This is a genomic window from Synechocystis sp. PCC 7509 (assembly GCF_000332075.2).
Lineage (GTDB): Bacteria > Cyanobacteriota > Cyanobacteriia > Cyanobacteriales > Chroococcidiopsidaceae > Aliterella.
In genome coordinates this window covers 56,842-172,184 of the sequence record NZ_ALVU02000002.1, presented here as the reverse complement: position 1 = coordinate 172,184, position 115,343 = coordinate 56,842, and the positions used below count along the sequence as shown (strand labels likewise).

The following is a 115,343-nucleotide window of genomic DNA, read 5'->3' as shown; positions in this document are numbered from 1 at the left end:
ATCGAAGCAATACAGTTGCCCTGTTTTATTACAGGCGAGGAACGTTTCTACCCCGAAGACGACTATCCTGAAGGAACGCTGGTTGTGCATCTTACAACCGAAAACGAGCAGATTGCCACTGGCTATGCTAACGCGGTCTTGCTCCCCTTAGACCGGAATAGCATTTACATCGAAAAAATAGATATGCTTGATACCGAGTACGCAGCAATGCTTGAGGATGTTTCAAGGTTCTAAAATGCGAAGTTTGTTTTTGTTTTTGCCTGCTGTGTTCATACCTCTAACGTTTCAGATAATATCTTCAGGGCAACCATCTTCTACCACAACGGTTGTCACTCAAGAGAAACCTCTGCGACCACTCAACCTACTGTCGCCGACTACTCCAGTTGTCCCTACAGTTAGTGCTTCCCATCCGCCAACTTCAGCGAAAAAGCAGGCTCAAAAAGTAATCGTACAAAAGCATCTACCAAAAGCAAAAGTCCAAAGCTCGAAAAGCAGAGCAATTACGCGCCCCTATACCGTTCCAGCTATTGAGATCCGAGCAGCGATCGCCCAAAACGTTAGTAGTATTGAGATCGCATCTTCAACCGTTGCAAATATTATCGTTTGATTATATATCAACAGCCAAAGTAACCTGGTTCATAGAGTTTCATCATCAGAATGTGGTAATTCTTATGAAACCCTTTCCTAGCCCTTGTTTGCAAGCTTTTGTCCTGTACTTAGGCTATCAACACATTTTGTTTCGCAGTGCTTGAGCTTGAATGGATAAGTGTGAGCGCTCTTTGATTGGAAAAAGCTGTTGTTATGGGCGCAGTAAGTAAAATTGGGAAAGATGGCGCGATCTCACTAGGGGCAAGTTTTCCTAATGAATTTGCGCCATAGGATGGTTTACGCTCTGCGAAAGAGCGATCGCACTAGAGGCAAATTTCCTTACTAAACTTTGTGATTGAACTTTGCAACATATCTGAAAAGATAAGATTCTTTAGATAAGAAGATTGATGCGTTCCGGTGTAGCGTGGTTGTTCTGCTGCTGTTGGTGTGTTTCCGCTTGGTCTGTCACATGGCTAATTGCCTTACCATGACAGCCACTAACACACTGTTATTTTCGATTGTTTCGATGGTCTTCCAGCCAAGACGCTTGTATAAACCTCCATCCAAAGCTTCCGTTTGCAGATAAATCTCTTTGACCCCAAATTTTTTGGCAATGACAACGATTTCTTCTGCCAAAGCTGAACCAATGCCGCAACCCCTGAACTCAGGAGAAACAAAAAGGCTTCCTAGCCAAAACTCTTTTTCTGGATAGATGCTCATCTCGCGTAGCTTGAATTGAGCAACACCCAGGACTCTATCTTTTGAAATTGCCAGAATGTGAAAAGGAGGTTTGTCGCAGTTGAGTTTACCTTTTATCCGTTCAATCGTTTGCTCAACCGAATTGCCCGGAACTTTACCCCATAACTCATAATACCATTGCGCCACCGTGGAGATGGCATCTTGTCTGTCCGCCAGAAACACAAAATTCAGTTCATCTTTTGACATTTTCATGCTTTGCGCTCCTACTTGTTATTCAATGCAAACCTCGTGTCTGTGTCAAGCCGCGTGTAGCAGCAGAACTATTTATTACACTAAAAAATTTAGTATAATCTTTGACTCAATGACGATCTACAAACATCACAGCTATTTTTGGTCATAATATGCAGAAAGTTTCCGTATAACATCAAGTTCGACTTTTTGTCTGTCAGCTTGGGCTGGAGGGATTTTTAAGTAGTTGGTTATATTTTGGTTGAAGTCAAGCAAACAATATTCTTGTTTAATTAGGGATAGAGTATTAGATTTAGCCAAGGTTGGAATTTAGCATCAGTAATTCTCGGCAGACTGCTCCAAGCGAATTGTTATACCGCCTTACGCCCAAACGCATAAAAAATGGTGATATCGTTCCAAATACCTTGTTCAGTTTGTATTGCTTCCAATTGGGTATTAAATTCAACTTTAGCCTGTGCCAATTGTTCAGACGTAAGTTTTAACAAGGGATTCGGATACTGTCCAGGCACTGGCGATGAGCCATTAGCTAACCACATCCCCTTTGCTTTCTCTAAACTGATGTAACTACCAGTTTGTTCTGATTTGATGTTAATTGCTTCAAAACCAGCGTGCTGGAGCAGGTCATAGCATTTCTCAACTGTCCCGGTTGGCTTACTATACAACAGGGTAATGCCATACTTTTCAAGTACCCTCTGCGACACTACCCCTCCTACGAAAGCGGTGTCTGCAAAGGCATGGAAGGCAAGTAATCCCTTTGGTTTAAGGAGTCGATACCAAAGTCGCAACGCATCCCGCAAATTAGACACCCAAATCAACGCCGATGAACAGAAAATGTAATCAAAACTGTTTAATGGGAAATTCAATGCTTCGGCATCTGCAAGTTGAAACTCAACATTAGTCAAACCTAATATTTCAACTTTCCGTCTAGCCTGTTTGAGCATTCCGGTTGAAATATCGACCCCAATCACTTGACCACCAGGCTGCACAATTTGAGCCGCTTCGAGCGCAACCATTCCTGTTCCAGTGGCAATATCTAATACCTGCTGCCCAGGACTAATCTGTGCGAGTTGAATGAGACGGTGAGCAATTCGAGGATGCCAGTCTCCGTCATCGTAATTAGCGCTTCGACTGCTATATAGGTTAGCTACCTGCTGCTTGTACTCATCCAGTTCTACTTGGTAACTCACTGCGTCTTCCCCACAAAGCCGTGACAAATTAGTATTAAATATTAACAGATAACTTTCAAGTACACCCCTGTTGATTGTTCCTGCTCCCCTGGCTCAAAGTGATAGCCCCGCCTGTCGAGCGCTGGCAGCTTGGTTACGCGAGAAGTCTTGTCGTTCTGTCTCGGTAATGCTAGTCAGCCGCTCTTGCAACTGAGGGGACTGTAAGCCCTTGGCAAGATTCCGCATCTCAACTGTTTGAGGTGATTTATCCCACAAAGAGTAAGCCCTTTCCAGCTTATTCCATTGCCCTACTTGGTTTTGTCTTTGTTGCAAATGTGCGATCGCATTATCTAGCTTGTTCGCTGTCTGTTCCACCTGGGCGACGGCTAAATCGTACTTTCCATTCCAACTACGAAAAGGACTTTTTTGCATAGCTTCAACGGTCGCTAACTGCTCAGATTGTTGGCTTCCCAAAGTATTGATATAGTCCGTAATCTGTTTAACTTCAGACTCAACTTTTTGTCGGTCAGCTAGAGGTGGAGGACTTGGTGGAGGAGCGTTCAAGTAATTGGTAATATTTTGGTTGAGGTTAGTCAAAGCCCCATCGCTCAGATTGCTCAACTGCTCAACTATCATCAGTTGCTTATAGTACGCCTGAAAATCTGTCTGCATAACTGTTACGGCTTTATCCGTCAAAGGTGTCCCTTGTTTGAACTCGCTACCAATTTCAGAAATGCGGTTGAGATGTTTTTCAGACTTGTTTAACTCTCTGGCGGCTCTGTACCAATCCCGCAGCGTGTTGAGCGATGGGCTAGTTGATTGAAGCGTAGTAAGCATTTCGTTAGTCCGCTTATCAACGCGCTCTACTACTTGCTGGAAAAGCTGCATGGGGTCTACTGTCTCTGTCGCACTTTTAGCAGGCTCTACAGAAGGCACAGAAGAAGTAACCCTTTCGCTGGAAGGTTCTTTGTTTATTAGTGGTGTTTCTACGTGTGGAGTTACAACAGTTTCTTCAACCCCTTGTACAGATTCACTAACTTGACTTACAGTCAGAGTTGGCTCTTTTTCTACTTTGGCTGTACTTTGAGGTACGCTCTTAACTTCAGCAGCAGGAATTGGGCTTAACCCAATATCAAACAGGCTTAATTGAACTCCTTGAGGTTCGGCTTGCGTTTCTTGAGTGCTAACAGAGGACTTACCCAAAGATGATTTAGGTTTGGCGGGTTCAGTTGCTACTGCCTGCTCTGGTGGCAAAGATGGCTCTACAGCTTTTTGTGCTGAAAGATTACTAGCTGAGGTAGTAACGACGGATGCTTCTTCTAGGGGCTGCTCCTTAGAAGAAGTAACAACGGCGGCTACTTGCTCTGACTGTTGGTCAGCTTCTATTTGCTGTAGACTCTCTATCCCTTTTGGGGTTTGTTCAAGTTTTGGTGCTAGAGGCTCTGGATTTTCTACCTCTACTGAAGCTTGCTCTTGTACCAGTGCTGACTGCTGTTTGGTTTGAAGGGCTGATAGCGCAGCTTTGCCAAAACCCTGCTCTATCAGGTTGCGAGAGAATATTTGACCAAAAGAGCGATCTCCATTAGTGCGATACTCCCCGCCTGTTAGTGGATTTTGACTAGCTGTTTGGGTTAGAGTTAATTGTCCTTGGGCAGAGACGTTAAAAACCATCTCCGCATCCATAAACAAATCCCCATAGTTATCAGTAAGGTAATGGGTTAAGTACAATTCTTTTCCATGCCGCTCAATAGTCAAAGGAGTAAAGGGCTGGTTATTAACTTTAAGATGAAAATCATCGCCCTTAAGGATTTCTACAGCTAATCCTGCCTGGTGCAGTAGTTTAGCAATATTTGTCTCTGCTCCTCCACGCTGAATCTTCGGCTCAAGGATTTGTTTATCTGGCGAAACACTGTTTGTAACTTCCGGTGTCGAAGCTAGTGCGTCTGGCGCTGGCAGCGTAGGTGCGGAGGGAGCTATCACACTTAAACTGTCTAAAGCAAAACTGCCTTCAACTACAGGAGTTGTCACTTTTGAGGCTGTAATCTTAGTCTCAGAAGGGGTTGTAGTAGTTACATTAGCGGCATTGAGATCGCTTGCTGTCTCCGGTTCTTTTAAACCTGGCTTTGCAGCTTCGCTTCTCACGCTTTGAGGAGTGCGGGTAACAGGTGTCCGTTCAACATCGGGATTAATTTCATTGCACGGCTCCCAAGATGGCAATTTCTGCCCTGAAAGTTCTCGTGCCACATCCTTATGACTCGCAGCCCCCAAACCCCACTTAGCGCCAAGGTAAGCTAAAACCTCATCCGTTTTATCTGCGCTAACGGTGACAGTCATAACTCCCTTTGATTTGGTCTTATTGCCTTCCCTAACTGACTCAGTTTTGCTAGTAAAGTCCCCCGTCAGTTGCAATAATCCTTCATTCTTGAAATATATCCCGCCCTCAGCAGTGGCTTTGGCAGTTTTGATGATTATGCCGCCAATATTACTTGGTTTGATATCAGCGATAACTGTTAGATTCTCGTCTTCAGTTTTTACAATTCCGACTTTTTGAGTTTTATCAAAAAACTGCTCTATTTGCTCTGCCCCCTTGAGCATGACGGGCTTAATATTCATATCTATTGCTGGGTCAAAGCCGCGCCGCAACAAATAGACTGGATGAATTTGCCCCTGGTGGTCGCTCACCTGGGCAAACTTACCTGTTAGCTCGGTAGCTAAGACCTGTCCCGTTACCAAATAACGCTTCTCCTTCGACTCGCTCTGTCTTTGGTCAAACAGGTCATAAATAGAAACTTCTTGCTTGAGGTTGACAAAACTAGCTGCTGATTCAACTGGCTCTAAAGTTTGACTGCCGCCCTTTGATAAATTCTTTAATCCGATGGAAAGCGATCGCACTCCATCAACAACTAATAGCTTGACCTTCCAGTTAATCGGCGCAGCAGGGTTATTTGCCTTACTTTTTTGTTCTACCGCCGACACTACGCCATACAGGTAGTTTTTGGTTTTATTGTCCATCAAGCGGACAGGTTGACCCACTGGAAACTGTTGCAGCAAAGCGCTAGTCTCAGCTAACGATTCTTTGATACTTCGCTGCTCTTTCTCCTGCTGAAAACTTTTAGCATTTACGTCAAGTTTTGCTTTACTAAGTTGAGTCTGTAGCTTGTCAATCTTTGGTGAAAGCTGTTCTAACTGGGTGTTGAGGAGAGCAGACAATTCCACGTCTTTTGAAGACACCGCAGTATCAAGGCTTTGCTGTAGATTACTTTGTTCCTCTAATCCTGCACTAAGCCTCTGTTGAAATTTCTCTACTCTCTCACTTGCTAGAACTATTCCCGCCTCGCTCAAAGCTTCTTGCCGAGCTAAATATTCAGTCGCGTTGCTACTTAACTGCTCTACCAGTTGGGTGGCTACTTCCTCACCTTTTTCCCGCACGTCGAATAATGCGCCATCGCTCTTATCAGCAATAGGTTCAAAGCCCAACCCCTGCCGCACTGCATTAATAACTTGCTCAGTGGTATTGGGTTTAGCCCCGGTCTTTGCCTTTACTTCAACTAAATAAGCGGGTTTAGTGAAGGGACTATCAACCTCCGGTTTTCCAGGGCTGAGGACTAAACGCGATACTGGTTCGGCTTGCAAATCTAGTTTTTGTGCTTCTAATTCGTTCTCACCCAAGGCAATTTTTTGGGTTAGTAACTCCTTGTAGTCAGAAGTCAAAGTTTCATAGAGCCACGTCTGCCGAGCCAACGAAGGATAGGGCTGCTCCTCTGTTGGAGGAGCGTCACTGGTGAGCATCACTGCTCGACCCGTAACTTTTTGGATTGCTTTAGGATCTTTAAATCCATCAACTCCATTGAGCGGAAAATCTAAAGCTTCATGGAGGTCTGGGTTTTGCTCCATTAAGTTTTGCGCCACTTCATTGCCATAATCATTAATGAAGTCAGGCATATCTGCTAAACCGAAGCTGGAGGAGCTATTACCCGTAGTGTTAGCTTTCAGGTGGCTCATCTTCTTCATTAAGATTGCCACTGCTCTTTCTTCCGTAGGCAAATCCTGACCAACTACCAACTTAAATGCTGGCAATCCAAACGTACCGGGATACTTCCCCCACATTGGTTGTCCTTGCTCGTCTAGCTTGTCAGGAGGATGAATTGCCGGGTTGACTTGTCCGCTACGATGCGATCGCCCAATACTTTGCTCTACTTGGTTAACGTCTAGATGCGGTTGAACGATATACATTACTCGCTGTCTCTGGTCGGCTACTGTCCGAGAGGCGTGGAGGGAGTAGCCTGTCGTAGAGTTGGTAATCACCGCGTCTACCCTACCGTTTTGAAAGTCGTCCATTACCTTCTTTTTCTGCGCCGTTCCCCGTTCTCTGGTTTGGTAAGTGACAACCCCCGATGCCAGGTCTTCCGCCGAGCCGTACTTGAGAATGTGAGTGCGTCCAGTTATTTCGCCAATAGAATGCCCCGCGTCTTCAATTTTCTGCTTAATGTAGTCAATGGGGGAAATAGGCAGCTTGCTCCAGTCGGCGGAAGCGATCGCAACTTCAGCGCGATTAAAAGCTGCTACCCCCTCTAGTCCCAGTTCTGTATCGGTCAAGCGATGAGTGCGAGTTACTTGCTTTCCCGTTAGCTCATCCAAATACGGCTCGGTAATTTTAATCGACCTTGCTTTTTCCAAGTAGCGAGTAAATAATTGCCCAGCATTAATCGTAATGTCATCGCCAACTCTAATTGGCTGCATCGGACTATCGGGAAATTCTGCATTGTGGAGGGCGGCTAATTGGTTGTGGCTATCTACAAAATCTTCAACGGTTGACTCCATTGTATTAAACAGCATTAAAATCGGCTTGCGTCCCTGCTCGATGTCAGCAATTGCCGCGTTTGCTGTTTCCTCGGCTTTCAATCCCAAGGCTGTTACCGCAGTTAGATTATGCAATACGCTCGTAAAAATTGTGCTGGTCGCTCCTGTGTTTCCCAAGGCTGGGTTATTTTTACGTGCTGCTTCCCCCGCGTCAGCATAATCGCCACTAATTTCAGTTACTACTTTTTCCTTAATATAGTCAAAGCGCCAAATTAGGTTAAGAAGCTTTGAGTTAGTTTCTGCTGTTTGTAGGTCAACAGGGTATTTGGCAACTCCGAACTCCACACCTTCGTAAGACTTTTCACAACGGATGCAGCCGCCAGATTCCGCCCACATTGCGAATACCTGTTGCTGCAATGGTACACCGCCTGCCTTGAGGTGGTCAGCAAACCTATCTCGGTCAGTGGCGGCTAGTTTTAAATCGGTAGCTTCATAAAATAGTCGGGCGGCAACGATGGGGTCTTTGATGGCTGTTGCGCTGGATGCTACAAATCCTTTAGTTTCCTTGACTAGCGATTGGAAAAATTCCGTGCAGGAGGGTGTCTGAGACTTTTTTCTATCTGGTTGCGTATTTCCGGCCGCTCCTCCAGCTTTATGGCTTTCATCAAGAATGAGAAAAGTTCTTGGTGCAAGCATCTCTAATAATTCCCGTCGGTCAACACTAGCGGGACCCGTTAGCTGACCATAGGTAGTGAAAACGCAATCGTGTTGTCCAATATTGCCAGATTGGGTATATTTTCTAAGCCTCTCAAATTGATTTTTAGGAGTCTTAATCTCTCCTATTTGCCTGCCATCGTTCGAGCGCAGTGTTAGTTTGAACTCGTTGTTGGTAATTAGTGGGTTAAAATTATTCCCTGTATCTACCGCGTCTCTATCCAGAATGTCACCATACAACACTGAGTCTGCTGTCACAATAGTAGGGATCATTCCTCTCTGCTGGGCGTATCTTGCCAAACCGCAGATAATCCTAGTTTTGCCAATCCCTGTATCATGACCTATTAGGGTGGCTTTGTTCTCAAACTCATGATTGTAGATTGATAAGGCTAAGGAATCAATCTGTTCGGCGGCATAATGGTTGAATAATTCTTCAATGGACGGTTCGTTTAATCTATCGCAGACATATTCATCAATGGTTAATCCTGTTGTTGCTTGGATTTTGTTGAAAACATTATCCAGCCCTTTGAGAGAGGAAGCAGGAGCTAAGGTTGATAAAGAAAATCCTTTGCTTCTTGGTTTATAGGCAACTTGATTTTCGATCAGTTCAAGAACTGCGCTGTTATTAATTTCAGACTCTTGTATCATCTCCGCCATATTACTTAATCCTGAAAATAGTGTGGGTTTGCCTCTACGTTCATCCACATCAACCAGTCCATTAGATTCATATTCTCTAGATAACTCAGTCCTGTCTCTAAGTCCGGGTGAGGAGTCACTGGAAACTGTTGCTCCTCCAATGCTGCGTCCTGTAACTCCCGATAATTCATCACCAGGTAAGAAGCCATTTGATAAGGAGTCTCTCGGCGGCTGCGATCTTCTAAGTACATCGGTAGGTACTGGTTGATCTCTTGCGCTGCCCACCATTCGGCTTGCAGTTCCTCCTCCGGTTCGTAGCTTATCAGCCAATCCCTGATTGCTCCCTCGATTAGCCACTCGACTCGCCGCGTCATCAGCAAGAGATATTCCTCTTTGCTCTCTATCTGGCTCAATGGTTCTGGAAGTACCACCGTCGTCCACAGTAAAGGGGGTGAATCCCCCGCCAGGTTCGATTCCCTCGGTGTCCACCGACGACCCGGCATAAACTCCTTGTAAGGCAATTTCATTATTTTTCTGCGGTTGTATACTTTGCCTGCTTGCATAAACTAAAACCTCCTTTAGGTCTTCATAACTCTCGTAAATACGCGGTGGTTGTACGCCAGGTAACTTAAGCTCAGTTTCACCTCTACCCTCAATTACAATCACATCCACCGGAAAAGTTGTACCCTGCTTGCGATACAAACTCCCCTCTAGAGAAAAGTGATCTGTAACTTTATAACCAGCATCTTTGTATAACCAGCGATAAAATCCTCTGGTTAACTGCGTATTGTATCGCTCGGTGCGCGAACTCTCGTTACCCATCTTCCCACCCAAGATGAGAACGGCTTTGCCATCGGCTTTCATCAAGTCCAATGCCGAAAGTGCGATCGCATGATCTAACTGGCTGGTTGTTAGCCGTCCGCGCTGAAATATCCGAGTTTGTCCTTGGGTATCCTTTACTGAGCCAAAAGGTGGGTTAGTGATAATCCTGTCTACAGCCTCAGTAGTGGGGACAAAACTACTGGCATCTTTTTGGGTTACTGTAAATCCTTGCGCCCTCAATGCCGCCGCGCGATCGCGGTTTAATTCGTTGACAATTGCTTTTTGAGGATCAGCAAGCAACAGCAGCGCCCCATTGCCTGCGGTCGGTTCGTAAACTGTTGTTCCTCTATCAATTTGTGCTAACTTCCCTGCGAGGAAAGCAATAGGAACGGGGGTACTGTAGGCTTGCTGGAGAATGCTTGTACTGGTACGAGTGTTCAGTGCTGGTTGGCGATCGTATAAGTCTAGGCATTGCTCCCAAGTTGCGATGGGATTGTTAGATTGCTGGACTAATTGCCGCGCCGCTAGGATTAAGCCCTGCTCTACAGATTCATCTACGATTTTTGCTATCGGTGTCCCTGGCTCAATTTTCTGGTTCAGAACCGATTGAGCCAGCTTCCTCGCTGAAGTAATTGAGGCAAAATTATCGCCATTGGTAAATCCGTTAGCGAAAGCTGTTACTAATTGCTGGTGCAAAAATACCACCTCAAACAAATTAAGTTGGCTTTGGGCTGAACTATTTAGGCAGACGGTTGACTAGAACTTCGGAAGTAGCGTTGGAAATAGCGTAAACTAACTCTCCATCCCATCTCATTTCCATCAAATCCGGTTGATGACCAAGTGGGAATAAGATTTCATGACACTTGTTGCCATCTTCAATCCGTAGCACTTCAACACCGTCAAAATACATTTGGACGGTTCGCGGTTGGCTATTCACGGGTGGTATTGGTGATTGAGCGGAGCAAGCTTTAACTTGCGGTTAGGTGGATTTTTGCACTATGTTAAAGGTCAAGTCAATCTGAGTTTACTTTTTGCAATATTAATTTCTAGGTACTTTACCCTCAGATGATGATTAAGATTTGGTTTAAACTAGCACCGAAGCCTACGCTAGCAGAAATTGACTCCCAAAAGAAAACCGGATTTGTCCCAGTGGCAGCAAGGCGGATTGTGGAACGCTCAAATGCTTGGATAGAACGTTAACAGTTATTGAGCAACGCCAAAATTCTTATATTCCCTAATATATTTAAATGGAAAAGGGATTACGGTACTTTGCCCAGTGCGGACAAAATCTGTATCCATAGTCGGAAGGAGTTGGCTAAATATAAGTTTCGAGTCGTTCACTGCAACAATTTTACGAAGATGACAGGCATCTTTGAAAGAAAACTGTACACTTTCTCTTCGCCCCCCAACAAAGTAATAAGCCTCTTTTGCAGTTTCACCAAAATATCTTATGTTAAGAGAAGCGTCGAATAAATCTTCAAGACTTTCTTTCTGTTTTGGAAAACTAAGTCTAATTTGATGCTGAGTCAAAAGATATTGTCGTAATTCAGATGCAACATTTGTATTCTTTCCTAACTTATCATTCAAAACTTTTCGGAAGCTGGTTTTATTTAATTCGCTGCTACCCAGTTCTATCAACTCTTCAATAGATAATATTAGTTCATCACTGTCTTTCTTGAAAACTTTAGTCATAAACTCTTGTAGTAATGCTGCCAGATCGGTTCCAGTGCGCTTGTTTTCAGGAAGCTCGGTATTAACTTCATTAATAATAGCTTCAATTTTAGTAAGATCGGGAAGGCTAACTTCATCAGTACATAATATCTGATTTATGTCATTTGTATCAGAAATAACAAGACCTTCCAATGTCTTAATCTTGTTCCCATAACTATCAATCATTAATTCTCTATATTTTTGAAACTTTTGATAGTTAAAGATATCCTGATAATCTATTTTGTAAAATTGGAAACTACCATCTGGAAAAATTTCCATAAAGATAACATTACTTGCATTTTCATCCCAAGCAGCAAAAGTCCAAACTCCAGTTAATTTTAGTTTAGCCCAATCAAACAAATTTAATGTGCGAGTGCTAATATCTCGTTTTATCAGTAGCTCTTTAATACTCGTTTTAAGAGTAGCATTAGTTATAGCTTCAATTGATTTTATTGTAAGATGTTGTCGATAGATTAGATCGGTTGAAGGGATATATTCATCTTCCAAATTCATTTTTTCGTAGTAATCTTCAGTGTGAATTATTCTAAAATTTAAAGCGCCTTCTTTATCTTTTTTACTATAAGAAATGAGCTTTTCATCAGTGACATAGTTAGGATAAAGGAATATTTTTACAGCATTTATTAAATCTTCAGACTCTTGATTTTTGATTTTATCAGTTATATTAATTAGCTGGTTATCAAGTAATGAGCGAAGTTGTTCTGGCTTTTTCAGCAAAGTGTTATTGAGTTCAATAGTCTCATCAACTTCAATATTATGAAAACCAACATTTATGTATTTTGACAAATCCTCGCTAACTTTGGATATAACATTATGCAAAATACCTGCGCGACTTTTGTAAAATCTATCAATATTACTAAAATCAAGAAAGGCTGCAGATGCTTTTTTCCCTTTTAAGCCACATTCAATATATATTAATTTTGCATCAACTTCCCCATCACGGGGTAAATGCCTACGAAGGCTGTTAGTTGCTAATTCAACCCTATAATAAGGTTTTTCAAGAGCATTTTTAAGTTCTTCCTTACGTTTGTTATCATTAGTCTTTTTTAATTCTGCAAGAATAGAAATTTTTGTCCGGTAACGAACAATTTTTACTTCTAATAAGTAGTCTGAAGTTAAAGTCACTTTTGCTACATCAAGATAGTCTTTGTTTTTACCTTCAAAATCTTGCACAAGTAATAATGAGCCAGTTAAATTGCAATAATGGTATTTAGCAAAACGCGATTTTGAGGAAGACAGTGAGTTTAATAAAATCTGAGCCAGCCATGCTTCACAAATGCACTCTTCAGGATCATGTTGTGAAATGCTTGGAAAAACCTCAGTAACAGCATTATCGTCAAATTCTTTGTTCACCCTAATACCCTCAAGAAGTTGATAAACATCGACTGGTTTTTTAAACATGGCATAAGCATATTTTCCATACTGAAACATAACAGCATCAGCATTGAAATCTTTACCAATAAAGTAATCTAACTCTGCTGCCCCATTCCAATTTTTTTTTCGTTCGCGACTAAAACGAATAAATACAAAGTCATCCCTAATAGCGTCAACATCAAAATTTATTTTCAAACGGTTCGTAGAAATACTCATCTCTAAAGTTCCTTCACAATAAATTCAAGTGCTTCGTCATCTACTTTATTATTTTTACAGAGGTAAGGAACTTCAATTATTTTCCTATCAGATGAGATTTGTGGATGAAAAATTGTATTAGAAGAACCAAGAATATTGATTATAAAAACTCGCTCTGCTCGAACAGTTGTCATTTTAGTGCGGATTTTACTAATTAGGTCATTAGCTTGTACGGCAACCCGATCATTCCAAAACTTGAAATCTATATAGATATTTGTATCAGTTTTAAAGTCAAAACGCTCAAATTCATCTACTTGCAGTTCTAAAAGATTAATATTTAAAAGTTTATCAAAAATATATTTTCCGCATACTTCGCCTAATGCTCCTTTATAAATATTGTTAAACATTGGTGGTGTCAGCATCAATTCAGATTCGGGGAATGTTGTTGCCCAACCAGAATCTACAAATAAATTGTGTAAAATATCAATTTTCATCAAATTTGGAAGATAAGCAGATTTCTCACTCACTTCCTTTACTTCTTTTTTTCCGTATTCATTACAAAAGAAAATTTCAATATCTTCATAATCTTCTGTTTGTGAATAAATGTATGAAGAAGCAGGTTGTTTTACTTTAAGGTAAATAGGGTTCCACTTAGGATTAGATTCTGCCTCTTTTTCTACCACAGGTTGAATGAGGACTTGTTCTCTAAGTTCTTGCCACGCTTTAACACTCTGAGGTGTCCAAGGCGTACTCAATTGGCGGCGTATATAAGCAGAAGTTTGATTACTTCTATTAGATGCACGATTTTGTATTTCTATCAAATCTTCAGATTGCTTAGTTGATGAATTAATGGATTTAAGCAGAGCAGCATATTCCCGAATAGGAATCACATCTTCTGGTAAACATAATCCAGTTAAATGTTTTCGGATTAAAGTATCACAGAGAATATGAATAGTTGAAGCTTTCATATTTGTTCGGCATATTCGACCTATAGCTTGAATAACTATTTTATTTACATAACGTGAATAAGCATTAGTATTATATAAGTTTTTAAAGTTATGATTTATCTTATTACTTCCTCCCAAATAACGTTTAAAAGCTTCATCTAACTTGCTTCTAAATGTATTTAGTGAAATAGCTCCATTTTGAACTAAAAATTCTAATTGAAAAATATACTTAATAAAATTTTCATGTTCAATACTTGCCCTAGAAATATTAACAAGCAAATTTGTGGGATTATCTAAATAAATTCCATTAATGTCCATATATTCATGCTTAGGAAAGTCATTGATATGTATTGGTTTGACATCAGTAGGAACGGGAAATTGTAAATTTTGTCCTATTCCACTTGTCTGATAAGATGAAATAATAAAGCGGCGCTTGTTATTCTTGAGGTCATTTAGTATTTGTGCTTTCTTTTCCTCGAATTCAACTCCACTAAGTACAACAATAGTTTCTGAAACTTTATCATTTATAAACTCTTTATTCCCATCTAGTAATAATTCAGCGTACTCATATAATATATTAAGATCAAAGTCTAAGTCATTTAGCTTAGGTATTTTAGTAAAAAAGCAAATAAACGCATGACAATCATAGTTTTCTAAAAAATATTTCCATGCAGTTAACACTTTTACATAACGAGAAAACACAAATTCTTTATACGGTTTTTCATTATCTATTTTGAACTGAAGAGTGTTCCATAAATGATTAGCTGCTGTTTCGTCTTTTAAAAGGCTTTCAAGTTTTTTAATAGCTTCTTTCTGTGACTCTACTTCAATAAAATTAGTTTTTATTTTAATTTGAGCATATCCTTTGGTTGCTTCAAAATATGCGTTCTTTAGCCTAACAAGAGTATCATGCTTAAGACGTATAAATGAATCCCCTAACCGAGATTTTAAATACTCAAGATCATAATTTCCAATGTTTGTATAAAGCCCAGCAGTCGCAGAAATGCCGACAACTATAGCTTTTGAACAAACTCCAGCCAAAAAAGATTCTGGTGTACGGCTGAAGTTGAACATATATATTTTTGATAAGGTATCATGCTCATCACTATCAACGATATCGTGGTAACGAAAGCCAGTATCATAAAACCCTTGACGTTGGATGCTTCCTTTATCGGTTCGCAGTCCATACGGCAAGTCACCTTCGATAATATTACTCGTCAAAAATTCAACATCTTTACTATCAAGGCGAAAATGATTAAGAACTGTTTTAATAGCAGATTCTAGGGGAAAGGCTTCGTGAATGCTGTCATCTTCCTCTTTCAAATGGCGATAATTCTCTGCTAAATATCCAATACCTGTTTGAAAATAAGTTAAAAATCCTGCAATATCTCTTAATAATGAATGAATATCGATCCCGACTGTTTTTGTTTTAACATCAAAAGCCTGAATCCAATTTGTACGATTCTGTGAATCTTCAATAATTTCAATACGCTTATGGCGATCTAACACATTATGAAATTGATAATCATAAAATAAAAAATCTCTTTTATTTGTCGAAAAATTTTTATGTGATTTACAAGTATGCTGTAATTTATATGTATTGAATATGCGATCTGCTTTATCTCGAAAAGATTCAATCTGCTTTCCTAGAGATAACCAATTCTTCCCTGCGGATTTTTGCTTACGCCATTTAGATTCTTTAAGTAGCCCTTCAGGGCATTCATTTTGCATAAGATGATTGTGAATATTCAAGAATAAATCTAGAAGATCCACACGATGGCGCAAGCCTGACTTAATAATATTGTTGAGGACAGATTCTTTAGTGGTATCAAACTCATCAATAAAAATGACTGATTTATTAATTAATCGTTCATAGAAGTAATACGACGGCTCAACAAGTGTCGAGTTTTTAGTGATGAACTTATCCATACTAAGGAATAAAACCGTTCTTTCATCTGTAAATACTGCGGGATACAATTTTCCAATCCATTGATATTCTTGATTGTTTTTTATAGCTAATAGCCGAGCCTTTTTTGTTTTGAAATTTTCATTTAACGTTTTTTTAATAAATTCTCGGAATGCTGGTTCAATATCTCCACGAATTTCTTTTTCAAGGGTAGATTTTACAGATTGAGGCAACTGGCTATTCTTACATATTTCTATATAAGATTTTAAACGCAGATAATTTTCGGTTTTAAACTTTTCTGGAATTTCATCCTCGATTAAAGTTAAATTAGTAATAACACTCTGAGAATTAGAATCAATAAAAAGAACGTAGTCTTCAAATTCATCTCTATTGTTATTTGCAATAAAATGCTTTCTTAAATCCTCAATTGGCAAGTTTTTCTTGAGATTCGTAATAAAAATAATTTTTCTCTTTTGAAAAGCAAACTCCTTATAATTAGAATAGATAAATTTAATAACGTTGTATGTTTTGCCAAAACCAGTCGGCATACTCAGGAGAAGAAGCCCAGGATTAATTTGTTTACAGTACTCGTTTAATATTTCTTCCATATCATTTCCAACTAATTTAGTTCAGTTTAACTTAGAGGTAATTAACCTAAAATTAATTTATTAAATAAAAAGCATGACTGTTACACTTTAATATTTTATTCCTAGAATCATTAGAAATAGTTAAAAAGTAACTAAACTCAACTTTTTAAGAGGGTTTACTCTTAAAATTGACAATAGTTGCAAATCATGTAATCTTGCCTTACTAAGGTAACGATAAAGATAGCTACAAAAAGTTTTCCTTAATTTCCCTGAGTAATATAGTCCAGCCCCCTTAAAAGCCACTTCAGCACTGTGGTAGATTTTACGCTTCCAAACACTGCTTGATCAGCACTAATAAACTAGGACTGCTGGCAACTAATCCCTGACTTGACACTTTCGGAAGACTAGAATTGTAAGCTACTATTGATAGGAATTTTAGTAAAGTTGCTACAAATTAATTCATCTGTTATAAAATTAATCTTGAAGGGCATATGACTCAAGCTTTTCCAAGGTCGAGTTTATTTTTTCCTTGCCTAGAGTGACAAATTAAGGATAGGGTGCAATTTCATCAGGGGTATCTCCCCTAAAGCTTAAATGATCGTAGTCCCAACGCTTAAGAAAACGTAAATCGTCAATAGAAACGTCAGCTTCAGATACAAGCAAACTCTGTGCAACATCTATACCTGGACATTGACAAAACTCAATTTCCAATAAGTCAATTATACTCTGAGCCTCTCGGAGCAAAACAGGATTCTCAAATGTCTCGCATTGCATAGTTGCTTTTATAATGATCTTATACATATCATTGCCTTGCACCTCTTCATCCGCCCCTGCAATATAAATAGCTGTAATTTCTTTGCCCTTCTTTTTAAATTTTTCTGCTATCTTTTTTTTAAATTTGTCAGTAATTCTATTATTAAAAGAGTCAGGAAAGGCTGCTCGAAAGTATCTTTTCGATATCCATAAACAAACTTGTTTTATTAAACTTGCTTCTAGCTGCCTTTCTGAGTTAGGAGAGTCATTTAATAATAATTTGCGAGGTATAAAAACTCGATCGTGAACACAAATTTCATATAATAGTTGTTCTGGCTGAAGTTCAAACTGAAATTTACGGGGATTCTTACCCCAAAATCGGGAAGCATTTTCTGTAGTAACAGAACGAGCAAGTACAACTTCTATTTCAGGTTCATTTTCAAAGGAGTCATGAACTAAGTCACAATCGTGAGTTACTACGATGAGTAAATCTGATTCATTTGCACCCTTTATAATTTCTTTTTCACTTTCACTTACATCTTTTATAATTTCATCGTTATTCTGTAACTGTATAACCATATTTTTAGACAAAATACAGCCTTGCCGCCAACCTAACTGAGCAATACACATTTAGGATTAGTTTTTAATACTAATGAGAATTTTTGTAAGTCAGAATCCATTAAATTTTATTATTTTTTTAAATCTTATTATTCTGTGTCAGCATCAATGCGTTTCCCTGTTAACCAATTTATAGTGTCCTCACTCTCTTTAACCTTTAAATTATGTTTTGCTACCAGTTCGCGCACACTAGATTTCCTTTGTAGATTTTGCAAAGGCATATTTCGCTCTTGAGCAAATGACTTTAGATGAGCAAATATCGCTTGCTCATCTAAAGTATCCTCTGAGAGTAAATCAACGACAGACTTTCCATTTATAAGTAATTGTCTTACCGTCTTTCCAAGTGGCATAGACAAAAGCTTGTCCCAATACTGTGCTATGAGAAAAATTTTATTCAACCGCTCTCTATTAAATGGATGAGGTTCAGAACTAGCTCCAATCCATGAGTAAACTGTTTGACGTTCAACTCGAAGCGTTCTAGCCATTTCCTGCATGGTAAGTGAAAGAGATGAGCGGATATTGGACACAATATCTTCTACGCTATAGATAGGTTGATTTCTATTAGCAGTAGCTTCAGCTAAAGGAGATTTTATGCTGTATGGCACGTATCCTGCTGTACGAGTAGAAGCCATCCTATTTATAGTTGGTGATACAAGTCCGCCTGTGCCAATTATGATATCTTCTTCTATGCATTCTGCAAATGATCTATTTACAGTGGTTGAATTTGTATAAGAACCCCGAAGTGCTATAGGTGTATTTCCTATAAGTACGTCAGCAGTAATTATAGATAAGTAATTAGTAGTTATTTCTGTACTTATGTTTCGCTCTTTATGTAGACCAGATTCAGCTAATGTAGTAGACATATAATCACCAAATTTATTAACTATTTGCTATTCAAAATCAACTAATCTTTAGAGTTTATTATATCTTCAAGCTCCCCAAAACTTAAGAGCTTTAGATGTTACCGCCGCTTTAAATGCTCTAACTGTGTAATCATGAAGCTGCCGCATATATTCAATTAAATCATCAGTGACAAATTCACGTTGCTGTAATGAAAAATTGTCTACGTCAAGAACTGCAACAGTTTCACCTGGATCAATTTGGAGTGTCGGTTTAACACTCTCTAGACTAATGTCAGGTGGTAGGTAAGAACCATTATCAGACTGGAAAAGACGTAAAACAAGTCCTCCGGCTGGTGTTAAAGCAGTTGTTTCAAACTTATATAGTGACTTGGTAGCGCCAAAATCCTCTGCTGGTATTCCAAGAATGCTAGGTTTTAAATAATCGCTAAGTGTTTGTCCTTCTTTGGGTCTAATTACATCCACATACCTTAGTCCAACTCTTTCAGCTAAACTAGCGTCCGTGACTTCTTGAAAAATTATGAGAATTTCTTTGAAGGACTGCACGAATACATCGAATACATCGTAATTAGTTGTTTCGAGAACAATAAAATGTGGAGAAATTATTACCGCTTCTTGTTCATTTTTATCAGTAAAAAACCACCTATCCAAAGAAGCTATATGTATCTGCGGAGAAAGGTTAAATTCTGGAGTTGGAGCATATTTGTACTTTATGTATCCTTTATGTCGTAATTTCTCCTGAAGCGCTGGGATGTAGTTTTCCATAATGAGAATAGGAGAAATTGCGACCTGAGCAAGAACATAGACTAGAGGTGAATTTTCTAAGCGAAGCGCAGGCGATGTTCTCTTCATCTGAAATCTTACACTAAATCTTACACTAACTGTATTATGCACCGTAATGTAAATAAAAGCTCCAAAAACACTAAATCTTTACTTTCTCCGTCTTATCGCAACTATTACAGACATCGCAGATTTCAAATTTAAAAATCTAAATTCTCTCAAAGGCTTGTCAGGAGTGAATTGTATAGAGGTAAAATACCTTAAATAATGTTTGCTGTTAAGCGCTCTCATTAACGCCTTACCTCTTAAATAGGTAGGAAAAAGCCCTGTGTCAGACACTTACTTCCGTAGTGAGCGCTCTTGTGCTTTGCCTGCAACAAAAGCAACGTCCCTTGAAAATTTATAAGAAAGTTTCTCTGATAGGTACAAAAATTAAGAACGGAGTAGTTTAACTCCCCTGAGCCACTCACTCCAGCCCTGCTTTAAGCGCGGCTTTAGCCGTGTAGTAAATCTTACGTTCCCCAAACACTGCTCCGCCAGGGCTAATCAACCGGAACTGCCAGCAGTGGGCTGGGGTGTGGAAGACTATCAGGGTAGTGCCGTCGATGCCGATAACGTGGTGGATTTTAGTCTTTTCCAAGTGTGATCGCCTCAATACCTGCCTTGGTATTCCAGTGCTAATTTATAGCTCTTCTTTGAGCGCCTGAGTATTACCCCGAAGTGTATTGCTATTAGATAGAGGCAATTGCTTTGTTAAAGTCAAAATGGATAGTTCAGCGTAATGTCAAACCGTTGTTTGACGAAAGTAATTGTTCTTGGCACTGAGAAATGTACTACCAAGTCTGTCTGATTATCTGCCCAATTTTCTTTCCACTTGCTAAGGTTAAAACTGGGAGGATACTCAAAGTCAAACAATAAGTCACTACCAAGAAGGCGTTCAACTGCCTCAATGCCATGTAGATTTGCATTACCGCTAATTCGTTCTAACATATCATCGAAATACGACTGCCCCACTGCCCTGCTCAAATCATTTTCACGACTTAAGTAATTAGCAATTCTTCTGGCAATATATAAATCTTCTCCGTAGAGAAACTGCCGCCCTTGAGGAGTTAAAACTTCTGCTGAACCATGAGTAATTAAGAACCGCGCTTGATGAACCATAATGCTACGTCCATCTGCTGCAAGTTGCCCGTAGCAGTCATCAGGAAGCTGTAAAGGGGTGTACCTAGTTAAATCTGCTAATAACTCGGATAGGCGCAACACATAATAGAAAAAATCTGATAAGGGCTGTTCTAGTAAATCGCTAGTCGGGTTATAAAGCATTCCTGCCATCATCTCAGATAAGCTGTGATAATACGCTTGGTCGTCTGTACATCCTTGGTTTCTTAACAGTGCTGAGGCAAAGTCTAAGTCTTCCGCTCTATAGTTATGCTCCTTATGTTTTTTCTCTGTAGTAATATCAAAATCTGAGCAAGTATCGTTGCCTTGAGCAATGCCATCTGGATGCAACGCACAAACTAGAAGTTCCTCATCAGCATAAAATTTACAACGGCGGCATTCGGGTAGTTTTCGCATTGCGATAACATTTCCTTTCTCTAGTTATACAGCTAAATGAAAACTCAACTATCATCCGTAGCAACAGCCATCGTTACCCCATAAACCTCAACTTTAGTCCTAACACAAAATTAATTAATCGTTTACCGCTAATTAAAAATCTAATTAACCCAAATGCGATTGCGTTGTCTCGGAGTCGCTATCATCATTAAACTCTTCCTCTTCTAAATTTTGCTGGGCATAAACTTTCTTTTCCCAAAGAGTGCTATTGCCTACACTCTCGACTTCTAGCCTACTAACCAGGGCATCTGCAAAAGTGACTGCTTGCTCTGCAACCTCTAAAGGCGAGATTGTTTGAGACAAACAGACACTACTGAAGACACTTTGTAAAGCCATCCCTGCTAAATGCGCTCGTAAAGTTTCAGCAGTTGCAGTATCGCCTAACTTAGTGATTACATCTAGTTTGACAGCCGCTGCTAATCTCACAGCAGCAAACTCGTTACGTAAATATTCTAGGTGAATTTTCAGAGAACCCAATTCATTTTTTAAAGTTTGTAGTTTAGCTAGTTTTTCAGTGTATTGACGATCCTCAGCTAGTATTGTAGCTTTTCGAGCATCGCGCTGATTTTGATTTTTTAGTGTTGGGTCAAAAGCAACTTGACAAAAGACAGCGTTAACTAAGCAATCGATTTCTGATTTTTGCTGCTGCACTTGCTGAAATACTTCTAGGCACTTATGTGCTTTCTCGTTTATCGCTCGCGGGTAGTCAATCAGTTCCATATTTACAGAGTTGAGAGCATAGAAATTAACAACTAACTATTATTGTTTCATAGACCATTATGATGATTTATATAATTTTCAGCGACTGCCCCAAGACAAAATTAACCAACCGTTGACCACTGAGTAAACTTATCTGATAATCCCGCAGCAATTCCTTTGCTAATTCTCCAGTTTTACCCGTATGGATAAAGAATCCTCCATGCGCTTCCTCCCCCTGGATAACTTGGTAAAAGTCACGGATATGCTTAGGGTTAATATAACCGCGATAACGCTTTGCTTGAATTAGATAAAGCCTTCCAGCGATTATCACTCGCCCATCTAAACTACCGTCACCCGTATAGCAAAAGTTACGCTCGATTTTCCATCCTTGTTCCCGACAGCACATTAATAGCAATTCTTCAAAAGCTTAAGGGTTCATTTTGCGTAGGATAGCGATCGCTTCCGGTAGTTCAACAACAGTTATTTATCTTACTAACTCTATAAATTTTGTGTTTTGCAGAAATACATAAGCTTTTGCATTCCACTCGTTTACCGAACTACCACCGATAATCAAGAGTAGTGGCTCCGGGCATTGATAAAGAGGCGATGAAGCAATCTGATTCATTTGCTCAATGTCTATCTGGCTGGCTTTAGGGGATGCATATGGATGAAAGTGCCATTCACCTAAATAATAGTGCTTATCACGATGCCAGAGCCGATGCAGCCATCCTTCGAGACCTTGTGTCCCTCTATTAAACCAGTTGCTACCGCTAGAGGAATCTGAGGGAGGGCTAGATATGGCTGTTACCACAGCACAGGTGTGCAACTCCGTATAGAAACCCACAAGAATACCCCCAGTTTCATTAGTGCCAGAATGGACACACATTTTTAAAAGTTGGGATAGTCTTTTCTCAGCGATGCTAATTCCAAATTTTTTATCCAACGACCAAAACTCTAGGTCAGCCATTTCCTACCTCAGTATACACTTGATGAATGCCTACAAAACTACTGTTTTCATAAACTTGCTCAAAAACAGCTAAATCAGGAGATTTGATTGGCGATTTAAGCAAAGATTCTATATGCTTTACTGCTGTTGATGCCATCATCCATATATCATCAGCTCGTGCTGGAAAAACTGGATGCCAACATCCAATACCTTCTCTAGGTAATTCCTGATCATCATATTCCTGGAGTTCTTTACCTAGCCAAGGATTTATCATGTTGCGGAAGCTAGTGTGAGGAAAGCTACTACCGTAGGCAGAAAAGCAAAAAAGACGCTTGCCACCTAATCCTATTGAAATAGAGAAGAAAATTTTGTCGTTGCTCCAAGGAAAACTTTCCAGGTTGTGCAGCACAGCATCACTTCCCGTACAGTCAACAACAATGTTGCACTTTTGAATTTGCAATTCTTCTGCTTCTTTAACAACCGGAAAAGCCGCAGAAATGGCTTCAACAGCAGCATGGGGAGAGATAAGATTGAGTCGATAAGCCATTCCATAGGCTTTGGACATTTTGATTGTCTGTAGATCTAGGGAATTGCGGGTAAGGTTACCTACTTCTAATATATCTGGATCAACGATGGTAATATCGTGTACATTGCCTCGACATAAAAGTTCAGCTATAGATGAACCAACTGCACCAGCTCCCAGTAATAAAATTTTTTGGGCAGTTAAGGCTTTGGGAAGCTTGCCACGAGTAGTGATTTGCTCAACGTGCCAGTTTTCTGATACTATCCATGATAAGATATTTTTTCCACAAAAAGTATTCGTATAGTCTCGCCGCCAATAACCCTCCTCATTAGTTCTAAATCCCTTAGCTGTCTTCGTCCCCTGAGATAAAACAGGCAATAACAATGCTTGCCAATGAATTTGCTGGGATAGTCCATTTACTAGACTGGGGATAGGGAAGCCGATAAGAACAATATGCTTTTTTTTATCCCTTATAGTCTTTAGTGCTGGTTTTAATAAATCGTCCAGATCTATTCCTTGGCTGCGACAAGCTACCCGTAATTCTTTCCAAGTTGATGGAGCTTGCCATGGTGAAACAATAGGGATATTTTTCAATCGTAACCATATTCCCCTTATTGGTGCAGCGCTTGCATCAGTCATTCCTTTTCCCCAAGTCGGGGTGAGTAACTCTCTACCATCCATTGATTGAAAGGATTTGACGAAAAACAGATTGGTTGTTCTACTAAATGGTACTAGCTCAACTAGACCTGCTCGAGCGGAAATATTTTCCCACTGGACAAACGATTCATCTCCTTCAGAAAAAGTAACTGTAGTCAGAGAAGTTAAGGGAAAATGAGGAAGCTCAAAGTGTTCATAGGGAGCAGCAAGGTTATCTTCTGAGGCTGCAATTAACCAGTTAACTGCGCGCTGGAAATGCCAGTACAGCCTCGTATTTACATCGTAAGGCTCAATGTCATATCTTTGACGACCCACAGCCCCAATATCAGTAATCAAACATAATTTACCATCGCGCCAAGGTAGTTGCTCATCGCCATAGCTGTTAAAGTTTTGGTGAGGAAAAGTCTGAGTCAGTCCTTTTTGTTTAGCTGGGTAAAATTTAATGTCTCCCCAAGGATACTGTGGAGTAACAAGAACGTACCAATCTGTTGATATAGGTACTAACCCTTCTTTTGAGATATCCAGAGATAGCCTACAGTGAAGTACCCATTCTTTTACTTGTTCACTCCATGTCCAGTCTTGTAGAAGTAAAACCGATGACATACCCTCTAACGATCTACGAGCAACAAGCAGTGCTTCTGAAGGTGTTTTTTTAGCGCGCACTATGCAAACCTTCCTCCACCAAGGATAGATATATTACTCCGTTGAGTAAATCCGCCAGGATTTGGACCAAGGGTACGACCACTATTATCATTTGGTGCTTTTGGAAATTCCTGACCGAAGAGTATGCGCCAATTCTCAGCGCTCTCATACACAGTATCCGCATCAATTGCGTCGCGAGCTACCTTCGCAGCAGTGCATACCTGGTTGTGGAATTCTGCAAAGTCTTCCCCTGATACCCGTTTGAATACATTATGTGTAGGTACGCTATGATCTCGCAGGTCTGGTGCAGTCTTTGATGCGGCATACACCTTATAGCTACTTGCAATTTTCTCTAAGGTTTTCGTTACACCCTCTGCTACTGAGCAAATTCCATCAGGACAACACTGCCCGATTAGATGCTCAACAGGATATCCTTTTGGGTATTTTGGTGTCAGATGGTTTACTCTCCGCCACCACTTGAGGGCTTTCACGACATTTATATAATGTCCATTACACAAGCGATTTTTGTCCCATGTCCATTGGATTTGGGCTAAGGGGTGTGTAGGAACCCAAACTTTAGCATCTCGGTCTGGAATATAGAGTGGTGAAAGTTTCCATTCAGCTTCTTTCTTTGCATTATTCAATCGAGACTGCATCAACTGAGTAGGCATGGTCGATCGACTTTCTAAAGATATCCACGATGGCACTAAGCGCCAATCGTTAACATTTTCAGGAGTATCCTGGGAAATGACACTGTCAGATTTAAGTATGCCAATTTCACTTTCTGATGGTGCTGAAGTAATTACTAAGTCAAGATCTACGTAGGATAGCGTAATTCCAACAGAGCGACCCTGTAATTCGAACTTGTCTTGATAATATTTGTTGAGGAAGGGAATAAATGGGTTGAACGCGCTTTCTGGATTCAGATAGTCTTGTTGGTTAAGCTTTGTTACTACAATGACATCGACATCAGCTCGTTTACCTGATTTTGGTTTCACAGCTGTAGCGCGGCGATAACTTCCTTGGAGAATAATCGCCACAATAATAGGTGCAAGCAGTGGATCTGCCAAAAGATTTTTGCTTAAGGTTCTGTGACCGCGAATGTAGTCATCAACTTGATTGTCAGTAGGACGAATGTTGGACAGAAAGTCGATAAAATAGCTAGGCAGTTCCATATTTACTTTACTTAAAAATTTAACTTGGTTATTAATGTTCGTGTAAAATTGGAAACGGAAAACTCAAAGTGGGTTGATACTCACCAGGATTACTTCTGTCAAAGTCGTATTCGTAGAAGACGCACGAGCCGAAGCTTTGAGCAAGTTGACCGACCGAAAAGACTAATGCATTAGGAGCAGCAGCAAAAATGTGTAGCTTCGCTTTACGTTCGGCAGTAGTACGAGCGCTTTTAAGGTGGTTTGACAGATGGGTAGCAAGTAGTTTGGCATGATCGGCATTTAGTACAGCCTGTTGGCTAGCTCCAGCACAAAGTGAGCAGGAAATAATGCGGTGAAATATGAGCTTTGATTGAGTGATGTAGTCTTCGACATCTGATAGAACATCATGGGTCGCAGATATAGTTAGAGCTATATCTACGCCTTCGTCCGAAATTAGCTTCTCAGCAAAATGCCAAGTTGGGTAATACTCATGCTTGGGTTTTGCAGATAATCTCCAGATTTCTCGTCCGGAAGTAGTAGATTGAACAACTGCTACGTCAACCCCAGATTTAGAGTTAAGGCAATAACCTGCTGCGAAGACAATCGACGCATGGGTATGAAAATGGATAAGGCAGCGTTGATTAGGACGTAAATTTGTAGATAAAAAGCTCTTTATTTCTGGATATATTTGCTTCTGCCAGAGTTCAGGAGACTTAATATATCGTCCGTTAAACCAATGCAGTAAGTCAAGCATGACATCAGTTTCGTCTTCCAAGTTTTCTGCCCACTGGAGGAAACTACGAATACCTACACGGTAAGTATCTGGTTCAGGAATAGAGTACCCCATCCAAAGCTTCTCCCGTTTACAAATCACCTCTATCTCTGAGCGTGTAAATTGGGTTCTTCCAGTTTGAATAAACTTGCGTGCTAAGTCATCGTAGGGATGGCACTGACATCCCTCGTCAACAGGTTTAAGTCCAGCTCGATATAGTTTATCGTTTAGCTTATTACCCAACTCATTTAGAGTTGGACCTTGGTGGATGCGTAAAGGACAAAGAACTACTCGAAGCTGTTCGTCTGTTTCGATCCCTAAATGTTTTCGCCAAGCGCTACGAAGCTTGCCTAATTGCGATTTTTCGCCACCTTTAGCTAACCTATACCAATCTAGCCTGCCATCTGTTTGAGAATGGACTTGTGCCAAAAGGTCTTCAGGATGGATTTGCCAAGGAGAATAAAGGATAATATGAGCCTCAGTTCCACTAGGAGCGTATTGCTCTTGGGCATTCTTAAGGCGCTGAAGTATAGAAACTGATGTTGCATTAATAAAGCTAGGGTCCATCAGCCCTTGCCAGGTAATAGATCCTGCTGATGTAACGTGGAACTTTACTTGGTAGTATTCAGCTTGAAGCAAGTTATCTTCATCCTCAGACGCATTATTGCCGAAATAGGTAACGACATCATCAAAGGATTTTACGTTGCTTTCTTCATATGCTACGCGTACTACTCTTGTTCGTTCGGCAAACAGGCGACAGACCTGAACCCAAAACCACCGAGCTTGATAATCATCACCTTGTATACGAGCGGCAATCGCTCTTGCCATACTGGATTCCACTACCTTTTTACAAAGTCAATTGGTGCATTATCTATTATTCCCAACTTTTAAGAAATTGAATCAGTAATTTGAGTTTTTTCTGAATTAGCGTATTTTTTGTGAGTCAATGCTTAATTTTGACGTAAACGACAGACTATAATTTTATCTATTATGTCCAGCGATTGCGTAAAGATAGTAAGACTTTTGTGTTCATCTTCTATAAGGCTTCAAAAACTTTGGTAATTTCTCCATTACTGTTTCCTCTTTAGTTTATCCACCCACACCTGCGGCAACAGTACAGTCTTCCTTGTTTCTAAAGCCATTACCCGCAGATTATGGCAGACACCGTTCGCCTTGGGGCAAGCGACAGCAACGGGCATCCCCATAAATGCGATCGCACAATAGAAAACTACCAACGGTGTCCACACAAAATAAAAGAACGTAGTCCGGTTGGATGCTTTGTGTAAGTTACCAACCGTCCACTTCAGCCACATTTGCCACCGCTCCATCCTGGCTTTGTCCAAACGTTGTTCTTGGGCGATCGCTTTGGCATGTTCCCGCAACTTATAGTTGTTTAACTCAATTAGCTGCCGATCTGTGGTTGAAATAACGGTGATGCGCTGTTGGATACACTCGTCAATTAACCAGGCAAACGCTTCTGATTCGGGCTGCTGCTTGGATTCAACAGCCCCAGTGAGTTTCCCGAAGAAGTCGCTAGTACGCTCTTAGATGCTTGGCGAATCTCTGCTTCTAGTTGCCCAGAGTCAACATACTGTCGCAATCTTTGAGCGGTCATTTGCCAGAACAATGCTTTGATTTCCTCTAGTTGTTCGATTGCCATCTGAGGCAATGCTTCGCGGATTTGTTCTGCTTGGCTAAAAGCAGGTTGACTGAGCAATTGTCTGACTTCATCAAGCAACATACCATGAGCGTTAGACTTGCTCTGTTGAGCAATCCCAAAATGTGCTGCTACTTCTTCATAAGTCTTGTTTTGTTGTTTGACTAAGGTACACGCCTCCAGGAAGCGATCGCATTCTTGGGAATCATACTGCTCTTTATCCGATAAATCGCAGGCTGACAGAATTTTTCCCGCCTCAATTAGAGAAATCCGCGTCCCCACCTGTTCGCTAGATAGGGTTAATAGTTCAGACATTTCTAGTATGTTGGTATCCGCTTGGGCATCGCCAGATTCCTTTAGTTTGTCCTGCTTACGAAACTGTGCTGCTGTCTGCTTGTATGTTTTGCCTTGCTCAATTAGCGCACGACATTCGCGAAAGCGGTCAGCTTCGTCTTCCATATATTCATCTTTTTGCTCTAGAGCGCAGGCTTTGAGTGTTTCGGCAATGTCAACAGAAGACAATTCGGCAAATAGTTCGTGTTTTTGGTACATGATTGATTCCTTGGATTAGTGAAACAGTAGTCAATTTAATGAACTTAAAGAGCAAAAGTTTTACTCAAGCTTCTATGCCTTATAACCTGAAAATTGCATTAGAAATTCAGCCATCAATACCGACTTACCACTACGGGCTGTAGAGAAAATTTGGAGAGGAGGAAGTACCAATACTGAACAATCCTCTCCGGCATAACAGTAATTAACTTCCTCTTGCCCTAGTTCTAATTTCAGTAAAGCCAAAGTATTCTGTACTGCTACCGCATCCGGCTGGTAGATAGTGACAGCATTGACACCATCCCAATCACCGCGCAACATATAAGCCACTTCTCTTGCTGCTAATACTGAACTAAACAATATGGTGATTTTACCTGCATCTAGTCTAAAGGCAGACAACAGGAATAATGATGGCGATTCGTGCAAAAGATTTGAGATATTTTCTAAACTCTGGGACATATCGTGCCTGCTAATTATTGAATAAATCGTCAGGATCGTATTGGGTTTCATCTTCTACAGCCGGAGGAGATGGCTCAATTTGCGCGGGGTATTGACCGTTTGAGGTACTATCTCTAAGTTGATTTTGCTCTTGTGCCATTTCATCCATTTCTCGAAAATACTGTAGCTGCAACATCAGTCGGTTACTACAATCACGAATGACTTGGTGTAATTTTTGTGGTGTTGCTTTTTTGCTATCTCTATAAACCAGTGGTAGCCAATGACTTATCAGCGCCGTCATTGCCATATCTCTAAGTGGGTAGAGCGTCTGAGCGGAATTTTTTAAATAGCGCAGTAGTTCAAATTCTGGGCTACCTGGTTCCGCCTGAATACTAAAACGGATCTCAAATTTTTCTGACAAGACCAACACCGCCTTCTATTTTTTTAAGGAGAGAACGAGATAATCCATAGACATCTGCTAGTCGCAAACACAAAGTATCTTTTTCTGGTGAGAGGTTGAATGCTAGTCTCACATCCTCCTCTAATTCTGCTGCCCAGGAAATATCAATAGTCGCAAAGTGAGACTTGAGTTCAGAGCGAAAACACTCCGCCGTTCCGCCGCCAATAACTACTTCATCAACACCTGTGGGAATTATACTCTTTAGCCATCCAGACAGAATGCTCCAATACTCAAGGCGGGAAATTCTCACCGCCTCCATAATTTGGGCAATTTCTTCAGCTTGATGTTGTGGCTTTTTACTCCGCACTAGCTCTTGAAACAGCTTTTGTTTGTCCTTCCCTGGCTTTTTAGCCATTGCCGCCCGATGGATGGCTCGAAGCAATGGTTCGCTATCCTGCCCAGATGTACGTTGTTGTACCCTCTCAACTAACAACACTAACCCGTAATGTTTTGGTGACGTGCCACCATCAACAATCTTGCCACGTTCAAATAGTAGAAAAGATACATCTCGGTAGCCCATCATCAGCACTAAGATTACCCGCTCTTTGGTTGCTAACCCTAACTTTCTCCCACGTGTCAATACCAGTCCCGCACCTTCAGGTTTGCATTCAAACACCTGTAATGGCAATGAGAATGCCTTGCCACGAAAGCAGAAGTTAGATAAGGCGTTGGTAGCCGAGCGCTCAAACTTTTCACAGTCCCGCCATTCTTTGTAAGGCAATAGTGAGGCTAACGCCACAGAAAAAGAGTCTGGTAAACCCTCACGCTCTGCGATCGCTCCTACGGCTGCCATCAACTTTAATACTGCTCTTTCGTACTTCAACTCATTAAGTCCGGCATGAGCGTAAAATTGTTTCTGGGCTAAGAACCCCACCGCATAAAACTCCCCCTCACACTCTATCCAAGCCTCGTTTTCTGGGTCGGCGCTGGTCAACCTTTGCGCCTCGTATGCCTCAATCAACTCTTGGCTTACTTCTATTACCTGGGGTTCCATCAACAAAATCTTTGGCTCAGATTTTTCCCAACAATTGTAAACAATCTGATACACGATCTTTGTTAGCGATGACCCAGGATCTAAAGTTAAGACTAAAACGATTTGCCTTTCCATTGTTTTAAGCTCAGGCATTTATTCCTCTTTATTTCAATGCCAACACAAAGTTTTTTGCGAATTTACATTCGCAGCAATTCTCAATAATTTTTGATTTTACTGTGCTAACACTGTTTGGCGGTTTCTCGGAGTTGTTGACGTTATTAAACAACTTTTACCGATTTATACCGACTGGCGTTACTTCAAATTTAACTTAGCACTTATTGAAGAAAAAACAAACCATTTTCAAACATTTTATTGACCAAAATAAACAATTTTTACCGACTTGTGCCGACTTATGCCGACTCAATTCTTACTTATTGACTGCACTAATCAATAAGTACCTAAAATAGCTAGGTAGTCGGCAACTATTGACGACTTATGCCGACTCTTGCCGCTTTCTACCGACTAGCGATGGGGAGGCGACCTCCCCAAACCCCACCGGAATTATGTAGTCGCATAGGCGACCGCACCTGACGCACCTTTTGGTGCAAAAACACAATTCAAAGAGTTGCAATAATTGAATTATAAGCTATATTTTTAGTATCAACTTTACGCGACCAAAATTACTTAAATTCCCCTGCTTTTTGTAAAGCGGGTTAATTTCAAGCAAAATCATCTTTTTAATTTTTTGAAAGCCAGCAGCTTAATTATTTAAGTTGAAGGAAAGTTTTTAATGGTAACAAACAAGCCCAATAAAAATTGCAATGTGGATTTAATAATTATCAGCGCTAGGGATATAGGTGCAGAATTTTTCATCGCACGAAACAGCGAAGTAGAACAAGCCTATCACCGCCTAGTTGAAAAAACTGTTGAGGCAATCAGGGATGCTGACTCTAGCCAACACTAATGCAACCCAAGCCAAGACCTACTACAAAAAAGAGAACTACTACAGCCAAGAAGATGCTGAAGTTAATTCCCAGTGGCAAGGGCAAGGAGCATCCAAATATCAGTTGTCTGGTGCAATTGTAGATATGGATGTTTACAACAACATCGTCAATGGTCTAAGTCCTGATGGCAAAACACAACTAAGACAAAAACAAAACCATGAGGGTAAGTTTGAACGTGCGGGCATTGACTTAACTTTCTCCGCTCCTAAGAGCGTGAGTATAGCTTGCTTAGTAGGTGGTGATACGCGACTGGAAGAAGCGCACCGTAAAGCAGTAGCAAGAACTATTGACCTAATTGAGTCACGTTATGCAACAACCCGAATCAACGGGCAACCAGTACAAACAGATAATTTAATTGTGGCAAAGTGGCATCACGATACAAGCCGAGAGCTAGACCCCCACCTGCATACTCATTGTCTGGTAATGAACTGCACCCTCGGACCAGATGGTAAATGGCGTAGTATCAGCAACAAACCTTTTTACCAAAATAAAATCCTGTTGGGGCAAATCTACCGCAATGAGTTGGCGTTGGAGTGTCGCAAGTTAGGCTATGAGATTGAACCACATCCTAAAGAGCTATTTGAGATTAAGGGGTACACCAGAGAGCAAATTGAAGGCTTCTCAAAAAGGCACGAACAAATCCTAAACAAGCTGGAAGAAATAGGTGCCGAGCCAACTTGCGAAAACAAAATATGGGCATGGCGTAAAACTAGGGCAAAGAAAAATCATGAGATTGGGCGCGATGAGAAACTACCTTACTGGCACGAGGAAGCCCATTTATATGGCATCATTCATCCTGATAAAGCACAGGTTGTTGAACCTACCTCAAAGGAGCAAGATGAACAAATCGCGGCGGAAATCAAGTTAGCAGTAGATGTAGCAATTGAGCATTGCAGCGAACGTCAAGTTGCATTTACAGGTGAGGATATTGAAAAATTTGTCATCGCCGAAGTCAAGCCATTTAGCATCCATCAGTTAGAGGGTGCGATCGCCACCCATCCCGAACTAATTAAAACTTACGATGGACGACGACGGTACACAACCCAAACAGCTTTAGCTAGAGAACTCGCTACTATCAAGCTGATGCAGCAGGGTAAAGGGCTATGCAGCGCGATCGCTACTTCAGAAACTATAGATAGCTACTTGGCGGATAAAAGCTTAACTTCAGGGCAAAGAGAAGCGATCGCTCTAACTGCTACAAGCACTGACCAATTTATTGCATGGCAAGGAGTAGCAGGGGCAGGTAAGACTTACGTTTTAAATGAGTTAAAACAGCTAATCCAAATGCTGCAAGAAGTTACCGAGTCAGGCGAAATAACCCTTTTAGCTGGATATGCCCCAAGTAAGGAAGCAACTAAGGTACTGGGACTAGAAGTAGGAATTGAAACCAATACTGTTGCAAGTTTACTGCTCTCCAAACAGCCAGCAGAAACTAAGCCAAATCAAATTTGGATTGTAGATGAAGCGGGTATGCTCAGTGCCAAAGACGGCTATGCCCTGCTGCAAAGAGCAACAGCAGTAGGAGCAAGAGTAATACTTGTAGGTGATACGCGACAATTAAGTGCAGTTGAAGCTGGAAATCCCTTTAAAAGCTTGCAACAAGCTGGAATTAGTACAGCACACCTTAACCAATCACTACGGCAAAAAGTCCCGGATTTGCAACAGGCAGCCTCCTTAGCGGCGGCGGGAAATCATGCTGATGCCGTGCAACACCTTTTAGATGTAGGTAGGGTACAAGAAATCTCCGCTCTTGAGCAAAGGAGTACGCTGATTGCCCAGGATTACTTACAACTAAGCCCAGAGCAACGGCGAACTACTTTGGTTTTAGCTGGAACTCATAAAGAAAAAGCCCAGATTATGCAGGATCTTCGGGAGGGGCTAAAACAGGAGGGAACACTTGTAGGTGAGGATGCTGTTGTAACCAGGCTTAAACAAAAAGACCTGACGAACGTACAAGCTCGATACCAGCATCATTACAACATCGGCGATGTAGTCATACCTTTACGATCGTACAAACGAGCAGGGCTACATAAAGACCGAGCTTATGCTGTGTATGGTTACGAGGCTGACAAGCTAATTTTGAGCGATTGGTCAGGAAACCAAGTGGCTGTTGACCCAATGAAGTTTCGCAAAACTGTCTACACCCAACAAAACATTGAAATCTGTGTTGGAGAACAACTGAGGTGGATAAAGGAAGATAAACAAAGCGGACGCAGCAATCGAGATGAATTTACAGTCACAGCAATTGAGGGTAGGACGGCAACGATTCGCTATCACAATGGCAAAGAGGAATCATTGTATCTAGACGAGCCATTAGCTCTTGATTATGCGATCGCATCGACAACCTATAGCAGCCAAGGCAAAACAGCCGACCGAGTATTAGTTTCGTCCACCTGTGATGCGACAGTAAGCTCCGAAAGCGTTTATGTTGCCATCAGCCGCGCTAAATATGACCTAAAAATCTACGCTGAAAATGTAGATTTTCTGCTGGAGCAAGCACAGGAAAGCAAGGCTCAAAAAACGGTACTGGAATTATTGCAGCCCACTTCTAAAGTACAGGTTGCAGCGACGGCAGTAAGGGCTGGAGCTTCTTCGGTTGAGCAAGCGGCGGATGTTCCAATAACACCAAAACCAAGTCGTAAGGACTCCGCCCCAGTTATAAGTATTGAACGACCCCTCAAGCGTCAAAATCAGAAAGCAGCACTCTTAGCGCAAAATCCCGTTGTTAAGAGAGAGCCACCCAAGCAGTTAGAGGTATTTTGGCAACCCACCAGCGCCGAGGAAGCTCCACCCCATATTGAAGCAAAGCATTGGCAGGAATTGGTTGAAGGCAGCGCTATTCATCCAGACATTGCTGCTGCTAACTTCCGCAGCCTACAAATGGGAAGTATTGAGCAGGAGCATGAGGCTTGGGAATACTTGATGTACTCGGACAAGTTGGAGCGAACCAACATTGGGCAACTAACTACTGGAATGCTCAAGCGATACGCCCATGTTGATGCTGGCGGTTGGTGGTGCAATTCCGGTGTTAATGCGCTATCTTTTTCCAACTTAGAAGCAGGTAACGAGCCGCAAGAGAAAATTTGGGGCTGTTACAAACCCAATGAGCCAAGGAGTAATCCAGATAAACCAGGGAAAGTCATCAAGTACGAGCATCCACCAAAAACCGACTTAGGTATTTTCCTCTTAGATGTACCCGAATATATTGCCCAAAAGATTTACCAAAAAGCAGGAGTTGATCCGTCTCAAGAAGATCGGCAACGCGGTTTTTGGTACTGCGCGTGGAAATATAACTTACCTATTACCCTAGCGGAGGGAGCAAAGAAAGCAGCTAGTTTACTGAGCCAAGGTCACGTTGCCATCGGGCTACCAGGAATTTACGCGGGTTATCGCAGTAAGGATGAGCAAGGAAGACCAATAAAGGCTCATTTGCATGAAGAATTGGCAGTTTTCGCCACGCTAGGGCGCGACATTAGTTTCTGCTTTGACTACGAGACGCGCCCAGAGACAAAGCGGAATATTGAAATTGCGATTTCTCGGACTGGAAGCTTATTGCAACAGCAGGGAGTAAAAGTTAATGTGGTCAGTCTACCGGGACTAGAAAAAGGGGTAGATGACTTGATTGTGGCTCATAGTCCACTCGCTTACGAACAAGTGGCATCAGTGGCGCTGCCATTACGACAATGGCGCGAACACAACAAGCAGTCACGGCATTTAGCCATCGTGCCACCGCCTAAAAAATTGAGCGTTCAAGAGAGGAAAGAACAGCTAAAAGAACCGCCCTTGGGTCAGCACCCCATCAACAACCCGAACTTAAACCAATTACAAGAACCTGATCATGACAGCCAACAACGACAAATCAACCGAGAATACTCAGCCGATGGACACCTCAGAATTGACCAAAGCCTTAGCCCCATTGACCAAAAAGATCGCTCAATTGGAGAAAAGCAACAGTCAACTTACGAGCAGCCACAAGCAATTGGAGAGCAGCAACAGTCAATTGAACGAACAAATCCTGCGCCTGGAAATTACCCAAACCGAGAACCTCAAGGAATTGAAAGCCAGTCACTTGAACTTCTTGCAGCAATTAGCCGACACCTTGAACTCCAAACCGTCGAGCAACTTGGAGCCGACATTACAGAGCTTAGTCGAAGCCTTGCAAACAGTTGGCTTCGAGGTCAGGGAGCAGCGAACTTCACAAGTAGCCTTGACCGACAAGATCCAACAATTATTGACCGCACAGCAGGTAATGAAAGTATTGAACAGCGAGGTGGAGATGACGGGCGAGTAAGCGGACAATTAAATGAAGCAATCGCTAATCACCTGAATGTAGAAGCCATTGCCTCAACAAGGGTTGCCCAAGACTTACATAATTTATGCCAAGACTTCTTGGGCAACCAGTCCCAACTATTAAGTGAGGTAATGCGAAAGCTTGAATCCGCGCTGCCTCATGAACTATTGCAATCAAGTTCAGAAGTAGCCCCAAGCGTTGAGGTACAGAGTCAAGCTGCTCGTGCTATCTCAAATTACCTAACAGCACGAACCATCACCCAAGCGCCGCTAACCCAAGAGCTTCTACCTTTAAGTGAACAGCTAAAGGGACTTCAGCACCAAGGGTTAACTAACGCCATACATCAACTAACCAAAGTGATTGAGGATGCGACTTTATCACAGCCCAAAGTACAACTAGACCAGGAGCAACTTAACCAGCAATCAATACAATCCGTCGTCAGGCACACTCAGCTTGATGCAATTGCTTCACCCCTAATCCAATCGCTAACTGACCTCACGCAGCAGCTAGGGGATGAGCAATCGCAATCGTTTGAATCGCTCAAAGTGCTTGATACAGCAATTTCTGACTATTTAGCCCAAACCCAAGCAACAGTCGCGGCTCTCAAACAAAAAACAACTCAGCAAGCGCTCTTGGCAGCATCAAACCATGCTGAACATGAAACTATTGCCTCAGCTTTGGCCCTGACAGTATCACCATTAATAGAAGAATTGTCCCAACATCGGCAGCAGTTAGCCCAGGGGAAAACTGCTCTCAATTCCCTCAATAATGTACTTGACAAGCTAACTTGTGACCGCACTATTAGCACTGTTGCAGACTATATCGAACGCGCCAGTGTAACCCAGCACCAGAATATTCCCGTAGCGCTAACCAGCCTAACTACTGACCTCCAGTATGAGCAGGCTAATTCGCTTGCAGCATTAAATAGGCTTGACGTTGTAATTTCTAGCTACTTGGAACAAGCCAAAGCAAGAAAGGCGCGGCACGAGCAGCAAATAGTTACAGGCATTGGGGAAGCCGTATCAAAACACCTTGAGCAGTCGGCTGTTGAAACCCTGCCCTTAGTTGAAGCTTTGACGGATTTGACGCAGCAGCTTAAATCCAACCCTGATCGCGCTGCTGCATCAGTTAATCAACTTGACGTTATCATCTCCGGCTACCTGCAACAAATCGAGCCTTTATTAAAGGAGAAACAACAGCAAATAACTAACACTGCGATCGCATCTATTTCCCAGCAGATCAATTTGTCAGCGATTGGTTCAATAAGTACTATTTCCGCTTGTAAACAGATTGGGGAGGACTTAAGTATGCTCCAAACCGCTAGCAATACCCAGGCACTTAAGAAAGTCCACGCGGTAGTCGCTACACATACAAAAGAAACTGTAATCACTCTTGCCCAACAACTACGCGACCTTCCCCTTGATGAGATAGCAATCCGATTAGGGCTAACCCAAGACAAGTACGATAAGCACAAATGGCGCGGTGAAGGTCAGATTATCAGCATCAACGACCAAAAGTTCTACGACCACGCCAACCTCAAAGGCGGCTATGGCGCAATCGATTTAGTCATGCACGTCCAGGCGCGTGAGTTTAAAGAAGCGTTGGGATGGTTAGCCGATAGCGCCTTGGAACTACCACCTGTCCCAGTACGAGCGCCACAACCAAAAGTTGTAGAACGCCAATCCTTCCAACCGCCAAGCACCGACGAATCGAAGTGGTTAGCTGTGCGCCAATACCTAGTCGAAAAACGTCAATTACCCGTAGCCTTGGTCGATGAACTACATAGCCAAGGCAAAGTCTACGCTGATGCCAAGCAAAATGCTGTCTTCTTGCGCCAGGACATTAAGGGCAATCTTACCGGAGCTAGTTTGCGCGGTACATACAGGGATAGCGCTTTCAAAGGGTTAGCAACGGGTAGCGGGCGTGACAACGGCTGGTTCTCCTTTGTCCAAGGAGAAGGAGAGCTAAAGCGCATCGTGCTAGTTGAATCGGCAATTGATGCCCTGTCAGCCGCAGCTTTGGCGGAGCAACTTGGGCGAACAATGTTTGTCTCTACGGATGGCGCTGGTTCTGTCCCTACCACTTGGCTACGACAACAGCAACAGCAAAGGGTAGAAATTGTTGCTGCTCACGACCGCGATCGCCCTGGAGAAGAAATGGCATGGCGGTTAGCTGCTGAAATTGGGGCAGTTACTAGAGCAACGCCAACCTTTGGCAAAGACTGGAACGAGCAACTAAAGAGTGAAAGCCAACCTAGGCAAGTAGAGCCACAGCCAGAACCCTCGCAGTGGAAGCTGGTGGAGCAGGCAATTGGTAAACCCGATGCTTACATCAGCCGGATTGAGGCGGTTGTCGCTTCTGGTCAAGGACTATCAACTGAGGCAGCAGCAATGCGGCTGGACTTTAATACCTATAAGCAAACTGCTAGTGATTTATGGCAGTGGTATCAGGCAGCTAGGGAGATTGGTAGACCTGATGCTTACCTGGGGCGAATTATTGAAGTTGCGATCGCCTTCCATCACCCCAAAACGCCTACACCTTTAACTCAACAAGCTATTGCCACCATGCAGCAAGATTTGGCGCAGCACGAACAGTTGTCAACTTCTTCTTTGTGGCAGCATCATAGCCCAATCACTGACCTCACTCGTCCGATGAGGACAGATGCTATTGTCGCTCATACAGCCACTAAAGATAGCTCTAGCCTTCAGCAAGAACGGCTGAATACTAGAGCAGTGAAATTAAGTATCAAGCTGCTCTCCACGTTTGCTAAGAATCAGCGCAGCGATCATGTGTCGTGGACTGGTGGATGGTACACCTTCACCAAGGTTGGTTCAAATATCAAAGTAGATTGTATCCAACGGCAGGCAACAATATTAGAGTTATCCGATGGTAATCTTCAAGGCAGCATTACTCAAAGAGATGTAGAGAAGTTTGAACAAGTGCTAAAGGCAATAAAGGAGAAAAAAATTGGTAAGCAATTTGAGCTTTAACAGTTATTAGTGGACGTATTGAAAAGCGTTGAGTAAACTTGAATCTCTATATAAAATAATATGAAGCCCGTCCTTGTCATTATCCCTACGCTTATGACTATCATTATGGGGATTTCTCTAACTATGTTGTTTGGCAACCCTAAGCCCGTGGCTAGTGTCGCGAGTGAAGCGGTAACAAAGTCAGCTACTAACACTTGTAAAGACTACAAGAAAGTTCGGGTGACATCGCTGCCGGGATGCGAAGAAATTTTAGATTAATCGATGGTAACAGTTTGTTTCTTAGAGGATAATGATGACCAATAGCAAAGGTAAGAAAAATGACCTTAACTCAGATCTTGCACCAAGCTCAAACTCTTCTACTACAAATGTTTTAGCTCATTTACCTTTAGGCTAATTTTCACTCCAAGTAAGGCTTCCCAGTTATCAAGTGATCGCACGACCGAAAATGAGAGAGCTTAAAAAGCTTGTTTTTCCGTTAGGTGCAAGATCTAGTGACGGTTACGCGACTACTTCAGCAGTTTGAGCATGAGGGTTTATTGTTGCGCCAGCAACAACGATTAATTCTTCTTCGTTAGTCCTCACCGAACAAACAACTAGCTATTTAGCTTTTATTCAAACAACCCTAAGCCAAACTCTAGCTCCATTTGTTTTTGTACCCACTCAAGGGGTTTTTCCTTCCTTTGCGCGATCGCCTGTAAATACTTAAGATACTCAGAGCGTTGCTGCGGCGTTGGTTTAGTCCCGAAGATTGCGCCCTTCGACCAGCTATTAGGCGACCAGTAGCCATAGCGCTCCTTGAAGTTCATTGCCGCCCATCCAGGGGCAAAGTTCTTATCGTAAGCTTCGCGCAGGCTTTTCCTGTAATACTCGTAGCGTTCGATATCTGCCTCGCTAAGTAGTTGTTCTAGCCCTGGAACTAAGTAGACTTTCTTGGGTTGTTCAAACACATAACCGCATTCGGGGCATTTCATGGTGAAAGCATAGAGGATTTTGCCACAGCCTTGCTTCTCTGTTGGACAAATCTTTTTGGGAGCTTCATCGCCACTCGCCCCCTCATATCCAGGCTCCATGCTAATTTCTGTGATATCCTCGACAAAGCTATGCCTTATCACGTTGCCAGCAATGTCAATTACGATGCAGTCTGTTTTGTTAATTTCGGGAGCAAGTCTTAGCCCCCGTCCAATCATCTGAAAATGGAGAGCTTTTGACTTAGTAGGACGCGCCAAAATAATCGCGCTCGTACTCGGTAAATCAAAGCCCTCAGTTAACTTCATACAACTTGCCAGCAGCAGGATTTCTCCATCAGCTAACTGCTGATAAATCCGGGCAACACTCTTATAGGGCATCTTGCCATCTACATAGGCTGACGGCACTCCAGCATTTGTAAAGGCAGCAGCTAAGTTTCGTGCATGGGCGACGTTAACTGTAAAAGCAATGGTACAACGAGCAAATGCTAGATTGTGCCAATCTCTCACCATTTGTTCGCTCAACCCTTGGCGATCGCAAGCTAGGGCAAGTTGACCCTCATTAAAGTCGCCATTGACTGCTGTGCCTACCTTTTCCAAGTCAGCTTGATTGGGGCTAAAGTAGTCAGGTTTGACCAGGAAACCAGAACTTATCAACTTGTGAGGCATGGGAGCCGATACTAAATTGTCAAAGATATCCCCTAAACTTTCCTTCTTGCTCAATCGCCAGGGTGTCGCAGTTAAACCCAAGTAGATAGCGTGAGGAAAAATCTCGGTCATCATTTTGGTGACGATGGCAGCGAAAGCGGTTAGGTGAGCTTCGTCCAGGATCGCAATATCTACATTCAACTCTTGCCACCAGTCTCGTCGTTCTAAAGTTTGCACTGAAGCAATCTGTACGAGTGCTTCTCGGTTTTCTTGCCAACCTGCTTTGATAAAACCACATTCGGTTATTCCGAACGAGGATAGCTTATTTGCTGTTTGAGCAATTAATGTCTCGCGATGCACGACAAAGAGCGATCGCTTGTTTCTACTAGCAGCGTGGGCGGCTACCTGTGCAGCCAGAACGGTTTTCCCTGAGCCAGTAGCAGAAAAGCCAAGGATGCGCTTACTGCCATTACGAATTTGGGTATAAAGGTCTGCGATGAACTGTTTTTGATAATTTCTCAGGGTTGGTGTTGTCTTAGTGACAGCACATGGTTCATTTTGGTTAGTTGAAAGCACGAGTTTTCACTTCTAATATCCTAGCGGTATAAGCTGTTTAGCTGATAGTCCAAACTATCAATGTTCTTGTTGATGTTTAAAACAGAGCCGGAGCAAACTTGAGAGACAAACCCACGAGCCACAGGAGGAAAAGATGAACAGGATAGAATAGATAAAATGACTTGAATTTCTTTCCCTGTTTGCCATTCCAGCAAATTAGTATCGCTGGGGCAAGTAATGCTAATCCTTGATAAGACGCAGAGAGACGAGTGAACAAAACTGATAGGTTGAGTATTTCCCACCCTGCCCACCAAACTAGACTAGAGCGAACAAACCGAGCCATCAGGATGATAGTCACTATTCCGTAGGCTCCGTACTCAGCCTTGATAGCTTGAGCGATGACTGCCGTTGCTATCCAAACTAAATATTTCGAGCCAGTCAGCTTCGGTAAGAAGAGGGCAATTAAACCAAGGGCTAAAGTAAAGAGGATATTCAGTTGTCCATTGTGAAACAACAGCACATAAATAGGTTGGCTGACTAATCCCCAAATAACTATTCGCAGAAGATAAGCATAAACGTCTTTTGTATGTTTTTCTCCTTGTCCAAGTAGCCAAGCGAATAGTGGAAAACTTAGCCTACCTAAGTACCTGAATATTAGTTGATCGGGAAAAAAGACTAGACCAACATGATCTATGACCATCAGGAGCGCAGCTAAAACCTTAATGTCAAACGAAGTCATAGCGCCTCATTTTCAGTTTACTAGCTGGAAGACTGTTCTCACGCCTATAAAAGCTATCTTTGAGCTTTTAAATTCTAACGCTTACAAGCAACTTGCTCAGGCTTAATCTGACATAACGCGCGGTATGAAGAATCCTGCTCAAAACTATGTAGAGCGGCAAGGAGGTATGGTCCCACAGTGACTAATAGAATCGCCGCCAGCTTGGAGCGCCGCCATACCGCCATAAACAGCCGCCAAAATAAGGTAATTAGACTAAAAACAATCAGTGCATTAAAGAGGTTAAGATTTTGGGAATCGCGGTCATTCATACTTCTTCTCCTTTTGGGTTTAATTTTACCGTCCTAGCATTGTTTTGAATATGGGGTCAGGTTCCACGCGCCACTTTGAGCGGTCATCACTGGAAGCTTTGAGAGCAAACTTAGAATTATTGCGAATCGACTGAATTTGCGCGGGGTTGGCAATGTTGGCTGGAGTAAATTGTTTACGTTGATAAAGCAAGTCGTCAATGGTGATTTGGCGAGTGCGACCCTGCCTGTACGAGCGCACTGCGGCTAAGTAAACTGCTTTGCCAATCTCGTCGGGTGTACATTCCCCGTACTCAGAAATTAGGATTTTCCAATCGCGATCACTCCAGTTGGGAACCGTCCCGCAATACTTGGACAAGTGGATGCTGAAGATATCATGACGCGCTCCTTCATGAGGCAAGTCCACAAAAATGGTGCGGTCGAATCTTCTTTTCAGTTCTGGGGGAATTTGATTAATTCGATTTAGGGTGACGACTGTATAAACTGGAGCGGTACGGTCTTGCAGCCAGGTCAGCAGCATACCTGCTAGTTTTTTTTCTTCTCCAGTGTCCTTAGATAGATCTGCGGAGGCAAACGCTTTATCATAGTCATCCCAAAATAAGATGCAGGGTGCGGATGCCTCGGCGGACTGCAATAACGCCCTTAGATTTGCCACGCTTTCACCAGGGATAGGAGAGATCAACCCCGCCCAATCCGCGCAGAGTAAGGGTAAACCTAAACGAGAAGCGGCACTTTTAGCAAACAAACTTTTACCCGTTCCTGGTGGACCGATGAGAATCGTTCCTCTAGGAAACTGCAAGCCTGCAATTTCTGCTTCAGGCTTGAGTAAGTCGGTAATCTCTGCCAAAATCCCATCGAGAACATCCATCCCCGCCGCATCACAGTCAGGTTGAGGAACTACAGTAATTCCACGCCCTTGTAGCTTCCGAATCTTATAGTCAGAGATGGCTGATGCTAATCCTTCCCTTTGGAGATTCGTATACATTTGGAGTACATTATTCAACTCTCCAATATAAAGCCCCAATGAAGCACGATAGACGGCATCGCAATAGATACCCTTCTGCTTGAGAAAGTTTGCAATCGCCGCCGAGTCTGGTAACTGCCACTGTTTAATGTTGACAAAGGGGAAAAGTTTATATGGACAATCAAAGCGATCGCCTACGAGGTAAAGCGTCTGATTGCGTTGTTCGCGGAAAGCATTAACAATCTGATGAGTGAGTCTTGAATGAATACCATCATCCAATAACCCATCAAGAACAATATTGCCAGGAAGATCGGCAATCTCACTTAAGGGGTTGGAAGCGATCACCATATCGGTAGCAGTTAAGCACAAGTCCCAACGCATTAGGTGAGAGTGAGCGGGGTTCCAGTAGTAGGGATGATTGAGTTGTTGTAAGAGAAATTCAATTTCACTAGAAGGGATTTGATATAAGACGATGTTCTTCAAGAGCCTACCTCCATCTGTTGTTTTGGGGTGGACTGCATCTGCTTCTCTTTGATTTGATTGACAACAGTAGGTAGGGCATTAAGCTTGAGGATGTCATGAGAATTAGCAGCTTTTGTAAGCGCTCCCTTCTGGTAAATAACAGCGCCATCACTCTGACGAGCAACAGATAATTCGTTTTTATCATTTAGTTGAAAGGAATGGGTTGCTGCTTTGTTGTAACTCTTGCCATCTCCAAACTCGCGGACAATATGTTTCGCTGCCCGTTCGACTTGGGCTGAATTTACGGGAGCAAGAAACTTGTTTGCCTGTTCCCTTACAGATTCCTTAAAATCAATTCCTTTAAGCTGGGCAGCAGTTTTGACCTCATTTACCTTATCCTGGGTAGCAATCTTAACTTCGCTAACTTTATCTTGGGCAGCAGTTTTGACTTCATTAACCTTGTCTTGAGCAACGGTCTTAACTTCATTTACTTTAATTTGGGCAGCAGTTTTAACTTCATTAACCTTATCTTGAGCAAAAGTTTTAACTTCGTTAACCTTGCCTTGAACGGCTTCCTTAACCTGTACGGTTTTAGCCTGCACCCATTGCATTACTTTACTTTTGGCTTGCTCTGCAATGGATTGAGAAGTCTTGTTAACGTCAGTAACCTTATGTTCCGCCCAAGACTTTAAGTTATCATTGCGGACAAATTTAGAAAGATCCTCAAGGGATTTTTGGGTGTCCTTTAACTGTGCCTGTAGTGAATCAATCCGAGCGTTAGCACTGGCTAATGCTTGCTCTACAGAACCGCGCTCAGTCGCTTTATTTGGGTTGACTACCTCTGGCATCTTTGCGTCTAGTTCTATCGGGGTGGGATTTATAGGAAAAGGAATCATCTCTTTGTCTTGCCGCGCCAAGACAATTGCCCCACTGTTAAATTTTTGATTTTCAACTACTGGAGATACGTCTAAAACTACTGCATCTAGTATTTCTGCGCGATCTCCTTGGAAAACTTGCTCTTGGACTTGGGCTACTTGACTTACTTTTAGAGCTGCTTCTAAAGTCTTTTCTTGACTAACTGGTAAGTTTTGTGGTTGTACTTCACTTACTTGAGCTACTTCTGGAGCAACATTTAAGCTCTTTGCTTGAGTAACTTGTGAATTTTCCAGGGTTAAAGAATGTTTATTTTCTAAAACTTGACCATTTTTAGCATGGTAAACTTTCTCTCCGTCCACCATAATGCGGACAGAACCTTTTAATTCGTTGGGATTCTCTAAAGCTTGCTGTACCTTTTCCCCAACAGGGGTTGCTAATTTATCAGTAGTGACGACATTATCTGTTTGCTCGTAGACTTTACTGTTGCCAGCAAAGACTTGTAACTTAGAGCCATCAACATTATTAATCTGTGCTTTTAGTGACTCCATCCATGTGACAGAATTTGCTGGCACTGATTCTATCTGTTCTTTCCCAGCCGCAACAGGTAGAGGAGCTTGAGGAAGTAAGTCTGCATCTAGGCGTTCATTTGCAACTTGCACAGAACTTGTTGCTACAGGGCTTTCTTGTTGAATAGAACTTTGCAAATCTATTTTATTTGCCATCCCTGACAATCGCTCTGTTACTAGATGAGCAAATTCATCCTTGGTTACTCCCATTCGCTCATATATACTATGATCTGGCAAAAAAGCAACAGCTTCACCACGCGAGTTAGTGTCTAGTAATGTAAATTCATAGTGCTTATCGGGGATGTTTTGGTGCATTGTGGCATCAGAGTAACCTTCGTCAAAAATTTCAACACTCACTGATGAATCGTGTCTCTGAAAAACACTTATCTCTAGACCGTTGATTCTTTCGCTCACCCCTCCCTGATCGTCGTACACCTCTCCAGAAGACATTTGACCATTTTTCCATTCAGGAGCATCATTGCGTTTTTCAATTACGTGCATCGCCGCATCTCTCACCGACATAGCAATCGGCGTTTTTATCTCTGGGGCAGTTTCGCGGGGATGAGGACGCAATGGAGGATCTGGTTCTGACATTAGCTTATTCAAAGACTCATTAAGCTCTTTAATCGTCGGTTCCATTTTATTTTTCTACCTTAATTATGGTGGATTGAATTTATTTTTCACTGCTTTACTAGGTGTTATTCAGAGAACTCAAAAACTCATACAAGCCCAAATTAGTCATACATAAAAATCGAACGCTCAGTTTTGTAAATAATGACTAATTCGAGATACTAAAAATTCTTGATTGGGGATTTCAGGTAGCACAGCCCCTCCTAGTCTATCTAGCAAAACTTCGTTTCCTGCTTGAATATAAGCCCACTGGTCATCAACTAATATCTGGACAACAGATTCATCAGTAATATTTTTAAGACTAATATCAAACCATTGACCATTGCTGTAGTGATAAGCTGAATCAGAGCAACTATCACCTAAATACACCTCAATTTCTTTAGGTCGATAGCCATTGGGAAAGGGAGGAAGATTGATAGAGTCTTCGGCGTTAAGCGTTGCATTTGGATATTGAGTCATCGTGAAAGTCTCCTAGTAAATTAAACTTTTGATGCTAAGGAGCGCACGTTTTAGGGAATATGTAGGGATTCTTCCTCAACTCCTTTTACTGCATCTTTGACAGTTTGATTTAAAGCTTCTAACCATCGATTAACTGTTTGATTCCGCCTCATCTGCACTATCTTTGGTATTGGAAGAATAGAGCTAGACTGAAGTTGTGGAGCAACATTCTTAATATCTAAATCAACAACATTTTGAGAACTACAGTAGATAAGTTCTGCTTTCAAAAGAACTCCTGTTGACTCTAAAACTCTTATTGTTCCGTTTTCCGATTGTGGCGCTCTTAGTGCATTCTCCAACCGTTCTAGAGTTGCATCGGACACTTCAAAGTTTGGGTAAATTTTTTCCCGACCTAAAGATATAATAATTTTGTTTTTGTCACCAAACAGGGATACTAGGTCGTTTATTCGTTGTTGATTTGACATTAGCCAACCTCTACCAGCACTGATTTGACTTCGGGAAAGTGACCTCCAACTCGATTGAGGATGACGCGCTCTCTTACCTGAATAAATACTGCGCCATCGTCACCCATACCCTCAACGATGGTTGGTGGAGTATCACAGTTGGTTTCATTAGTAGTAAGCACACCCTTTTTGATTGCTATTGCCGGAAGGTCAGCACAATCGTAGTAAATCTCAAATAGTTCCAACTTGTAATTTTCAGTTAATACAGGAAGCGATCGCGCTATCAAGTAGTTTTGGGCAACCAATGGGTATTCCGACAACGTTCGCTGGACTTCTTGAGGCAGCTTTGACAACACAGCTTCTTCAGTGGGAGTAAACATTAATACCTCTAAAGCGATCTACTTTAAATAACAATTAAAAGCAAAAACCGAACATTAAAATCCACTAAGAGCTTGGTCGGCAATTTGTTGATTGACTTCTGCGGTGGTTGGTAAACAAAGAAACTCCTCAGCAAGCTTCACGCCAGCAGAGAGATATTCAGGGTCTACGGCTCGTTGGGGAGAGCGGCGAACAAATACATTTCTGGTGTGCGACCACTGCGATGCCGACCATTTTATTAGCTTTTCATATTCCTCAAAGACTTTAATTTTGCACTTGTAGGGGATGTACTCTGTCGCTCCATTTTTAGAACGATAACCAGCATTAAGGACAATTGCCCAACCCTGACCCATTAACCTAACTTTCCAAGCGGGAATAAGCGGACGCTCTTTAACATGGAACGAAGTTGAAGTAGAAATTTTGCCGCTTGAACTAGAGCGACTTCGCTGCGATTCCCGATAATTTTCAGTACCCACAATTTTAGAAATCAACTCGGCTGTCTGCTGCTCTCGTGGATTGAATAAAATCTGAGTCCCACACGCTCCTAAGATAGCTGTAGTTAAGTTTTTACCGTATCTCTCTTCAAGTTGTGCCAGGTTTTGGAAGGCAAGGTTAAAATAGACCCCATATTTACGATTTTCATTAATCCGACTAGGCAAAGTACGGTACGTGGCAGCAGCTAGTTCGTCGAAGCATACTTGCAGAGGCGTTTTACGTGTGGGAACCGAGTTGATGTCTACTAAAAGTGATAACAGTGCCATTTGGATCGGCATAATCACTTCGCGCAAATCCGAGCGCACACCTAAAACTAAGAGTTTGGGACCATCAAGGAACATGGGAAAACTTGTTTTGCCAACTAAGGCTGGAGCAATGTCTTTTTCGGTAAATCGCTTGAATAAGTTGGCGGCAATCCCAGCAATTGAAGCTGCGGTCTTTTCTGATTTTTCCGTTGATAGCAGTTGCATAAAAGCTCGATAGACCCAAGGATCTATTTTGCTTTGATTAAGCCGAACCCGCTTGGGCAAATCGTCTAACCCCAACAAGGCTTGACAACCTACTACGTCATCTAAGCCTGGAATTGTTCTCGCCAGTTGCAAGGTAGCCGAAATTAGACCTTCTCCGGCTGGATCGAAGAAGCGATCGCCTTTGTCTCCGCCAGTTGCAAAGTTATCATTGAGCAACTTCGATAAATTGGCAGCGTAAGTCCCTTGGGCATACTCGCAGATATTCCAAATTTCCGATTCTATGCAACCTGGGGCAAAAATATGAATATCTTTAGCCTCATATCCTAATTGCCGCGCCATGCAGGCAATTTGCTCGGTCTGTACGGGATACTGAACATCAACTAAGATAGCTGGATTTTTCTGCTTGAGATGGGCGTATAGTGCGGCAAGGGTTGCACCAAAGGATTTCCCCGTCTTGGGTGCGCCAATGGCAATAATGGAGGTGACTGCATCATAAATAGGTAAATTTTTTCCCAGTTCAAGTCCTACGTTAGCGCTGCCTCCTTTCATTTTTTGTTTGCGGCATAGTTCTCGACAGCGTTTGACCTGTTCGCGTTTTGCCCAAGCCGCAGAATTCTTCAGTTTTGGTTTACCGCGAATTTCCATTACTAGCAAAACCACTCCCAACACGGCAAGCAGAAAAAGTGGTTTGGCATATTTAGAATGAACCAGCGTATCAAGTGCTAGTCCCCAGTTTTGGGGGTTATTGGGATCTATCTCTAAGATGTTTTTCAAAGTTCCGCCCCCGTTTGTTTAACAGCAGGCTTACCTAATTGCTGGTCAATCGTGGCGTTGACTTTACCTAAAGCCTCGACATCCTTCTGCCTTGCATTGCCTGTGATTGCATTTCCATCAGTGCGAATCGTTGCCTTAGTTTCTGCTACGTAAATAGAAGTAACGCCATCCTTTTGCGTCAGGGTATACTTTTCATGCTTCCACTGGCGATTGCCTGCGCTTTGGTCTGGAACTAAACGGTCGAGAGACTTTTTTGCTTCTGCAATCAGATTGCGATTAAGTTGTTCTTGCCCTGCGGTAGGAGGATTGGACTGGTTTTGAGCCACATCCGGTATTGGGTTAGTCGCAATAGGAGAATTAGACCCTTTTTGAGCTACATCCGGCGTTGGCTTAGTCGCAGTAGGAGAATTAGACTCTTTTTGAGCCACATCCGGTATTGGGTTAGTCGCAATAGGAGAATCAGACCCTTTTTGAGCTACATTCGGTATTGGGTTAGTCGCACCAGGAGCTTGTTGTTGCTCTTGAGTTGCTTGTTTTGGGGGATTTGTAGATACAGAGATTTCTAGAGGCTTTGGCTTTACCATTGCAGCGATCGCTTTTTGAAACTCTGGGGGTAGATTGTTCCCCAGCACCTTCCCGTCCTTTGCCTCAAACAGAGGTACGCCATTGACTAAGACGCGAATATCTCGGATTTTTCCGCCTTCCAGCATTTCTCCTTGCTGTTTGAAAAGCGCTTTTGCTAGCTCCTGTGCTTGCTCGTCAGTAATTGTATTGGTTCGAGTTTCCTTGATCTTGTTGTCAGCGCCTAACGTAGCGCTCAATAATTTTTCATTTCCCATGCTGATATCTACTTTGGTTTCAGCCTTGGGGTCTGATAGCGTCTTCTGTACTTTTGACGGGTAGTTGTTGGCATAATTACGCAGCGCCTTTGCCATCAGAACCATAATCTGTTCGCTCAGGCGTAAATTAGCGCGTTCAGCAGCAGCCATTTCCCCCTTATCCAGTTGGGGTGCTTGCGTACTCATGGTGGTTACTCCTAATTGATTTTATATTTCTGTAATTTTTTCTTAGACTCCACTTCTTCAATCGACTTAACAACCAAAACCTTGTCTGTTTTGACTCTTAGCTCGTTGAGGGCAATGGCATCATCAGGAAATAAATAGTCAATTTGGTCAAAAGCCCAATTAGGAGGTTGATTGACTGCAACCTCTAATTGCTTTGTACACTCTATAGGCTCTGTTGCTTCGGGCAGAGAGTCTAAGCAGCTAGTGATGATTTCGGAGTATTTCTGCTTTGCCAATGCGATCGCTACACTCTGGGGCATAAACTTCAGCCGACCACTCCTCAAGTCGTTTCGGTTCAACCATTTGCAGCCATCTTTCATCGTGCGAATGTACAGAGTAGTATGAGTGTTAGCCACAAATTCATCGCTAGAGTTTGCTGTAGTCAAAAATCTAGCTTTGGTGATCGCTTCATAGTATCGGTGTCCATCTTCTGATTGCACGTACCGCACTTCTTCGGGTAAGTGATAAGTTGAAGGATAGCAGCGATTAAAAGCTTCTCCCTTTAATGGGTCTGGTGACAAGGTGTAGGATTGCTCTGATTGACGGGCATAACTGAGGATGGAGTAGGTACTGCAAATTAGGGTGAGCGCTCCTATATATGCTCCAGTAAAAATTAAAAGTTTGTGCATAGTAAAATAACGACTCTACCTGTAAGTAAAAAGCAAGCCTTATGGTCGTCGAATCTGTTCAAACAATTTTGTTAAGTCATTTTCGTCGCGCACAATGAAAACATTTTTTGTTGGAGTTAGTCCAAGTTTTTTTAGTGCTTCTACATCCTCTAAAAAGAGAAAAAATGGGTCTGGTGCTTCAGGTTTTGTATCAAGTAATTGCTCAAATTCCTGCTTAGTCATGTTTTCACGAGTTGCCGACCAGTATTGGGATTTCAATTCAACTGCTGCTGGATGCGGGATAAATGACTCTAGAGCCGCGATTGTGCTGTTATACTTCTCTAGTTTTTTACAACCTTTAATGTCGCTGGAGAATAATAATGAATCAGAAGGATTGGGTAGAGAGGAAGTAGTTTCTGGAGATTTTTTATAGGGAGCAAAGACCCAAAAATAATCTTTCTGTTGATATGTGGTAATGTATGCAGTTTCAGGAAATTCATGTGTGGTTGGAAAACATTTTTCAATTTTGCGGTAGCGCATAGGCAACCTTGGTTTAGAAAAATCGTTGTCACTTAAAGACTGGGCTATCAGTGGTCTTGAACGCGACTGTTTCTGATAGACTCCAAATCCTACAGCCATCGCCAAGATAGCAAGACAAATAGAGAAGACGAAGATTTTACGCATCAAAAAACTCCCAAAACTTTAGGATCAACTGGTCGCCGTGAACCGTTAGGTGTCCACTCAAAGTGCAAGTGCGGTCCTGTACTCCTCCCCGTACTTCCAACACGTCCAATCCGCTCTCCACGCTTAACTTGCTGACCAACTTGAACGGACGAACGCTCAGGCATATGTGCGTGCCAGGACTTGCCGCTAGTGTGGGTAACTTGGACTACCCATCCATATCCATTAACCCAATCATTAAGACTGACAACTCCACAGGAGACAGCAACGATAGGAGTTCCGTAGGGAGGAGCAACATCAATTCCCCAATGCCATCGTCCCCGTCTGGGTCTGTAGCCAAAAATATCACTAACAGGACCTACTGTGGGACGAACATATGTAGACGGAGAACCTTTACAGTCCGTAGGTGGTGGTAAGTTTTGCGGTTCGCCTGCGGGCGCACTGCTGGGTTGACTAGGGTTAGGGGTTACTCTCACAAGATCCGACAATGGCGTTTTCGTGCTTAGTTTATCAGATCCAAACAGGACAAGCTGCCCTTCTTTGCGTTCACCCCAAAACGGCATGGGAAAGGGACCAAAACAATGAGCAGATTCTGCACCGTAAGGACCTCTAACACTAAAATACAAGGCAAACTCGACTTTACCCGTTTCTTCGTCGATATTTTCGAGAACAACTTTAGGATTCTTGCCAAATGGAAATCGCCCCGTTGGTTCCTTGAGGCAAAGATACCCATTCCCCCCTGGAACTTTTTGCTCTTTGGATATCCATCTAATCTTGTTAGTGTCGTTGCCCCGTCGCGTCACTTCAATGTGAGAACACGGTGCGCCAACACAAGAAATACTTGAGTTGTTCCAGTTTCCTGATGCTGTATTATCAATATTGAACTCTCGACATTCTTTGCCAACTTTGCAGGGAGACATACCAAAGGGAATATCAAACGGGATGAAATAATCCTTAAGTGAAAACGGATCGATGAGAGGGACGCTTGATAATCCTGGAATATCGGCAATTTGAGCATTTTCCCAATCAGGAATTTGCTTTAATGCTACATTTTCAAGTCCAGGTATTTGAGAGATTGAATACTCAGTTTGGCTGCTGCCAAGTTGACTAATAGTTCCTTGGAGTAGGGGTGAAATTGTTTCGATCGCAACAGAGCCAAGAGCAGTATCAACGCCCTGCTGCTGGGCTAGTGCTTGAATTGGGGGAGACATTGACACAGGTAATTGCCCCAACTGCGGAATCAATGATACAAGCTGAGAGACTGTCAGATTTTGAACGGGGCTAAAACTAGATAGGGGGGCATCAGTAACGCTTTGACCTGTTATAGCTCCAATCTGGTTAAGCGATAAATTCTGAAATCCAAAGGAATCGCGGAACATCCCCACCGTAAATAGTTGCTCAGGGCGAGTCCCAGGAGTCCAGGTAATACTTCCCCAGCCAGGAGCAGAAAAAGAACCATGAGATTGAATTGGCTCTATATCATCGAAGGAAAATGTATTTGGGGTTAGATTGTCATTTGTTGGAGCATCGTTATCAATGACATCTACTTGCGCTTTCGTGGCGAAGGGTAAAGCAGTCACACCAATAATCAAAGCAGTAATTATTGCCAAGCACCTATGCACAAGCTCATCCCCCTGCTAGAGTAAGCAATTCATTGATTTTGTCTATACTCACACCCGCTCGTTTAGCCGCAGTATTGATGTCCTTCCCTGAGCGTAGGATGGCGATCGCATCTTGTACCTTAGCGGCAATAGTCTTGTTAATACTTTTCTGCCGTCTAGCGATTATTAGTCCCCTTACTAAAGCATTAGCTTGGAGATGATTTTTAGCTGGGTTGTAAGTCAGCTTTGAAGCTCCCGTAACAGACGGCTTGGGTAAAGGTGCAACTATTGGCGCGGGTTTGGTAACTGGAGGCTTAGATACAGGTGCAGTTTTTGATGTAGGTCTAGCGATGGCTTGCTTGGACTTACGGGTAGTTTGAATTTGGTTATTGTCTGGCACACTTGGAGGAGTTGAATTAACAACTGGTGCAGGCGTGATACTTGCAGTAGGTTTAGCAATCGCCAACTTCGGCTGGTGAACATTTTGAGTTGTATTCTTAGGCGGTATGGTTACGCGAGGATTAGCAGCTAGAGGTAGAGAGCTTGGGCGCAAGGCAACTGGTCGTTTACTTTCAGCTTCCCAAACTTTAGCTTGTCCAAGTTGTACTAATCGAGCAACTAAGTCAACCGAAATTCCGGCTCTGTTGGCTGCCTTCGTACTACTCATACCACTCTCCATTAGAGCCAGATAGTTGCGAATACGTGCTTTTAATTGAGGATCGACCAAGAAGGATTTAGCCTCAGCTTCTTCGACTCCGAGGGCAATAATAGTAGGTGTTACCCGATTACGCGCCACCATACCTGTGTTAAGGGGGCTTTCGTTCGCATCTTCTTCAATCAAAATTTTGCTAACGAGGCTGCGACCTATTCCTATCGTCACGGGAAACGGATAGGAATGGTAATTTCCTTGAACATCAATTGTTTCTACTGAAAGCATAGTAACCTTGGCAGCAGGAATATCTTGAAAGTTAATCCCACTAGAGCGAAAGAGTCGGATAACTGGGCTAGGGGGATCGTTGCAGGATTTCGTCACGAGGCAATGGTCTACCACTATTCGGCTAGGATCGTCAATAGAAATTTTGGTAATCCGTTCATCTGTGGGGCCAAAATCAATTAACACGCCACCGCCTTCAATATGAACTGTAACGGGGACGTTCCCGTCTTGAGCAGCAACAGATGAAACCCGCAATACTCGCTCTGCCCATGCCGGAGAGAGTGTTACGACCGATAAGATAAGAGATAGCGAAAAGGTTTTAATAATGGATTGCATCGTCTTGAACGCCTTATAAATCTGGTAAAACAAGCGGCTTATGAACCGAAATCGTGATGGTACTACCTGCTTTAAGCACAAGGATTCCATTACCAGATCCCGAACGCTGAAGCTCTCGTGCCGCGTTACTGACTACATTTGTGGCGATATTTGCCCCAATCGATTTAAAGTAGCTGGAGTCACCAATCTCGACATTTTGGGAAGCACCAAAGTTTGTTAGTCCAGCACCGCCTGCAACTGTGCCAGCTAACCCGCCAACAAACCGCAGAAAACTACTACCTCCCGTTTTGGCAATCAGTGGAGCGTTATCTTTACCAGATAATGCGATCACTCCTTCGGGCAAAGGCATCTCCATGTCGCCAATTGCAATCGCGATTGGATTAAGACGTACAACCTCAGATTTGCCATTGCCTGAATAGTTGTTGCTTTGATTTGCTTGGACGACAGCAACAATTCGAGCGCCTGCGGGGATATCTCCTAACGCTTCTTTTAGCTCTATCTCTACGGGTTGGTTGGCAATTGTTGCATAATCTCCAGAGGTAAACGCGATACTTGTGAGCAATATTCCTCTAGCCGATAGACTACGGTTAATCAGTGTTTGAGATTGCCCCTCAATAACAGCAGCCTCAGAGGATAGATGAGCTACCGGATCTGGGGAGCGAACTGACTTTGTTGCATGAGGAACAATCGCCTTGCTCCTAGAAGGAATAGCTGCACTAGCAACTATTGCTGGTTCGTTACTAACTCTAGGATATGCAGATGCAACTGTTGCTGGTTCGCTATTATCCTCAGTAGATGTTGCCGCAACTGTTGCTGGACTACTATCAAGAGCAGTAGACGTTGCCGCAATAATTGCCGCAATCCGCTCTTGAGGCGAGTTCTGTTGCTGAGAGGAGTCCAAACTTTGAGAGTTTTTTGGCGAAACAGCAGGCGGCTTTGACAAGGCAGGTGGGACTCTATAAGAGATAGGTTTAGGAATTGGTGGAGTGTACGAACGGCTGATGCGATGAGAACCAGGAGTATAATCTTCAGGAATATTGGTACGTGCCGTAACAACGGGCGCTGCTGGGGTGTATGAACGACTTGCAGTTCGATAAGTCCGGTAGGGAGGAACGCTATCTGTCCTTTCACTTGTGCGTTCCGGGCGAGTATTTGGTTTAACGGTTGCCGAGCTAACTTGACTCTTCCTCCTGGCATTAACCCGCTCTTGGAACTTCTTTTGGGCATCGGGATCTTCATCTTCTGCTGCATTAGCAAACTGTTGGCGCATTCCGTTTGTCGAAGCATAGCTTGCCCATTCACCATCAGTAGCATCTTTAGGCTTATCAACATCCGCCTCTTGCTTAACAGGAGCGGGTCTGGAAGACTTTGTACTAAGGTTTGGCTTAGGAATACCATCTTTAAAAACCCAGCCTACAGTCATTACAGCAGGGAGAACGCATAGAGCGACAATTATTCCTTTAAACTTGGGATCTTCCCATAGAGGAATTTTGGTGCGATCGCTGAATGAGTCCTTGAATAATTCTTCTTCCTCTTGCAGCAGTGTATTTTCAGTCGGAGTAGGTGATTCGGTGGGAGTATTTGCTTCAGTTAAAGTAGTTACCTCGGTGGGAGTAGGTGTGGCAGTCAAATCGGGTGTATTAGTATTAATATCAACGCTACCCTTCTGTTGACTCCCAATGCCTGGGATTTCTGCCCCAGTCTGCGATGCAAATTTAACTAAAAATTCTTCTTTAGTCGGCATTAATTTGTTACTCCATAGATTAACTTAATTGCGCGGAACGCCAGGAACTTCCTGAGCGGGACCTACTGGCAGCATGGCATCAATCACAAAACCATCCTTGCGCCCATACCACACCAAGTCTTGACGCTTTTGGTCGTGGATAAAAAGTTGGGGGATAGGAGATGCTTTGCGAACGTAGATGTCCTGAACGAACTCGGCAATGTGCTTAGGCTTGACCCCTAAAGTTTCATTAGGAGAAAAAAGCACAATATCTGCCGCAACACGTACTTTCCAACGTCCCGTACTCACTTCAATCGGATATTGGATCTTGCCCCGGAGAATAAAACGGTAGATCGAAGCTATTGATGGGTGTGCTGGATCGTTAGCAAAGATTTTTTTATCTACTTCCCCATCTTTAATCGTTTGAGCAATTCCCCTCAACGTTGGTTCGCGGATTGGTTCGTCAAAGATGAATTGCTCGTTATAAAGCGGTGTAGGAACCAGAACGTCATCCCCTTTTGTAGCAGTTACAGATACACCAGAGTCCCTAATATATGACAATCCGGCTGGATCGTCGGGATTAACAATCAATCCGCTCCAAGTATAGACGCGAGGCAGCCGCTCTTCTAAAAAACTGACTATCTGCTCTGGGACTGAATCGGTGCGGGTATCAAGCGGACGTACACGCGCCATCACCCCGTTATCCTGCTGGACTAAATCTGGGGCTGGCTTGGTTGCCAAAAATAAATTAGACAGAACATTAAGAATTTGCAATATTAGGAGAACTGCAACTGCTATTCCTAATCGCACTAAATAAGACGATAACTGAGGTGCTAATACTGGAATGCGTTTGGATGCAGATATATCCTGGTTATCCGACTCTTGCGCTCCAGACGCATTATTTTCATTCGCTGAGTATGCGACAGCAGATAGTTCATCAGGAAGAACTGATTTGTTGTTGGGGATCTTTTTTCGTTGTTTTAAAAACATTATGCTCCTCATGCTCTACCTAAGATAGAGAGAAGATCGAAAAAACGAACAGAAGTTAGTGACCTTTCAATACACGCTGTTGCCATGCTTCAGTATTTAGTTTCAACAGAAATATTGCTTTGAGATGGAGCCGACGACGTGGCGGTTGAAACCTTGCTTGCCCCAGCAGCACCTACTGGTCCAGCTACAGCACCTCCAGCTACCGTACTTGCTACACTAATGGCAGCAGAAGCCGTACCCACAAGACTCGACCATACTCCCGCCGCACTGCCTTTGGAGATCGCAAATACGCAAAACGGGATGACCAATGCCATGACCACACCGAACCAAATAGTGTCCGTTGAGGCATCAGAACTGACTACTAGATCGCTGGCTAATCCGTAGCCAACGTACAACAGCAGTCTAGCTAAGAAAATCGAGAATACACCTGTTAGCCATAAAGCATAAGCAGAAGCTAAGAAAGTATTGCTAGTAAATAAACTTGCAGTTGCCGCCATTGGCGCAGCAATCCCTGTAAAGATGAAAGCAATTCCATACAGAGCTTGCCACGCTTCTGTAACTTTGGACAAAATCACTGCTAAGATTCCTTCCCAAGCTGGAGATGTAATTGTCCAAAAAACAGTCCGAGCTTTATCACCAACATTTTTTTGCGGGTCATTCCACTGCTCCATCGCTTCATTTATATTACTTAGCCAGTCTTCTAGCCAAGATGAATTGAAGAAATCTTGCTTGTATTCATTCCCCATATTCTGAACTTGATTAGATAAATCTGCAAAACACGCGGATTGTTCAGCCCCCAAAAGAGCTTCGCATTGCTTAAATAATGGTGACAGGCTTGGACCAATTAGCGCTCTTGCTTTTCCTTCTTTGATAGTTTGATAAAATCCCGTATAACTATCAAATGTATTAATGACTCCATCAAAAATTTTGTAGAGGGCAAGGATAATTTGACCAAGGATATATCCACCGTTGGCGAGTCCAATGAAAACAGCAACAGGCGCGACTAGCTCAATCCAAATTTTCAAGTCATCATCTTCTTTTAGCCACTTCATGAAACCGATTGACAAAGGAAAGATGGCAAATCCTTGACAGCAATAGCAGAGATACGCGAAAGATGCGTTGTACTGCCCAAAATATCGTTGAACTATCTTTTCTTGATTTTGGGAGACTTTGCTTGCTGCATTACGTCCCCACTCGGCAATGTCATTGAACACAATTGCCTCAGCCTTTTGGGGCGTGAGTAAAAAAGTTATTGTGCAAAGTACAATAAATCCAATTAAGAGGATTAATTTATTTTGGCGACGCGGAACGTGACGCAAAAAAATGGCAAGTGCTGCCATCTGATGATTGATAAAGCTAATCAAATTATATCTATTGTATTTATTACGGCTCATGGCGAGAGTCCTGCTGTAAATAATCGATCAGGGGCATTACAAGCACCGTGACAATAAAGTTATAAAACGAATAAATTAGTAAGCAACTTACCTTCAATTGAACTGGCTTGCTTGTGAACTGGGAGAGCGTTTTACTTCTCCAGAAATTTCCCTTGTCACCACTTCTCAGGAGTTGTCCAAATTGCCTTCATCGAGCTAATCGATAATCCGGCGTTTTCTACGTCTCGCTGCCGCCTTTGGGCATCCATCGACGCAGAGATATTACCGAGTTGCAGTTTTTGGAATTGGTCATCAGTCTGCATTTCCATCATCACTGATAATTGTGCGGCATCAAAAGATGGGCTAACGCTGTCTACAAGGAGATTGCATCGGATTAACTCTTGGGAGCTTTTGGCGTTATTGGCACAGTTTTTAACTAAATTGGCAACACTTTTAACTGTATCCATCGCAGTTTCACTAATCTTTTGTTGTTGTGCCTGACCTGCCTTACTTAGATAAGCTTCGGTTGTTGCCCGGTTTATATCGCGGTCGCTCTGATTCCCGGCATAGTATGCACCAATGCTAGGATTAGGCGCATAAACATCACTCAAAATCTTCCCTGATGTAGCTGATTGATAGATTTTTCCGCGCACTTCATTCGGGTTTGGGTAGCCCTGTACGCCAATAGCTTGGCTAAATACAGTTTGATGGGGGTTGCTGTTAGGGCGACAAGTAGACGCATACAAGCAAGTTACCGAGCCTGTTCCTAATACCCCACCACTACCAATCGTTGCATCAACAATAATGTCTGTCCCTCCTCCTCCAGCAGATGGACTACTGCTTCCATCACTAGATCCATCAAGTATTGTGCCTAAAATGCTTTCCAGCAGTCCTCCAACATCTATAGAACCCCCATTCAATAATCCATCAGAACTGAAAACAGCATCCATAATTATATTAGAAAGATCAATGCCGCCAATACTTAATCCACTAAGCAGATTGCTTGCTAATCCTTGAAGGAAAGGTAATGCCAAGCTATAAAGATTACTCAATGTGCCGCCGCCAGAATCTAGAAATCCAAGTGTAGCCGCTTGAGACGGAACAGGTGTTAGTAGTTGAACGCCTAGAACTAAACTAACTCCAACTTGTTTAAGGGGTTTGAGCTTCATTCGCCCCTCCTTGTGACTTAAAGTATTGCTGTTTTTTGTTCGCAGAAATTGTCGCTACATAAAATCCAGCGATAAATGGACTTGCTGTAGCCACAGGAAGTACAAGTAGTTCCCAGCCATACGTTCGGGCAGTGCAGCCAGGGCGTTCGCATTTAGTCGGTTTTCCTGCCATCGCCACTACTATTAGCAGGCTGATAGCTGTAGGCAGCAACCCATATATCCACAGAAATGAGAGTACAGTTGTCCTTAACATAGTTTTTCGGCGATAAATTGTTCGACTTGAGCAACAGATTGGGGGACAACTAGATCCTGTCCGGTTTGCCAGCAGTCACGGAAGTAGCGAGTACAGGCAGTAAGAGCCTCGTGTTTATCGGGAATGCGGTCAAAAAACCATTGTTTAATATGTCGCTCGTTAGCATTAGAGGCACTGAGGACAACTGATTCCCAAGGCGCGTACCACCGCCCCATTGTATGTTTGCTGTAATCTTGGATCAGCCAATTTGAGTAGCCCTCCTTGCGATTGGTATAGAACTTAGTTGAGGCACATTGGCTCACCAATTCGTTAGGAATACCTAAAGATTGTGACAATGGAGCGATGCTACCAGCTTCAATCCTGCCCACAAACTTGGTGCTGATGTTAGCCAGTAAATCCGCTCCCGCCGACGACTGGGCAACCCTAGTAAAGCTGTTGGTGATTATCCCCAGGCGAACGCCATCCTTACCTCCCTTGGTTGCTAAATTAGACGCAAGCTTGAGTACCCCAGTATGTGTCACTAGGTTTTGAGCTTCGTCTATGAGTACGTGGCTGATTTGGTGACTTAAAGACTTCTGGATCGCAGAGCTATACGCTGCTAGTGAATAAGCTAAAGATTCCTGTCCTTCATTCATATTCCGCATCGAGAATACCGTTAGCGGGTTATCAATTCGGACTGTAGAAGGCAGGGAGATTGCTTTACCTATAGTTGTGCGCGTGTCGGTAATTCGAGATAAGTTAAATTGAAGTAAGTCCAGTGCTTCTTGGACGCGATCTCCTAGATTGGACAGACGTGACTCTAGTTTTTCGCGCGTTACAAACCGCGCCAAGTCTTGCAGAGTAGGTGTAGATTGCCACGATGCAGCGCCAAAACCGTCACGGATTGCATTACCGTAGCGGCTTTGAATTAATGGATCGTCTAGGTAGGTCGTAATCGAAAGCTCAAGAATCGTCCGCGCGATTTGCTCTAGTTGAATATCTTGCCCCGTCGGTCCTACTAAGATCATCAATTGTTCGATCCAGTAGCCAACCAAAGAGCGCAATCTATCTTGTTGGATCTCTTGAGGCAAACTAGAAAAATCAGGGATCTGGATTAAATTTAAGCTCTCCAGTTGAATATCAACATGAGTTCCACCCAGATACTTGCAGCGCGATCTCAGTGCAGAGCTACCATCAGGCGGAGGGTAATCGAGCCAAGTCACGGGTTGACCCATCGCCAATGCATGATCGGCAATATTGTTAGCTAGAACTGATTTAGAACTACGCTGTGCTGCGACGATACACCAGTGCTTTTCTTTGCCCGGATGGAAAAAATCTACTCGAAACGGTTGCTTATCTGGGGCAATGAACTCGATGCCATGCTCGTCATTGGGTAGGGTACGGGCAATCGGGAAGAAGGCGATCGCATCCTTCACTCCGTAGTAAATCCGGCGGTCAAACTGAGCGCCTGTGCGTTTTACTCTAGCTAAGTCATAGCCGAACACCTTATACTGCAACATGGGGTCATCATTGCAGGGCAGTGTCTGTAACCACAGCCGATGAGTTACAACAAATTCGCGCACCAATTCTAGCCATCGGCAGCGCGAGGTAAAGTCTCGACAAGCAATATCTAACTGAGCCAAACTTTGTCGGTGGATCAGGACGCAAAAACCAACTCGAATCGGAGAGCCTTGTGAATGCAAAGAGCGCAGCGCTTCTCTTGCTAGTCTTGCATTCTCGTCAGCAGTGGCATCATAATCTCTTTTCGATGCTGTAGCTTCAAATTGTTTAATAGATTGACGGTACAATTGGGAGGCAGCCTCACGGGCAATTTTTGAGTCGCTCGGTGTTAGCTGGATGCAAAATTCCGTGTCAGAAGAAGATTCATTTGCTAATAAATCCCATAGAGCGCGGCATTGATGAAATTCATGAGCTAGGCTCTTATACTGTCCGGTAGCCCTTAAAATCCCTGTATAGCGATCTTGAAGCAAGCCTGATTCTGGGTCGAAGCGTTTAGTATATACCCATTCTGGATCGAGCTTGGGCGGATAGTCTTTGATTAGATGTCCAGTAATATGCATCTCGCCTGTGACTTCGCTCGATAGACGCACACCGCGCTCGTCAATTTTGCAGCGAATAATATTTGGTGACTTCCCTGCTACTTCGCCACTAAAACGATGGCGTAAGTTTGCCCAGATTTCGTCGTGGTCCATTGGACGTACCGACACGCCAAACGTGCCAGTTAACAAGGTTGAAGTCGATCTATATCCCCGTAAGAAGGCAGTTTTAAATTGTTCTTCTACAGCAACGAGCTTATTTTGCGTCTTTTTGTTAGAAATCGAGTCTCTAACACCCGCCCACAATTCATAAACTTCCTTGCCAAACGCTTCAATTTTGTCCGAACTTTTGCGCCCTTGCTTATCTGACTTTGGCTTATAGGTCACGTACAACCTGGCGAACTTTGGCTCTCGCATTCCTGTCCGTGCCAGTTGTTGCGCGCGTCCTAATTCCGCTACCAACAACTGGTCAATTTCAGGGTTAGTGTTGTTTTCAATTAGGCGCAGTAGTTGCTGTGTGCGGTCGTAGCTGCTTGCTTCACCGCCAATGTGAACATCCCAAATTAAGTAATAAGGGATGTTCAGTAATCCTTCAGCCACCGCATCGTAAAGGCTTATTAAGTTCTCGGCAAGGTCATATACGTGAGTGCCATAAATTTCCCATCCCCATGCAAAGGTACGAGCAGCAGAGCCGAGAACTAATGAACCAACTTTCTCCCCAAATACCTCAAATTCACACGTCGCTTGCAGTGGCAAGTAGTCGGAAATACTACCGTGATCTGCTTGACCTGTGATTTTTAAATCTAAGGGGTTTTCCCTTTTGTATAACTTATCGTCTTCGTGGAACATTGTTTGCCTTGAACGGTAACGTATCTATATTCGGTTTGTCAGGCATATGTAAAATCGGAACTGAAACAAATCTGCCAAAGTTAGACCAAGCTGACTCTTCTCCCTTCCCCGCATACAGCCAGTACATAGCAATTACTGTGCCTCCAGATAAGGCGGTCTTAATTTTATCGTCAGTCACTTCACTGATGACTACCATGACAGCAAATCCAGCTAATAAGCCTGGAGTCAGATAGGAGGGAAAAAAGCTTAACAGCTTCTTCTGCTTACCTAATGCACGATTTGGTACAATCGGTTGGTTATGGATAGGCATAAATTTTTCCAGTGGCTTTCACACGCTATCTCTGTCAGAGTGGGGAGTTCAACCAGTAAAAAGCTCAAGCATGGCATCAAATATTACTAGCGCACCTATTACCTGGACTACCTTGCCAGTAATTTGGCGAGTTCCTTCATCGTCTTCATCACGCGATCTGCCAAATCGTAAAGCGAGGATACCTATAAAGACAATCCCTAGGATACGGAATAACGCACCAATCCATAACGGAAAGCTAGTGGTGTCAGCAACACCGAATCTGGCGAACATTTGTGTTAGACCTGTCTCCAAGGTGTCGAAAAATAATGCATACGCTGGTGTGTGCAGGGTGAAAAAACACCACGAGAGTACAGCACACAAGCCAAAAAGCAATTGTTGTCGATGGTGTTTCGATATTGCCCTCCAGTGCTGCCAAAGTAGTGCGGCTATCGTGCCACCCACACCACACACGAGTAACACCAGCCACTCGCCCATCAACATCCGGTACAGAACTAACAAGGCAACAGTCAGCCACGAAATATATTTTAGAGCAGGTGAGTCTATAAACTTGGTTCTCGCCTTGGTTCTAGGTTTATGAAGCGGAGCGCGGGTTGAGCCTAGTAGCTGTCTGGTCATAGATATCTCTCCAATAGTCCTACTTAAAATATGCCCTCCCTTCAAAAAGCGAACATTCACCCGTGAACGCGACCATAATCGCTTCATCCAATTGGCTGCTGGTATTTGAACTGCCGATTGATTTTCTTGAGTTACTATTACCTCGCTAGGTACAACAACTTCAGGCTGTTTCGCTAACATCTGATTAAGAGCAGCAATTGCTCGGTTGTAAGCCATTCGTACAGCATCAGAGGACTTACCTAGTTCTGCACCAATTGCTGCAAACTTCATCCCCTCATTTCGCTTGCTCACTATTTGTTGAGCAGTTTTGCTCAGTTGATTAGTTGCCCCGTGCAGTTTTTCTACCGATTGGTGCAATTGCTCTTCTTCATAAGGATCTTTAAGCTCATCTTCGTAGACAAGCGAAGTAGTGGCTGCAAGTTTTTCGACTCTAGCTGCTTGACCAAGCTGATTGCGTAACACTGTCCCCAATGCGCCTCGCACACAATGATAAGCCCATGATGCCAACGCATTCCCAGTGGTCAAGTCAAACGTCGTGATCGCCTTTTGGAAGCCCTCAAGCGCTGCTGAGTAAGCATCATCTGAGTCTAATCTGGGAATAGAGTTGATTTGCTTCCAAATCCATCTGTTATATCGCTCAAGAAGTTCGGCAAAGGCGCGATCTCCTAAGCGCTTTTCACTGTGCGTTAATGCTTCCTTCTTTGGAGCAAGAAGCATTTTTTGACAGATTTCAATTAAATTTTGTTCGTTTTGAACTGAAATAGCACTGTAATTAGCCATCCAACATTTCCCCCAGTGTTACTGTTGATTAGCACAAAACTTTTGTGTTCTGAAATAGATATTTCGGTGCAGAGATTTAAAAACTGGAATCACTGGGTCTAGGAAAAACTTTAGTTTTTTACCTTTTTCCCAGTTAACAACTCTGGATTACTGGTAAGTAGCAAATGTTATTGCTTACAGTAATAACATTTGCACTCTTGGGTGCAATAATTGAGTTGCTAACTATTTATCCAGCAACATGAAATTACCAGCGATTAACTCAGCCGCTATAAGGGTTTGATGCCCTTGGTTTTATTACCAATTGAAATTATGCTCAAACTCGAAACCTGCTGCAATTAGCACAGCACTGTTTTTTTAGCGTTTGTAAATGTCAAAATTTATGACTTTTGAAAACAGTAGTTGTAACCCTTAATTAACGGTTATGAATTCCTATATTAAACTATCTTAATTACTTGTCAAGCAAAATGATCACTTGATTGTTAAGATTTATTGAAGACTTATTTGCATTAGTCTAAAGCTAAAGAGCAATGAATTTTAGTAATACAAAACTCCATCTTAATTCGACAAAAACTTGTAAATATTTGGTATTTAGTGGTTAGACGACCGCACAAATTGTCATTGTCATTAGTATGCGATCGCCTACTAGCATTTACACTGTTTTTGAAGCTAATTTACCCAAAAACAGCTAGGTCTTTATAATTAAACAGTTAAAGTTTAACCTTCACTCTACTTGTTAGCTTTTGTAGTTAACTCATAGCAAAGGTTTTGGGTTCTATATTAGTAATAGAGCGCTTCTCCTTCAACTATTAATTGTTGTAATTGGAGTTAGGTTGTCTGCTCAATGAAGATTCTTTGCGTTGAATTAAAACAGTTATGTCGTGCATTAAAGCTTTTAAACTAGCAATATCTATTAGCTCGAATATATTTTCTTGAGCAAGATAATTGATATTAGTAACTAAGTTATTGTAAATCTCACCTACTGCAATGTGTTGCTGTTGTCTTTGTTTTGCTTCTTCTTCAATACTAGGGGAATACTGGAACTCACTTCTAGCTTGGTTTAGAGTATTTCTTTGCTCTGGTGATTCTAACTTGTCTTGGTTACAACTAACGGGAGCGTTCTCAAATGTTTGGGTCAATGATTCACTAGCAGTTACTTTTGGGTGTTCATCAACAATTTCAGCAGAAATACTCTCATTTACCGGCTCAACTAGCGTGTTTACTTCCCTTGATTGCTTATACTTACTAATCAGCGCATCTGCCTTGGTAAAAGTAATAGTTTCTCCAGCACGCGCACGTTCTAAAGCTTCATTCCTAGCTTCCCCAGGTATAAAAGTTCCAGTTAGTATATACAAAGCCGAAGGAGTGATATCCAAATCTTCACAATGTGAAGATTTGAAAGTCTCTGCTACCTTCATTAACTTCCAAGCAGTAGTCAAGCCCCAGCTAAATTCGGCCTTTAACCACTTACCAAACTCACCATGCTCTAGCTCTTCTTTCACCTCAATCAATTTCTGTCCAATTTCAATCGTGTCAGAAGCAGTACGCCGCATCAGACTTTTAATCTCGCTAGTGCGTCGTTGAACAACAATTCTGATCTCTGGCTCTAACATCGTATAGTTATACTCTGATAATTCATTAGATGTTTTGCTGAAACTCATGTGTATTGCTCCTCAAAGGCAATTAGGTAAAACAAATTAGTAAAATTATCGATCTCTCTAACATCAGTAAAAATGCTCAATCCGGTTCAAAACTCAATGTTTCTGCTGATGAAATCTCTACAACTCTTATCGACCTGCTCCACCTCTATTGGCTTAGACCTTAACTCAACTACTGTTTTCTTAACGACTGTCTAATACTTTTAGCTACAAAGCAGCCATTAATCAGCAGTCTAATTAGCAAGCGCTCGTTACACTTCCTCAGTCTAACTTAAAGTTGCAACGTTGCAACGTTGCACTTTTACGCCAGTGCAATCCTGTTAATGCGACAATTATTCCTCAAGTTATTTATCTGTTAAACTAGGTGGCGAAAAAAGACGACCCTAATTACGAGCAAATCCGAGCGCACGTACCACGTAACTTAGCACGGCGGTTTAAGCAATACTGCTTAGACGAAGACATTGACTACAGCGAAGGATTAGAGGAAGTCTTAGCATTTTTTTTTACCGCTTTAGATGGAGCTAACAAGAACCCGCTCAAAAAGCCGCGTTGAGAACCAAATTAGCAGGCTTAATATTTCTACTAACTGCGATTGATAGCGTCCGTAGTACGCAAGCTATTTTTTTCCTATTCGTCCTCGTATTTAGCATTGTGTTTGCTTGAACATCACTGAAAGTTTTAGCTGACATAAGGCACATACTCTCCTGGTAAGACGTTTATAAACTGGCGAGGAGCAGTAAAGCCGTCACAGCACTTTTATCCTCTCCCTAAGCTTACTTCTATTACAAGCTTAAAAAGAAATTAAAGCTTGTTTAAAAAATTGTCAACCCCCAGAAAAGTTTGTTGTTAAACTTACTTACTAGCAAAATAAGTCATATTTTTACTTACTTCGAGAAACTAGACAATGCTCTGTTTTTTGTAATAGTTAATTTTGCTTGAAACCTAGACATAGCAGTTGACTTGCAAACAAGCAAAGCTTGGTAGCTCAGAAATTAACTTAACTTATAAACTGCGCCACCTCAGAAAATAACAACTAGCTAATTTATTGAGCCACTAGCTTTAATAAATGACATAAAGCTAACAGATTGTCTAAAGATAAAAAGCTTGGTACTTCAGAAAATTACTTAAAGTTAAAACCTCACAAGCTCAGAAATATATTTCCAATAATGATTAGCTGCAACTGCCTAGCAGTAGGACGTTTGGACATTAGCTCTAGGATATAACTCAGGAATACAGTTATTAGAATAAGTTTAATAGCGCATTAGTTTCATATCTGAACTTAAACAGCGACGAAATTAACCTTAGAAACGATTTGGATATATAAATAGCCGAGAAAGTTTAGATTTGTAAAGGTTTAACGTTGCGCCTAAAAGCTCCCTTGATTGGCTTAGAGCAAGATATACTGAAAGGCAAATTGGCAAATTGACAGGGAGTAATGAGTGACTACGAAATCTCCAGCCTGATAGCATCGGCGGATCGGGCAGTTTATGAATTCAAGGATAAACATTTGTCAGGCGAACAAAAGTATATCCTTGAGCAAAGTTTGTTAGGGAAAAAGCTTGGAGAGATTAAGTTAGAAAGATATACGAATGCTTATGTCTCTAGAGGCAAAGCTCAACAACTGTGGCATTTACTATCACAAGCAATTGGTCAAAGAGTTGACAAGCGGAACGTTGCAGGCACCCTGAGAAGACTGCAAGCCAAACAGTTACGGTCGCAAAGACCAAAAAGTTCAAAAACTAAGCCTAGCAGTCAAATGGCTCTTAATGGTAGTGCGTCCAGTTCAGCACTAATGGTTGTTCCAGTAATATTATTGGATGGAGCTATTGAGAAATTGAGTAACGAACAGGAGAGCGAACCACCCCAAAGCGACCAGCCTCAACACTCCCAAGGCAGAGACACTTTATTCCCAACTACTATTAATAGTAAAGAAAGCAGATATAAATCTAAGTTAATCAAATTCCTGCGACCTGGAATAGCACTTTTAGCCTCAGTTGGAATATTTAGTATTTGGTATGCTTTATCTTGGCTAGGTAACTGGTATGGCACAAAGAGTCACTTAGCAGGTAGACTACCGCAGGCTCAGATTGCTTATAATTGGGTACTGGATATCAACCCTTGGTCGGCAGAAGCACACTATAATCTTGGTGCAGTTTACGAAGATCAACAGAATTATCAGCAAGCGCAGGTGCAATACCAGAGGGCAATAGAGTTAGGTCTATTTGGTGCTTACAACAATCAAGCACGGTTGTACCTTTTGCAAAGAAAATCTGATGCGGCTATTGCCTTGTTGCAGGTTGGTCTACCTTTAGCTCGAAACCAAGAGCCACGCATTAAGTACAGCTTTTTGAAGAATCGTGGTTGGGCGCGCCTACAACAAGGTCGCTTAGAAGAAGCCCAGGTTGAATTAACACAAGCAATTGTTTTAGAACAGGAGCGCTCTGCTGCCCACTGCCTACTAGCTCAAGTTCTAGAACGTCGAGGTGAAAAGCAACAGGCTTTGCAACACTGGGAAGATTGTCTAGCATATACCTATCTGCCCAGAACTCCTGAAGAAGACATTTGGACTCGTCTGGCGCAACAAAAATTGAAAGCAAGTTTTGGGGAACTCAATAAGTGAATACTCGCCTACCCACAGTAATATGTTTCGTTTTACTTCTTGTCGCAACACCAGTAATGATAGTTAACCAGAAAAAAGCAATAGCAAAACCTGCTAGCAATAGTTGTGTCCATTTAGGGCGATTAGTTAGCATTCGCGGACAGGTACAACTGAAGCGTCAAAACTGGTCGAACTATCGATCAACGGCAATTGGTGCAGCATTGTGTCAGGGCGATTTACTACAACCCAATCGCGGCGCTAGAGCAATAGTGCAATGTGCTGACCCTAACCAAAATTTGTGGATAGTACCTGATAACATCCCTTCAGGTGTTGCTAGTGGCTGCCACCTGCCAACCCAACCAGTCCATACAACTACCCAGCCAATTACGCCTACTCGTGACCCCTTTCTTAACCGTATTCCTTACATTATCTATCCTCATCGTACTTGGTTGCTCAGTCACAAGCCGACATTGCGCTGGACTGCTGTTCCTGGTGCAAACAACTATGTTGTGCGTGTCAGAGGTACTGGTATAAACTGGGTTCGTGAAGTTAACACAACTTCTATTGTTTATCCTGGTGAACCACCCCTCAAACCTGTAGAGGAAGGATATTTGCTGACAGTTGAAGCTGATAGCGGTGGACCACCTACCAAAGCGACTTTTGGTTTACTTGAGCGCCAACAAGCAACTTTAGTACAGGCTGCTGCCGAGCGCATCACTCAAGCAGACTTGACCCTTGAAGCACAGACTTTAGCTTTAGCAGAGCTTTATATTGGCAGAGGATTGATTGCCGAAGCTACTCAATTACTAGAAGCGGCAAAAGGTAGTCAAATACCAGCAGTTCACTACCTCCTTGGTGAACTTTATGCACAAATTGAATTATTCCCCCAAGCTGTAGCGAGTTACCAGCAGGCAAGCAAACTTGCCCTAATTAACAAAGATACTGAAGCACAGGCAATGGCAGCATATCGGCTGGCGGAAGTGTATCAGGTTTTAGGTCAAGAGGACAAAGCCGCCTATTGGTCGAAGCAGTCACGCATAGTATATAGCAAGCTGCTCTAGTCTAAGTTGTTTATAACCAATTGCCTACTAGAACGTATGATGCCCAGTAATAAGGAGCTTTATACCTGTGCAACAGATTTAGTTGAGCATCTTGCAACGCTTTGGCTTTAGTAATTGTCCCATTGCTAGATTGAGATAATTTTTGATAGAAGTTTGTCATTAGTTCGGCAGTCGAGTTATCGTTCACCTGCCATAATGAAGCTAGCGTACTCCGCGCTCCTGCCCGTACCGCTACTCCTGCCAGCCCCAATGCCGAACGTCGATCTCCACTTGCTGTATCGCAGGCACTCAGGACAAGTAATTCTATTGCGCTAGATTGTCTGCTTTCTCTAGTTTGGAGCAAGCTTCTTAATTGATTGACATTAATACTATTATCCCAAGCACGAATATATGTTTGCTCAGGGTTAGAACTGAATTGTCCGTGACTTGCTAGATGCACTACTGAAAATGGACTTTCGTTTATTTTTTTTGCCAGAGCGTAGCGTGTAAATTGTTGATTCAGCAACACTACACTTGTTGATATTCGCGATATTTGCTCTAACTCATCCTTCACTTCTGGTAGCGCAGGCGCACTAAAACCTGGGATTTTCTGTGAAATTCCCGCCGCTAACACTTTCAGATGATTATCTAGCAAAGGCTTAGGTTGTATTAGTTGCAAACTAGGACTAAGAGCTACAGCATATTTTTCTATTAAGTATTGTCTTCCATCATGCAGTGCTGCCATCGGCACTTGGCGCAAAGCACCATCTAGCACAAACACTAATGTTTTCACTCCACTGTTTTCTAGCTCCGTTTCCAGTGGTTTGAGCAACCAATTATACACCTGCTGAGACAATTTCATAAATCCTGGTCCTGCACCAACTGGCGCTTGTACATTTTGGCGCATCGTTTGCAGCAGGTCTTCGATATTTTGCTCTTGCGGTAGAGCGCTTGAATAGTGACGCAAAGGTTGATTTGCTAGCGACACAATCACCTCTATCCGGTCAGCTAAGATAATTGGATAAATAACTGCTGTTGTCGGGTCGGCGGCAGAATCAATTGCCACTGGCGATGCAGTTTGCAGGCGGCATCTTAGCAAGTTCTCTAGCTGGGCTATTTGTAGTGCTTCAACTACATCACGGGCTTGATTTAAGTTGTTCTGCTCATTTGATTGCAGCAATAAATCTACTAGCTGACGATATACAGGTTCGACACTTTCCTGAAATGAGAATTGGATGTTGGCACTACTAGCTGTCAGATCGCTGCGCAGAGATTGCAGTGTGTCTACTGCTTGGGTGTAAGCTGCGATCGCTTCTGGAACATCCCCCTGGGTTTTGAGTAGATATCCTAATTGCCATTGCCACTGATAAGTAATGTCTGTAGCATTGGTTGCTTGAGCAATTACTAGCGCCTGCTTAGTCAAGTCTTGGGCATAGGCTAGGTTTTGAGGAGATTGGTTTTGAGCTTGTGCGTACATCCCTCCCAGGTAGCCAAAAGCATAAGATTGGCTACGTCTATCACCAAGGCTACGGGCTTGTTTCTCGGTTGTAGCTAAAATCTGGGCAATTTCTGCCCACGAAGGAGCGTCATTGATGCTAGCTTTATTTAGGCAACTCAAGCTGCTAGCTAAATTTAGTCGCGCATAAGTTGTTGTTTGACTAGCAGGCAATTGTTCTAGTTTTGACTGGATCTGCTTCTGTAATTTTCCCGCGTCTGATATCGCATCAGCTTTTAGCAATACACTCATACGATTCACCTGAGATAGCACCCATATTTCTGGTGCTACCGAGCTATTTGCTGCTTGTTGATAGGATGAAGCTGCTTGTTGATAGAATTTCTTTGGCGCACCCAAGCTTGGGCTATATGGGCAGTGCCAAGGAGTTGAGTCAATTTCGCCTGCTGTGTCTTGGTTAGCTCTTGCTCTGTTTCCCCAAGCTTGAAATGTGTTGCCTAAACTGAGCAAAGCAGCACTCTCATTTTGAGGCGAAGGTAATGCCTTAGAGACTTCTAAACTTAGCTGCAACACTTTCTCGGACAGATCCAGATTGTCGAGCTTTTGCAGGACATCACCCAGGCTACGCGAACCAATTGCCTTAGTTTGCGAGTTTGGTATTTGCTCAAGAGTTTTGAGTACAGAGTCTTGCCTCTGCTGGTAGTCTTCGTTCGACTGAGTTAACTTTTGACAGTCTGTATTAGTAATGTTGAAAGCTTGTAGTAAAGTATTGCAGGCTCTTGGGTAGAAGCCTAAAGCTTGTAAAGCTTGGCTGATATTAATTCGGCTTTGAGTTATGCCATCAGGGTTTCCTACTTGAGTATAGGTATCTACCGCCTTTTGCCAAGCTTCAATTGCCTCAGAAAACTGTCCAGATTCGTAAAGTTTTTGCCCCTCGATATTTGGTTGTACTGCTCGATCTGCTTGAGTAGTTAGTGATGAGGAGTGAGAGGGTAGTGATTCTATCCCTGGCACTTGCTTAACGGACAGAGCTAGAACACTTGTCACTGTCAGCAAAGCTAACAGAACCAGTGCAATTTCTTTAGCGAGTTTTATTCCAATCCGATTGTGCGATCGCCAATTTAATCTGTTTGCTATTAGTCTTTTAGGGCGCATAGCAAGTTACTTGAGTGGAACGGGAACTGGTAGGTGTAGCGCTAACAGGTTGAGCGGTCAAAATCACCTGACCTCGCTCGTTAAGTACCCACCCTTGGGCTTCTACTATTTGAGTCGAGGTAGAGCTAATTGGGCGTGTGACCGTTACGTTAGCCGAGCGGTTTTCCTCTCCAGATTCTGCGATTGCAATAGCTTCAGCCCGCAGTGGCTCATTTGGTTGGGGTGGTAAACCGCCGCGTCCGGTGATGATAAACTCGCTCTTTTCTCTTGCCAAACTATCTTCCCTAGCTGAACAGTCTTGGGCAATTAGCCTTGAGCTATCAACAACTGTCGGTGGCAAACTCACTAATCCGTTAGTAGGATTAGTATCTAGCGTATTGATTTGCACTGTACCGTTTATCCCTAATGCTGAACTAGCAGTGATGTCACTGAGTGGAGTCAATCTTGTTCGCGATTCAATACCGAAAATGCCTTTCGCTGTAATTGCAATATTTCCACCACGACCCTCAAAAGCATTCGCTGTAATATCGCTATTCTCTAAAGCAACTAGAGTATTAGTATCAATAGTAATGTTGCCACCAGTACTGTTACCTCCTGCGGTAGCGTTAATTTGACTGTTTTGGCGTAACTGTAACGCATCTGTTCTTAATGTAATATCACCACCTGTACCTTTTGCGGTATCTGCGGCAATAGCACCCTGATTTCTTAGATTAATTGAATTAGCAATCACTTTAAGATCGCCTGCCTCCCCAGATCCATCGTTACGCACACTAACTCTTGCTCCATCATTTATATTCAATTGATTGGTCGTAATTTCTACAGAGCCAGAATTTCCAGTTAAAGCATTAGACAAACCATAGAACGGCGTAAACGCAGGATCTACTCGATTGGCAGATGAACTTATTAATGTAGGGTTCAAAGAATCAGAAACTCGACCACTAACATCTACTGAATCAGTCGCAACTATACTCACTTTACCAGCAGAACCTGATGCTAAGGTGGTGGAATCTAGTCTTCCTCCACTTTCAAGTATTAGTTGATTTGTATTGATACTTACGTCACCCGCATTACCTTGAGATGTAGCTAGAGCGCCCAGAAAACTAGGCACAAAACTATTGAAAGGGAAAGGAACTTTTACAGAACCAGATACTTTTATACTTTCAGTAGCTACAATATTAACATTTCCTCCATTCCCTAATCCAAAACTTTCTGACGCAATTGTACCTCCATCTTTGATAAAAAGTTGATCTGTAAATACTTTTAGATTTCCTGCATTTCCAGTTGCATTTGTTGATACGAAAGTAGCAACAAGACTTCTATCGACAGAGATTTGTGATGTTGACTCATCAAGATTCTGTAAAGAATTTCCATAAATATTTAAGCTTATATTTCCTCCTAACCCTTGACCGTAGGTTTCTGTGACAATTCCAAAAGCTGTTTCAATATCTAATTGCCTTGCTGAAATAGTTATATCTGCGCCTTTTCCACTAGAAAAATTTTGTGAAACAATGCCTGCTCCTAAACCATCTATTCTAGAATTTCCTAGCGTAGCCAGATTTAGGTTCATCGTCAGATCCTCTGTTGCATTTAAAGTAACGCTACTTGAATCAATGCTTCCAAAGTTTGACACCAAAATAAAAGATCCATTTGTTAAATCAATATTTTTAGCTCGTAAAGAAATACTACCATTTGCAAAACCACTTGTATCTAATAACGCTTTTTTATCTAGCTTAATGTCTTGAAAATTGGTTAATCTACCATAGTTTAAAAATATTCCAGAAGCAGTTGAATTTATCTCTACTACTCCAGAATTAACACTACCTATCTCAATTCGTCCTGAACTAGCTGTCAAGATTCCACCATCAAAATTCACATCTCCGCCAACTAAAGCAATAGTTTTCCCAGTATCTGTTCTTAAGCCATTTAAACTTTCACCCGAACCTAAGATAGGACTACCTGCTAATGGGAAAAATAAAGATAGTTTGTGTCCAGTTCCTTCTACCCTTATGGGTGCTGGCTTTTTACCGAAGCCAAGACCTATTGGAACCTCAATTGATAATAAAGGTACTGGCTGAGGATTCTTAGCATCAAATTGTATTCCACCAGATAGTTCAATACTATTCGCTGTACTACCTAAAAAAGAACTATTGATATCTAGACTAGCGTTAGATCCAAAGATAATGCCATTAGGGTTTATCAACAATAAGTTGGCATTGCCTCCTATTACACCGAGCCTCCCTAAAATGTTGGAGGGATTTGCTCCTGTTACTCGGCTCAAAATATTTTCAATACCTGTGGGATTTGTAAAATATATTCCTCTTCCTTCTCCGACATTGAACTCCTGGAAGCTATGAAATAAAGTTGAGCCTCGAATTGCTCCGCCATCAATTTGTTCGTTTAAAAGCCCATTACTACTATCACCAGGAATAACCTGAGAATTTTCTACTCCTAAAGTTCTGTCAGGAATAACCTGAGCTTCAAGAGACTCATACCCCAAGGCAAGAATTGCAAATTCAAAAGTAATACAGAATAAAAGAAGCTTATTATTAATCACGTTTGCAAACTTATTGTTTCAATGTTTAGAATACAATAACCCAGAGTTCAAAGCTGTTAATTACAAATATTTTTAACCAAAAATAATGAATAAACGTATTGTTATCACTACTTACGGGACACTAGGTGACTTATATCCTTATATAGCACTTGCAATTGAATTGAAGCAACGGGGACACAAAGTTGTAATAGCAACAAGTAAGTTATATAGCTCTAAAGTAGAGGCAGAAAATATAGAATTTCATGCTATCAGACCTAATTTTGAACCTGGGCTAAGTACAGAAGCGTTAAGGAAAGCAACTGACTCTAAAGAAGGACTAAAGTATCTTATATGTGAATTGATATTACCACATATTAAAGATACTTATAGCGACTTAATACAGGTTGTGCATGGCGCTGACTTGCTTGTGACTCAACATCTTTCTTTTGCTGGTCCGATTGTAGCTGAAAAAGCTGGAATTAAGTGGATATCTGGGGTATTAGCTCCTATTATGATTCCATCTGCCTATGACTCTTTAGTGTTGTCAGAGCTACATAATCAAATTCAATCACAATTGTTTAATCCTTTAATTAACAGTAGTATTATTAATTTGAGCAAATATTTTCTAAGCTCGTGGAGCGATCCTATAAAGCAGTTAAGACGTGATTTGGGGTTACGGCAAGTTAAAGACCCACTTTTTGAGGGTAATCACTCTCCAGAACTTGTTTTGGCTTTATTTTCTAAAGTTTTTGCTCAACCTCAATCAGATTGGCCCAAACGAACTTGTATCGCTGGGTTTCCTTTTTATGAGCGCCAAGGTGAGGCGGAACTATCTTTAGAATTATTAGAATTTCTCCGTGCTGGTTCTCCACCTATAGTTTTTACTTTGGGTTCAGCACTCGTTCGTAATGCAGGCAATTTTTATGTTGAAAGTGCAATTGCAGTTAGGCAATTAGGTTGTCGTGCTGTACTTCTTATGGGAGAAGATCGATGCAACCTACCCCAAGAATTTTTGTCGGAGAATATAGCAGCTTTTGATTATGCTCCGTACTCCAAACTGTTCTTGCACTCACAAGCTATTGTTCATCAAGGCGGCATTGGCACAACTGCGGAAGCATTAAGATCCGGTCGCCCTATGTTAGTTATGCCTTATAGTCACGATCAGCCAAATAATGCTGCTAGGGTAGAACGTTTAGGTGTAGGGCTTACTATTAGTCGTGGAGAATATAATGCCGCAAATGTTGTTGCGAAATTACATCAACTTTTAAACGAGCCGAGTTTCGCTAGACAATCTGCGGAGGTAGGACGGCAGATACAGCTAGAAAATGGTGTTCGGGTAGCCTGTGATGCAATCGAAGCTCAGTTAAGTTATTCCTAAAGAAAGTCTTAAAGGATTCTACTAACAAGCGCAGAGCCAATAGCGCGATCTCACTACTAAATTACAGTTGACGAACAAAAGCAACACTTATTAATAACAGACGAATTACCTACGGGAGAACAAGTTCCTGCCTTGGTCAATTTCATTCCAATCCCAGGGAAGTTTTCTGACAACAACCTGTAGCCTTTTATCAGAAAAGTATGTAGTTGTATCGACTGTAGTACACCTTTTCTGACAGTTGGGCGATCAGAAATATGTCTCTTTCAACAATAGTAATTGAAGTAGATTTTTCAGCAAGGACACTTGCACTTAAAAGCCCAGTAATGCTTCCATCAATTACAATATCACTTTTGTTACTTTTGATTTGCTCATTATACATAGGGGTTTATTAATTAATTATGTGTTGCAAGCCTCTTTTAAAAAGAATAAACTAATTGTTCCAATAATTTAACTTTTTGAATGTTTAATATTGATGGATTATAGCTATAAAAGTCTACTGTGCCAGCCTTGGTTATACTCGACCGCACTTGCAGTCCTAACTAGCATCTTGGTAAGTACCCCTTTAAAGGCACAAACACCCCCTTTGCAAGTTCCGGCTTCCCAAGACGTTCAGCCCTTTCCTACACCCCTTCCCTCTCCCGAACTCCCTCGATCCTTACCGCCGCCCGAAGAATTATTAGAGCCAAATAGACCTACCCCTACACCTCCCGAAAGTCTTCCTGGCGTACCGCAAACAATTAGTGTTGAAAGCTTTAAGGTAATTGGTAGTACCGTATTTAGCCCCGAACAACTGGCGAAAGTTCTTGCTCCCTTTACTAATAGACCAATTTCCTTTACTGAATTATTCCAAGCGCGTTCAGCGATAACTCAACTTTATCTTGACAATGGTTATATTACCTCCGGCGCTTATATCCCTCCCCAAACCCTGCGAGGCAAAGTAGTGACAATTACTGTTGTTGAAGGTGGCTTAGAAAATATCCAAGTTACGGGGACAAAATATTTGAACCCCAACTACGTCCGCCGACGAATTGAGATCGCCACAAAAGCTCCGCTAAATCGCAACCGCCTTTTGCAAGCCCTACAACTACTACAACTCAATCCCTTAATTAACAATATATCTGCTGAACTTTCGGCAGGAACCCGCCCCAACCAAAGTATCCTCGAAGTCCAAGTTAGCGAAGCCCAAAGTACCACTATTCAAGCAACGATTGATAACGGGCGAACGCCCGCCGTAGGGAGTTTTCGCCGCAATCTACAACTAAACGAAGGCAATTTACTCGGAATAGGCGATCGCATTAGTATTGGCTATAGCAATACGGACGGTAGCAACGCAATCGATACAAGTTACTCATTACCCCTAAATCCTCGCAATGGTACGCTTAACCTTAGCTATGGCACTACCTCAAGCAACGTTATTGAGCCACCTTTTGACTTGCTAGATATTAAGTCTGAGTCTCGCTACTACGATATAACTTTGCGCCAGCCAATTATTCAAACGCCAAGTCAGGAGCTTACTTTGGGTATAAGTGCTAGTCGCGTAGAGAGCGAAACTTCCTTACTAGATATCCCTTTTGCTTTGTCTCAAGGCGCTGATGAGCAAGGACGAACTCGGATCTCGGCACTGAGATTTTTTCAAGAATGGACTGGGCGCGATGCTCGTCAAGTAATTGCCGCGCGATCGCAATTTAACTTAGGTGTGGGGGCATTGAATGCCACGATTAACGCAGAACAACCGGATAGTCGCTTTTTCTCCTGGCAAGGACAGGCTCAGTGGGTGCGACTGTTAGCGCCAGAAACATTACTTTTAGTGCGCGGTAATGTCCAGCTATCAACTACCTCTCTTTTACCTCTAGAACAGTTTACTTTGGGCGGTTTGCAAAGTGTTCGCGGTTATCGTCAAGACCTACTGTTAACGGATAATGGGGCTTTTGCTTCGGCGGAAGTAAGATTACCCGTTTTGCGCGTGCCTGATTGGAATGCGGTTTTGCAAATAGCTCCCTTTGTAGATGTTGGCAGCACTTGGAATGCTGGCAGGGAGGCTCCAGACACTAATTCTTTAGCTTCAGTAGGTTTGGGTTTAGTTTGGCAACAGAGCGATCGCTTTACGGCGCGCCTCGATTACGGTATTCCTTTAATTTCTGCATCTTCCACCAACAGAACGTGGCAAGAAAATGGTTTATACTTTTCCGTGTTTTACAATCCTTTTTAAATAGATCCTAAGCTTCACAAGATTAAGGCTAATTAATTTGTGACTCATCAAATTGACTGTCCTGCTTGTCGCTCCTGCTCAAGAGGGGTTAGGCGCGAGGCAAGAGCGGTAGCAGGGAACCGGGGATGTTGAGGGCTTATACGCTGAACAACAAATCTTTACCTTAGTAACTTACTTCGTACAGTTTTCATAGCCTTATCTTGCCCTGCAATTAATCTTTGAATCCTAGCAAGCTTTGCTTCAGACAAGAATAGTTTTTGAAGTTTTGCAGGCAAGTTATCCCAATTTGCTATCATTACATCTACTAAGATTTCATAAGGTAGCCCAGTAGTATTCTTTAATCCTCTGAGACGTTCTACAGAAGTAGCTGAAAGCCTCATAGCTACTTTTACATATTCCATTTCTTCAATACTAGAATCTTGTTTACTATTTTCTTGTTTACTGGAATCTAGTAAGTAGTGACTTTCAATTGCTGGAGAATCTTGCTTGTACTTACAATCATCTTCATTATCTATTAAACTAGAATCTTGTTTTCTGTTTTCTTGTTTATCTATGTCGGTATCGCTAATAGTCTGCTTGTCTTCTTCAATAGCTTGTCCGCTTTTAGAAGCTATGCGGCTAGATTCGTATTGGTTATTGTCTTCTATAGTTGAATCTTGTTTTCTAGATTCTTGTAAATTGTTTACGTCTTTTGTGTTTGACTCTGAGTTAGAAACGGCTGATGTCTCAGAACGGCTAAATAAAGGTTGAGTAATTTTAATAGGACCAGTTGGAAGCTTCTTTTTTGGGCTAGCCATACGGTTATAATTTTCCTTTTAGTATTGCTTCTATAATTTCTTTGTAGGGTTCGGCAAGAGCTTTTTCTCCCGCTTCTTCAAGCGACCAACCCATGTGATTTGTTTGTTGGACTGTAGTGCTTTGCCTGACTGCGCTAAAAATGTGAGTCTTATCGAGTGTTGCCCCTAATGCTTCAATAGCAGCTTTGGACATTTTAGTTCGATTAGCTCCTGCCCATTGATCACGGGTCGGCAGAATACCAAGTAAAGTCGGAACTTTAAATTCCAGTTCTTCTAACTCTTTAACAAGTACACCAGTGCTTATTGCTCCCATCACACCCTTATGCGTACATTCTGTTGGAATAATTAGAAAATCAGCCGCAAGAATAGCGTTGTAGGTAAGGATTCCTTTAGAAGGAGGGCTATCTATCACTACAAAGTCATAGTTTTGCAGTATGGGCTTTAAAGCTCGTCTCAGAAATCGTTCGCGCCCTGGTTCCATTGCGATCGCATCGGCTGCTCTTGCCAAACTGTAATCACTAGGAGCAATATGTAGTTTGCCTTTTCGATCCTCATTTGCAGGCGACTGTACAATCTCTGAAATATTTATTCTATCTTCGTCAGGCAAGATTGCCTCAGCAACTGTCGCTAGTTCAGATAATTTATCTGACCATCCTAACCATTGGCTTAAGTTACCTTGGGGATCAAAGTCAACAGCCAAAGTTTTACCCTTCTCCGAGAGCATAGTGGCGAGATTTAATACAGTAGTAGTTTTTCCCGATCCACCGCTCAAGCAGCTTACAGCAATGACTGTAGCTTGTTTTAAGTCTGAGTCTTTTTTCATAACCTTCATAAAGATTCTTGGCTTAAAGAATCTTGTTTTCTAGATTCTAGAATATATCAAATAGGTTAAGTAAACCAATGGAAGATCGAGACACCAAAGGCGATTTGTATGAATATATGCTCTCAAAGCTAACAACAGCAACTACTAAAGGTCAGTTTCGCACTCCTCGCCACATTATTAAAATTATAATGAAGTTGATAGCGCCAGGTTCAAGGAAAATTATCTGCTAGACAGGAACCAACCAAGACAAGGGCATTAACCCGTTTAGATAGCGTTGCAGAAACTTTAGAAAAAACTAGCAAAGCTGTACATCCCGGTTAAAAGCTCTGGAGTACGGCTAAACCTATTATTACCAAAATTGCGCGTTGGTTGGGTGCAGTTACTGGTTCCCACCTGTTAGGTTTGTGACATCTCCCAAGCGTAAAGGCGTGGGGCTTCTAGACCTCACGATTTAGTTTTCTGTTTTTTTCTTTGCTTTGCCTTTTTTCGGGGAGCAAAAAGCTCTTTCTCAAACTCCCACAACTCTTTATAGGGGCGCTCTAATTCTTCTAGTTCTTCAATGCGCCCCTCAGCCTTTAATTTATCTCTGAGACTAATCAATTTATTCCATTCCCGGCAAGCTTTTCTTGCTCTTTCTCCAGGCACAGCTTTACAATTAACGCCTCTGAAAGACTTAGGTTCACGAAAGTAGTGGGTCATTTCCTTATACTTATACTTGTAGGAAGAACTTTAGTACGCATCTAAGGTTTAATTTACAATTTTATCAGCTTTATTAGGTTTTTCTATTAGTCAGATAACCCAGTTGGACACGGGAGCATTTGCTTAATTAAGTCAAGATGGAATTACTATACCAAGCTACATTCAAATTTCATGTTTCGAGTCTTAACTAAAGGATTTTCGCAGGAATTTAAAAGATGGACAGATGCCGTAAATACTGCCAATTCCCTCAAACCTAAATGCAAAAGCTGGCTGGAAGATATCAGAGTGTTTGATGATGAAAACTTAGTATGGGTATATAGCTTGTCGCATACCTATCCTCAATACATTGGGTCTGGGACTTATAGAAGATTAGCAATTTTATTTTTGCAAGAAGCCGCAGAAGAACAGGAACAAGTAGCTGATGATAGTAGCAATAATTCTCTGTAATCAAAGTATTTGTGGGCAAAAACCGCGTTGACCCTGCTATACCGATTAAATAAACTTCGTCCTATCATAGAAAATAGGTACAGAAATTGACGAAAGTCACTAAAATCATTGGCATCCAATATGAAGAAGACAAAAATTAGGAAGACTGATGGAATTTGTAATGGAGACGCTTGTATAGGTCGGACGCAGATCCCAGTTTGGAAGTTGATCGCCTTGTGTAACGATGGATGCACATTCGCAAACTTGTTGAGCGATTACCCAGATTTGACCAAAGATGACTTGAAAGCTGCCCAAACTTACTACACTCAAGAACGGGCTGAAATTGATGAAGCGATCGCATCTCAAAACTCTGGTGTAAAAATTGCTTAATTAACCTAGCTAAATATTTTAAGGTAATGGCTTTAGTTCCTTGTAAAGAATGCGGAACTCTCAATAGTTCTGAAGCAGAAATCTGTTTAAGCTGCAAGTACCCCAGGGATAATTCATTTTGTAAAAAATATTAAAATGATGGAGAAGAAAGAGTTGGAGAACAGAAATGGAGGCAAGCCTAATTCAATCCCTTCAGGAAATTAAGGATTAAGGATTTTCGAACATCTTAAGGCAATACGGTTCAGTTAAGGCTAAAAGCGTTATTGATAATGTGGAAATTGGGAGCCTCAACTCGCTGTCCAGTACCTCTGTGCTTTTGTTTTTTGGAGCGAAACTTTGATACAGGTTTTTTCACAACCCTGGGGTTACACCGATGAACCCGTTCGGGCAACAAGGTATCCAGAATCTCTATGGTCAACCAATCGAAAAAAGGGGCAAATCATGGGAGTTAAGACGTTGAAACTTAGGTACAGCACGACGGATAACTCGTAAAGTTCCGGTAAAACTAAGACGTAATGGAGCAACTCTAGCACTGGTTGCAGCTTGAAAAATTAACGACCGCACAGCCCAATGCCCTAATAGCAAACCGTAAACTTCTTGCACCACCTCCCGTGGTTTTTGAGAACGAATAGGAGTTTTTCGTCCCAAAAGATGTACTTTGAGTTCATCAATCGTATTCTCAACTTCCCAACGTTGATGGTATTCACAAGCAAGTAACTGGGCTGGGAATTTTTCAATATCCAATAAGCTTGTAATTAAGCGATATCTAATCTGTTCTTCTGGCTGCTCAGGATTCTCAATCGTGTACTCGATAACTCTTACCAATATTGGTTCAAAACCCTTTTTTCTAAATTTGCCAGATGGATAAATCAAACTCAAATACGAACTATCATCTAAAGGTTTTTCGTTTAAGAATTTAACGTTGGTAGGAATTCTTCCTAAATAGTCATAGCCTTTACCTACTGTTGCTTGCACCATAGCGTAGGAATGTAAACCCCTATCCCACATCAACAACATTCCTGATGTGACAGAGCGTAATAGCTTTAATGCCCTTACTCGCTCTCCAATCCGATATGGACACATTAATGCGTCGAATATTAAATGCGTTCCAGCCTCTACCAAAATCACTAATCTAACTTTGGGAAATGCGGATCGCGTCCCAGGACGACTACCCGGACGACCAAAAACCCTTGCATTTTCATCACTATCTGGGATATCTAAGCGAGTTCCATCAATCACTACAATTCGTAATCCGTTGAGAAAGGCTCCTATTGTTTCGCTGTGTGCCATTGGTCGTACTAACTGATGAAACAATTGCCTCATGACCTCTGCTCCTAATCGCTGTCTGGCTTGGGTGATAGCCGATTTACAGGGAAATCGCCAATATTTACCTACTTTTACCCATGCCTCTGAAAGACCATCAATAAGATTTTTTAGTACATCGCGCATGGAATCTCTTGACCACAGGCTCATTGCTATTACCAGGCAAACTACCAGTTGCGCTGGTAATGAGCAATGACGTTCCTCTTCAACTTTAATTTTAGCGATCGCCTGTTTGATTGAAGTTGCTGGGATAGCTGTCTCTATTGCCTTGAATATTTCAGTACTTTGTATCTTGGGAGACACTAACGAAAATTCCTTGAGATGCACCTTCCTTAATTTCCATTTTTGGAAACAATACCTAATTTACAACTATTTGACCCTTAACTGAACCGTATTGCATCTTAAGGTAGACGCTATCCTCTATGGCTGATTTTGCTATTAATGATTATGGGAATAATAAGTGGATGCCGAAGTTATTATGCACTGGAAGACTTTGGGGTGCGACACTATTAAGCAGTGAGCGAAAAACTAGGATTAACGGTAACTCGCCTGCCATCGGACACGACTTTTCGTCGCATTTTACAGAAACTGGATTTTCAAACGTTGGCACAGTAGTTCGAGCAATGGGCTAACAGCACTTTCGATACCGAACCAGGGGAGTGGATAGCGATTGACGGCAAGAGCATTAAAGGAATAGTCACAGATTAAGGGACGGCTTATCAGAACTTCATCGGCTTGGTTTCTGTCTATAGCAGTCGCCAAGGAGTAGTGCTTGCCAGCCAACAGTTTGAATCGAAAAAGAGCGGGGAATTGAAAGTAGTGCAAACAATGCTTAAGGCATTGCATTTAGAAGAAGTGGTGTTCACCATGGATGCCCTGCACTGCCAAAAAAACTACCAAGCTAATCATAGAGGGCGGCAACGATTATGTTATCACAGTCAAAGCTAATCAACCCCGACTATTGGCGCAACTTAAAACCAAAACCGAACACCAAAAGCCATGTCATCGGTTTGTTGATGTAGAGAAGATTCGTGGGCGAACTACCTGCCGAATTGTACAGGTCTTTACTGAACTTAAAAGCATTGCCCTCGATTGGGTAGGAGTGCAAAGCCTTGTTCAAGTTGAACGCATCGGCATCCACTCAGGTAAACGATATTTACAGACTAACTATTACATTAGCTCTTTAGTCTCAAAGGCTACTACATTTGCTGCTGGGATTCGACAGCATTGGGGAATTGAAAATCGTTTGCACTGGGTGAAAGATGTAATTTTGGGGAAGACACTGCCCCATTCACTAACTCCAATACTGTCACCAATTGGTCTGTTATCCGCACTATTGCCATCAATCTTGCTCGAATGTCTGGCTATGATTCTCTAACCAAGGCTGAACGATTTCTTGCCCATGACATCAACAAAGTATTTTCCCTTCTAGAATGAATTATCCCTGGGGTATTTCGGACTGTGCTTATGTCGCCATTTAAATGGGAAAGATGAGTTCATTGAATTGTGTAGCGGCTTCAGCGCTGAGGGGTCGGCTAAAGAGATATCCTTGTACAGCATCACACTTGACAGAACGCAAAAATTCCAATTGCGCTAATGTTTCTACACCCTCAGCAATCACCTTTAAATTTAGCCCATGTCCCAAAGTGATGACTGATGTAATAATAGCCGCGTTTTTTGGATTTGTCGTTAGGTTACGAATAAAAGATTGATCGATTTTTAACGTGTCCAATGGGAAGTACATTAAAGAACTGAGTGAAGAATAGCCAGTCCCAAAATCATCTATGGAGACGTGGATCCCCAGGGCCTGAAGTTCCCCTAAGACTGAGATGGTAAAGTCCACATTTTGCATGACAAGGCTCTCAGTAATTTCTAGTTCCAAGTATCCAGGTTCAAGTCCTGTTTCTTTTAGAACTTGGGCAATGGTTTTAACTAAATTTGGTTGTTGAAACTGACGAGCTGAGAAATTGACTGCGATGCGTAATGGTGGTAGCCCAGCTAACTGCCAGGCTCGATTTTGAGTACAAGCAGTTCGCAGTACCCATTCCCCAATAGGGACGATGAGACCACTTTCTTCTGCCAACGGAATAAACTGAGCAGGCGGAACCAATCCTAGCTCAGGACGCTGCCAACGAAGCAAAGCCTCCATTCCCACAATCTCACCAGTGTTTAAGTCTACCTGCGGTTGGTAGTGCAACAGAAATTCTTCCCGCTCTAGCGCTTTATAAAGATTGTTTTCTAATACTAGTTGTCCAAGTGCCTTAATATTCATGGTAGGGGCATAGAACTGGTAGTTGTTTTTGCCTAGTTGCTTAGCACAGTACATGGCGGTGTCGGCATTCTTAACCAAAGTTTCAGCATCTTCCCCATCGTAGGGAGCCAGGGCGATCCCAATACTGGTTGTGATGTGAAGTTCCTGATTCCCAAAACAAAAAGGAGTACTAAAGGTATCCAAAATCCTCTGAGCAGTCTTGCGAACATCTTCTGCACAGCTAATTTGAGGTAGCAGCAGGGTGAACTCATCCCCTCCCCAGCGCGCAAGGGTATCCACTTTCCGTAGACAGCCTTTCAGTCGTGACGCTGCATTTTGTAACAACTGATCTCCGACGGCATGACCCAGGGTATCGTTGATCGTCTTGAACCGATCCAGGTCTAGAAACACCACAGCCAAAATTTCTCCGCGACCGTGGGCGTTAGCTAAAGCTAAAAAAATTCGCTCATTAAACAACGCACGGTTTGGTAAATCAGTCAGCAGGTCGTGAGAAGCTTGATGTCGAATTATTCCCTCCACCCGCTTTTGCATCACAGCCATATATAGGTGAGTACCCAAGGATTGAGCCAGCTTAATTTCTTCCTGAGTCCACATTTGGATCTGTCCTTCTTTGATTTCTCGCCACGCAGCGAAAGACTTCCTTGGCAGCAGGTTGCGCTCATCCTCATTCCAATGACCTGCCCATAATATTTCAGTATCAATTTCATTGCGAAAAATGCTCAGGTAACCCACGCACTGTTGATGATACTGTAACGGCACAATCAAAATTGACCGAATTGGGGTTGACTGGAAATCTGGGATTAAAGCCTCAAAAGCCGGCTCTTGATATAGATTATTAATGGTGTATGGCAGCGGGACACTATTTTTGCCAGTAAAGTCTCTCTCATCGTTACCTGCTTTAGATTGCTGTGCCAATCTCACAGCAGGCTTCCAAGGGACACTTTGTTCTTGATGACATTCAATACATTCTGGGAAGCTACCCTGGAAAGAACTGAGCATTTGTTGCCAGATGGGACGTTCTTCTAGCTGAACCACAGTTGGCTGCTCTCCGTAAGTATACAACTGCCCAAGCTGACCGCTCTCATGCCCTGTGAGATATAGCCTGCCCCCAGGGTTGTGTTGCAAAAACTTAGTGAAGACAGAAAACCCCTGTGGCAGGAGTTGAAATTATGCAACTACCCCAAAGATTTGATAGATAAAGACAAGTCGCTCTTTGATGGCTCCCCTGGGAAACACAATAACTTGTCCTTTTCTAACCATGTTCAGAGTTTCATATCCCCGAATGGTTCTTCTTGCAGTGTTGAAGGAGCCAAATCCCATTCCTGGTTTGACTAATCGTTTTATCCCCCGATGGTCTTGCTCCACAATATTATTGAGATATTTAATCTGTCGTAATTTCACTACTTCGGGTAACTTATTGGCAGCTTTGAGTACGTTAATCGCTTTTGGATAAGCAGGGTTTCTTATCCACAGTGATGACTCTTGGTACGGAAGTGTGAATTGCTTTCAATGTCTTACGCAAAAACCGTTTCGCCGCTTTCGCATCCCGCTTCGCTGTGAGGAGGAAGTCTAAGGTGTTCCCTGCCGAATCGACTGCTCGGTATAAATTACTTCTGCTTGCCTTTGACCAAAATATAGGTTTCATCTACCCGCCATGAGTCATTAGTAAGCTTTAGATACGGTCTGACTCGTTTGTCCATTTCTGGACTATATTCTTGCACCCAACGGAAGACGGTGCTGTGATGTATATCTAATCCCCGCTCGTTCACCATCTCTGTTACTTGGCGATAGGAAAGCGGATAGCTTAGATACCACCGAACACAACGTAGGATGATTTCTGACTGATAATGCCGCCACTTGAAGGGGGATTTAGAATTCATTAGAGGCCGGTACAATGATTTTCTCTAGCGGAATTATTTCAGCCTACCATTTTTTGCAACACAACCCTATTTTTTATTTTAGTTATTTAACTTTTTGCGTATTCAAATAGTCGAGTTTTCAACTTTTGGGCATTTTAAACTTTTAAAATAAGCAAGTAGCCATATACTCCTAGTGGATATAAACTATTAATAAATTACTAAGATTTTAACTTTTCGCGTACTCAAAAATTCAAAAGCTTAAAAACTTGCGTAATTAAAAACTCAGCAATTTACAAATTCAAAATTTTGATAACTCAACTATACTAAAAACGACCTCCTAGTTTTAGACATTTGCGTACTCAAAAGTTCAAATACCTAGCGATTCAGCTTTTTGACACTCTCAATACTCAAGGGTTCATACCACCAATATGATTATCACAGTTGCATCGTTCAAAGGTGGCGTTGGTAAAACTACAACCGCAGTTCACTTAGCCGCCTACTTACAACCCAAAGGCGAAACCCTCCTAATTGACGGCGATCCAAACCGCTCGGCAACAGGCTGGGCGAAACGCGGAAATCTACCATTCAAAGTAATTGACGAGCGACAAGCTGCTAAACACGCCCCAAACTATCAACACATTGTCATCGATACTCAAGCTCGACCAGAGCAGGAAGACTTAGAAGCACTAGCTGAAGGATGCGATTTACTGGTATTACCCACTACTCCTGATGCCCTTTCCCTTGATGCTTTGATGCAAACTGTTGATGCTCTTAAGTCATTAGGCTCGGAAAAATACCGCATTCTAATTACTCGCATTCCGTCCAAACCCCGGCGGGATGGAGCGGAAGCAAGAGAGATGTTAAGCGATGCTGGACTACCTCTATTTATTGGAGGTATCCGCGAAGGAGTAGCTTTTCAAAAAGCTGCTCTTGCAGGTGTTCCAGTTAATTTAGTTTCCGATCCACGCGCCGGGATTGCTTGGCGCGATTATCAACACATCGGTCAGGAGGTGATGAAGTGAGTAGCAAATTCAAAAGTCTTTTAGATGCGGCTAAGGGCAAAGAGTCAGAGCCAGAAGAACTAGAAGCAAAGCAACCTCAGTTAGTTGAGGACGTAGAGCAGCCCCTAAAACGGGGAAGACCCAAAGGGAAGCGATCGCATCCTGACTACGAGCAGGTGACGGCATACATAAAGAAGGACACCTACCAAGAGATAAAGATAACGTTGCTGCGGGAGGGTCAAAAGCGCGAGTTTAGCGAGTTGATTCAGGAGTTGTTGGAAGATTGGTTAAAATTGCGTACTTGAAAACTTAAACTTTCAATCTACAGTTGAATTTACGGGAACCCTTTAAATGGGGCAGATAAGCGCGTAGCTGACGCTAGGGGCAAGATAGCTCAAAATTATTATGCTGTAAGCTTTTCAAAAGGTTAAAACCGAGCAGTCAAGGCTGAGGAGAATATTGGATGTTTTTGCATAAGCCCTAGATTTGCGGGAATAGCGAAAATGAGGTTGGGCATTATCACCTTCGCGCCTCTTGTCAGCAAAGCTTTTTTTCCAAAAGAGTATCAAAAAGTATGACATCCAAAACACATCCATTGGCTGAAAAGTCCGCACAGCAATAGTTACAAAATTAAATTAATCATTGTATGTGCTTGTAACCATTGATATACATAAGTTATAGCTATTTTATACCCATTAATGACTCCCCCTCATTGTATAATGATCTCCCCCTCGTTGAACAATTACTTGCTTGAAACCTTCACTTGGTAAGGGTTTTAAGAAAAGTTACAAGCACGTTCATATTGCTCCAAACGCAATTTTCTAGTCAGAAAACCTAGGACGCTATTGTATTTAAGCAACTTAAAGTAGGGTTGAGCCGAGAACCGAATAATTTAATGCCGCTTTGATCCTAAGACTTACTATTTTTTTAAATTTCAGCTATAGCCCATATTGCTCGGCTAATGCCTGCTAACTTTAATTAGCAGATATAAATTGATTCAATCATTTTTTCTGGTATGACCAGCCTGCTATAAAGCCTTGGGTAGTAGCAAGAGAGATTAAAGGAAGAACTGTGTTTGTGTACGCAGACCTAATACTGTCTAAATTAAGCAAGTTATTTTTGTCAGATATTCTCAAGTCAGTTAAATACGATTCAATATATTTATTCCATAATTGTTCGGGAAGATAATTGTAAGAAACAGTCAAGCCTACATATTGAAGCTCAACCAATTTAGCAAAATACTTATCTACTGAAGGAATATTATTAGACTTGCTAGAATTTACTGATGGGATTGTCGGGATTAAATTCCATAGCTGGTCATGAGCAACAAAAGACCAGGGTAAATAATGATCGAGAGAGATATTGTCTGTAGTTAAAATTATATTAGAGTAGATACATCGAACATCAGTATGCTCTAAAACAAGTTGCCAAAATTTAGTTTGGCTATTTAGTGATTCTCTTTGTTGTAGAGGAAATAATTTATGTACAACGTTAGGAACACTTGGATTGCATCTTTGCATATACTTAAGCCATTCCCAAGATACCCAACCTCTAATAATTGAATAGTTTTCAGCAATATATTCTACCCAGTCTTGATGGAAAATGATTGCCCTGCAATCTCGTAGATACTCTGAATCAAAACAATAAATTGGCTTTTTTACGTCAAACTGGTGTTTAGCAAGATTGATGAGGACTGGATTAACTTCAATATCAACTAAACCCTTAGTTTCTTGGGCAGAGAAGGGACGAATTAGCCGAAAAGGAACATACCTGCTTATAAAACTATTAATATCCTCAAGATTTTGCAATTGAATTGTTTTTCGTAATAGCTTTTTATCTGCATCTTTAAAATTTAAAATTGGTTCAGTAATTTCTAAGCTTAGAGTGTCTAGCTTATTGGCAATGTGGTCTGTTGTTCCAAAAGACAATTTAAAGTAATTGTGAGGATACCAAGCATTTGCCAGCATCTCTATAATAATTTCCTCAAAATTAATAGGTAATGAAGTATCAAAATGTTTTCTTCTAAGAATATCTAATAAGGATAGAAAAAACAGGTACTTATAAGAGTTGGTTGTATTGTTGAAAATTTGAGATAGAACTGAGACATTAACCCTTGGCGATGGGGGCAGTTCTTGAATTAAAGTTGTCTGGCGCGCAAATGTCAGACCGCCTAAGTAGTGTTGTATGAAGTCTTCTCCAGCAGATGTATTGATATTGTGCAAGGCTTGGACAATTTCAACAACAGTTTCCGCAGAGGGGTCTGTTTGTTCGTTAAACCAACGCAAGACAATAGGAAGCTCAAAACCTAACTTAGTTGCCAGCAAGCTTTGGCTGATGCTGTAAGAATTTAATACTTGTCTCAGTGCCTTACCCGCTTTTCCCATAATTTTGCCTAGGAAGAAAATTTTATTTTGTCTCTTTATCACTTTTCATACTTTTCTCTATATTTTTTGATAGCTCCTTTGAGTTTCCCCGCAAGTTGTGGGGGATTGTCCATAACTGACAGAAACAAGTCCCGGTCATGATTAGACAAAACTAGCTTTTTATAGGAGTCTACTTCCTGTTTGGCGGCTGGTAACAGATGAAATAGGGGGTTGTGTTGCAAAAAATGGTAGGCTGAAATAATTCCGCTAGAGAAAATCATTGTACCGGCCTCTAATGAATTCTAAATCCCCCTTCAAGTGGCGGCATTATCAGTCAGAAATCATCCTACGTTGTGTTCGGTGGTATCTAAGCTATCCGCTTTCCTATCGCCAAGTAACAGAGATGGTGAACGAGCGGGGATTAGATATACATCACAGCACCGTCTTCCGTTGGGTGCAAGAATATAGTCCAGAAATGGACAAACGAGTCAGACCGTATCTAAAGCTTACTAATGACTCATGGCGGGTAGATGAAACCTATATTTTGGTCAAAGGCAAGCAGAAGTATTTATACCGAGCAGTCGATTCGGCAGGGAACACCTTAGACTTCCTCCTCACAGCGAAGCGGGATGCGAAAGCGGCGAAACGGTTTTTGCGTAAGACATTGAAAGCAATTCACACTTCCGTACCAAGAGTCATCACTGTGGATAAGAACCCTGCTTATCCAAAAGCGATTAACGTACTCAAAGCTGCCAATAAGTTACCCGAAGTAGTGAAATTACGACAGATTAAATATCTCAATAATATTGTGGAGCAAGACCATCGGGGGATAAAACGATTAGTCAAACCAGGAATGGGATTTGGCTCCTTCAACACTGCAAGAAGAACCATTCGGGGATATGAAACTCTGAACATGGTTAGAAAAGGACAAGTTATTGGTGTTCCCAGGGGAGCCATCAAAGAGCGACTTGTCTTTATCTATCAAATCTTTGGGGTAGTTGCATAATTTCAACTCCTGCCACAGGGGTTTTCTGTCTTCACTAAGTTTTTGCAACACAACCCTAATTTGTACTTAACCGATCAATCTGCAACCAAAGTACATAGTATGCCTATAGGCGAGTTGGCTAAAACTTGCTATGAAATCGAAGTAGGCGACAGAGCTAGTTTAGAATTTGTCAGCGAACCCTTAATTTTCTATTCCAACTCAGCATTGGAGCAAACCATCAAAGTCAAACTCCATCCTACAGCACAATTATTTATTAGTGAGATTGTTGTACCTGGAAGGTTAGCAAGAGGAGAGTTTTATAATTTTCAATACTACTTTAGTCGCATGGAAGTAACTTCGCCATCTGGGGAATTAATTTTTGCTGATACTATGCGTCTAGAGGGTAAACTTAACCCCTTTTCTCACAATAAAATTTTTTCTTCTCTGCCAATAATTGCTAACTTAATACTCGTGCTGCCAGAAGTTGAACTAAAAAAGTTGAGTAAAGAGTTAGAAAGTTTTATCTCGCCTAGAGAAAGTGCGATCGCCTGCGCTAGTTCGTCTTTACCTAACTGCAACGGTTTAGTAGTTAGAGTAATGGCGGGAAATACGGGAATAATTAAAGTTTATATTCAGTACGTTATGAACTGCGTCAGGAAATTAACAAACCGCCCAGCTTTACCAGAGATCCCTAAATGACTCAAATAGCAAACACTTGGTTGGGTAACTATAACATTGATGCAACTTTAGCAGAGCAAATCGAGCAGGAGCGCGTTGCAGGTGATTGTTTAGAAGTATACCTGCATCCAGATAATAGTTCTAAAGGACGAATTTATGCCCGTTCAACTTCTGGCGTTGCGGTGGGTATTATTAAAGAGCGCGATCGCATCTTAAACACTGGTGATGTATTTAAAACCGAACAGGGACAACTATTAGTTGTACATATAGAAGCGCAAAAAGTAGTTGTTATTAGTTTTACTGGCGTTGTAGGCGATCGCGCACTAGAGCTTATCCATCTAGGTCACGTATTAGGCAATCATCATTATCCTATTTTGTTAGAAGCAGGTAAAATTTATGTTGAACTTGTAACACCTCTTGAAGTAATAACAGCTACGATTAAACGATTTAATATTCCTGGCTTATGCGTCAGTTACGAAGTGCGATCGCCCGATCAAAAACTTATCTTCTCTCCTCACTCTCATTAAGATGTCTCTAATTGTTCAACAGATGGCGCTGATGCAGCTATCTGACTCAGCTTTCCCGTCAGGCTCTTTTACACTTTCTCATGGCTTAGAATCGCTGGTTTACTCTGGGCAAATTAAAACTGCTGACGACTTCCAAGAATTTCTTAAACTGCTGCTTTATAACAAAATAGGTACATCTGACTTAGTAGCTTTGCTTAACGCCCATCGCGCTAGTATAAATAATGACTTGGTGGAGATTCGCCGCGCGGATTTACGATTATTTGCTTCAACGACCATTGCCCAAACCCGCGAAACACAACGCAAAAGTGGCAGGGCTTTACTGATGGTGGCTCAATCAGTTTGGAACGATGAGCAACTACAAACTTTAGCTGTAGATACCGCTACAGGGACAATTCAATGCTTACATCCAGTGATTTTTGCAGTAGTTGGACGTACTGCGCTATTAAATGAAAGCGATACAATGCTGGCTTTTGTGCATAGTTTTATTGCTAGTTTAGCTAATGCGGCGATTCGTTTAGGTGTGTTGGGACATATTCAAGCACAAGTGGTAATAAATGCGATCGCTTTTGACATTGAACCGATTATTAATAATGCAATATCTATGACTCTAGATGATATACGATCTTGTACTCCAGCTATAGATATTGCTCAAATGCGCCATAAGTACCTTAGTCAAAGGCAATTTACAAATTGATCGTTCTCAAAGGCTTAGAAGCAGGTGTGAAAAACCTGTCATGTGAGGCTAAATATCAAGAGGCGGTGAAGAAAGCGCGTCACTTTTTCTTGCGTTTGCAGGAGCAATTGCAGTGGCGACCCAAGCGCTAGGTGTAGGGGTAGATATAGTGGAGCAAGACCACCCTTGGCTAAAACGATTAGTTAAACCGGGGATGGGATTTGGCTCATTTAATACGGCACGGCGAACCGTTAGAGGATATGAAATTACAAACATGATGAGAAAGCGGAAAGTTTGCGGGAGGCTGTGCCTTCCGTAAACCTTTCCAAGAGAAAGGACAAGTTATTGGCGTTCCGAAAGGAGCCATCAAAGAGCGACTTGTCTTCATCCATCAAATCTTCGGAGTGATTGCATAATCGGAACTCCTGCAAAGGGGTTTTCTGTCCTCACAAAGTTTTTGCAACACAACCTTAAATTAAACCTGATATTTTCAGAAGTTAAAAAATATTACAGAGGTACTGTAAAAAATTTGACTAAGTAGATAAGTCTAATTATTTGTAGAACAGGTTAGTGAAGTCAAACTCTTTCTAATAGAAGGTTTGATGCATTAGGTAGTGCGCCTAATAATCCTAAGTTTAGTTATACCTCGTTAGTTAGCTGTGTTTAATGTTGCTCCAAAATAAACATTTATATAAGTTGCTCTGAGATTTTTCAGGCTGACTGGGGTTTTATCCAGAGATTTTCTGTAACGACAATTACAAAATAGCCAATTAACTTAGAAATTGAAGGTCGTTGCGATCGCGCAACCATCAACAAGATCAAGGGAAAATATTACTCAAATTTAGATAATTTTTTAGCAATACACACCAATGATAAACACAATAAAGCCAAATTACCTAAGCAGCTTTTCTCCCGATATTAATGAACTTAAAAGCTCATTAATCGATCTAATTCAAGAAGGGGTAATGTTTGTCTCTCAAAATCTCAAACCTGTTTATCTAAATTCAAAAGCAAGAGAAATCTGTCAACAACTCTGTCTTAATAAACATTATTCAGATAATCTACCTCCAGTTATTGCTGATATTTATTATCGCTTAACTAAAAATTCTAGTTCTAAGAACAGAGAGCTTGTAATAGAGTATCAAATCGCTGAGGAGCAAACTATTCGGATTCGCGCTTCCCAAGTTACTTTTGGAGTAGAAGATCGCCCTTGGTTGCTAGTATTTTTAGAAGATCGTAATGCAAGTTTGCAAGAAGAATTATGGATAGAGCAAAAAAAATACGACCTAACCGAACGCGAAACACAAATCTTAAATTTGCTATCGAAAGCATACACCTATCAAGAAATTGCTGAAATGCTGCAAATCAGTCTCAATACTGTGAAGTTTCATGCCAAAAATATTTACGCCAAAAAACGTAGTTGCTTAGAACCAAAAAAACTATATTTTGAGATCGATAAATAACAATACGACTACTTAAAAGGGTAGTTGTGTTTGATTTTTATTTGATTAAAACAGAGTAGGAAAGCTACTTTAAATAAGTAAGCTTTATTAAACCAAAAGGAGACAGTCTCATGATTTACAACATCAAACAATTACTACAAAATACTCAGCTAAAACAGCAAGTTAAAGAATCTAGCAACTTAGTAGAAGCTATCAAACTTATTGTAAATGCTGGTGTACAAAAAGGCTACACTTTTACCCAAGAAAATGTAGCTCAAGTAGTTAGCGAACTAATACTAGACGAACGGGAACTTTCGGAATCTGAACTACTTGCTGTTACTGGTGGGTTGCGGGGTTCTGCTATAACGGGGTTAAGCTTTTACGATTGCTGCTGGTAGGCTTGCATCGGGTAGGGTAAGAGTCTGTATCTTAAATAGATTGCTAGACTCTGCTCCAAATCTATCTAATTCTAGCTCAAAGCATAAGAATTAAAACTGCTGCTGAATTTTTCTAGATTACTTAACTTCAACAAAGAAAATAAACTCATGATTCAACATATCAAACACCTCATGGAAAATAATCAACTAAAACAGCAAATCAAAGAATCTAGCAACTTAGTAGAAGCTATCAAACTGATTACAAATGCTGGAGTACAACAAGGCTATTCTTTTACTCAAGATAGTGTCGCTGAGATAGTTAGTGGGCTAATGTTAATAGAACAAGAACTTACGGAAGAAGACTTACTTGCAGTCAGTGGTGGATTGAGAAACAGTTGTACTATATTTACATCGTGGGATAGTATTTTCTCTGTTCTCTGTTAAATACATTCCAAAAGTAAGGCAATTGTTAGCAAAAAATATCTCAAAGAGAAGTTATTATTCACTTTAGTTTGGGTAATTTCAATAGCTGACATCAATTAACTTCAAAAAGGAGAATAAGCTCATGATTTTGACCATCAAAAAACTACTGCAAAATACTCAATTACAACAGCAAGTCAAAGAAGCGGATAACTTGATAGAAGCTATCAAATTGATTACAAATTTTGGTGCAAAAAAAGGCTACTCTTTCACCCAAGATAGTGTAGTTCAAATGTTCAGCAGGCTAAGTTTAGAAGAACAGGAACTTTCGGAAGCTGATTTACTAGCAGTTACTGGGGGGTTACAACCAATTTCCGGCGGATTGTGTAAAACAATAAATTCAGGGACTCGTTGCTAAAGTTCGGCTTTTTTCTTAAAGATTAGCTTGTTTTCAAGCTAATTCGATGGTAACTGTAGCGAGTTTATGTGTTTCATAAATATAGCAATCCTATTTAATTTATAAACATATAACCGTTATAGGGGCGCAATGCATTGCGCCCCTATAATGTTCACTTAGATGATAATTGAAAAAGATTTTCTTAATCATTGCACATCACTTTTTTAGAGGTTGAATAAAATAATAAACTACTCAAAAGTGTAGTACAAAAACTACTATTTATTAATTAAAACAGAATAAGAAAATTGCTCTAACGAAGTAGATTTTCTAAAGCAAACTAAATCAGAAAAAGAGAACAAGCTCATGAATTTAAACATCAAAGAACTGCTACAGAATACTCAATTGCAGCAACAATTAAAAGCAGCCAGTAACTTAGTAGAAGCTACTAAAATGATTGTAACGGCTGGAGCAGAAAAAGGCTATTTTTTCAGCCAAGAAAGCATAGCACAAGTAGTTAGCGGGTTGATGTTAGAGGAACACGCCCTAACAGAATCTGACTTACTCGCTGTTGCTGGTGGAAGAATGCCTGATTGTAAATGTGGCTTGGTTTATTGCTCGGAATAATCTGTTAGATTTCAGAGCTTTTAATGTCAGCCAATTGTTGAGGGGAAGACTAACTTCCCTTTACTTTACAGATTTTTAGCGATCACACAGTGCGATCGCCTTTTTCTTAAATTGCTAACTCGAATTATCACCCCTCATCCTCAGAATTTGCCCTATGTCTCAAATAGCGATGCCTACGGCGGGCTACGCCTACGCACCTTCCATCTATTGCACTCACGCAGATTTAACATTGATTGTTGCTAATGCCAGCTTTCTGTGGGAACGCCTCGATCTACAGCGTTTTACTGCGGATAACTCCCAAGCAAAGGAAGCAGAAATTGACCGACGCTTAAATCGTTGGTGTCAAGTCGCCGCTCAAGGCAATTGGGATATTTTGCAAAAGCGTTTGCAATGGGAAGGTTTAGATACGGACACGGTTTTGCCTCTAATGGGAACAGTGCGATTAAATGCTACGGAGCCGTTGCCAAAATGGGCGGAAACCCTGCAACAGATTATTCAAACAGCAACAAAATTTACTCCTGGATCGGTTTTACCAATAGACCCAGAAAATCCTATCCCCTTTGAAGATATTTTACTACCAGCGATCGCCGTTGCCAGACAACAACTATTAACTAAGCAACCTCTATCAATCCTTTCCGAAGCCGCTTACAGTGCCTTAGAACGTAGTTTGCTGCAACGACTGGCGGCACTTTGCACTAAAACCTTAGATTTTGAATTTTCCCAGGTTCGTCCCTTTGGTCAAAATTTGCTCAATTTGTTGGGATTGGAAACAGAAAACAAGAGTAAAACTTACTATACCCAGTTTGTTGCTCAACTGCTTGAAGATGGATTGCTGACCTTTGTCCAAAAGTATCCAGTTTTAGGTCGGTTAGTAGCAACCGCCGTCAATTTTTGGGTTGAGTTCACAGCAGAATTTATCCAAAGATTAGCTCAAGATCAAACAGATATTCAGCGTGTTTTTGGCTCAACAACTGGGTTATCTGCCCAAAATAAAGTTATTGCAATCCAAACCGCTCTTAGCGATGCCCACCAACGCGGACGAAGCGTTATTTTGCTTACCTTTGAGTCTGGACTCAAAATTGTCTACAAGCCCAAAGATTTAGGGTTAGAGGCGGCTTTTAACCAATTTTTGAACTGGTGCAACCAAAACAGCCAGCTATTAGATTTCAAAGTAATTCAGGTGCTTAACCAAGTTAATTATGGTTGGGTGGAATGTGTAGAACATCAACCTTGTGTAGATGAAAATGCTGCGTCACGCTTCTATCGGCGAGCCGGAATGCTGTTGTGCTTACTTTATGCCCTCAGAGGAACTGATTGTCACTGCGAAAATTTGATTGCTAGTGGCGAACATTTGGTGTTGATTGATATGGAAACTCTGCTGCATCATGAAGCAAATTTAATTGAAAACTCACCTTTTATTCAAGAGTTTGATACCGCCGCCGCTCAACACCTGTGGGATTCGGTATTACGCACGGGAATGTTACCGCGATGGGACTTTAGTAGCGATCGCCGTATTGCCTATGATATTAGTGGGTTGGGTAGTGCCGATTCTCAAGCTACGGCTCGAAAAGTGCGTCGCTGGCAAGCAATTAATACTGACGATATGCACCAGCAGCAAGAGTTAGTGACATTCCCTGTAGAGAAAAACGTGCCGCATTTAGGTAAAACTGCTCTATCTGCTAACAATTATCAGGCACAAATTGCTACTGGATTCGAGCAGATGTATCGCTTCTTGATGGTAAATAAGGATAGATTGGTGGCAAAAAATAGTCCGTTAGCTGCCATGAAAGAGCTACAAATCCGCTTTATTTTCCGCGCTACTCGGATCTATGGTACGACCTTACAAAACGCCTGGACACCCGATTACCTTAAGCATGGAGTGGATTATAGTATTGAACTAGATCGCCTCAGTTATGCCTTTTTGGTGGCTCAGAACAAACCCCAAGCTTGGTCGATTCTGAATGCAGAATTGCGCGCGATGGAGCAGTTAGACATTCCTTTTTTTACTGCTAGTGCTGCTAGTGATGAGTTGAATTTAGCCAATCAAACTATTGTTAACTACTTTCAACAGCCAAGTTACCAACAGGTCTTGAGCCAATTACAAGCATTGAATGAAACCGATTTGTCCCGACAAGTGGCAATTATTCAAGGCTCTTTTTACGCCAAGGTGGCGCAATATTCAAGCCAAGATGAGCAATGGCATACTGTTGAATCTTTACCTTTGCTCAATAAGGTACAGTTGATTGAAGAAGCTAAGGCGATCGCAATAGAGCTAGAAGCAAGAGCAATTCCCGACCCCGACGGTAGCATCAACTGGGTTAGCTTAATCTATATGCCAGAGTCAGAAAGATTTCAACTCCACGTATTGAACGATAATCTTTATTCTGGACGCTGTGGGGTGGCTCTGTTTCTCGCCGCTCTGGCTCAGGTATCTGGAGAGTCACGTTTTTGCGATTTAGCATTGCGGACTTTACAATCTTTTCGCCAGCAAATTCACTCCTTCGATTTAGAGTCTCAGCAGCGAAGTGCGCGTCTTATGGGAATTGGCGGCGCATCGGGTTTAGGATCGATTATTTATACCTTTGTCAAAATCAGCCATTTCTTGAATGATGAAACTCTGTTGCAAGATGCTCAAATCTTGGCTACTTGGATGACACCGGAACTGATTGCGGCGGATAAACATTTAGATATTATTGGCGGTGCGGCGGGAGCAATATTAGGGCTATTGTCTCTGTATAAAGTAACAGAAGACGCAACGGTATTAGATCGAGCGATCGCCTGCGGACAGCATTTACTCACCCACAGGGTTAGTTATGAAGGCGCTCCTCAAGCTTGGAAAAGCTTTGGGGAAAGACCATTTACAGGTTTCTCTCACGGGGCTGCGGGTATCTCTTATGCGCTGCTAAGACTCTATGCTGTTACTCAAGATGGCAACTATTTAGCCGCCGCTCTAGAAGGGATTGAGTACGAACGCAGGGTTTTTTCCTCTGTTAATGGCAACTGGCCCGACTTTCGCCAACTAGGACAACCTAATAACTTTCCCGTGCAGTGGTGTCATGGTGCGGCGGGAATTGGCTTAGGACGTTTGGGAAGTTTGGAGATTGCCAACATTCCTGGAGTTGAATGGGAGATTGACATAGCTTTGCAGACTACCCAGCGCTATGCGTTGCAAGCAATCGATCATCTATGCTGTGGCAATCTGGGTCGGGTTGAAGTGCTTTTGGTTGCGGCTCAACGCTACTCTCGTTCTGACTTGTATCAAGTTGCTTTGCAAAATGCCACAAATGTTGTGGTTAAAGTCAAGCGTACCGGAGCTTATCAACTGTTTCCTAATTTACCTAATTCTGTGTTTAATCCTGGCTTTTTCTCAGGAAGCGCCGGAATTGGTTATCAGCTACTTCGATTAGCACAGCCTGAGCAATTACCTTCAGTATTGCTATGGGAGTAATAGCAATTTTTTAAAAGGTTAATTCTGAGCTTGGTAAAAAATAATAAGACTACTCAAAGGGGTAGGGCAAATCTTATTAAGAATCGATTACAACAGGATTAAAAATTGCTTTAAATAAGTATTTTTTAAAGCAATTTAACAACAACAAGAGGAAAGTATGTCTAACGAAAATATCATTCGTGCTTGGAAAGATCGAGAGTTTCGCAATAGTTTAAGCAAGCAGGAAAGCGAACTTTTACCAACACACCCTGCGGGGCTGGTTGAACTGATTGATGAGGATCTAGGCGCTGCTGCTGGTGGTATCCGGGCTGAAGATACCCACTATATGTCGAAGTGTATTGTCTGCTGCTAACTTTTGCTGACACTCTTTAAAACTCAGCGACGCAAGCTAACAACAAATTCATACCAATTAACTATTTTTAGGAGAAAGTTATGTCACACGAGAACATTATTCGGGCTTGGAAAGACGAAAATTATCGCCAAAGTCTCACCCCAGAGGAACAGTCACTACTACCCGCAAACCCCGCAGGAATGCTTGAACTGACAGATACTCAGTTAGAAAATGCGGCGGGTGGAAGAAAGTTTACTTATGGCGGCGATGAAAGTTGCAATTCAGGAATTATTGCTTGTACTTTACCTCTAATTTGTGGTGTAGAGAAGTAGCATAAATTGCCATCATTCTCAATTAGTGAAATTAATTAAAAGCGATCGCTTGCCTTTTTCTCATAGATAAAGGTGCGATCGCATCTCTGTTAAAATCCACTGTAATTTTGACTTAAGGAGTCATTCTAATGATTCATCATATTTCAATTGATGCTTACAATCCATTACGAGTTGCTGGCGTTCTAGCCGAAATCTTGAAAGGCAAAGTATATAAATTTCTAATTCCTGGTAGTTACATCGTGATGCCCTTTGATAACTATGGCACTCACTTTGTAGTTTTTAAAGCAGGAGATGTATGGATTCCGGGTACTGATACCCAATCAGCTAAGGTAATTCAAACTACACCTACCAACTTTGTAGCTTCCCATGCCGCAATTTCAGTTCCTACTACTCATCAACAGATTGAGCAGATTGGGCAACGGGAAGGGTGGCGCACTCTGACTCGCCAAGCAGGGGATGCGCCCTTTAGCGCCATTGAGTTTTGGGTAGAGGATCGTATCCTGTTGGAGTTTTTACCGCCGGAATTTGTACCCCAATATTTACAAACCATGCAACCAGACGTGATGGAGCAAATCTTAGGTCAGCCAATTGAGCCTATAGCAGCTTAGGAAAGTGCTAGGCGATGTAATTTTTAATGTGCGATCGCATTTTTTTAGGTAGATTTCTTAAAACTGAATCAAAGACTACCTAAATGTGTGGGCAACATCAACTGTGCGATCGCTTACAACAGAGTTATGCACTGGATGGGAGTTTTACCGTTATGTCCCATTGTTGGATCTTCAAGGAGAGCGATGACAGAGATTCAAACAGTGCAAATCTCAAAATAATGTAGGCGGTTTGTGGAGTTTCTGTCGCTTCCTCCACTTTGTTGCTACCAAAGGAAGGCTAAACCCTTTATCAGAGCGGTCAGAGGTAGCGAACGTCTAGCGTTATTTAAAAGTAAGTTTTTCCATATCAATCTAACAATAGTGGGAGGAAAATATGTCTCACGAGAACATTATTCGGGCTTGGAAAGACGAAGAATTTCGCAATAGCTTGAGCGAAAAAGAACGGGCGTTGCTACCAGAAAATCCGGTAGGGTTGGTCGAATTGACAAATAACGAACTAGGCAATGTTTCCGGCGGACGTAGGAACGATGACACCTTGGGAGGTAGTTATGACTGCACTTACATTTGCTGCGTTACAGTGAAGCGACAAGACCCGTTGTAGCGGCTGAATAGCAAGTAGTTTGAAGCAGTAAGCTGGTAGTTAGCAATCGCCTTCTTTCTTTTCATAAATAAGAGGGCGCTTATTTTTTACTTGCTAATTTAGCCAGCTAGAAATTGATCAATGATTTTGTAAAACTACCCAAAAGTGTAGGAGGTCTTTTATTAATTATCAGTTAAAACTAAAATAAGAAAATTGCTTAGACAAGCACATTTTTAAAATCACCTAATACAAATACAGGAAAAAATCATGTCGCACGAAAACATTGTTCGCGCCTGGAAAGATACAGAATTTTGCAACAGCTTGAGCGAAAAGGAACGTTTACTTTTGCCAGAAAATCCAGTGGGATTGGTTCAACTCACAGATGCAGAGCTAGGCGCTGTAGTAGGGAGAATCGCAGCAGTTACAGATAAAACTTGTCCAGCTTTGCGGCGATATTGCTAATTATTTACATTACTAATAAGGAGGACATTATGTCGCACGAAAACATTATCCGTGCTTGGAAAGATGCAGATTTTCGCAACAGATTGAGCGAAAAAGAACGGGCATTGCTGCCAAAAAATCCCGTTGGGTTGGTAGAACTGACTGATGCAGAGTTGGGTTTTGCGGCGGGAGGTCGATACAACAATACTGGCGATGGCGGTTGTAGTCAATCTCCCCATTGTATCTAATCGGTAGAAGTCAAAATTATGACGCTAACCCCTTAAATTGAGCGGTGGCGGGTAAGTAAAAGTAACTCAATCGCCGTTGCTTAACTACAGGTTTCGCAAGAATTTATAGAGAAATTTTTATGAATCAACCAATTTTTCAAAGTGCAGATTGGTATCAAGCGATCGCACTTACCGAACGCATTGCATTGTTAAAAACTGCCCCAAGTAAGTTTGAAATTGATTTTGCTCTCGCTCAACGTTGTAGAGAACGCTGGAAATCGCAGTCACCGTTAGATAAAGATGCTTGCTTTGCCCAACGTTTAGCTACAGACAGCATTAGTGAAGATGAGTTTTTTGACATTCTTGGCGCACCAATTGAAGTTGTAGGCGATCGCTTTTCCCATCCTCCAACTTGGCTAACTGATTTAGCACAAGCCTTTGCTCGTCCTCCGGCTGTAATGACTTTTCCCGAAGAACTCAAAGCTATAGAGATAATTGGCTTTTTAGAAATAATTGAGCCGTTAATTAGTCAAGGACGCGATCGCCTAAAAGAAGGTATACAAGCATTAATTCCCTCACAGTCTAATTTACCTTTCAATATTGAAACTATAGAAAACCTGTTATTTATCAACCTCCCAAAGCGACTGTTGATGATGTTGAGTCGCACCTTGGTATTAGAATTAAACGTTGCTCGTCTGCAAGGATTATTGTCAGGAGATACATCAAAGGAGAGATTTCAAAGCTTTATTGGGCGTTTGCGCCAGCACGATGTAGCTCTAAATATCTTAAAAGAATATCCAGTTTTGGCAAGACAACTTACTATTAGTGTCGATCGCTGGGTGGCGGTGAGTTTAGAATTTCTCCAGCATTTATGTAGTGATTGGGACTTAATTCGAGCAACATTTACTCCAAATATAGAGCCGGGCGTACTAACAGAAGTAAGTAGTAGTGCAGGTGACAGCCACCGAGACGGACGTAGTGTAATTATTGCTAAATTTAGTTCTGGCTTTCAGGTAGTCTATAAGCCGCGATCGCTATCTCTCGATATTCATTTCCAAAACTTGTTGACTTGGACGAATGACCGCGGAAATCACCCACCATTTAGAACATTGAAAGCCTGCGATCGCGTTTCCTATGGTTGGGTTGAATTTATTGAGGCTCAAACTTGTTCTTCAAAAGAGGAAATTCAACGATTTTACGAGCGACAAGGAGCTTACTTAGCTATTCTCTACGGGTTGGAAGCAACAGACTTTCACCACGAAAACTTGATTGCGGCGGGAGAACACCCAGTTTTACTTGACTTAGAAGCGTTGTTTCATCCCCGTGCTGGAGGTGCGGATCTCAAACAAGCAGACCAACTTGCTAACAATACTCTTGGTTACTCAGTGTATGGTATTGGGTTGCTTCCTCATCGGATGTGGTCAAATGAAGAATTTGCAGGCATTGATATTAGTGGTTTAGGAGCATCAGAAGGTCAACTGACTCCCCACCAAATACCACGCTGGGAAGGAGTGGGAACCGATGAAATGAAGCTCACTCGCCAGCGCGTAGAGATGCCAGGAGCGCAGAATCAACCGACCCTTAACGGCAAAACAGTTAACGTGCTGGATTATGCAGCAGAAATTAATCATGGCTTTACTAATATGTATCGCTTGCTTTGGCAACATCGAGAGGAACTGTTAGCAGAGAATGGACTATTAGCTAGTTTTGCTGGGGATACGGTACGAGTAATTGTCAGAGCAACACGAACTTATGCTACATTACTCGCCGAAAGTTTCCATCCCGATGTGTTGCGGAATGCTCTAGAGCGCGATCGCTTATTCGATAAACTTTGGTTAGCTGTTGAACATCTTCCCCATTTAGCTAAATTAATTCCCGCCGAGGGTCAAGACTTGCTAAAAGGTGACATTCCTCTATTTACTACCCGTCCTGAATCAAAGGATTTATGGGCGAGTTCCGGTCAAAAAATTGCTAATTTTCTTGACGAGTCTGGCTTGGCTTCGGTGCAACGTCGATTGCAACAACTTGGCGAAGCCGATTTACAAAGGCAACTTTGGATTATTCGAGCCTCCTTAACATCCCTCTATCTCAGCACCGACGAGCAACAGGGACATTCAAGTTACAAATTAACAGAGTCTCAAACTGTTGCCGATTGCCAGAGTTTATTAATGGCTGCTCGTGCGGTAGGCGATCGCCTAGAAACCTTAGCTTTACGAGGAGAGCAAGATGTTTCCTGGATTGGCTTAACTTTAGTGAATGACCGCCATTGGTCTGTTGCGCCTTTGGGATACGATCTTTACGATGGTTTGCCAGGAATCATTTTATTTTTAGCTTATCTTGGGGCGATTTCTGCTGAAGATCGCTATACAAACTTAGCTCGTTCGGCATTGCAGACACTCCAAAGGCAATTAGAGCAGGGTCGCTCCTGGATCGATCAAATTGGTGGTTTTAGTGGTTGGGGTGGCATTATCTACACTCTGACTCATTTGGGGACTCTGTGGCAGCAACCCCAATTAATTACTCAGGCGGAAAGTTTAGTTGAACTTTTGCCGCCGCTAATTGAAAAAGATCGGCAATTTGATATTATTGGCGGTGTTGCAGGCTGCATTGTTAGTTTACTCAACCTTTATTGTTGTTCTTCTAGAAGTCGCACCTTAGCTTTAGCAATTCAATGTGGCGATCGCTTATTAGCCAATGCGAAATCAATGGATCAAGGTTGCGGTTGGGTTGTCTCCACCGTTGGTACAAAACCTCTAGCTGGTTGTTCTCATGGTAATGCGGGGATTGCCTGGGCGTTGCTTGAACTAGCTGCCGTTTCTAAAGCAGAAAGGTTTAGAACTACAGCCTTAAATGCGATCGCCTACGAGCGGAGTCTGTTTAGCCTAGAAGCATCGAACTGGCCCGATCTGCGCCTGTTTGCAACATCAGTCTTAGCAGATAGCATTGAGCAAACTAACTTTATGACAGCGTGGTGTCATGGCGCACCGGGAATTGGGATGGTACGTTTGCAATGTCTTCAACATCTTGACAATTCTGAAATCCACGCTGAGATTGATACATCGATCAAAATAACCATAGCTGAGGGCTTTGGTAAAAATCACTCTTTATGTCACGGCGATCTAGGCAATCTGGAATTATTATTGCAAGCAAGTCAAATCCTTAAAAATCCTCAATGGCAAACTCAAATAGATCGCCTTGCAAGTAATATCCTCGATAGTATTAGTCAAAATGGCTGGCTTTGCGGGATTCCTCTAGGCGTAGAATCCCCCGGATTGATGACCGGACTTGCAGGTATTGGTTATGGACTACTGCGTTTAGCCGCGCCCACACAGATTCCCTCTGTTTTAGTGTTAGCGCCTCCTATACATCCAGGAGTAAGTAATTATGAGTGATTCGACTCAAGAGACACTGCGGGATTCTCCACCTACAAAACGCTCAATCTTTAGAGATGAAGCCGTGCGCCGCTACGTCGAGAGTCAGGAGAAAGCCGTTTTACCTCGGTTACTTTCCCCAAAAACCTTTTTCTATCTTTGGTTGCTAGTGGGACTAATTGCCGCTACTAGCGTTATTACTTGGCTTGCTATTGAACCTGTTACTGACTTAAATAATGAACGCATTTCGAGCCACACAAAAAATTTACTCCAAAATTGAGTTAATGGGTGGGCGATTGAGACATTTATCTTTTTTTAGTAAAAGTATGATGCCTTGGTCTAAACATCGAGTTCCGGTAAAGCTGCAACTAAGCGCTGTAGAATGCGGTGCAGCTTGCCTAGCAATGATTCTTAGCTACTACGGTCGCCCCACAAGCGTTGTTGAATGCCGCGATCGCCTGGGTATTGGTAGAGATGGGGTTCACGCTGAGGCGATCGCTAAAACTGCTCGTACCTATGGATTGCGAGTAAAGGCATATTCAATCGAAAACTTAGCTGATTTTAAATACATATCACTACCAGCGATCGCCCACTGGGATTTTAGTCACTTTATTACTATCGAAAGCTGGTCGCCAAAATGGGTTGAAATTATCGATCCGGGGTTGGGAAGACGACGGTTGACGGTGGCAGAATTTGCCGCCAGCTTTACGGGGGTAGTTTTAACCTTTGAGCCGGGATTGCAGTTTGAATGTAATGTTCCTAAAACTCCGAAATCGTGGCGCAATTATTTAATTGGGTACGTGCTAGATAAACCGGGCTTACTTCTGCAAATTCTGGGAAGCTCTTTATTACTACAAGTTATGGGGCTTTTACTCCCCATCTTTACTAAAATATTGGTCGATCGCGTCCTCCCCCTCCAGATTACTAGCATCATGCCAATGTTAGCTCTAGGAATGGCAATGCCAATTTTAGCTTTAATCGTCACAAGTTATCTGCGTTCCATACTGCTGATTTATTTGCAAGCACGCACCGATAGCCGGATGATGCTGGATTTTTGCGATCGCTTACTTGCCCTTCCTTTTCGTTTTTTTGAGCAACGAACCACAGGGGATCTGTTAATGCGATTGGCGAGTAATGCCACTATTCGAGAAACTCTCACAGGTCAAACTTTATCAATAGTTTTAGATGGTGCTTTTGTATTAGGCTACCTTGTCCTTTTACTCGTGCAAGCGCCGATCTTTGGTTTGGTGGTTCTAATTGCTGGTCTACTTCAATTAGGACTCTTGTTTGCGACTACTGAGCGCATCCACGACTTAATGCAGCGCGATTTAATTGCTCAAGCCGAGTCCCAAAGCTACCTTGTAGAAACGCTGACGGGCATTTTAACCGTTAAAGCTTCTGGATGCGAAGATCGAGCTTTCGATCGCTTGTCAAATTTATTTTTTAATCAACTCCACGTTTCCTTACAACGTAACCATTTAGCCGCAGGAATTGACACGGCAATGTTAGCAATTCGTGCGGGTTCGCCCCTCGTGTTGTTATGGGTAGGGGCGCTATTGGTACTGAATGGATCGATGAGTTTGGGGACAATGTTGGCATTTAATGCGATCGCCATTGCCTTTCTCGTACCTTTAACTTCTCTAGTATCCAACGGTCAACGGCTGCAATTAGTTGGCGCACACCTAGAGCGACTAACCGATGTTTTGGCAGCCGAACCAGAACAAAAGCTATACGGGGTAAAAGCTGCACCACCTTTGACCGGGCAAATTGAACTAAACCACGTTAGCTTTCGCTACGATCCAAATGCACCGCTTGTTTTACGCAATATCTCTTTGACAATTGAACCAGGTCAAAAAATTGCTTTAGTTGGTCGGTCAGGTTCGGGAAAAAGTACCTTAGCAAAACTGTTGCTTGGTCTGTACTTACCCACCACCGGAGAAATTTTGTACGATGGTATCTCTTTACAAAACCTAAATTGGCGCAGCTTACGCAGTCAGTTCGGAGTAGTGTTGCAAGAGCCATTTCTGTTTAGTGGTTCTATCCGGCAAAACATTATGGTTAACAACCCCAGTATTTCTTTAGAACAGGTAATACAAGCGGCAAAAGTTGCCGAGATTCATGAGGATATTGTGCAACTACCAATGGGATACGAAACCCGAATTGCTGAAGGCGGTTCGGGGTTATCTGGCGGTCAGCGTCAACGATTGGCGATCGCCCGTGCTTTAGTTCATCAGCCTGCAATCCTTTTGCTAGACGAAGCTACAAGTCATTTAGATGTGCTAACAGAGAATTTAGTAGAACAGAATTTAAGTAAGTTAGGATGTACGCGGATTGCGATCGCTCACAGATTAAGTACCATTCGCAACTCAGACATAATCTTTGTTGTTGAGGGCGGGGAAATCGTTGAACGAGGTTCTCACAAGCAACTCCTAGCCAAACATGAATATTACAGCAATTTGATATCAAACCCGCTACAAAGATCGTAAACTGTAAAAATATAGTTGTGTTGCAAAAACTTAGTGAGTACAGAAAACCCCTATTTTAGGAGTTATGATTATGCAACTACCCCAAAGATTTGATGGATGAAGACAAGTCGCTCTTTGATGGCTCCCCTGGGAACGCCAATAACTTGTCCTTTTCTCACCATGTTCATGAATCTATCCCACTAAGGTCAAAAGGTGATAATCTAATTGTCAGAGTGATTAAGTCCTACAGAATATGGCGGGAAGATTTGAGGGATTAAGCGATCTAGAATGGAAGTTGTTTGAGGATGTGATCGGCGAGAAAGGAGAAAAACGGGGACGGGGAATGCCCCATGCGCCTTTCCGTCATGTAATCAACACCTTAATGAAGGCAATTGATTACGGGCTGCCGTTGGTGCGATGTACCGAAGGGAGAAGTTTGGGCATCAAAAAGTTCAGCCCACCGATGGCTAAAAAGCTGGCAAGCAGATGGAACGCTAGAGCGACTACAAGCAAGGATATTAGGCATCGCCTCGGAAAAAGGATTAATTAACTGGAGTCATGGTGCGGTCGATGGCTCTTTTTCCCCCTGGGAAAGGAGGAGGTGAGGACGTTGCTTATGGCTATAAGGGCAAAGGAATTTTAATTCATACTTTGACCGACGGTAATGGTATGCCTCTGGCTAATTGCACGACCGCAGCTAATGGTAGTGAAAGAGAACAAGTGATGCCGCTATTGAATAGCGTTACTGTCAAAACTAATTCTCCTGGCAGACCCCGTAAACGGGTCAAAGTGCTGGCTGGGGACAAAGGCTATGACTCCAAAGATTTGCGTGCGGCTTTACGCAAACGTGGTATTAGACCGCAGTTGCCGAAGCGAGCCTGGAAAACTAAAAGAAATCGAGGTAGACCCATAAAAATGTCAGTCCCTCGTTTTCAACAAGAGCGCTGCTTTGCATGGTTTCAACGGAAATACCGTAGACTTGTTGTTCGATGGGAAAGAATTTCTGCCTGCTTTAATGCTTTTATTTCCCTTGCAACAATTCACATTTGGATTAACAGAATTTTATTACTGGGATAGGTTCTTGTATTGCTTGATGCAAATTCATAAGTTTTTTTGACAAAAGGTTAGTTGGAATCGCAAGGGATGTTACCTTCATCCCTCGTGAGAAAACGTTTAGCTTGCAAGCAGTTCTTGCTTTACTACTTGCAAAATTTCTGGTTTAGCTTGCTGCAACTTGAATTTTATTTGACTGATTAAAAACGCAAGCCTCTGGTCGCGCCCATTAACTTTCTGGGCTATTCCTAGCACTTTAGCTATCTTTCGAGCTTGGCGTAATTTTAGCTTGCTAAGGTCTACTGCTGCAAGTATTTCTTCCGATACTGGCAAAGATGACTCTACGAAACGTTCTTTCGCTGGCGGTAGCAAACGCAGGATTGATTGTTTATAAACTGGAACTGTTGTTGGCGTTTCTACAAGCATTGTCAAAGGCAATAGCCAAGGGTCAGGCAAAGGTGGAATTGGTTGTGGAAGTGCTGCAACCAGTGGTGGTTGAATAGGCAAAGGTTGAGTGGGTTCTGTCTTTGATAGACTTGGAGCGCTCGAAACTTGTTTGTAGAGAGCAATTAACCTTGAAGTGAAATCCATTACTGCGATAATCGTAAAGCCTAATGCGATCGCATTGAAGAAGTAAGTCAGCAATTCTTGTGTAGACATGATAGAAATCCTTTTTATGTGTTCGGCGTGTAGGGAGTGCCGAATTTTATCTTCGCATCTGCACTGCGGCAGCAGTTGTAGCAAGGGAACCAACAAGACTTTTTGGAACTTCAATACCTGCTTAACTCAATAATACAATTAGTTGAAATAAAAGTTAAGCATTAAATATTAATAATTGCTGAGAAAAGGCAAATATTAATGTTTAACTCTAGAGCTTAATTTATCTGCCTAATCGTTAAATTTAACCTATCGCCATTCTTCAGTAAATTGCTAGTGTTGGGTACGATTCCCTTAAAAGAATGGAAGAAATTTCGGCTTTCTCCGCCCATTACAATAACATCGCCGCTTTGGGCAATATATTGTTTGGTTGCGTCGGTACGATGTTTGCCGCCCAAAACAAATATTCCACTATCACCCCTTAGCAATGAGTTATCACTTTTGTTTTGACGTACTGCTCACTTCTGGTAAGGTTCTCAATCAGTAAAATCGCTTTTTGGTACTGCCGAATGTTAAACATAGCTATGTGAGTTTTTTCCAGTTGCAACCCCCACAAGGGGTCAAAGTGACGATGAGCCAGAACTACGCCATTGCCGCCACTTCTTGTCGGCTAATGTTCCTGGCGATTTATCGCTACCGCTACCAGGATAACAACCGACCCTTTGTTAGCTGAATACTACTGGAGAAGATAGGACAACTGTCAAATATCGAAAGCAAAGATAATGGTTAGAACATGAGAAATGTAGCAATCCAAGTAAATTTACGGTTTGTCGCATTCAATTGACGGCGTTAAGTTCGCCGAAACTTTATCTCAAACCTAGTAGATTTACAGTTTGTAGCCGTTATTTACCGAGGCTAAGATAGCAGTAACTTTTATTTAAGAGCAAAACTCCAATGAAATCTACACATCTGATTAAGAATGCTGTTATTATCGTCAGCACAACAGTAGCTGTAATTACCCTTCAAGTTAGCAATGCTCTAGCCGAATACTCATTCACAGTGCAAAACTCGGCAGAAACATCAATCACAGAACTATTGGTGTCAGAAGATGGAGACAATTGGGGACATTTTGATGTCGGTAGTGGCATTGCTTCCGGTGAGACAGCCAAGCTTGTCTGGGATAAAAATACCGATGATGAAAGCTGTAGCCAGTCCATTAAAGCTGTATATGCTGATGGCAGCTATTCACAGCCAGCCAATTTTGACTTTTGTCAGGAAACCGATTTAGTGTTTGAGGAATAGTTGGGATTGAAACGGCACTTGAAATTAGCCGTAATTAACAAGGCGATGTCGATGTTTGCGTAAATATTTAACAAGACTTATGCAAACATCTTCAAGAGTGCTAAATACTTGAGCCGCTCAATTGCTCAATTATGTATTGGCGAAGCAATCTATGCTTGGGAGAATAGAAGCTTTACAGTTGCCTACAAAGAGCTTTACATAATAAAAATAGCCAAGAGGTCAATATACCAGATGAATACGGCTAATTGCTGTATCAATGTAAAGCTGTCTGTGGGTCTGCTTTTGAAGCAATTTAGGAGGCAGTTTCTTTCCAAGTCTCATTAGCCAAGAGGAAAAGAAAAGGACTTGATGATTGAGTTTTACCGAAACCTCAAAAAGGTTATGACCAAAGGAAAAGCATTACCTTGGCGCAAAGTTGAGCTTGATTGGCAAGCATCCCTTTTATTGGTCGCCGTTTATCTTGATTGGTGATGCCCGTTAATGCAGTTCAGCTTATCCGCTCCAACGCTGTAATTACCATCCTTTGTTTTCCTACTGTTGGTTTTGAGAATCTTTTGCTCAAGATGATTAGGATTAACCCCCGTCGGGAACACCAGTCGCGCCTTCGGGTTTGCCCAGTACAGCGCAATTGCACTCTGGGGACGCGCCAGTTGCAACAAGTACCATTTCCTGCCGTCTTTTTCCCATACGGCAAGTAAGTCGAATCCATCACGAGGATTAATAGCAATCGCTTTGGACTTCATATTTTCTCCTTAACAAGGATTTGTTACTTTGGTGCTGACGCGCTGCCTAATCCTTGTAAAAACCTCAACGCAAGCGATCGCCCTTTGGCACTGCCGAATGTCAAACATTGCCACATGGGTTCTTTCTAAAGGCAACCTCATGGCTTTCGATAGCCACTTGTAAGCTGCTTGGCGATCAGGAAAAACACCGGACTGCCACAGTGGGTCGAACTTGCGATGAGTTTTCCTTCGCCATTTTCGCAAGTCTTTGTCGGCTAAAGTTCCTAGCGGGGTAATTGTGCCGGGATGACACCCAACGCGCGCATCGCATTTGGGGTAGGAATTGCATAAATAAATGAATCCATAACTGCACCCGAAAACTTTGGCGCTATCAATTAAAGACACGCTACTACGGCAAAAGGGACACTTTTGAGGTTTCATCGGCTTATCCCCTGCAACTGCTCTAGTACCGCTATTTCCTCCGTTATCGCTCTAGCAACTGCTAATAGTCCCGGTTTGGATAGGTCTTGAAGTAAGGCGATCGCTTTGTTGAACTTGGGGCAGCAATCGCAAACGTAGTCGAAGTAAATTTCTTGGGGTTCGGTGGCTTCATAGAGGGCGGCGATCGCAATTGCGGCTTTTTTATCTTGGCTCAGGTATTGCAGATGGTTTTGTAGTTGCTGTAAAGTTGGCTCGTCTTTTGGATTGAGCGAGTGGCTGTTGAGATTTAGCATTGTTGGTGTCCTTTATTAGATAAGACAAAACCCGCTAGTAGTAACTAACGGATGTGGGTATTGATATTTGGGCTGCTGGGAAAAAGATTTGTTGCCTGTTTGATTGTTTAGGTGTTAACAGAAATACCCGTTACCTGGCACAAAAGGACTTTAGATTAAAGTAGACGTTAAGCTGAAGATGACTTAAATACTGAATAGGTTGAGCGCTGTCATGAACCTTTCCCCTGCACTCCAACAAGAAATCGAACAAATTGCCATGCTGCAAGGTATTTCCCCAGAGCAATTTATCCTCCAAACTCTAACGGAGAAAATCAATGCCTTCAAACAGGAACTCCCAAACCTATCAATTACAGAATCGCTCTCTAATTCGGCGGACTCTCATCTTAGAGAAAAAGAGGGAATTTTAGTATTCGACACACAATCTCTAGAGCGCATCGACTTTAACCAGTTAATTGAGCAAAGCCGTGAAAGGGATTGGGAGCAACTAGGGTTGTGAACGTTTTATTCGATACATCGGTTATTGTTGCCGCTTCACTACCGCAACATCCAAGCCATGCTCCCTGCTTTATTCAGTTACAAGCGGCGAAATTAGACCGAATAAAAGGCTATCTCTCCACTCACAGTTTGGCGGAACTCTATTCTGTGCTGACGCGGATGCCCAGTCAACCACGTATTTCTCCGCAAGATGCCAAACTTCTGATCGAAAGTCACCTTCAATATTTAGAAACTGTCGTTTTAGATAAGGCAGATTATCAAGCGGCGATCGCACAGATGACAGCACTCAATCTTACTGGTGGAGGAATTTTTGATGCGTTAATTGCTCAATCCGCATTGAAAGTATCAGTAGAAAGACTTTTAACGCTCAACCCAAAACATTTTACTCGTCTTGGTACAGAATTAGCACAGATCGTTTACGTTCCTTAGCTCTAAATAATGTTCATTAAGCCGCTACTGAACTTGCGCTGGTAGCTCCAATAGTCTGCTGCATAGGCAACTGCCATCGCACGGTAACAAAGCCACCGTCTGCTATTTGGTATGAAAGAAAGTTAGGATGCGATCGCTTCCAGCCTTTGCCATTGGCGTTACGTGAATACGCCGACTCGTTTACATTTGGCTGTGGTTTGCCGCGCTCCCAATATAACCGACAGAGCGGACCCGAAATCACTCGATACCGAAAGCTGCCGCCGGGGGAAACAATGATTTCCCCCAAATACTCAGCGCTTAATTGGTGCAAATCCTCATCAGTAAACAGCCCCGATGGAGCGTAGAATCTCGTCGGGGCGGGTTCTAAGGCTGTGCATTTACCCATTGCTAAGACTTTAGTAGTAACAAATTCTGCTCAACTCTTTCCAACTTTGCCGATGCCTCACTTTTTTCCTGGGCGCTAATCTTAGCATTCTTTAGCTGGCTCAGATAAAGTTTTTTGGCTTGCCCGAAGTCCAATCGGGCATCTTCTTGGTTGCCTAAGTTGCTTAGGGCGATCGCTCGATAGTAATAAGCCTCAGCTAGACCGGGAAACTGCTTAATCGCATTATTAGCTACTCGCAAAGCTGTAGCATAATTTTTGTCTTTGGTAGCACTTTCAATTACTTCCAGCAATTGCTCGGAAGTCGGCTGGAACTGAAGATCAATTACTACCTGAGCCAGACCGGGAGTTGCAAATGTTAGCAAGGGCAATAACAATGTTGTGGCAATGATTTTTTTCATATTGGTGATGCCTTTGAAAGCCAGGAAACATTACGAACTATTAAGCGTCTGAACTTTCATTTAGAGTTACAGAAAAAATGATGGGACGATTGTTACTTAAAGGGTTACTTGTAAGCTTGGTGCTTTGGACGCTGCCTGCCCAAGCACAGCAGGTAAGCAAGCCTCAAGTTGAGGCAATGGTTGAGGCACTGCGCCTAGCTGCACCAAAAACTGGCATTCAAAATGATGGGCTATACAGTCAGTGGCAAATTACACCAGGTATTATTCCTAGTTGGTCGAAGCAATGCCTTGGGCGTGAAGTTACACCTAAACAACTGGAAAGCAGCCCAGGAGTAGCAAGAAGTATAGTTAGCTGTATTGTGCGCCGAGAGCTACCAAAGCAGTATATAGTTACTGGCAAGAATGAGACTACGGCAGTGCGTCGTACTGCTTGTTGGTGGATGACAGGTAATCCTACAAGCTGTACTAACGGTCAAACTGCTAAATATGTTCAGAACGTTGAACGTTTTTATCAGCAAGCACGGAGCAAATAAGTAGCCATGCCAGCAGTATCTAAAGGTGCGTTAAACTTTCCTGCTAAAATTTAATCTAGCTGGCTTAAACAATTATTTAAGCCAGCTAGATTAAGACAATTGCTTTGTTTTAAATTGAGTTTCTAATCCAGTTTTACTTATAGGTCAGTCTGCTCTGGAGTTAGAGAAAATTAAGTTACCTTGTAACTGCTTTACTCATAGGTACTCTGCGAGGTGTCACCAGTCATGAGTGGGTCATATTTGGCATAATCGCTATCACCTACATGGACAAACCCATGTTCCAACAGCCATGCTTCTGCGGCTTTGAGATTAGTTTGATAATCCTCACAATCAGTAAATTCTTTCAGCATTTGTCCACTGGTTGTATTAATTTGGGAACCAGTTTGATTTGAATGAATAACAAGACTTACTGTTGATTCCATCTTTTGGGTAGCCATAGGATACTCTTCGCCTCAAGGTAAAGTATTTTAATGTTAAGAAGCTGATGTTTCTGGCGTAGATTTAAACAGCTATTCCTCTTTTTCAATCCTCCCATATTTTAGCCGACCATCTCTACTACTCCTCTAGACTGCACTTGAAAAGTGATAATTGATTGAAAACAAAATCTATCGGTGCTGGGAGCAAAATTGTAGATGTTGAATTTGGTGGTTTAACTTTTTGATGTAATGCCGCAAGACAATCTTGCCTTGTTGCTTTGCTTTTGGGTATATCTCCTGGTAATGCTTAAGGAGATATTGCAACTCCTCCAAGTCTTTCTGCTTTGTAAAAACTGGTTTTATCATGGTTAATTCTTCCTTCTCAATACAAAAGTAGGGCTAGAAAACTGGTTCTAGCCCCGTAGTTGTGGTTATTTGGGTTGTGTTGTCCTATACGGTTTTTTGCTGCGAGTCTTGTTCCGCTTGCCCGTGTGCTGAATTAATTTTGTCTGTTGCCCGTGCTACTATGTCCTGCC

At 42.1% G+C, this 115,343-nt stretch carries 107 protein-coding genes and 3 pseudogenes (2 of these 110 only partly in view); 46 read left to right on the top strand and 64 right to left on the bottom strand.

Annotated features, from left to right (window positions below; genetic code table 11):
* Both SYN7509_RS0221930 and SYN7509_RS0221925 read left to right on the top strand, forming a co-directional pair.
* Nucleotides 1-234, top strand: partial view of a hypothetical protein gene (locus SYN7509_RS0221930; RefSeq protein WP_009631589.1) — the final stretch only. It extends 615 nt beyond the left edge of the window; 234 of the gene's 849 nt are visible here — the last part of the coding sequence; its start codon lies off the left edge, out of view; its stop codon occupies nucleotides 232-234.
* A complete protein-coding gene (locus SYN7509_RS0221925; protein WP_009631590.1) occupies nucleotides 218-607 on the top strand; it encodes a hypothetical protein in 390 nt (129 codons plus the stop codon). The genes SYN7509_RS0221930 and SYN7509_RS0221925 overlap by 17 nt, the downstream gene beginning before the upstream one ends.
* A 446-nt stretch (nucleotides 608-1,053) precedes the next feature.
* Here SYN7509_RS0221925 and SYN7509_RS0221920 read toward each other — a convergent pair whose 3' ends face one another.
* The 4 genes from SYN7509_RS0221920 to SYN7509_RS29895 all read right to left on the bottom strand — a co-directional run bounded on the left by SYN7509_RS0221920 (nucleotide 1,054) and on the right by SYN7509_RS29895 (nucleotide 10,611).
* Nucleotides 1,054-1,539 carry a GNAT family N-acetyltransferase gene (locus SYN7509_RS0221920; protein WP_009631591.1) on the bottom strand — a complete coding sequence of 162 codons (486 nt, stop codon included), beginning with the start codon at nucleotides 1,537-1,539 and terminating at the stop codon, nucleotides 1,054-1,056.
* Between the two features lie 347 nt (nucleotides 1,540-1,886).
* Entirely contained in the window at nucleotides 1,887-2,723 is an 837-nt protein-coding gene (locus SYN7509_RS0221915) for a class I SAM-dependent methyltransferase (protein WP_009631592.1), read from the bottom strand.
* A gap of 93 nt (nucleotides 2,724-2,816) precedes the next feature.
* A complete protein-coding gene (locus SYN7509_RS0221910; protein ID WP_148298161.1) occupies nucleotides 2,817-10,370 on the bottom strand; it encodes a DUF6908 domain-containing protein in 7,554 nt (2,517 codons plus the stop codon).
* A gap of 40 nt (nucleotides 10,371-10,410) precedes the next feature.
* Entirely contained in the window at nucleotides 10,411-10,611 is a 201-nt protein-coding gene (locus SYN7509_RS29895; RefSeq protein WP_148298159.1) for a hypothetical protein, read from the bottom strand.
* Between the two features lie 128 nt (nucleotides 10,612-10,739).
* Here SYN7509_RS29895 and SYN7509_RS31465 point away from each other — a divergent pair, with 128 nt between their 5' ends.
* Complete coding sequence (locus SYN7509_RS31465) at nucleotides 10,740-10,874, top strand: hypothetical protein (protein ID WP_009631109.1); 135 nt, start codon at nucleotides 10,740-10,742, stop codon at nucleotides 10,872-10,874.
* 3 nt (nucleotides 10,875-10,877) lie between these two features.
* On the opposite strand, the gene SYN7509_RS0221895 is transcribed toward SYN7509_RS31465, so the two are convergent.
* The 17 genes from SYN7509_RS0221895 to SYN7509_RS0221810 form a co-directional block, all read right to left on the bottom strand.
* Nucleotides 10,878-12,992 (bottom strand): hypothetical protein, encoded by a 2,115-nt coding sequence (locus SYN7509_RS0221895; RefSeq protein WP_009631110.1) that lies wholly within the window; start codon nucleotides 12,990-12,992, stop codon nucleotides 10,878-10,880.
* 2 nt (nucleotides 12,993-12,994) lie between these two features.
* Nucleotides 12,995-16,432, bottom strand: coding sequence for a hypothetical protein (locus SYN7509_RS0221890; protein WP_009631111.1), 3,438 nt, complete (start codon nucleotides 16,430-16,432; stop codon nucleotides 12,995-12,997).
* Between the two features lie 525 nt (nucleotides 16,433-16,957).
* Nucleotides 16,958-17,794: a hypothetical protein gene (locus tag SYN7509_RS0221885; RefSeq protein WP_009631112.1), complete on the bottom strand. Its 837-nt coding sequence runs from the start codon at nucleotides 17,792-17,794 to the stop codon at nucleotides 16,958-16,960.
* Between the two features lie 77 nt (nucleotides 17,795-17,871).
* Nucleotides 17,872-18,645 carry a hypothetical protein gene (locus tag SYN7509_RS0221880; protein WP_009631113.1) on the bottom strand — a complete coding sequence of 258 codons (774 nt, stop codon included), beginning with the start codon at nucleotides 18,643-18,645 and terminating at the stop codon, nucleotides 17,872-17,874.
* A gap of 66 nt (nucleotides 18,646-18,711) precedes the next feature.
* The gene (locus SYN7509_RS0221875; protein WP_009631114.1) at nucleotides 18,712-19,494 is read right to left on the bottom strand and encodes a TIGR04255 family protein; all 783 of its coding nucleotides are present in this window, start codon (nucleotides 19,492-19,494) and stop codon (nucleotides 18,712-18,714) included.
* Nucleotides 19,495-20,181: 687 nt separating this feature from the next.
* The gene (locus SYN7509_RS0221865; RefSeq protein ID WP_009631115.1) at nucleotides 20,182-20,997 is read right to left on the bottom strand and encodes a hypothetical protein; all 816 of its coding nucleotides are present in this window, start codon (nucleotides 20,995-20,997) and stop codon (nucleotides 20,182-20,184) included.
* Nucleotides 20,998-21,141: 144 nt separating this feature from the next.
* Nucleotides 21,142-21,756, bottom strand: coding sequence for a hypothetical protein (locus tag SYN7509_RS0221860; RefSeq protein WP_009631116.1), 615 nt, complete (start codon nucleotides 21,754-21,756; stop codon nucleotides 21,142-21,144).
* Between the two features lie 67 nt (nucleotides 21,757-21,823).
* Nucleotides 21,824-22,150, bottom strand: a complete 327-nt coding sequence (locus SYN7509_RS26745; RefSeq protein ID WP_227501575.1) for a restriction endonuclease — start codon at nucleotides 22,148-22,150, stop codon at nucleotides 21,824-21,826.
* Nucleotides 22,151-22,219: 69 nt separating this feature from the next.
* Nucleotides 22,220-22,702, bottom strand: coding sequence for a Mov34/MPN/PAD-1 family protein (locus tag SYN7509_RS0221850; protein WP_009631118.1), 483 nt, complete (start codon nucleotides 22,700-22,702; stop codon nucleotides 22,220-22,222).
* Nucleotides 22,695-24,524 carry a ThiF family adenylyltransferase gene (locus SYN7509_RS0221845; protein ID WP_009631119.1) on the bottom strand — a complete coding sequence of 610 codons (1,830 nt, stop codon included), beginning with the start codon at nucleotides 24,522-24,524 and terminating at the stop codon, nucleotides 22,695-22,697. Before SYN7509_RS0221845 ends, SYN7509_RS0221850 begins: the two co-directional genes overlap by 8 nt.
* Nucleotides 24,524-25,678, bottom strand: a complete 1,155-nt coding sequence (locus SYN7509_RS0221840) for an SMODS domain-containing nucleotidyltransferase (protein WP_009631120.1) — start codon at nucleotides 25,676-25,678, stop codon at nucleotides 24,524-24,526. Before SYN7509_RS0221840 ends, SYN7509_RS0221845 begins: the two co-directional genes overlap by 1 nt.
* A gap of 31 nt (nucleotides 25,679-25,709) precedes the next feature.
* Nucleotides 25,710-27,257, bottom strand: a complete 1,548-nt coding sequence (locus SYN7509_RS0221835) for an SAVED domain-containing protein (protein ID WP_009631121.1) — start codon at nucleotides 27,255-27,257, stop codon at nucleotides 25,710-25,712.
* Between the two features lie 242 nt (nucleotides 27,258-27,499).
* On the bottom strand, nucleotides 27,500-27,811 hold the full coding sequence (locus SYN7509_RS0221830; protein ID WP_028954500.1) for a hypothetical protein: 312 nt from the start codon (nucleotides 27,809-27,811) through the stop codon (nucleotides 27,500-27,502).
* A gap of 77 nt (nucleotides 27,812-27,888) precedes the next feature.
* A complete protein-coding gene (locus SYN7509_RS0221825; RefSeq protein ID WP_009631122.1) occupies nucleotides 27,889-28,638 on the bottom strand; it encodes a hypothetical protein in 750 nt (249 codons plus the stop codon).
* Between the two features lie 72 nt (nucleotides 28,639-28,710).
* A complete protein-coding gene (locus SYN7509_RS0221820; protein WP_009631123.1) occupies nucleotides 28,711-29,094 on the bottom strand; it encodes a hypothetical protein in 384 nt (127 codons plus the stop codon).
* Between the two features lie 10 nt (nucleotides 29,095-29,104).
* Complete coding sequence (locus SYN7509_RS0221815; RefSeq protein ID WP_028954499.1) at nucleotides 29,105-29,494, bottom strand: hypothetical protein; 390 nt, start codon at nucleotides 29,492-29,494, stop codon at nucleotides 29,105-29,107.
* Entirely contained in the window at nucleotides 29,478-30,659 is a 1,182-nt protein-coding gene (locus SYN7509_RS0221810) for a ParM/StbA family protein (RefSeq protein ID WP_009631125.1), read from the bottom strand. The genes SYN7509_RS0221815 and SYN7509_RS0221810 overlap by 17 nt, the downstream gene beginning before the upstream one ends.
* 637 nt (nucleotides 30,660-31,296) lie before the next feature.
* Here SYN7509_RS0221810 and SYN7509_RS30530 point away from each other — a divergent pair.
* The 3 genes from SYN7509_RS30530 to SYN7509_RS30285 all read left to right on the top strand — a co-directional run bounded on the left by SYN7509_RS30530 (nucleotide 31,297) and on the right by SYN7509_RS30285 (nucleotide 39,049).
* Complete coding sequence (locus SYN7509_RS30530) at nucleotides 31,297-31,470, top strand: hypothetical protein (RefSeq protein WP_009631126.1); 174 nt, start codon at nucleotides 31,297-31,299, stop codon at nucleotides 31,468-31,470.
* Complete coding sequence (mobF, locus tag SYN7509_RS27865; RefSeq protein WP_051482668.1) at nucleotides 31,448-38,791, top strand: MobF family relaxase; 7,344 nt, start codon at nucleotides 31,448-31,450, stop codon at nucleotides 38,789-38,791. Before SYN7509_RS30530 ends, mobF begins: the two co-directional genes overlap by 23 nt.
* A gap of 93 nt (nucleotides 38,792-38,884) precedes the next feature.
* Nucleotides 38,885-39,049: a hypothetical protein gene (locus tag SYN7509_RS30285; RefSeq protein ID WP_158506182.1), complete on the top strand. Its 165-nt coding sequence runs from the start codon at nucleotides 38,885-38,887 to the stop codon at nucleotides 39,047-39,049.
* A gap of 350 nt (nucleotides 39,050-39,399) precedes the next feature.
* On the opposite strand, the gene SYN7509_RS0221790 is transcribed toward SYN7509_RS30285, so the two are convergent.
* The 23 genes from SYN7509_RS0221790 to SYN7509_RS27860 form a co-directional block, all read right to left on the bottom strand.
* On the bottom strand, nucleotides 39,400-40,980 hold the full coding sequence (locus SYN7509_RS0221790; RefSeq protein ID WP_009631287.1) for a DEAD/DEAH box helicase: 1,581 nt from the start codon (nucleotides 40,978-40,980) through the stop codon (nucleotides 39,400-39,402).
* 76 nt (nucleotides 40,981-41,056) lie between these two features.
* The gene (locus SYN7509_RS26735; RefSeq protein WP_009631286.1) at nucleotides 41,057-41,698 is read right to left on the bottom strand and encodes a TraX family protein; all 642 of its coding nucleotides are present in this window, start codon (nucleotides 41,696-41,698) and stop codon (nucleotides 41,057-41,059) included.
* A gap of 74 nt (nucleotides 41,699-41,772) precedes the next feature.
* On the bottom strand, nucleotides 41,773-42,006 hold the full coding sequence (locus SYN7509_RS0221780; RefSeq protein WP_009631285.1) for a hypothetical protein: 234 nt from the start codon (nucleotides 42,004-42,006) through the stop codon (nucleotides 41,773-41,775).
* A gap of 25 nt (nucleotides 42,007-42,031) precedes the next feature.
* Nucleotides 42,032-43,450 (bottom strand): ATP-binding protein, encoded by a 1,419-nt coding sequence (locus SYN7509_RS0221775; protein ID WP_009631284.1) that lies wholly within the window; start codon nucleotides 43,448-43,450, stop codon nucleotides 42,032-42,034.
* Nucleotides 43,447-45,510: a hypothetical protein gene (locus SYN7509_RS0221770; protein WP_009631283.1), complete on the bottom strand. Its 2,064-nt coding sequence runs from the start codon at nucleotides 45,508-45,510 to the stop codon at nucleotides 43,447-43,449. Before SYN7509_RS0221770 ends, SYN7509_RS0221775 begins: the two co-directional genes overlap by 4 nt.
* 120 nt (nucleotides 45,511-45,630) lie before the next feature.
* Nucleotides 45,631-45,960 (bottom strand): hypothetical protein, encoded by a 330-nt coding sequence (locus SYN7509_RS26730; protein ID WP_009631282.1) that lies wholly within the window; start codon nucleotides 45,958-45,960, stop codon nucleotides 45,631-45,633.
* A 50-nt stretch (nucleotides 45,961-46,010) separates the two neighbouring features.
* Nucleotides 46,011-46,424 (bottom strand): hypothetical protein, encoded by a 414-nt coding sequence (locus SYN7509_RS0221760; RefSeq protein WP_009631281.1) that lies wholly within the window; start codon nucleotides 46,422-46,424, stop codon nucleotides 46,011-46,013.
* Nucleotides 46,424-46,783 (bottom strand): hypothetical protein, encoded by a 360-nt coding sequence (locus SYN7509_RS0221755; RefSeq protein WP_009631280.1) that lies wholly within the window; start codon nucleotides 46,781-46,783, stop codon nucleotides 46,424-46,426. The genes SYN7509_RS0221760 and SYN7509_RS0221755 overlap by 1 nt, the downstream gene beginning before the upstream one ends.
* Nucleotides 46,784-46,837: 54 nt before the next feature.
* On the bottom strand, nucleotides 46,838-48,520 hold the full coding sequence (locus tag SYN7509_RS0221750; RefSeq protein WP_009631279.1) for a type IV secretory system conjugative DNA transfer family protein: 1,683 nt from the start codon (nucleotides 48,518-48,520) through the stop codon (nucleotides 46,838-46,840).
* The gene (locus tag SYN7509_RS0221745) at nucleotides 48,517-49,545 is read right to left on the bottom strand and encodes a hypothetical protein (RefSeq protein ID WP_009631278.1); all 1,029 of its coding nucleotides are present in this window, start codon (nucleotides 49,543-49,545) and stop codon (nucleotides 48,517-48,519) included. The genes SYN7509_RS0221750 and SYN7509_RS0221745 overlap by 4 nt, the downstream gene beginning before the upstream one ends.
* Nucleotides 49,546-49,556: 11 nt before the next feature.
* Nucleotides 49,557-50,213, bottom strand: coding sequence for a hypothetical protein (locus tag SYN7509_RS0221740; RefSeq protein WP_009631277.1), 657 nt, complete (start codon nucleotides 50,211-50,213; stop codon nucleotides 49,557-49,559).
* Nucleotides 50,214-50,252: 39 nt separating this feature from the next.
* Nucleotides 50,253-50,879: a hypothetical protein gene (locus tag SYN7509_RS0221735; protein WP_158506181.1), complete on the bottom strand. Its 627-nt coding sequence runs from the start codon at nucleotides 50,877-50,879 to the stop codon at nucleotides 50,253-50,255.
* On the bottom strand, nucleotides 50,876-52,483 hold the full coding sequence (locus SYN7509_RS0221730) for a M23 family metallopeptidase (protein WP_051482667.1): 1,608 nt from the start codon (nucleotides 52,481-52,483) through the stop codon (nucleotides 50,876-50,878). The genes SYN7509_RS0221735 and SYN7509_RS0221730 overlap by 4 nt, the downstream gene beginning before the upstream one ends.
* A 16-nt stretch (nucleotides 52,484-52,499) precedes the next feature.
* The gene (locus tag SYN7509_RS0221725; RefSeq protein ID WP_009631274.1) at nucleotides 52,500-53,744 is read right to left on the bottom strand and encodes a hypothetical protein; all 1,245 of its coding nucleotides are present in this window, start codon (nucleotides 53,742-53,744) and stop codon (nucleotides 52,500-52,502) included.
* A gap of 13 nt (nucleotides 53,745-53,757) precedes the next feature.
* On the bottom strand, nucleotides 53,758-55,488 hold the full coding sequence (locus SYN7509_RS0221720; protein WP_009631273.1) for a hypothetical protein: 1,731 nt from the start codon (nucleotides 55,486-55,488) through the stop codon (nucleotides 53,758-53,760).
* Between the two features lie 24 nt (nucleotides 55,489-55,512).
* Nucleotides 55,513-56,457 carry a hypothetical protein gene (locus SYN7509_RS0221715; RefSeq protein WP_009631272.1) on the bottom strand — a complete coding sequence of 315 codons (945 nt, stop codon included), beginning with the start codon at nucleotides 56,455-56,457 and terminating at the stop codon, nucleotides 55,513-55,515.
* Nucleotides 56,458-56,546: 89 nt separating this feature from the next.
* Nucleotides 56,547-57,851 (bottom strand): hypothetical protein, encoded by a 1,305-nt coding sequence (locus SYN7509_RS0221710; protein WP_009631271.1) that lies wholly within the window; start codon nucleotides 57,849-57,851, stop codon nucleotides 56,547-56,549.
* Between the two features lie 155 nt (nucleotides 57,852-58,006).
* Nucleotides 58,007-58,999 (bottom strand): hypothetical protein, encoded by a 993-nt coding sequence (locus SYN7509_RS0221705; protein ID WP_009631270.1) that lies wholly within the window; start codon nucleotides 58,997-58,999, stop codon nucleotides 58,007-58,009.
* On the bottom strand, nucleotides 58,980-59,252 hold the full coding sequence (locus tag SYN7509_RS0221700) for a hypothetical protein (protein WP_009631269.1): 273 nt from the start codon (nucleotides 59,250-59,252) through the stop codon (nucleotides 58,980-58,982). Before SYN7509_RS0221700 ends, SYN7509_RS0221705 begins: the two co-directional genes overlap by 20 nt.
* Nucleotides 59,246-62,137 (bottom strand): hypothetical protein, encoded by a 2,892-nt coding sequence (locus SYN7509_RS0221695; protein ID WP_009631268.1) that lies wholly within the window; start codon nucleotides 62,135-62,137, stop codon nucleotides 59,246-59,248. Before SYN7509_RS0221695 ends, SYN7509_RS0221700 begins: the two co-directional genes overlap by 7 nt.
* Nucleotides 62,118-62,447 (bottom strand): hypothetical protein, encoded by a 330-nt coding sequence (locus tag SYN7509_RS0221690; RefSeq protein WP_009631267.1) that lies wholly within the window; start codon nucleotides 62,445-62,447, stop codon nucleotides 62,118-62,120. The genes SYN7509_RS0221695 and SYN7509_RS0221690 overlap by 20 nt, the downstream gene beginning before the upstream one ends.
* Before the next feature lie 48 nt (nucleotides 62,448-62,495).
* Nucleotides 62,496-63,842: a sigma-70 family RNA polymerase sigma factor gene (locus SYN7509_RS0221685; RefSeq protein ID WP_028954496.1), complete on the bottom strand. Its 1,347-nt coding sequence runs from the start codon at nucleotides 63,840-63,842 to the stop codon at nucleotides 62,496-62,498.
* Between the two features lie 806 nt (nucleotides 63,843-64,648).
* Nucleotides 64,649-65,500: a DUF3102 domain-containing protein gene (locus tag SYN7509_RS27860; RefSeq protein WP_009631265.1), complete on the bottom strand. Its 852-nt coding sequence runs from the start codon at nucleotides 65,498-65,500 to the stop codon at nucleotides 64,649-64,651.
* A gap of 361 nt (nucleotides 65,501-65,861) precedes the next feature.
* On the opposite strand from SYN7509_RS27860, the gene SYN7509_RS0221675 reads away from it, so the two are divergent.
* The 3 genes from SYN7509_RS0221675 (at nucleotide 65,862) to SYN7509_RS0221665 (ending at nucleotide 69,157) form a co-directional block, all read left to right on the top strand.
* Nucleotides 65,862-66,050, top strand: a complete 189-nt coding sequence (locus tag SYN7509_RS0221675; RefSeq protein ID WP_009631264.1) for a hypothetical protein — start codon at nucleotides 65,862-65,864, stop codon at nucleotides 66,048-66,050.
* Between the two features lie 882 nt (nucleotides 66,051-66,932).
* On the top strand, nucleotides 66,933-68,117 hold the full coding sequence (locus SYN7509_RS27855; protein WP_009631263.1) for a tetratricopeptide repeat protein: 1,185 nt from the start codon (nucleotides 66,933-66,935) through the stop codon (nucleotides 68,115-68,117).
* Complete coding sequence (locus SYN7509_RS0221665) at nucleotides 68,114-69,157, top strand: tetratricopeptide repeat protein (protein WP_227501574.1); 1,044 nt, start codon at nucleotides 68,114-68,116, stop codon at nucleotides 69,155-69,157. The genes SYN7509_RS27855 and SYN7509_RS0221665 overlap by 4 nt, the downstream gene beginning before the upstream one ends.
* 10 nt (nucleotides 69,158-69,167) lie before the next feature.
* On the opposite strand, the gene SYN7509_RS0221660 is transcribed toward SYN7509_RS0221665, so the two are convergent.
* Both SYN7509_RS0221660 and SYN7509_RS26715 read right to left on the bottom strand, forming a co-directional pair.
* Nucleotides 69,168-71,744, bottom strand: a complete 2,577-nt coding sequence (locus SYN7509_RS0221660; RefSeq protein ID WP_028954495.1) for a CHAT domain-containing protein — start codon at nucleotides 71,742-71,744, stop codon at nucleotides 69,168-69,170.
* Nucleotides 71,734-74,298, bottom strand: coding sequence for a two-partner secretion domain-containing protein (locus tag SYN7509_RS26715; RefSeq protein ID WP_051482665.1), 2,565 nt, complete (start codon nucleotides 74,296-74,298; stop codon nucleotides 71,734-71,736). The genes SYN7509_RS0221660 and SYN7509_RS26715 overlap by 11 nt, the downstream gene beginning before the upstream one ends.
* Nucleotides 74,299-74,383: 85 nt before the next feature.
* On the opposite strand from SYN7509_RS26715, the gene SYN7509_RS0221650 reads away from it, so the two are divergent.
* Together SYN7509_RS0221650 and SYN7509_RS0221645 are read left to right on the top strand one after the other, a co-directional pair.
* Nucleotides 74,384-75,655: a glycosyltransferase gene (locus SYN7509_RS0221650; RefSeq protein ID WP_009630454.1), complete on the top strand. Its 1,272-nt coding sequence runs from the start codon at nucleotides 74,384-74,386 to the stop codon at nucleotides 75,653-75,655.
* Between the two features lie 547 nt (nucleotides 75,656-76,202).
* Nucleotides 76,203-77,864, top strand: coding sequence for a ShlB/FhaC/HecB family hemolysin secretion/activation protein (locus SYN7509_RS0221645; RefSeq protein ID WP_227501573.1), 1,662 nt, complete (start codon nucleotides 76,203-76,205; stop codon nucleotides 77,862-77,864).
* 158 nt (nucleotides 77,865-78,022) lie between these two features.
* Here SYN7509_RS0221645 and SYN7509_RS0221640 read toward each other — a convergent pair whose 3' ends face one another.
* Together SYN7509_RS0221640 and SYN7509_RS0221635 are read right to left on the bottom strand one after the other, a co-directional pair.
* Nucleotides 78,023-78,661: a hypothetical protein gene (locus SYN7509_RS0221640; RefSeq protein WP_028954494.1), complete on the bottom strand. Its 639-nt coding sequence runs from the start codon at nucleotides 78,659-78,661 to the stop codon at nucleotides 78,023-78,025.
* A gap of 4 nt (nucleotides 78,662-78,665) precedes the next feature.
* Nucleotides 78,666-79,484, bottom strand: coding sequence for a ParA family protein (locus tag SYN7509_RS0221635; protein ID WP_148298157.1), 819 nt, complete (start codon nucleotides 79,482-79,484; stop codon nucleotides 78,666-78,668).
* Between the two features lie 77 nt (nucleotides 79,485-79,561).
* On the opposite strand from SYN7509_RS0221635, the gene SYN7509_RS28820 reads away from it, so the two are divergent.
* Nucleotides 79,562-79,714, top strand: a complete 153-nt coding sequence (locus SYN7509_RS28820) for an N-6 DNA methylase (protein WP_009630459.1) — start codon at nucleotides 79,562-79,564, stop codon at nucleotides 79,712-79,714.
* A gap of 214 nt (nucleotides 79,715-79,928) precedes the next feature.
* Here SYN7509_RS28820 and SYN7509_RS0221630 read toward each other — a convergent pair whose 3' ends face one another.
* Nucleotides 79,929-80,183: a hypothetical protein gene (locus SYN7509_RS0221630; RefSeq protein ID WP_009630460.1), complete on the bottom strand. Its 255-nt coding sequence runs from the start codon at nucleotides 80,181-80,183 to the stop codon at nucleotides 79,929-79,931.
* Nucleotides 80,184-80,354: 171 nt separating this feature from the next.
* Here SYN7509_RS0221630 and SYN7509_RS0221625 point away from each other — a divergent pair, with 171 nt between their 5' ends.
* Nucleotides 80,355-80,630, top strand: a complete 276-nt coding sequence (locus SYN7509_RS0221625) for a hypothetical protein (protein WP_009630461.1) — start codon at nucleotides 80,355-80,357, stop codon at nucleotides 80,628-80,630.
* A gap of 120 nt (nucleotides 80,631-80,750) precedes the next feature.
* The gene (locus SYN7509_RS28815) at nucleotides 80,751-80,999 is read left to right on the top strand and encodes a DUF433 domain-containing protein (protein ID WP_009630462.1); all 249 of its coding nucleotides are present in this window, start codon (nucleotides 80,751-80,753) and stop codon (nucleotides 80,997-80,999) included.
* Nucleotides 81,000-81,413: 414 nt separating this feature from the next.
* Here the strand turns inward: SYN7509_RS28815 and SYN7509_RS0221615 are convergent, their stop codons facing one another.
* On the bottom strand, nucleotides 81,414-82,586 hold the full coding sequence (locus SYN7509_RS0221615) for an IS4 family transposase (RefSeq protein ID WP_432205690.1): 1,173 nt from the start codon (nucleotides 82,584-82,586) through the stop codon (nucleotides 81,414-81,416).
* 200 nt (nucleotides 82,587-82,786) lie between these two features.
* Between SYN7509_RS0221615 and SYN7509_RS30280 the strand changes: the two genes are divergently transcribed.
* Both SYN7509_RS30280 and SYN7509_RS29360 read left to right on the top strand, forming a co-directional pair.
* Entirely contained in the window at nucleotides 82,787-82,954 is a 168-nt protein-coding gene (locus SYN7509_RS30280) for a hypothetical protein (protein ID WP_158506180.1), read from the top strand.
* A 239-nt stretch (nucleotides 82,955-83,193) separates the two neighbouring features.
* Nucleotides 83,194-83,700, top strand: coding sequence for an ISAs1 family transposase (locus SYN7509_RS29360; RefSeq protein ID WP_009630465.1), 507 nt, complete (start codon nucleotides 83,194-83,196; stop codon nucleotides 83,698-83,700).
* A gap of 99 nt (nucleotides 83,701-83,799) precedes the next feature.
* On the opposite strand, the gene SYN7509_RS26705 is transcribed toward SYN7509_RS29360, so the two are convergent.
* Both SYN7509_RS26705 and SYN7509_RS26700 read right to left on the bottom strand, forming a co-directional pair.
* On the bottom strand, nucleotides 83,800-85,629 hold the full coding sequence (locus tag SYN7509_RS26705; RefSeq protein ID WP_051482664.1) for a bifunctional diguanylate cyclase/phosphodiesterase: 1,830 nt from the start codon (nucleotides 85,627-85,629) through the stop codon (nucleotides 83,800-83,802).
* Nucleotides 85,630-85,761: 132 nt separating this feature from the next.
* Nucleotides 85,762-86,474: pseudogene (locus tag SYN7509_RS26700) on the bottom strand (IS6 family transposase).
* Between the two features lie 407 nt (nucleotides 86,475-86,881).
* Between SYN7509_RS26700 and SYN7509_RS0221595 the strand changes: the two are divergent.
* Together SYN7509_RS0221595 and SYN7509_RS0221590 are read left to right on the top strand one after the other, a co-directional pair.
* Nucleotides 86,882-87,475, top strand: coding sequence for a ParA family protein (locus tag SYN7509_RS0221595; RefSeq protein ID WP_009629946.1), 594 nt, complete (start codon nucleotides 86,882-86,884; stop codon nucleotides 87,473-87,475).
* The gene (locus SYN7509_RS0221590; protein ID WP_009629945.1) at nucleotides 87,472-87,759 is read left to right on the top strand and encodes a hypothetical protein; all 288 of its coding nucleotides are present in this window, start codon (nucleotides 87,472-87,474) and stop codon (nucleotides 87,757-87,759) included. The genes SYN7509_RS0221595 and SYN7509_RS0221590 overlap by 4 nt, the downstream gene beginning before the upstream one ends.
* Nucleotides 87,760-88,455: 696 nt before the next feature.
* Here SYN7509_RS0221590 and SYN7509_RS0221585 read toward each other — a convergent pair.
* Together SYN7509_RS0221585 and SYN7509_RS26695 are read right to left on the bottom strand one after the other, a co-directional pair.
* Entirely contained in the window at nucleotides 88,456-89,880 is a 1,425-nt protein-coding gene (locus SYN7509_RS0221585; protein ID WP_227501572.1) for an HNH endonuclease domain-containing protein, read from the bottom strand.
* Entirely contained in the window at nucleotides 89,877-90,098 is a 222-nt protein-coding gene (locus tag SYN7509_RS26695) for a type II toxin-antitoxin system TacA family antitoxin (protein WP_009629943.1), read from the bottom strand. Before SYN7509_RS26695 ends, SYN7509_RS0221585 begins: the two co-directional genes overlap by 4 nt.
* A gap of 14 nt (nucleotides 90,099-90,112) precedes the next feature.
* Between SYN7509_RS26695 and SYN7509_RS0221575 the strand changes: the two genes are divergently transcribed.
* From SYN7509_RS0221575 to SYN7509_RS0221480, 21 genes and pseudogenes are all read left to right on the top strand, one after another.
* Nucleotides 90,113-90,823: an IS6 family transposase gene (locus tag SYN7509_RS0221575; protein ID WP_028954484.1), complete on the top strand. Its 711-nt coding sequence runs from the start codon at nucleotides 90,113-90,115 to the stop codon at nucleotides 90,821-90,823.
* 42 nt (nucleotides 90,824-90,865) lie between these two features.
* Complete coding sequence (locus SYN7509_RS27850) at nucleotides 90,866-91,501, top strand: urease accessory protein UreD (RefSeq protein WP_227501571.1); 636 nt, start codon at nucleotides 90,866-90,868, stop codon at nucleotides 91,499-91,501.
* Nucleotides 91,498-92,007: an urease accessory protein UreE gene (locus SYN7509_RS0221565; RefSeq protein ID WP_009630799.1), complete on the top strand. Its 510-nt coding sequence runs from the start codon at nucleotides 91,498-91,500 to the stop codon at nucleotides 92,005-92,007. Before SYN7509_RS27850 ends, SYN7509_RS0221565 begins: the two co-directional genes overlap by 4 nt.
* A 1-nt stretch (nucleotide 92,008) precedes the next feature.
* A complete protein-coding gene (locus tag SYN7509_RS0221560; protein WP_009630798.1) occupies nucleotides 92,009-92,701 on the top strand; it encodes an urease accessory protein UreF in 693 nt (230 codons plus the stop codon).
* A 142-nt stretch (nucleotides 92,702-92,843) separates the two neighbouring features.
* Nucleotides 92,844-92,975, top strand: a pseudogene (locus tag SYN7509_RS31095) (IS6 family transposase); the annotation flags it as partial.
* Between the two features lie 574 nt (nucleotides 92,976-93,549).
* Entirely contained in the window at nucleotides 93,550-94,143 is a 594-nt protein-coding gene (locus tag SYN7509_RS0221550) for a LuxR family transcriptional regulator (protein WP_009630797.1), read from the top strand.
* Nucleotides 94,144-94,253: 110 nt separating this feature from the next.
* Nucleotides 94,254-94,520, top strand: coding sequence for a hypothetical protein (locus SYN7509_RS0221545; RefSeq protein WP_009630796.1), 267 nt, complete (start codon nucleotides 94,254-94,256; stop codon nucleotides 94,518-94,520).
* A 147-nt stretch (nucleotides 94,521-94,667) separates the two neighbouring features.
* A complete protein-coding gene (locus SYN7509_RS0221540; RefSeq protein WP_009630795.1) occupies nucleotides 94,668-94,943 on the top strand; it encodes a hypothetical protein in 276 nt (91 codons plus the stop codon).
* Nucleotides 94,944-95,064: 121 nt separating this feature from the next.
* Nucleotides 95,065-95,337, top strand: coding sequence for a hypothetical protein (locus SYN7509_RS0221535; protein WP_009630794.1), 273 nt, complete (start codon nucleotides 95,065-95,067; stop codon nucleotides 95,335-95,337).
* A gap of 342 nt (nucleotides 95,338-95,679) precedes the next feature.
* Entirely contained in the window at nucleotides 95,680-95,940 is a 261-nt protein-coding gene (locus SYN7509_RS0221530; RefSeq protein WP_009630793.1) for a hypothetical protein, read from the top strand.
* Between the two features lie 154 nt (nucleotides 95,941-96,094).
* A complete protein-coding gene (locus SYN7509_RS0221525) occupies nucleotides 96,095-99,388 on the top strand; it encodes a type 2 lanthipeptide synthetase LanM family protein (protein ID WP_009630792.1) in 3,294 nt (1,097 codons plus the stop codon).
* Nucleotides 99,389-99,545: 157 nt separating this feature from the next.
* Entirely contained in the window at nucleotides 99,546-99,740 is a 195-nt protein-coding gene (locus SYN7509_RS0221520; protein WP_009630791.1) for a mersacidin/lichenicidin family type 2 lantibiotic, read from the top strand.
* 80 nt (nucleotides 99,741-99,820) lie between these two features.
* Complete coding sequence (locus SYN7509_RS28800; RefSeq protein WP_009630790.1) at nucleotides 99,821-100,051, top strand: mersacidin/lichenicidin family type 2 lantibiotic; 231 nt, start codon at nucleotides 99,821-99,823, stop codon at nucleotides 100,049-100,051.
* A gap of 128 nt (nucleotides 100,052-100,179) precedes the next feature.
* Nucleotides 100,180-100,659, top strand: coding sequence for a hypothetical protein (locus tag SYN7509_RS0221510; protein ID WP_009630788.1), 480 nt, complete (start codon nucleotides 100,180-100,182; stop codon nucleotides 100,657-100,659).
* An 87-nt stretch (nucleotides 100,660-100,746) separates the two neighbouring features.
* On the top strand, nucleotides 100,747-100,878 hold the full coding sequence (locus tag SYN7509_RS31460; RefSeq protein WP_255327333.1) for a hypothetical protein: 132 nt from the start codon (nucleotides 100,747-100,749) through the stop codon (nucleotides 100,876-100,878).
* A 154-nt stretch (nucleotides 100,879-101,032) separates the two neighbouring features.
* The gene (locus tag SYN7509_RS26685; protein WP_009630787.1) at nucleotides 101,033-101,260 is read left to right on the top strand and encodes a mersacidin/lichenicidin family type 2 lantibiotic; all 228 of its coding nucleotides are present in this window, start codon (nucleotides 101,033-101,035) and stop codon (nucleotides 101,258-101,260) included.
* 246 nt (nucleotides 101,261-101,506) lie between these two features.
* Nucleotides 101,507-101,701, top strand: a complete 195-nt coding sequence (locus SYN7509_RS26680) for a mersacidin/lichenicidin family type 2 lantibiotic (RefSeq protein ID WP_009630786.1) — start codon at nucleotides 101,507-101,509, stop codon at nucleotides 101,699-101,701.
* Between the two features lie 29 nt (nucleotides 101,702-101,730).
* Entirely contained in the window at nucleotides 101,731-101,928 is a 198-nt protein-coding gene (locus SYN7509_RS27840; RefSeq protein ID WP_009630785.1) for a mersacidin/lichenicidin family type 2 lantibiotic, read from the top strand.
* Nucleotides 101,929-102,047: 119 nt separating this feature from the next.
* Nucleotides 102,048-105,299 carry a type 2 lanthipeptide synthetase LanM family protein gene (locus SYN7509_RS0221490; protein WP_009630784.1) on the top strand — a complete coding sequence of 1,084 codons (3,252 nt, stop codon included), beginning with the start codon at nucleotides 102,048-102,050 and terminating at the stop codon, nucleotides 105,297-105,299.
* Nucleotides 105,292-105,558: a hypothetical protein gene (locus SYN7509_RS0221485; RefSeq protein ID WP_009630783.1), complete on the top strand. Its 267-nt coding sequence runs from the start codon at nucleotides 105,292-105,294 to the stop codon at nucleotides 105,556-105,558. Before SYN7509_RS0221490 ends, SYN7509_RS0221485 begins: the two co-directional genes overlap by 8 nt.
* Before the next feature lie 46 nt (nucleotides 105,559-105,604).
* The gene (locus SYN7509_RS0221480) at nucleotides 105,605-107,764 is read left to right on the top strand and encodes a peptidase domain-containing ABC transporter (RefSeq protein WP_038022251.1); all 2,160 of its coding nucleotides are present in this window, start codon (nucleotides 105,605-105,607) and stop codon (nucleotides 107,762-107,764) included.
* 68 nt (nucleotides 107,765-107,832) lie between these two features.
* Here the strand turns inward: SYN7509_RS0221480 and SYN7509_RS31935 are convergent.
* A pseudogene (locus tag SYN7509_RS31935) lies at nucleotides 107,833-107,931 on the bottom strand (IS6 family transposase); the annotation flags it as partial.
* 65 nt (nucleotides 107,932-107,996) lie between these two features.
* Between SYN7509_RS31935 and SYN7509_RS29355 the strand changes: the two are divergent.
* Together SYN7509_RS29355 and SYN7509_RS0221470 are read left to right on the top strand one after the other, a co-directional pair.
* A complete protein-coding gene (locus SYN7509_RS29355) occupies nucleotides 107,997-108,293 on the top strand; it encodes a hypothetical protein (RefSeq protein ID WP_202807209.1) in 297 nt (98 codons plus the stop codon).
* A 20-nt stretch (nucleotides 108,294-108,313) separates the two neighbouring features.
* Nucleotides 108,314-108,820 (top strand): transposase, encoded by a 507-nt coding sequence (locus SYN7509_RS0221470; RefSeq protein WP_028954076.1) that lies wholly within the window; start codon nucleotides 108,314-108,316, stop codon nucleotides 108,818-108,820.
* A gap of 96 nt (nucleotides 108,821-108,916) precedes the next feature.
* Here the strand turns inward: SYN7509_RS0221470 and SYN7509_RS0221465 are convergent, their stop codons facing one another.
* Together SYN7509_RS0221465 and SYN7509_RS31835 are read right to left on the bottom strand one after the other, a co-directional pair.
* Nucleotides 108,917-109,456, bottom strand: a complete 540-nt coding sequence (locus SYN7509_RS0221465; RefSeq protein ID WP_009630276.1) for a hypothetical protein — start codon at nucleotides 109,454-109,456, stop codon at nucleotides 108,917-108,919.
* A gap of 215 nt (nucleotides 109,457-109,671) precedes the next feature.
* Complete coding sequence (locus SYN7509_RS31835; protein ID WP_369792322.1) at nucleotides 109,672-109,812, bottom strand: alpha-ketoglutarate-dependent dioxygenase AlkB; 141 nt, start codon at nucleotides 109,810-109,812, stop codon at nucleotides 109,672-109,674.
* Between SYN7509_RS31835 and SYN7509_RS31455 the strand changes: the two genes are divergently transcribed.
* Together SYN7509_RS31455 and SYN7509_RS0221460 are read left to right on the top strand one after the other, a co-directional pair.
* On the top strand, nucleotides 109,756-109,878 hold the full coding sequence (locus SYN7509_RS31455; RefSeq protein ID WP_255327332.1) for a hypothetical protein: 123 nt from the start codon (nucleotides 109,756-109,758) through the stop codon (nucleotides 109,876-109,878). The two genes, SYN7509_RS31835 and SYN7509_RS31455, sit on opposite strands and share 57 nt — an antisense overlap.
* A gap of 469 nt (nucleotides 109,879-110,347) precedes the next feature.
* Nucleotides 110,348-110,695, top strand: a complete 348-nt coding sequence (locus SYN7509_RS0221460; protein WP_009630277.1) for a hypothetical protein — start codon at nucleotides 110,348-110,350, stop codon at nucleotides 110,693-110,695.
* A gap of 455 nt (nucleotides 110,696-111,150) precedes the next feature.
* On the opposite strand, the gene SYN7509_RS0221450 is transcribed toward SYN7509_RS0221460, so the two are convergent.
* The 3 genes from SYN7509_RS0221450 to SYN7509_RS0221440 are packed head-to-tail and all read right to left on the bottom strand — an operon-like array spanning nucleotide 111,151 to nucleotide 112,151.
* Nucleotides 111,151-111,438: a hypothetical protein gene (locus SYN7509_RS0221450; RefSeq protein WP_009630278.1), complete on the bottom strand. Its 288-nt coding sequence runs from the start codon at nucleotides 111,436-111,438 to the stop codon at nucleotides 111,151-111,153.
* Between the two features lie 9 nt (nucleotides 111,439-111,447).
* The gene (locus tag SYN7509_RS26665) at nucleotides 111,448-111,858 is read right to left on the bottom strand and encodes a zinc-finger-containing protein (RefSeq protein ID WP_009630279.1); all 411 of its coding nucleotides are present in this window, start codon (nucleotides 111,856-111,858) and stop codon (nucleotides 111,448-111,450) included.
* Nucleotides 111,855-112,151, bottom strand: coding sequence for a hypothetical protein (locus SYN7509_RS0221440; RefSeq protein ID WP_009630280.1), 297 nt, complete (start codon nucleotides 112,149-112,151; stop codon nucleotides 111,855-111,857). The genes SYN7509_RS26665 and SYN7509_RS0221440 overlap by 4 nt, the downstream gene beginning before the upstream one ends.
* Nucleotides 112,152-112,362: 211 nt before the next feature.
* Here SYN7509_RS0221440 and SYN7509_RS0221435 point away from each other — a divergent pair, with 211 nt between their 5' ends.
* On the top strand, nucleotides 112,363-112,647 hold the full coding sequence (locus SYN7509_RS0221435) for a hypothetical protein (RefSeq protein ID WP_009630281.1): 285 nt from the start codon (nucleotides 112,363-112,365) through the stop codon (nucleotides 112,645-112,647).
* Nucleotides 112,644-113,075 carry a PIN domain-containing protein gene (locus tag SYN7509_RS0221430; protein WP_009630282.1) on the top strand — a complete coding sequence of 144 codons (432 nt, stop codon included), beginning with the start codon at nucleotides 112,644-112,646 and terminating at the stop codon, nucleotides 113,073-113,075. Before SYN7509_RS0221435 ends, SYN7509_RS0221430 begins: the two co-directional genes overlap by 4 nt.
* Before the next feature lie 16 nt (nucleotides 113,076-113,091).
* On the opposite strand, the gene SYN7509_RS0221425 is transcribed toward SYN7509_RS0221430, so the two are convergent.
* Both SYN7509_RS0221425 and SYN7509_RS0221420 read right to left on the bottom strand, forming a co-directional pair.
* Nucleotides 113,092-113,460: a hypothetical protein gene (locus SYN7509_RS0221425; RefSeq protein ID WP_009630283.1), complete on the bottom strand. Its 369-nt coding sequence runs from the start codon at nucleotides 113,458-113,460 to the stop codon at nucleotides 113,092-113,094.
* 2 nt (nucleotides 113,461-113,462) lie between these two features.
* Nucleotides 113,463-113,858 carry a tetratricopeptide repeat protein gene (locus tag SYN7509_RS0221420; RefSeq protein WP_009630284.1) on the bottom strand — a complete coding sequence of 132 codons (396 nt, stop codon included), beginning with the start codon at nucleotides 113,856-113,858 and terminating at the stop codon, nucleotides 113,463-113,465.
* Between the two features lie 77 nt (nucleotides 113,859-113,935).
* On the opposite strand from SYN7509_RS0221420, the gene SYN7509_RS0221415 reads away from it, so the two are divergent.
* Nucleotides 113,936-114,391 carry a hypothetical protein gene (locus SYN7509_RS0221415; RefSeq protein ID WP_009630285.1) on the top strand — a complete coding sequence of 152 codons (456 nt, stop codon included), beginning with the start codon at nucleotides 113,936-113,938 and terminating at the stop codon, nucleotides 114,389-114,391.
* Nucleotides 114,392-114,582: 191 nt separating this feature from the next.
* Here the strand turns inward: SYN7509_RS0221415 and SYN7509_RS0221410 are convergent, their stop codons facing one another.
* Both SYN7509_RS0221410 and SYN7509_RS0221400 read right to left on the bottom strand, forming a co-directional pair.
* Nucleotides 114,583-114,828, bottom strand: coding sequence for a hypothetical protein (locus tag SYN7509_RS0221410; protein ID WP_009630286.1), 246 nt, complete (start codon nucleotides 114,826-114,828; stop codon nucleotides 114,583-114,585).
* A gap of 478 nt (nucleotides 114,829-115,306) precedes the next feature.
* Nucleotides 115,307-115,343, bottom strand: partial view of a 3'-5' exonuclease family protein gene (locus tag SYN7509_RS0221400; RefSeq protein ID WP_009630287.1) — the end only. Its footprint extends 551 nt past the window's final position; only the last 37 of its 588 coding nucleotides appear in the window; its start codon lies off the right edge, out of view; it ends in the stop codon at nucleotides 115,307-115,309.

Coding starts and splice junctions, on each gene's coding strand:
- SYN7509_RS0221925 (WP_009631590.1), top strand. CDS start 218: ATGTTTCAAGGTTCTAAAATGCGAAGTTTGTTTTTGTTTTTGCCTGCT.
- SYN7509_RS0221920 (WP_009631591.1), bottom strand. CDS start 1,539: ATGAAAATGTCAAAAGATGAACTGAATTTTGTGTTTCTGGCGGACAGA.
- SYN7509_RS31465 (WP_009631109.1), top strand. CDS start 10,740: ATGATGATTAAGATTTGGTTTAAACTAGCACCGAAGCCTACGCTAGCA.
- SYN7509_RS0221895 (WP_009631110.1), bottom strand. CDS start 12,992: ATGAGTATTTCTACGAACCGTTTGAAAATAAATTTTGATGTTGACGCT.
- SYN7509_RS0221890 (WP_009631111.1), bottom strand. CDS start 16,432: ATGGAAGAAATATTAAACGAGTACTGTAAACAAATTAATCCTGGGCTT.
- SYN7509_RS0221885 (WP_009631112.1), bottom strand. CDS start 17,794: ATGTGTATTGCTCAGTTAGGTTGGCGGCAAGGCTGTATTTTGTCTAAA.
- SYN7509_RS0221880 (WP_009631113.1), bottom strand. CDS start 18,645: ATGTCTACTACATTAGCTGAATCTGGTCTACATAAAGAGCGAAACATA.
- SYN7509_RS0221875 (WP_009631114.1), bottom strand. CDS start 19,494: ATGAAGAGAACATCGCCTGCGCTTCGCTTAGAAAATTCACCTCTAGTC.
- SYN7509_RS0221865 (WP_009631115.1), bottom strand. CDS start 20,997: ATGCGAAAACTACCCGAATGCCGCCGTTGTAAATTTTATGCTGATGAG.
- SYN7509_RS0221860 (WP_009631116.1), bottom strand. CDS start 21,756: ATGGAACTGATTGACTACCCGCGAGCGATAAACGAGAAAGCACATAAG.
- SYN7509_RS0221850 (WP_009631118.1), bottom strand. CDS start 22,702: ATGGCTGACCTAGAGTTTTGGTCGTTGGATAAAAAATTTGGAATTAGC.
- SYN7509_RS0221840 (WP_009631120.1), bottom strand. CDS start 25,678: ATGGAACTGCCTAGCTATTTTATCGACTTTCTGTCCAACATTCGTCCT.
- SYN7509_RS0221835 (WP_009631121.1), bottom strand. CDS start 27,257: ATGGCAAGAGCGATTGCCGCTCGTATACAAGGTGATGATTATCAAGCT.
- SYN7509_RS0221825 (WP_009631122.1), bottom strand. CDS start 28,638: ATGTACCAAAAACACGAACTATTTGCCGAATTGTCTTCTGTTGACATT.
- SYN7509_RS0221820 (WP_009631123.1), bottom strand. CDS start 29,094: ATGTCCCAGAGTTTAGAAAATATCTCAAATCTTTTGCACGAATCGCCA.
- SYN7509_RS0221810 (WP_009631125.1), bottom strand. CDS start 30,659: ATGCCTGAGCTTAAAACAATGGAAAGGCAAATCGTTTTAGTCTTAACT.
- SYN7509_RS30530 (WP_009631126.1), top strand. CDS start 31,297: ATGGTAACAAACAAGCCCAATAAAAATTGCAATGTGGATTTAATAATT.
- mobF (WP_051482668.1), top strand. CDS start 31,448: ATGCTGACTCTAGCCAACACTAATGCAACCCAAGCCAAGACCTACTAC.
- SYN7509_RS30285 (WP_158506182.1), top strand. CDS start 38,885: ATGACTATCATTATGGGGATTTCTCTAACTATGTTGTTTGGCAACCCT.
- SYN7509_RS26735 (WP_009631286.1), bottom strand. CDS start 41,698: ATGACTTCGTTTGACATTAAGGTTTTAGCTGCGCTCCTGATGGTCATA.
- SYN7509_RS0221780 (WP_009631285.1), bottom strand. CDS start 42,006: ATGAATGACCGCGATTCCCAAAATCTTAACCTCTTTAATGCACTGATT.
- SYN7509_RS0221770 (WP_009631283.1), bottom strand. CDS start 45,510: ATGGAACCGACGATTAAAGAGCTTAATGAGTCTTTGAATAAGCTAATG.
- SYN7509_RS26730 (WP_009631282.1), bottom strand. CDS start 45,960: ATGACTCAATATCCAAATGCAACGCTTAACGCCGAAGACTCTATCAAT.
- SYN7509_RS0221760 (WP_009631281.1), bottom strand. CDS start 46,424: ATGTCAAATCAACAACGAATAAACGACCTAGTATCCCTGTTTGGTGAC.
- SYN7509_RS0221755 (WP_009631280.1), bottom strand. CDS start 46,783: ATGTTTACTCCCACTGAAGAAGCTGTGTTGTCAAAGCTGCCTCAAGAA.
- SYN7509_RS0221745 (WP_009631278.1), bottom strand. CDS start 49,545: ATGAGTACGCAAGCACCCCAACTGGATAAGGGGGAAATGGCTGCTGCT.
- SYN7509_RS0221740 (WP_009631277.1), bottom strand. CDS start 50,213: ATGCACAAACTTTTAATTTTTACTGGAGCATATATAGGAGCGCTCACC.
- SYN7509_RS0221725 (WP_009631274.1), bottom strand. CDS start 53,744: ATGCAATCCATTATTAAAACCTTTTCGCTATCTCTTATCTTATCGGTC.
- SYN7509_RS0221720 (WP_009631273.1), bottom strand. CDS start 55,488: ATGCCGACTAAAGAAGAATTTTTAGTTAAATTTGCATCGCAGACTGGG.
- SYN7509_RS0221715 (WP_009631272.1), bottom strand. CDS start 56,457: ATGTTTTTAAAACAACGAAAAAAGATCCCCAACAACAAATCAGTTCTT.
- SYN7509_RS0221710 (WP_009631271.1), bottom strand. CDS start 57,851: ATGAGCCGTAATAAATACAATAGATATAATTTGATTAGCTTTATCAAT.
- SYN7509_RS0221705 (WP_009631270.1), bottom strand. CDS start 58,999: ATGAAGCTCAAACCCCTTAAACAAGTTGGAGTTAGTTTAGTTCTAGGC.
- SYN7509_RS0221700 (WP_009631269.1), bottom strand. CDS start 59,252: ATGTTAAGGACAACTGTACTCTCATTTCTGTGGATATATGGGTTGCTG.
- SYN7509_RS0221695 (WP_009631268.1), bottom strand. CDS start 62,137: ATGTTCCACGAAGACGATAAGTTATACAAAAGGGAAAACCCCTTAGAT.
- SYN7509_RS0221690 (WP_009631267.1), bottom strand. CDS start 62,447: ATGCCTATCCATAACCAACCGATTGTACCAAATCGTGCATTAGGTAAG.
- SYN7509_RS0221685 (WP_028954496.1), bottom strand. CDS start 63,842: ATGGCTAATTACAGTGCTATTTCAGTTCAAAACGAACAAAATTTAATT.
- SYN7509_RS27860 (WP_009631265.1), bottom strand. CDS start 65,500: ATGAGTTTCAGCAAAACATCTAATGAATTATCAGAGTATAACTATACG.
- SYN7509_RS27855 (WP_009631263.1), top strand. CDS start 66,933: ATGAGTGACTACGAAATCTCCAGCCTGATAGCATCGGCGGATCGGGCA.
- SYN7509_RS0221660 (WP_028954495.1), bottom strand. CDS start 71,744: ATGCGCCCTAAAAGACTAATAGCAAACAGATTAAATTGGCGATCGCAC.
- SYN7509_RS0221650 (WP_009630454.1), top strand. CDS start 74,384: ATGAATAAACGTATTGTTATCACTACTTACGGGACACTAGGTGACTTA.
- SYN7509_RS0221640 (WP_028954494.1), bottom strand. CDS start 78,661: ATGGCTAGCCCAAAAAAGAAGCTTCCAACTGGTCCTATTAAAATTACT.
- SYN7509_RS0221635 (WP_148298157.1), bottom strand. CDS start 79,484: ATGAAAAAAGACTCAGACTTAAAACAAGCTACAGTCATTGCTGTAAGC.
- SYN7509_RS28820 (WP_009630459.1), top strand. CDS start 79,562: ATGGAAGATCGAGACACCAAAGGCGATTTGTATGAATATATGCTCTCA.
- SYN7509_RS0221630 (WP_009630460.1), bottom strand. CDS start 80,183: ATGACCCACTACTTTCGTGAACCTAAGTCTTTCAGAGGCGTTAATTGT.
- SYN7509_RS0221625 (WP_009630461.1), top strand. CDS start 80,355: ATGTTTCGAGTCTTAACTAAAGGATTTTCGCAGGAATTTAAAAGATGG.
- SYN7509_RS28815 (WP_009630462.1), top strand. CDS start 80,751: ATGAAGAAGACAAAAATTAGGAAGACTGATGGAATTTGTAATGGAGAC.
- SYN7509_RS30280 (WP_158506180.1), top strand. CDS start 82,787: ATGCCGAAGTTATTATGCACTGGAAGACTTTGGGGTGCGACACTATTA.
- SYN7509_RS29360 (WP_009630465.1), top strand. CDS start 83,194: ATGCCCTGCACTGCCAAAAAAACTACCAAGCTAATCATAGAGGGCGGC.
- SYN7509_RS0221595 (WP_009629946.1), top strand. CDS start 86,882: ATGATTATCACAGTTGCATCGTTCAAAGGTGGCGTTGGTAAAACTACA.
- SYN7509_RS26695 (WP_009629943.1), bottom strand. CDS start 90,098: ATGATTTTCTCTAGCGGAATTATTTCAGCCTACCATTTTTTGCAACAC.
- SYN7509_RS0221575 (WP_028954484.1), top strand. CDS start 90,113: ATGAATTCTAAATCCCCCTTCAAGTGGCGGCATTATCAGTCAGAAATC.
- SYN7509_RS0221565 (WP_009630799.1), top strand. CDS start 91,498: ATGACTCAAATAGCAAACACTTGGTTGGGTAACTATAACATTGATGCA.
- SYN7509_RS0221560 (WP_009630798.1), top strand. CDS start 92,009: ATGTCTCTAATTGTTCAACAGATGGCGCTGATGCAGCTATCTGACTCA.
- SYN7509_RS0221550 (WP_009630797.1), top strand. CDS start 93,550: ATGATAAACACAATAAAGCCAAATTACCTAAGCAGCTTTTCTCCCGAT.
- SYN7509_RS0221545 (WP_009630796.1), top strand. CDS start 94,254: ATGATTTACAACATCAAACAATTACTACAAAATACTCAGCTAAAACAG.
- SYN7509_RS0221540 (WP_009630795.1), top strand. CDS start 94,668: ATGATTCAACATATCAAACACCTCATGGAAAATAATCAACTAAAACAG.
- SYN7509_RS0221535 (WP_009630794.1), top strand. CDS start 95,065: ATGATTTTGACCATCAAAAAACTACTGCAAAATACTCAATTACAACAG.
- SYN7509_RS0221530 (WP_009630793.1), top strand. CDS start 95,680: ATGAATTTAAACATCAAAGAACTGCTACAGAATACTCAATTGCAGCAA.
- SYN7509_RS0221525 (WP_009630792.1), top strand. CDS start 96,095: ATGTCTCAAATAGCGATGCCTACGGCGGGCTACGCCTACGCACCTTCC.
- SYN7509_RS0221520 (WP_009630791.1), top strand. CDS start 99,546: ATGTCTAACGAAAATATCATTCGTGCTTGGAAAGATCGAGAGTTTCGC.
- SYN7509_RS28800 (WP_009630790.1), top strand. CDS start 99,821: ATGTCACACGAGAACATTATTCGGGCTTGGAAAGACGAAAATTATCGC.
- SYN7509_RS0221510 (WP_009630788.1), top strand. CDS start 100,180: ATGATTCATCATATTTCAATTGATGCTTACAATCCATTACGAGTTGCT.
- SYN7509_RS26685 (WP_009630787.1), top strand. CDS start 101,033: ATGTCTCACGAGAACATTATTCGGGCTTGGAAAGACGAAGAATTTCGC.
- SYN7509_RS26680 (WP_009630786.1), top strand. CDS start 101,507: ATGTCGCACGAAAACATTGTTCGCGCCTGGAAAGATACAGAATTTTGC.
- SYN7509_RS27840 (WP_009630785.1), top strand. CDS start 101,731: ATGTCGCACGAAAACATTATCCGTGCTTGGAAAGATGCAGATTTTCGC.
- SYN7509_RS0221490 (WP_009630784.1), top strand. CDS start 102,048: ATGAATCAACCAATTTTTCAAAGTGCAGATTGGTATCAAGCGATCGCA.
- SYN7509_RS0221485 (WP_009630783.1), top strand. CDS start 105,292: ATGAGTGATTCGACTCAAGAGACACTGCGGGATTCTCCACCTACAAAA.
- SYN7509_RS0221480 (WP_038022251.1), top strand. CDS start 105,605: ATGATGCCTTGGTCTAAACATCGAGTTCCGGTAAAGCTGCAACTAAGC.
- SYN7509_RS29355 (WP_202807209.1), top strand. CDS start 107,997: ATGGCGGGAAGATTTGAGGGATTAAGCGATCTAGAATGGAAGTTGTTT.
- SYN7509_RS0221470 (WP_028954076.1), top strand. CDS start 108,314: ATGGCTCTTTTTCCCCCTGGGAAAGGAGGAGGTGAGGACGTTGCTTAT.
- SYN7509_RS0221465 (WP_009630276.1), bottom strand. CDS start 109,456: ATGTCTACACAAGAATTGCTGACTTACTTCTTCAATGCGATCGCATTA.
- SYN7509_RS31455 (WP_255327332.1), top strand. CDS start 109,756: ATGGAAGAAATTTCGGCTTTCTCCGCCCATTACAATAACATCGCCGCT.
- SYN7509_RS0221460 (WP_009630277.1), top strand. CDS start 110,348: ATGAAATCTACACATCTGATTAAGAATGCTGTTATTATCGTCAGCACA.
- SYN7509_RS0221450 (WP_009630278.1), bottom strand. CDS start 111,438: ATGAAGTCCAAAGCGATTGCTATTAATCCTCGTGATGGATTCGACTTA.
- SYN7509_RS26665 (WP_009630279.1), bottom strand. CDS start 111,858: ATGAAACCTCAAAAGTGTCCCTTTTGCCGTAGTAGCGTGTCTTTAATT.
- SYN7509_RS0221440 (WP_009630280.1), bottom strand. CDS start 112,151: ATGCTAAATCTCAACAGCCACTCGCTCAATCCAAAAGACGAGCCAACT.
- SYN7509_RS0221435 (WP_009630281.1), top strand. CDS start 112,363: ATGAACCTTTCCCCTGCACTCCAACAAGAAATCGAACAAATTGCCATG.
- SYN7509_RS0221425 (WP_009630283.1), bottom strand. CDS start 113,460: ATGGGTAAATGCACAGCCTTAGAACCCGCCCCGACGAGATTCTACGCT.
- SYN7509_RS0221420 (WP_009630284.1), bottom strand. CDS start 113,858: ATGAAAAAAATCATTGCCACAACATTGTTATTGCCCTTGCTAACATTT.
- SYN7509_RS0221415 (WP_009630285.1), top strand. CDS start 113,936: ATGATGGGACGATTGTTACTTAAAGGGTTACTTGTAAGCTTGGTGCTT.
- SYN7509_RS0221410 (WP_009630286.1), bottom strand. CDS start 114,828: ATGGCTACCCAAAAGATGGAATCAACAGTAAGTCTTGTTATTCATTCA.